106 protein-coding genes, 3 tRNA genes and 3 pseudogenes (1 of these 112 cut by a window edge) are annotated in these 112,774 nt (G+C 64.2%); 62 read left to right on the plus strand and 50 right to left on the minus strand.

Annotation, left to right across the window (positions count from 1 at the left end; translation table 11 throughout):
- The coding region (locus HT136_RS11170; protein WP_214199860.1) for a HEPN domain-containing protein at positions 1 to 552 on the plus strand (552 nt) is incomplete at its 5' end.
- 21 nt (positions 553 to 573) lie between these two features.
- Here the strand turns inward: HT136_RS11170 and HT136_RS11175 are convergent.
- The gene (locus HT136_RS11175; protein WP_214199861.1) at positions 574 to 936 is read right to left on the minus strand and encodes a hypothetical protein; all 363 of its coding nucleotides are present in this window, start codon (positions 934 to 936) and stop codon (positions 574 to 576) included.
- Positions 937 to 1,606: 670 nt separating this feature from the next.
- Between HT136_RS11175 and HT136_RS11180 the strand changes: the two genes are divergently transcribed.
- Both HT136_RS11180 and HT136_RS11185 read left to right on the plus strand, forming a co-directional pair.
- A complete protein-coding gene (locus HT136_RS11180; RefSeq protein ID WP_214199862.1) occupies positions 1,607 to 2,011 on the plus strand; it encodes a hypothetical protein in 405 nt (134 codons plus the stop codon).
- On the plus strand, positions 2,008 to 2,217 hold the full coding sequence (locus tag HT136_RS11185) for a helix-turn-helix domain-containing protein (RefSeq protein WP_214199863.1): 210 nt from the start codon (positions 2,008 to 2,010) through the stop codon (positions 2,215 to 2,217). Before HT136_RS11180 ends, HT136_RS11185 begins: the two co-directional genes overlap by 4 nt.
- Positions 2,218 to 2,598: 381 nt before the next feature.
- Here HT136_RS11185 and HT136_RS11190 read toward each other — a convergent pair whose 3' ends face one another.
- From HT136_RS11190 to HT136_RS11200, 3 genes are all read right to left on the minus strand, one after another.
- Positions 2,599 to 4,920 carry an AAA family ATPase gene (locus tag HT136_RS11190; RefSeq protein WP_214199864.1) on the minus strand — a complete coding sequence of 774 codons (2,322 nt, stop codon included), beginning with the start codon at positions 4,918 to 4,920 and terminating at the stop codon, positions 2,599 to 2,601.
- Between the two features lie 262 nt (positions 4,921 to 5,182).
- Complete coding sequence (locus tag HT136_RS11195) at positions 5,183 to 5,458, minus strand: hypothetical protein (protein WP_214199865.1); 276 nt, start codon at positions 5,456 to 5,458, stop codon at positions 5,183 to 5,185.
- 596 nt (positions 5,459 to 6,054) lie between these two features.
- The gene (locus tag HT136_RS11200; protein WP_214199866.1) at positions 6,055 to 6,948 is read right to left on the minus strand and encodes a LysR family transcriptional regulator; all 894 of its coding nucleotides are present in this window, start codon (positions 6,946 to 6,948) and stop codon (positions 6,055 to 6,057) included.
- 76 nt (positions 6,949 to 7,024) lie between these two features.
- Here HT136_RS11200 and HT136_RS11205 point away from each other — a divergent pair, with 76 nt between their 5' ends.
- From HT136_RS11205 to HT136_RS26280, 4 genes and pseudogenes are all read left to right on the plus strand, one after another.
- Complete coding sequence (locus tag HT136_RS11205) at positions 7,025 to 7,633, plus strand: pyridoxamine 5'-phosphate oxidase family protein (RefSeq protein WP_246543627.1); 609 nt, start codon at positions 7,025 to 7,027, stop codon at positions 7,631 to 7,633.
- Complete coding sequence (locus HT136_RS11210) at positions 7,630 to 8,040, plus strand: VOC family protein (protein WP_214199867.1); 411 nt, start codon at positions 7,630 to 7,632, stop codon at positions 8,038 to 8,040. Before HT136_RS11205 ends, HT136_RS11210 begins: the two co-directional genes overlap by 4 nt.
- Positions 8,041 to 8,138: 98 nt before the next feature.
- Positions 8,139 to 8,264: pseudogene (locus tag HT136_RS26715) on the plus strand (DUF1348 family protein); the annotation flags it as partial.
- Between the two features lie 9 nt (positions 8,265 to 8,273).
- A pseudogene (locus tag HT136_RS26280) lies at positions 8,274 to 8,568 on the plus strand (nitronate monooxygenase); the annotation flags it as partial.
- Between the two features lie 15 nt (positions 8,569 to 8,583).
- On the opposite strand, the gene HT136_RS11220 reads toward HT136_RS26280, so the two are convergent.
- Complete coding sequence (locus tag HT136_RS11220; protein WP_214199868.1) at positions 8,584 to 9,408, minus strand: AraC family transcriptional regulator; 825 nt, start codon at positions 9,406 to 9,408, stop codon at positions 8,584 to 8,586.
- Between the two features lie 33 nt (positions 9,409 to 9,441).
- On the opposite strand from HT136_RS11220, the gene HT136_RS11225 reads away from it, so the two are divergent.
- Positions 9,442 to 10,359 (plus strand): NADP-dependent oxidoreductase, encoded by a 918-nt coding sequence (locus HT136_RS11225; RefSeq protein WP_214199869.1) that lies wholly within the window; start codon positions 9,442 to 9,444, stop codon positions 10,357 to 10,359.
- A gap of 205 nt (positions 10,360 to 10,564) precedes the next feature.
- Here HT136_RS11225 and HT136_RS11230 read toward each other — a convergent pair whose 3' ends face one another.
- Complete coding sequence (locus HT136_RS11230) at positions 10,565 to 11,059, minus strand: MarR family winged helix-turn-helix transcriptional regulator (protein ID WP_214199870.1); 495 nt, start codon at positions 11,057 to 11,059, stop codon at positions 10,565 to 10,567.
- Between the two features lie 102 nt (positions 11,060 to 11,161).
- Here HT136_RS11230 and HT136_RS11235 point away from each other — a divergent pair, with 102 nt between their 5' ends.
- The 5 genes from HT136_RS11235 (at position 11,162) to HT136_RS11255 (ending at position 15,211) form a co-directional block, all read left to right on the plus strand.
- On the plus strand, positions 11,162 to 11,896 hold the full coding sequence (locus HT136_RS11235; protein WP_214199871.1) for an SDR family NAD(P)-dependent oxidoreductase: 735 nt from the start codon (positions 11,162 to 11,164) through the stop codon (positions 11,894 to 11,896).
- A gap of 14 nt (positions 11,897 to 11,910) precedes the next feature.
- Positions 11,911 to 12,771, plus strand: coding sequence for a 4Fe-4S domain-containing protein (locus tag HT136_RS11240; protein ID WP_197166208.1), 861 nt, complete (start codon positions 11,911 to 11,913; stop codon positions 12,769 to 12,771).
- A gap of 439 nt (positions 12,772 to 13,210) precedes the next feature.
- The gene (locus HT136_RS11245) at positions 13,211 to 13,690 is read left to right on the plus strand and encodes a carboxymuconolactone decarboxylase family protein (protein ID WP_214199872.1); all 480 of its coding nucleotides are present in this window, start codon (positions 13,211 to 13,213) and stop codon (positions 13,688 to 13,690) included.
- A gap of 16 nt (positions 13,691 to 13,706) precedes the next feature.
- The gene (locus HT136_RS11250) at positions 13,707 to 14,354 is read left to right on the plus strand and encodes an NAD(P)H-dependent oxidoreductase (RefSeq protein ID WP_214199873.1); all 648 of its coding nucleotides are present in this window, start codon (positions 13,707 to 13,709) and stop codon (positions 14,352 to 14,354) included.
- On the plus strand, positions 14,354 to 15,211 hold the full coding sequence (locus HT136_RS11255; RefSeq protein WP_214199874.1) for a sigma-70 family RNA polymerase sigma factor: 858 nt from the start codon (positions 14,354 to 14,356) through the stop codon (positions 15,209 to 15,211). Before HT136_RS11250 ends, HT136_RS11255 begins: the two co-directional genes overlap by 1 nt.
- 66 nt (positions 15,212 to 15,277) lie before the next feature.
- Here HT136_RS11255 and HT136_RS11260 read toward each other — a convergent pair whose 3' ends face one another.
- Positions 15,278 to 16,240: an oxidoreductase gene (locus tag HT136_RS11260; protein ID WP_214199875.1), complete on the minus strand. Its 963-nt coding sequence runs from the start codon at positions 16,238 to 16,240 to the stop codon at positions 15,278 to 15,280.
- 60 nt (positions 16,241 to 16,300) lie between these two features.
- Here HT136_RS11260 and HT136_RS11265 point away from each other — a divergent pair, with 60 nt between their 5' ends.
- The 5 genes and pseudogenes from HT136_RS11265 to HT136_RS11285 all read left to right on the plus strand — a co-directional run bounded on the left by HT136_RS11265 (position 16,301) and on the right by HT136_RS11285 (position 19,363).
- On the plus strand, positions 16,301 to 17,218 hold the full coding sequence (locus HT136_RS11265; RefSeq protein ID WP_214199876.1) for an AraC family transcriptional regulator: 918 nt from the start codon (positions 16,301 to 16,303) through the stop codon (positions 17,216 to 17,218).
- A 555-nt stretch (positions 17,219 to 17,773) separates the two neighbouring features.
- Positions 17,774 to 18,022, plus strand: a complete 249-nt coding sequence (locus HT136_RS26285; protein WP_343222169.1) for a TonB-dependent receptor — start codon at positions 17,774 to 17,776, stop codon at positions 18,020 to 18,022.
- Positions 18,023 to 18,132: 110 nt separating this feature from the next.
- A pseudogene (locus HT136_RS11275) lies at positions 18,133 to 18,396 on the plus strand (DksA/TraR family C4-type zinc finger protein).
- A 66-nt stretch (positions 18,397 to 18,462) separates the two neighbouring features.
- Positions 18,463 to 18,693: a hypothetical protein gene (locus tag HT136_RS11280; RefSeq protein WP_214199877.1), complete on the plus strand. Its 231-nt coding sequence runs from the start codon at positions 18,463 to 18,465 to the stop codon at positions 18,691 to 18,693.
- Positions 18,694 to 19,099: 406 nt separating this feature from the next.
- Positions 19,100 to 19,363: a DksA/TraR family C4-type zinc finger protein gene (locus HT136_RS11285; RefSeq protein ID WP_214200082.1), complete on the plus strand. Its 264-nt coding sequence runs from the start codon at positions 19,100 to 19,102 to the stop codon at positions 19,361 to 19,363.
- Positions 19,364 to 20,210: 847 nt separating this feature from the next.
- Here the strand turns inward: HT136_RS11285 and HT136_RS11290 are convergent.
- The 3 genes from HT136_RS11290 to HT136_RS11300 all read right to left on the minus strand — a co-directional run bounded on the left by HT136_RS11290 (position 20,211) and on the right by HT136_RS11300 (position 22,275).
- Positions 20,211 to 20,699 (minus strand): DUF805 domain-containing protein, encoded by a 489-nt coding sequence (locus HT136_RS11290; RefSeq protein WP_214199878.1) that lies wholly within the window; start codon positions 20,697 to 20,699, stop codon positions 20,211 to 20,213.
- Between the two features lie 129 nt (positions 20,700 to 20,828).
- The gene (locus HT136_RS11295) at positions 20,829 to 21,197 is read right to left on the minus strand and encodes a hypothetical protein (protein WP_214199879.1); all 369 of its coding nucleotides are present in this window, start codon (positions 21,195 to 21,197) and stop codon (positions 20,829 to 20,831) included.
- A gap of 856 nt (positions 21,198 to 22,053) precedes the next feature.
- Positions 22,054 to 22,275 (minus strand): hypothetical protein, encoded by a 222-nt coding sequence (locus HT136_RS11300; RefSeq protein WP_214199880.1) that lies wholly within the window; start codon positions 22,273 to 22,275, stop codon positions 22,054 to 22,056.
- Positions 22,276 to 22,704: 429 nt separating this feature from the next.
- Here HT136_RS11300 and HT136_RS11305 point away from each other — a divergent pair, with 429 nt between their 5' ends.
- A complete protein-coding gene (locus HT136_RS11305; RefSeq protein WP_214200083.1) occupies positions 22,705 to 26,016 on the plus strand; it encodes a hybrid sensor histidine kinase/response regulator in 3,312 nt (1,103 codons plus the stop codon).
- On the opposite strand, the gene HT136_RS11310 is transcribed toward HT136_RS11305, so the two are convergent.
- Positions 25,990 to 26,625 (minus strand): response regulator transcription factor, encoded by a 636-nt coding sequence (locus tag HT136_RS11310; protein ID WP_214199881.1) that lies wholly within the window; start codon positions 26,623 to 26,625, stop codon positions 25,990 to 25,992. The genes HT136_RS11305 and HT136_RS11310 overlap by 27 nt on opposite strands.
- Positions 26,626 to 26,648: 23 nt before the next feature.
- Positions 26,649 to 28,598 carry an acetate--CoA ligase gene (gene acs / locus HT136_RS11315; protein ID WP_214199882.1) on the minus strand — a complete coding sequence of 650 codons (1,950 nt, stop codon included), beginning with the start codon at positions 28,596 to 28,598 and terminating at the stop codon, positions 26,649 to 26,651.
- A gap of 210 nt (positions 28,599 to 28,808) precedes the next feature.
- Here acs and HT136_RS11320 point away from each other — a divergent pair, with 210 nt between their 5' ends.
- The 5 genes from HT136_RS11320 (at position 28,809) to HT136_RS11340 (ending at position 34,953) form a co-directional block, all read left to right on the plus strand.
- The gene (locus HT136_RS11320; protein WP_214199883.1) at positions 28,809 to 30,209 is read left to right on the plus strand and encodes a DcaP family trimeric outer membrane transporter; all 1,401 of its coding nucleotides are present in this window, start codon (positions 28,809 to 28,811) and stop codon (positions 30,207 to 30,209) included.
- Between the two features lie 47 nt (positions 30,210 to 30,256).
- The gene (locus tag HT136_RS11325; protein ID WP_214199884.1) at positions 30,257 to 31,924 is read left to right on the plus strand and encodes an MFS transporter; all 1,668 of its coding nucleotides are present in this window, start codon (positions 30,257 to 30,259) and stop codon (positions 31,922 to 31,924) included.
- A 139-nt stretch (positions 31,925 to 32,063) separates the two neighbouring features.
- Complete coding sequence (locus HT136_RS11330) at positions 32,064 to 32,579, plus strand: GNAT family N-acetyltransferase (protein ID WP_214199885.1); 516 nt, start codon at positions 32,064 to 32,066, stop codon at positions 32,577 to 32,579.
- Positions 32,580 to 32,646: 67 nt separating this feature from the next.
- Positions 32,647 to 34,530: an AMP-binding protein gene (locus HT136_RS11335; RefSeq protein ID WP_214199886.1), complete on the plus strand. Its 1,884-nt coding sequence runs from the start codon at positions 32,647 to 32,649 to the stop codon at positions 34,528 to 34,530.
- A 129-nt stretch (positions 34,531 to 34,659) separates the two neighbouring features.
- Complete coding sequence (locus HT136_RS11340) at positions 34,660 to 34,953, plus strand: PilZ domain-containing protein (protein WP_343222171.1); 294 nt, start codon at positions 34,660 to 34,662, stop codon at positions 34,951 to 34,953.
- 65 nt (positions 34,954 to 35,018) lie between these two features.
- Here HT136_RS11340 and lpdA read toward each other — a convergent pair whose 3' ends face one another.
- From lpdA to HT136_RS11360, 4 genes are read right to left on the minus strand one after another with little or no spacing between them, the layout of a single operon-like run.
- On the minus strand, positions 35,019 to 36,431 hold the full coding sequence (lpdA, locus tag HT136_RS11345; protein ID WP_214199887.1) for a dihydrolipoyl dehydrogenase: 1,413 nt from the start codon (positions 36,429 to 36,431) through the stop codon (positions 35,019 to 35,021).
- 4 nt (positions 36,432 to 36,435) lie between these two features.
- Entirely contained in the window at positions 36,436 to 36,816 is a 381-nt protein-coding gene (locus HT136_RS11350; protein WP_214200085.1) for an acyl-CoA thioesterase, read from the minus strand.
- A 10-nt stretch (positions 36,817 to 36,826) separates the two neighbouring features.
- Positions 36,827 to 37,243 (minus strand): acyl-CoA thioesterase, encoded by a 417-nt coding sequence (locus HT136_RS11355; protein ID WP_246543630.1) that lies wholly within the window; start codon positions 37,241 to 37,243, stop codon positions 36,827 to 36,829.
- 1 nt (position 37,244) lies between these two features.
- Positions 37,245 to 38,540, minus strand: coding sequence for a pyruvate dehydrogenase complex dihydrolipoamide acetyltransferase (locus HT136_RS11360; protein WP_214199888.1), 1,296 nt, complete (start codon positions 38,538 to 38,540; stop codon positions 37,245 to 37,247).
- 162 nt (positions 38,541 to 38,702) lie between these two features.
- On the opposite strand from HT136_RS11360, the gene HT136_RS11365 reads away from it, so the two are divergent.
- Positions 38,703 to 39,164 carry a universal stress protein gene (locus tag HT136_RS11365; protein ID WP_214199889.1) on the plus strand — a complete coding sequence of 154 codons (462 nt, stop codon included), beginning with the start codon at positions 38,703 to 38,705 and terminating at the stop codon, positions 39,162 to 39,164.
- A gap of 35 nt (positions 39,165 to 39,199) precedes the next feature.
- Here HT136_RS11365 and rnr read toward each other — a convergent pair whose 3' ends face one another.
- The 10 genes from rnr to radA form a co-directional block, all read right to left on the minus strand.
- A complete protein-coding gene (gene rnr / locus HT136_RS11370; protein ID WP_214199890.1) occupies positions 39,200 to 41,470 on the minus strand; it encodes a ribonuclease R in 2,271 nt (756 codons plus the stop codon).
- 61 nt (positions 41,471 to 41,531) lie between these two features.
- Entirely contained in the window at positions 41,532 to 42,875 is a 1,344-nt protein-coding gene (locus tag HT136_RS11375; RefSeq protein ID WP_214199891.1) for a M28 family peptidase, read from the minus strand.
- A 70-nt stretch (positions 42,876 to 42,945) separates the two neighbouring features.
- Entirely contained in the window at positions 42,946 to 43,548 is a 603-nt protein-coding gene (locus tag HT136_RS11380) for a DUF805 domain-containing protein (RefSeq protein WP_214199892.1), read from the minus strand.
- A gap of 24 nt (positions 43,549 to 43,572) precedes the next feature.
- On the minus strand, positions 43,573 to 45,111 hold the full coding sequence (proS, locus tag HT136_RS11385; RefSeq protein ID WP_214199893.1) for a proline--tRNA ligase: 1,539 nt from the start codon (positions 45,109 to 45,111) through the stop codon (positions 43,573 to 43,575).
- Between the two features lie 99 nt (positions 45,112 to 45,210).
- A complete protein-coding gene (phaR, locus tag HT136_RS11390) occupies positions 45,211 to 45,771 on the minus strand; it encodes a polyhydroxyalkanoate synthesis repressor PhaR (protein ID WP_214199894.1) in 561 nt (186 codons plus the stop codon).
- A gap of 96 nt (positions 45,772 to 45,867) precedes the next feature.
- Positions 45,868 to 46,914 carry an alanine racemase gene (locus tag HT136_RS11395; RefSeq protein WP_214199895.1) on the minus strand — a complete coding sequence of 349 codons (1,047 nt, stop codon included), beginning with the start codon at positions 46,912 to 46,914 and terminating at the stop codon, positions 45,868 to 45,870.
- A complete protein-coding gene (locus tag HT136_RS11400) occupies positions 46,904 to 48,535 on the minus strand; it encodes an MFS transporter (RefSeq protein WP_214199896.1) in 1,632 nt (543 codons plus the stop codon). The genes HT136_RS11395 and HT136_RS11400 overlap by 11 nt, the downstream gene beginning before the upstream one ends.
- Positions 48,536 to 48,586: 51 nt before the next feature.
- Positions 48,587 to 49,015, minus strand: a complete 429-nt coding sequence (locus tag HT136_RS11405; protein WP_214199897.1) for an iron-sulfur cluster assembly scaffold protein — start codon at positions 49,013 to 49,015, stop codon at positions 48,587 to 48,589.
- A complete protein-coding gene (locus tag HT136_RS11410; protein WP_214199898.1) occupies positions 49,015 to 49,542 on the minus strand; it encodes a CvpA family protein in 528 nt (175 codons plus the stop codon). The genes HT136_RS11405 and HT136_RS11410 overlap by 1 nt, the downstream gene beginning before the upstream one ends.
- A gap of 12 nt (positions 49,543 to 49,554) precedes the next feature.
- Entirely contained in the window at positions 49,555 to 50,928 is a 1,374-nt protein-coding gene (gene radA / locus HT136_RS11415; protein WP_214199899.1) for a DNA repair protein RadA, read from the minus strand.
- A gap of 70 nt (positions 50,929 to 50,998) precedes the next feature.
- On the opposite strand from radA, the gene HT136_RS11420 reads away from it, so the two are divergent.
- Positions 50,999 to 53,317 carry a patatin-like protein gene (locus HT136_RS11420; protein WP_214199900.1) on the plus strand — a complete coding sequence of 773 codons (2,319 nt, stop codon included), beginning with the start codon at positions 50,999 to 51,001 and terminating at the stop codon, positions 53,315 to 53,317.
- A gap of 10 nt (positions 53,318 to 53,327) precedes the next feature.
- Here HT136_RS11420 and dnaJ read toward each other — a convergent pair whose 3' ends face one another.
- Positions 53,328 to 54,476: a molecular chaperone DnaJ gene (dnaJ, locus tag HT136_RS11425; RefSeq protein ID WP_214199901.1), complete on the minus strand. Its 1,149-nt coding sequence runs from the start codon at positions 54,474 to 54,476 to the stop codon at positions 53,328 to 53,330.
- 81 nt (positions 54,477 to 54,557) lie between these two features.
- On the minus strand, positions 54,558 to 56,474 hold the full coding sequence (gene dnaK, locus HT136_RS11430) for a molecular chaperone DnaK (RefSeq protein ID WP_214199902.1): 1,917 nt from the start codon (positions 56,472 to 56,474) through the stop codon (positions 54,558 to 54,560).
- Positions 56,475 to 56,667: 193 nt separating this feature from the next.
- Between dnaK and HT136_RS11435 the strand changes: the two genes are divergently transcribed.
- Both HT136_RS11435 and HT136_RS11440 read left to right on the plus strand, forming a co-directional pair.
- Positions 56,668 to 57,240 (plus strand): copper chaperone PCu(A)C, encoded by a 573-nt coding sequence (locus HT136_RS11435; RefSeq protein ID WP_214199903.1) that lies wholly within the window; start codon positions 56,668 to 56,670, stop codon positions 57,238 to 57,240.
- Between the two features lie 10 nt (positions 57,241 to 57,250).
- Positions 57,251 to 57,751 carry a vgr related protein gene (locus HT136_RS11440; protein ID WP_214199904.1) on the plus strand — a complete coding sequence of 167 codons (501 nt, stop codon included), beginning with the start codon at positions 57,251 to 57,253 and terminating at the stop codon, positions 57,749 to 57,751.
- Positions 57,752 to 57,829: 78 nt separating this feature from the next.
- On the opposite strand, the gene HT136_RS11445 is transcribed toward HT136_RS11440, so the two are convergent.
- From HT136_RS11445 to hrcA, 3 genes are all read right to left on the minus strand, one after another.
- Positions 57,830 to 58,096 carry a glycine zipper domain-containing protein gene (locus HT136_RS11445; protein WP_214199905.1) on the minus strand — a complete coding sequence of 89 codons (267 nt, stop codon included), beginning with the start codon at positions 58,094 to 58,096 and terminating at the stop codon, positions 57,830 to 57,832.
- A 182-nt stretch (positions 58,097 to 58,278) separates the two neighbouring features.
- Positions 58,279 to 58,857, minus strand: coding sequence for a nucleotide exchange factor GrpE (gene grpE, locus HT136_RS11450; RefSeq protein ID WP_214199906.1), 579 nt, complete (start codon positions 58,855 to 58,857; stop codon positions 58,279 to 58,281).
- A gap of 17 nt (positions 58,858 to 58,874) precedes the next feature.
- A complete protein-coding gene (gene hrcA, locus HT136_RS11455) occupies positions 58,875 to 59,918 on the minus strand; it encodes a heat-inducible transcriptional repressor HrcA (RefSeq protein ID WP_214199907.1) in 1,044 nt (347 codons plus the stop codon).
- Positions 59,919 to 60,003: 85 nt separating this feature from the next.
- Here hrcA and rph point away from each other — a divergent pair, with 85 nt between their 5' ends.
- The 4 genes from rph to HT136_RS11475 are packed head-to-tail and all read left to right on the plus strand — an operon-like array spanning position 60,004 to position 63,449.
- Positions 60,004 to 60,720 carry a ribonuclease PH gene (gene rph, locus HT136_RS11460; protein ID WP_214199908.1) on the plus strand — a complete coding sequence of 239 codons (717 nt, stop codon included), beginning with the start codon at positions 60,004 to 60,006 and terminating at the stop codon, positions 60,718 to 60,720.
- A 27-nt stretch (positions 60,721 to 60,747) separates the two neighbouring features.
- On the plus strand, positions 60,748 to 61,377 hold the full coding sequence (gene rdgB, locus HT136_RS11465; RefSeq protein WP_214199909.1) for an RdgB/HAM1 family non-canonical purine NTP pyrophosphatase: 630 nt from the start codon (positions 60,748 to 60,750) through the stop codon (positions 61,375 to 61,377).
- A gap of 9 nt (positions 61,378 to 61,386) precedes the next feature.
- Complete coding sequence (gene hemW / locus HT136_RS11470; protein WP_214199910.1) at positions 61,387 to 62,538, plus strand: radical SAM family heme chaperone HemW; 1,152 nt, start codon at positions 61,387 to 61,389, stop codon at positions 62,536 to 62,538.
- Positions 62,535 to 63,449, plus strand: a complete 915-nt coding sequence (locus HT136_RS11475; protein WP_214199911.1) for a tyrosine recombinase XerC — start codon at positions 62,535 to 62,537, stop codon at positions 63,447 to 63,449. Before hemW ends, HT136_RS11475 begins: the two co-directional genes overlap by 4 nt.
- A gap of 3 nt (positions 63,450 to 63,452) precedes the next feature.
- On the opposite strand, the gene HT136_RS11480 is transcribed toward HT136_RS11475, so the two are convergent.
- Complete coding sequence (locus tag HT136_RS11480; RefSeq protein WP_214199912.1) at positions 63,453 to 64,064, minus strand: DedA family protein; 612 nt, start codon at positions 64,062 to 64,064, stop codon at positions 63,453 to 63,455.
- A 33-nt stretch (positions 64,065 to 64,097) separates the two neighbouring features.
- Entirely contained in the window at positions 64,098 to 65,084 is a 987-nt protein-coding gene (gshB, locus tag HT136_RS11485; RefSeq protein WP_214199913.1) for a glutathione synthase, read from the minus strand.
- A 109-nt stretch (positions 65,085 to 65,193) separates the two neighbouring features.
- On the opposite strand from gshB, the gene HT136_RS11490 reads away from it, so the two are divergent.
- Positions 65,194 to 65,418, plus strand: a complete 225-nt coding sequence (locus tag HT136_RS11490) for a hypothetical protein (RefSeq protein ID WP_214199914.1) — start codon at positions 65,194 to 65,196, stop codon at positions 65,416 to 65,418.
- Positions 65,419 to 65,446: 28 nt separating this feature from the next.
- Here the strand turns inward: HT136_RS11490 and HT136_RS11495 are convergent, their stop codons facing one another.
- Positions 65,447 to 65,824 carry a YraN family protein gene (locus tag HT136_RS11495; protein ID WP_214199915.1) on the minus strand — a complete coding sequence of 126 codons (378 nt, stop codon included), beginning with the start codon at positions 65,822 to 65,824 and terminating at the stop codon, positions 65,447 to 65,449.
- The gene (gene rsmI / locus HT136_RS11500; RefSeq protein WP_214199916.1) at positions 65,821 to 66,648 is read right to left on the minus strand and encodes a 16S rRNA (cytidine(1402)-2'-O)-methyltransferase; all 828 of its coding nucleotides are present in this window, start codon (positions 66,646 to 66,648) and stop codon (positions 65,821 to 65,823) included. Before rsmI ends, HT136_RS11495 begins: the two co-directional genes overlap by 4 nt.
- 39 nt (positions 66,649 to 66,687) lie before the next feature.
- Between rsmI and HT136_RS11505 the strand changes: the two genes are divergently transcribed.
- Entirely contained in the window at positions 66,688 to 67,857 is a 1,170-nt protein-coding gene (locus HT136_RS11505) for a penicillin-binding protein activator (RefSeq protein ID WP_214199917.1), read from the plus strand.
- 83 nt (positions 67,858 to 67,940) lie between these two features.
- Positions 67,941 to 69,950 carry a DNA topoisomerase IV subunit B gene (gene parE, locus HT136_RS11510; RefSeq protein WP_214199918.1) on the plus strand — a complete coding sequence of 670 codons (2,010 nt, stop codon included), beginning with the start codon at positions 67,941 to 67,943 and terminating at the stop codon, positions 69,948 to 69,950.
- Positions 69,951 to 70,054: 104 nt separating this feature from the next.
- On the opposite strand, the gene HT136_RS11515 is transcribed toward parE, so the two are convergent.
- Entirely contained in the window at positions 70,055 to 72,493 is a 2,439-nt protein-coding gene (locus HT136_RS11515; protein WP_214199919.1) for a TonB-dependent receptor, read from the minus strand.
- 331 nt (positions 72,494 to 72,824) lie between these two features.
- A complete protein-coding gene (locus tag HT136_RS11520) occupies positions 72,825 to 73,544 on the minus strand; it encodes an NYN domain-containing protein (protein ID WP_214200087.1) in 720 nt (239 codons plus the stop codon).
- A 175-nt stretch (positions 73,545 to 73,719) separates the two neighbouring features.
- On the opposite strand from HT136_RS11520, the gene HT136_RS11525 reads away from it, so the two are divergent.
- The 5 genes from HT136_RS11525 to ygiD all read left to right on the plus strand — a co-directional run bounded on the left by HT136_RS11525 (position 73,720) and on the right by ygiD (position 77,941).
- The gene (locus HT136_RS11525) at positions 73,720 to 74,571 is read left to right on the plus strand and encodes an AAA family ATPase (protein WP_214199920.1); all 852 of its coding nucleotides are present in this window, start codon (positions 73,720 to 73,722) and stop codon (positions 74,569 to 74,571) included.
- A complete protein-coding gene (locus HT136_RS11530; protein WP_214199921.1) occupies positions 74,568 to 74,993 on the plus strand; it encodes a GFA family protein in 426 nt (141 codons plus the stop codon). Before HT136_RS11525 ends, HT136_RS11530 begins: the two co-directional genes overlap by 4 nt.
- Positions 74,990 to 75,868 (plus strand): DUF817 domain-containing protein, encoded by an 879-nt coding sequence (locus tag HT136_RS11535; protein ID WP_214199922.1) that lies wholly within the window; start codon positions 74,990 to 74,992, stop codon positions 75,866 to 75,868. Before HT136_RS11530 ends, HT136_RS11535 begins: the two co-directional genes overlap by 4 nt.
- Entirely contained in the window at positions 75,859 to 77,037 is a 1,179-nt protein-coding gene (locus HT136_RS11540; RefSeq protein WP_214199923.1) for a vWA domain-containing protein, read from the plus strand. The genes HT136_RS11535 and HT136_RS11540 overlap by 10 nt, the downstream gene beginning before the upstream one ends.
- A 106-nt stretch (positions 77,038 to 77,143) precedes the next feature.
- On the plus strand, positions 77,144 to 77,941 hold the full coding sequence (ygiD, locus tag HT136_RS11545; RefSeq protein WP_214199924.1) for a 4,5-DOPA-extradiol-dioxygenase: 798 nt from the start codon (positions 77,144 to 77,146) through the stop codon (positions 77,939 to 77,941).
- A 3-nt stretch (positions 77,942 to 77,944) separates the two neighbouring features.
- Here the strand turns inward: ygiD and HT136_RS11550 are convergent, their stop codons facing one another.
- Complete coding sequence (locus HT136_RS11550) at positions 77,945 to 79,150, minus strand: exo-beta-N-acetylmuramidase NamZ family protein (RefSeq protein ID WP_214199925.1); 1,206 nt, start codon at positions 79,148 to 79,150, stop codon at positions 77,945 to 77,947.
- Complete coding sequence (locus tag HT136_RS11555) at positions 79,147 to 79,692, minus strand: DOMON-like domain-containing protein (protein ID WP_246543632.1); 546 nt, start codon at positions 79,690 to 79,692, stop codon at positions 79,147 to 79,149. Before HT136_RS11555 ends, HT136_RS11550 begins: the two co-directional genes overlap by 4 nt.
- A 115-nt stretch (positions 79,693 to 79,807) precedes the next feature.
- Between HT136_RS11555 and tyrS the strand changes: the two genes are divergently transcribed.
- The 5 genes from tyrS (at position 79,808) to HT136_RS11580 (ending at position 84,692) form a co-directional block, all read left to right on the plus strand.
- The gene (tyrS, locus tag HT136_RS11560; protein ID WP_214199926.1) at positions 79,808 to 81,040 is read left to right on the plus strand and encodes a tyrosine--tRNA ligase; all 1,233 of its coding nucleotides are present in this window, start codon (positions 79,808 to 79,810) and stop codon (positions 81,038 to 81,040) included.
- A 108-nt stretch (positions 81,041 to 81,148) separates the two neighbouring features.
- Positions 81,149 to 81,487, plus strand: a complete 339-nt coding sequence (locus tag HT136_RS11565; RefSeq protein ID WP_214199927.1) for a PilZ domain-containing protein — start codon at positions 81,149 to 81,151, stop codon at positions 81,485 to 81,487.
- A gap of 222 nt (positions 81,488 to 81,709) precedes the next feature.
- Entirely contained in the window at positions 81,710 to 83,005 is a 1,296-nt protein-coding gene (locus HT136_RS11570) for an MFS transporter (RefSeq protein ID WP_214200089.1), read from the plus strand.
- Between the two features lie 3 nt (positions 83,006 to 83,008).
- Entirely contained in the window at positions 83,009 to 83,926 is a 918-nt protein-coding gene (gene cysK, locus HT136_RS11575; protein WP_214199928.1) for a cysteine synthase A, read from the plus strand.
- 61 nt (positions 83,927 to 83,987) lie between these two features.
- Complete coding sequence (locus HT136_RS11580) at positions 83,988 to 84,692, plus strand: dienelactone hydrolase family protein (protein WP_214199929.1); 705 nt, start codon at positions 83,988 to 83,990, stop codon at positions 84,690 to 84,692.
- Positions 84,693 to 84,757: 65 nt separating this feature from the next.
- Here the strand turns inward: HT136_RS11580 and hisI are convergent, their stop codons facing one another.
- Both hisI and HT136_RS11590 read right to left on the minus strand, forming a co-directional pair.
- On the minus strand, positions 84,758 to 85,132 hold the full coding sequence (gene hisI / locus HT136_RS11585) for a phosphoribosyl-AMP cyclohydrolase (RefSeq protein ID WP_214199930.1): 375 nt from the start codon (positions 85,130 to 85,132) through the stop codon (positions 84,758 to 84,760).
- Between the two features lie 380 nt (positions 85,133 to 85,512).
- Positions 85,513 to 86,253, minus strand: a complete 741-nt coding sequence (locus HT136_RS11590; RefSeq protein ID WP_214199931.1) for a ComF family protein — start codon at positions 86,251 to 86,253, stop codon at positions 85,513 to 85,515.
- Positions 86,254 to 86,328: 75 nt separating this feature from the next.
- Here HT136_RS11590 and HT136_RS11595 point away from each other — a divergent pair, with 75 nt between their 5' ends.
- Complete coding sequence (locus tag HT136_RS11595; protein ID WP_214199932.1) at positions 86,329 to 87,099, plus strand: class I SAM-dependent methyltransferase; 771 nt, start codon at positions 86,329 to 86,331, stop codon at positions 87,097 to 87,099.
- Positions 87,100 to 87,217: 118 nt separating this feature from the next.
- Here the strand turns inward: HT136_RS11595 and ppdK are convergent, their stop codons facing one another.
- The 3 genes from ppdK to HT136_RS11610 are packed head-to-tail and all read right to left on the minus strand — an operon-like array spanning position 87,218 to position 92,928.
- Positions 87,218 to 89,881 (minus strand): pyruvate, phosphate dikinase, encoded by a 2,664-nt coding sequence (gene ppdK / locus HT136_RS11600; protein WP_214199933.1) that lies wholly within the window; start codon positions 89,879 to 89,881, stop codon positions 87,218 to 87,220.
- A gap of 52 nt (positions 89,882 to 89,933) precedes the next feature.
- Positions 89,934 to 92,021: a glycine--tRNA ligase subunit beta gene (gene glyS, locus HT136_RS11605; protein WP_214199934.1), complete on the minus strand. Its 2,088-nt coding sequence runs from the start codon at positions 92,019 to 92,021 to the stop codon at positions 89,934 to 89,936.
- Position 92,022: 1 nt separating this feature from the next.
- Positions 92,023 to 92,928 (minus strand): glycine--tRNA ligase subunit alpha, encoded by a 906-nt coding sequence (locus tag HT136_RS11610; protein ID WP_214199935.1) that lies wholly within the window; start codon positions 92,926 to 92,928, stop codon positions 92,023 to 92,025.
- A 198-nt stretch (positions 92,929 to 93,126) separates the two neighbouring features.
- Between HT136_RS11610 and HT136_RS11615 the strand changes: the two genes are divergently transcribed.
- The 5 genes from HT136_RS11615 (at position 93,127) to HT136_RS11635 (ending at position 97,017) form a co-directional block, all read left to right on the plus strand.
- Entirely contained in the window at positions 93,127 to 94,140 is a 1,014-nt protein-coding gene (locus HT136_RS11615) for a TraB/GumN family protein (protein ID WP_214199936.1), read from the plus strand.
- Between the two features lie 13 nt (positions 94,141 to 94,153).
- Entirely contained in the window at positions 94,154 to 95,020 is an 867-nt protein-coding gene (locus HT136_RS11620; protein ID WP_214199937.1) for a TraB/GumN family protein, read from the plus strand.
- Positions 95,021 to 95,164: 144 nt separating this feature from the next.
- Positions 95,165 to 95,779, plus strand: a complete 615-nt coding sequence (locus tag HT136_RS11625; protein ID WP_214199938.1) for a 50S ribosomal protein L25/general stress protein Ctc — start codon at positions 95,165 to 95,167, stop codon at positions 95,777 to 95,779.
- A 120-nt stretch (positions 95,780 to 95,899) separates the two neighbouring features.
- On the plus strand, positions 95,900 to 96,475 hold the full coding sequence (gene pth / locus HT136_RS11630) for an aminoacyl-tRNA hydrolase (protein ID WP_214199939.1): 576 nt from the start codon (positions 95,900 to 95,902) through the stop codon (positions 96,473 to 96,475).
- Positions 96,476 to 96,615: 140 nt separating this feature from the next.
- Positions 96,616 to 97,017 (plus strand): PEP-CTERM sorting domain-containing protein, encoded by a 402-nt coding sequence (locus HT136_RS11635; protein ID WP_214199940.1) that lies wholly within the window; start codon positions 96,616 to 96,618, stop codon positions 97,015 to 97,017.
- A 114-nt stretch (positions 97,018 to 97,131) separates the two neighbouring features.
- Here HT136_RS11635 and HT136_RS11640 read toward each other — a convergent pair whose 3' ends face one another.
- On the minus strand, positions 97,132 to 98,658 hold the full coding sequence (locus HT136_RS11640; protein ID WP_214199941.1) for a tetratricopeptide repeat protein: 1,527 nt from the start codon (positions 98,656 to 98,658) through the stop codon (positions 97,132 to 97,134).
- Between the two features lie 131 nt (positions 98,659 to 98,789).
- On the opposite strand from HT136_RS11640, the gene ychF reads away from it, so the two are divergent.
- From ychF to HT136_RS11655, 3 genes are all read left to right on the plus strand, one after another.
- A complete protein-coding gene (gene ychF / locus HT136_RS11645; protein WP_214200090.1) occupies positions 98,790 to 99,890 on the plus strand; it encodes a redox-regulated ATPase YchF in 1,101 nt (366 codons plus the stop codon).
- A gap of 127 nt (positions 99,891 to 100,017) precedes the next feature.
- Entirely contained in the window at positions 100,018 to 100,824 is an 807-nt protein-coding gene (locus tag HT136_RS11650) for a DUF1206 domain-containing protein (protein ID WP_214199942.1), read from the plus strand.
- A gap of 6 nt (positions 100,825 to 100,830) precedes the next feature.
- Positions 100,831 to 101,580: a MauE/DoxX family redox-associated membrane protein gene (locus HT136_RS11655; protein WP_214199943.1), complete on the plus strand. Its 750-nt coding sequence runs from the start codon at positions 100,831 to 100,833 to the stop codon at positions 101,578 to 101,580.
- 16 nt (positions 101,581 to 101,596) lie between these two features.
- Here the strand turns inward: HT136_RS11655 and HT136_RS11660 are convergent, their stop codons facing one another.
- Positions 101,597 to 102,103, minus strand: a complete 507-nt coding sequence (locus HT136_RS11660; RefSeq protein ID WP_246543634.1) for a hypothetical protein — start codon at positions 102,101 to 102,103, stop codon at positions 101,597 to 101,599.
- Complete coding sequence (gene mutL / locus HT136_RS11665) at positions 102,100 to 103,944, minus strand: DNA mismatch repair endonuclease MutL (protein WP_214199944.1); 1,845 nt, start codon at positions 103,942 to 103,944, stop codon at positions 102,100 to 102,102. Before mutL ends, HT136_RS11660 begins: the two co-directional genes overlap by 4 nt.
- A gap of 265 nt (positions 103,945 to 104,209) precedes the next feature.
- Between mutL and HT136_RS11670 the strand changes: the two genes are divergently transcribed.
- The 8 genes from HT136_RS11670 to HT136_RS11705 all read left to right on the plus strand — a co-directional run bounded on the left by HT136_RS11670 (position 104,210) and on the right by HT136_RS11705 (position 110,473).
- The gene (locus HT136_RS11670) at positions 104,210 to 105,256 is read left to right on the plus strand and encodes a rod shape-determining protein (protein ID WP_214199945.1); all 1,047 of its coding nucleotides are present in this window, start codon (positions 104,210 to 104,212) and stop codon (positions 105,254 to 105,256) included.
- Between the two features lie 106 nt (positions 105,257 to 105,362).
- Positions 105,363 to 106,244 (plus strand): rod shape-determining protein MreC, encoded by an 882-nt coding sequence (gene mreC, locus HT136_RS11675; protein ID WP_214199946.1) that lies wholly within the window; start codon positions 105,363 to 105,365, stop codon positions 106,242 to 106,244.
- Positions 106,244 to 106,798 carry a rod shape-determining protein MreD gene (gene mreD, locus HT136_RS11680; RefSeq protein WP_214199947.1) on the plus strand — a complete coding sequence of 185 codons (555 nt, stop codon included), beginning with the start codon at positions 106,244 to 106,246 and terminating at the stop codon, positions 106,796 to 106,798. Before mreC ends, mreD begins: the two co-directional genes overlap by 1 nt.
- On the plus strand, positions 106,795 to 108,930 hold the full coding sequence (gene mrdA / locus HT136_RS11685; protein WP_214199948.1) for a penicillin-binding protein 2: 2,136 nt from the start codon (positions 106,795 to 106,797) through the stop codon (positions 108,928 to 108,930). Before mreD ends, mrdA begins: the two co-directional genes overlap by 4 nt.
- The gene (gene rodA, locus HT136_RS11690; protein ID WP_214199949.1) at positions 108,927 to 110,051 is read left to right on the plus strand and encodes a rod shape-determining protein RodA; all 1,125 of its coding nucleotides are present in this window, start codon (positions 108,927 to 108,929) and stop codon (positions 110,049 to 110,051) included. The genes mrdA and rodA overlap by 4 nt, the downstream gene beginning before the upstream one ends.
- A 113-nt stretch (positions 110,052 to 110,164) precedes the next feature.
- Positions 110,165 to 110,240 (plus strand) — tRNA-Lys (locus HT136_RS11695).
- A gap of 41 nt (positions 110,241 to 110,281) precedes the next feature.
- A tRNA-Lys gene (locus HT136_RS11700) sits at positions 110,282 to 110,357 on the plus strand.
- Positions 110,358 to 110,397: 40 nt separating this feature from the next.
- Positions 110,398 to 110,473 (plus strand) — tRNA-Lys (locus HT136_RS11705).
- Between the two features lie 52 nt (positions 110,474 to 110,525).
- Here HT136_RS11705 and HT136_RS11710 read toward each other — a convergent pair.
- The 3 genes from HT136_RS11710 to HT136_RS11720 form a co-directional block, all read right to left on the minus strand.
- Entirely contained in the window at positions 110,526 to 110,867 is a 342-nt protein-coding gene (locus HT136_RS11710) for a PilZ domain-containing protein (protein ID WP_214199950.1), read from the minus strand.
- 71 nt (positions 110,868 to 110,938) lie between these two features.
- Positions 110,939 to 111,160, minus strand: a complete 222-nt coding sequence (locus HT136_RS11715) for a hypothetical protein (RefSeq protein ID WP_214199951.1) — start codon at positions 111,158 to 111,160, stop codon at positions 110,939 to 110,941.
- Positions 111,160 to 112,774 carry the end of a translocation/assembly module TamB domain-containing protein gene (locus HT136_RS11720; RefSeq protein ID WP_214199952.1) on the minus strand. 2,636 nt of this gene lie beyond the right edge of the window, so the window shows 1,615 of its 4,251 coding nt (coding positions 2,637-4,251); its start codon lies beyond the right edge, outside the window; its stop codon occupies positions 111,160 to 111,162. Before HT136_RS11720 ends, HT136_RS11715 begins: the two co-directional genes overlap by 1 nt.

A 112,774-nucleotide genomic window follows, 5' to 3' on the forward strand; every position in this document is an offset into this window, starting at 1 on the left:
CAGGGCCGCTACTTCTTCATGGACATCGCCCGCGACGGCATCGCGCTTTACGAGGCCGACGACAGCGAGCTGGCGACCCCAAAACCCAAGACCCCGCATGCCGCGCTGGATCTGGCCAAGGAGTACTTCGAAGAGTGGTATCCCGCTGCACTCAAGCGGTATGAAATCGCTAAGTTCGACATCTCGCAGAGCTTTTTCAAAGATGCTGCTTTCGATCTCCATCAGGCCACCGAGCGCCTCTATCACTGCGTCCTGCTAGTCTCGACCTTCTACACCCCGCACGTCCACAATCTGGCGTTCCTGCGCACCCAGGCCGAGCGTCTCGATCCCCGGCTGGTCTACGCCTGGCCGCGTGAGAACCGCTGGCAGCGCGGCATGTTCGAGAAGCTCAAGGAAGCCTACGTCAAGGCGCGCTACTCCAAGCACTACACCGTGAGCGAGGAAGAGCTGACCTGGCTCGGCGAACAGGTCGAGGAACTCGGCCGCGTCGTCCAGACCGTGTGCTCCGAACGCATCGCCCAGCTCGAAGAGACCGCCCGCGAAGCCAGCTGAGCGGCTGGTTTCCATTCCCTTTCAGACGCGCTCCTCGACAACGATGTCGAGGGTGAGCTGCAGCACATCCTCGTCCGCATCGGCCGCTTCCGGCTGCAGGGTTTCTTGGCCGCAAGCGAGCGTGATCCACTCGAAACCCCAGTCCAGATCGACCCGGTCACCGTCATCGTGACGCGTGATGCGAACCTGCGCTGCGCCTTCGACCGCGAGGGCAAAATGGCAGCTGGAGGCATCGTCCAGGAACGTCCCACGCAGCAAGGTTCCATCCGAAAACGCCAGCGAAAACCCCTCGGTAATCCCGCGCGAGGGCACATCGAGACGCGTCTCGATATCGCCCGTCAGCAGCAGGCACGATCGCCCTCCAACCTCGATGTGAACACCCATGCTGTCATACCTCCATGCGACTCAAGTTAGAACGCAAGAGTAGAACATATGGCGAACATATGAAAGAAGGAGGGTTTGGGAGGGGGAGGCAGTTGGAGGCAAGGCGCGGGAAAGCATGAGGGAAGGAAATGGTGGCGAGGGCAAGAGAAAAGGGTGTCTCGCGCCACCCGTAAGCATCTGTCTGCACATCGTTTTTTAGAGAGATAGTCGCTGTTTGGGCGAGACACTTGCGAGACATGGCGTGAAGCCGGTTCACATGGCCCATTCGGCTGGCTGCAATGCGGGCTTGTGCCGGATTTGCAGTAGCGCCCGTGCCTGGAGGCTGATCCGCTTTTGCACCGAGCCTTTGCGACGGGAGATCCCGTGGATCCGCGCTGGCAAAGCGCGGGCTATGGCGTCTCGAAAGTACGAGGCGGCGATGCGGCATTTTGTCCGCCAGTCGCGCCCTTAATCTGGACAGGGCAGTCATCGACTGGCGCGGCCTGAGGGGCAGCCAGGATTGCGTTCAAACAGGCAGGCAAGCACGCCTTGCACAAGTGCGCGTCACGGGTGCGTTTGGGGCCGGTAGTTGGCAAGCTTGCCTGGCTCAGGAATTGCGGTTCGACAAAGGTACCGATCGGCACCGGACAGGCACTGCCGAACCGGCGCGGCATCGTGCAATCTCGCGTGTATGCCGACCGCCAAAACCCGCCATCAGTTCTACTTGCCCGACGGCCTTTCCGAGAGCCTTGCGAAGGCGGCTGCCGAGCCCGGCAACTCGAAGACCCTTATCCTGACTAAGGCATTGGCCGCCTGGTTCGAACAGGACACCCAAACTCCGGTCATGGGCGTGTGCGATCGCCAAGACTGCCAAGCCATGCAGTTTGAGGCCAAGCTCGATCGGATCATCAATATCCTTTTAGACGCCCAGTTGTCCGCTGCGTCGGAAGGGCATTCTCATGGAGAGGTGCGAGCACACGTCGGTTCCAAAACGCCCCACCAATCGGTGCGCAAAACCGTGCATCGTGACGAGGCAAGTGCTCGGCAAATGACCAGCCCATCCGGGCTCGCGGACCAGCAGGAGTTTGATCTATGATTCAGAAAACCAGCACGCCGATCGAGCCGATCTCTGTTCGCATTCCGGAGGCCTGCCGACTGACCGGCATCGGCCGTTCAAAGCTCTACGAGCTGATTGCAGAGGGCCGCATCGAAGTCGTCAAGGTCGGCACCATGACGCTTGTGCCGTATGCCAGCTTGAAGGATCTGATCGACCAGGCTCGACGCTCTGAAAATGGGCATTGAGTTAGCATTCCTGAATGCCAGCTCCTGGGACTCAGCCGACAGTCGCCTTTGGAGCGCTGAAAGAGGAAGCCGGACGTTCGGATCGCATCTGCCTGATGGCCACATCCGCTGACAAAGCCGACCTTAGCGGCGCTTTGCTTGGCCGTTGAAACCGGCCGTTCATTCACGCGGCCAGGTATGGCGCCTCCTGGGCCGTAAGCGGACAGGCTGCTTTGCGGGACATGGCCACGCATGACTGACCTCAGTGGGTATACCGGAAACGGCGGAGTATGGCAGGCCACGCCCGATGATGAGCACTATTTGTACGCTATAGTCCTAATATAAGGCCCCTATCTGAGAATGAGGGGAACTGCACATAGCGCCCCGATGCGGAACAAATGATTAGGCGCCCTGCTGCTCATCCTCCTTTGTCTCATCGCCTTTGCCCCCAGCCTTGGGGGCAACTTCCTCATTTGGCGCTGCTGAGCCATCGAACGGGACTTCCGGCTCCGCCTCTGGTCCAGCGACTGTCGCGGCAGTCACGACCTGGCGCTCAATTTTAAGCGAATCCTTGAGCGCGGCGAGCGAGGTCGTCAGTGCGGGCAGGTTAGAGACGGCATCGACCGGATCGTCCTCGAGCCGGTGTTCGCGCCGGATCCGTTGTGTCGAGCGACGGATCGCCTCCGCCTCGACAGAGGAGTCCAAGAGGTTCTCGATCTTCTCGAGTAGATTGGCGACTTCTTCCTTCGTAGCTGTTCGCGCATGATCTCGCACGAACAGTTGCTGCTCCCGGTCAACCAGATGGCTGAGACGATCGCGCCCAGCCTCCGCCTCAGCTTTGCGACGAAGTCGGTTCAGCGCGACGAATAGCTTGCCCATCCGGGCGAGATAAAGGTCGACATCGGCGGTAAGTTCGGCGTCCGGATTTTCGCATAGGCTAACAACGGCCCGAGCGAACGGTAGCTTCTCGATCCTGATATCCTTGCCGGCAAGAACCGCCTCGATGTGGTCGAACATGCCTGTGCCGACCTCGCGCCCGCCCAATTCCTCGGCGGTCACTGTCGCTGCGCTCGCGGCGCGGTACATGGCGAGTTCCTGAACACACAGGCTGACTGCGGCTGCGGCGAGCCCCGGTGGCAGCAGGTCCTCGATCTCGACGACGTTGCCGACATCCTGAGACACCTTTCCGAGCTGGAGGACCAGTTCTGTCGTCAATAGGCCGCTTAGTGGCTTCCGCTTGAGGAGTTTGACTGCGTCGTCGCCAGCTTTGTCGGAATCGAGCAGTACGACGACTGGGGGCTTCTCGGCGTCGCGCCCTCGCACGAGATGCACCATGTAAGGAATATGGCTCGCCGACCCGCATGGCACGATGACCATGCCGTTGAGGTCGAGGGACTCATTTTCCGGGCGACCTGCCTTTCGGATCGAGCGGGAGGCACCAGCGAGAAGGACCTGCTCTGTGATCCCCTCTACCAGCAGGTTGGCGGAACCCACGAACGCCGTCTCGCCAACGAAGGCACCGAAGGCTGAGCGGAGAGGCTCGTAATGGTTCTGCGCGGCGTTATCGACGACTAGCGTGCCGTCTCTGCCCCATCCCTTTTCTAGCACGCGGATGCGCTCAGCGTGATTTTTGTCGATCAGGAACGGCGAGTGAGTGACGTAAACCACCTGGACCGCCGGACGGTCGGGCTGGTTCTCCGCAAGATCGCGCAGAATACGCATAAGGTCCTGCTGCGCCTCGGCCGACAGATAGGTGTCGGGCTCGTCCATCAACAGGATACGTTCCCTTGTCCCAGGCCGATGGGCCTGAGACTGGATGAGGTAGGAGAGAAAATACTTTAGCCCGCTGCTACGTTCGGCGAATGTGTATTCGGTTCCTGTGCGGTCACGGATCGTGAAGACCAAGTCGTGCTCGCGGGTGTCAACGCGAAGTGAGAAGTCGCGGTCCTGCACCCACCAGCGCCGGAAGTTCAAAGCCTGCTCGATCTGGGCATTGATGCGTTCGACTAAGGCGTTCGCATAACCATCAGCACCGTCCGCGATCGCGTCAGCAAGCTCGACGATTGCCTTCGGGTCGATCTGCGCCAAGTCAACCAGCAGGCTGCGGGCAAGATCCAGCGCTCGACCATCATCCGCTGTTGGGGCGGGCTCGGCGAGTTCGTCCATTAGAGGCCTGAGCAGACTAAAGATGCTTGGCGCGTTGCTCGCGACCGAGGATGCATCTTGACCAATCATACCCGAGAGCGACGACATGCTGTCGAGTAGCGATGCGCGCACGCGACGCACGCCGGCTGGGTTGCCCGAGACGATCCACCTGAAAGGCACGCTGTCGGGCAGGGCGACATCCGAGTGGATACGGTACGTGCTGGGCAACAATGCCGTGAAGCGGTCCGCTGTTGGCTTATCAAGCTGATGCGGCTCCCACCCATTTTCGGACGGAATCCAAACGGTCAACAAGTCCGGCCCCTCGCGGAACATCATGAATTCCGCCACGGCAGGCGCTGTTGAACCGATAGTGCTACGGATAGCATCCCACTCGTCCGGCATAACGCCAGACCAAGCGACCCCGAGGTGCGGCCAACTCGCTTGCTCTGCCGTGACGCCGAAAAACTCACAGTAGCGGCACAGATCTCGACGAGCGAAACCCTCGCCGCTAACGGCCCTCTCAATGGCGCTGAGGAGATGGCTCTTGCCCGACTCGTTCGCGCCAACGACTGTTGTCAAGCGATCGTCGATCCTCACCTCTATGTAGGGAAACCATTGCCCACGATATAACTCCCAGTCCCCTCGGGGAGAGCCGCCTGGCTTTGCCTTCCTGATGCGGTCAAAATTGAACGACTTGTAAAAGCGCGCGTATACGGTCGAAAGCCTCATCCGTCCCCCCACAGGTGTCGTTACCCATCAAACCTTTAGCAACCCGTTGACCACGGCGCCCAAAAAGCGCTCCGACTTCGTCGAATAGCGAATTTTCAGCTCGAGCCTGAGCTTAGTCCCAAGTCCGGCTATTTGACTTAAGCCACTCGGTGGCCGAGTCCTTCTTGTGGGCGGCCCAATGCTTCCGAAGTCGAAAGACATATAGCTGGTCGCCTTTATCCAATTCCTTACTGAGTTCGTCCCGCACAGTCGCAGGATCATCAGCCGTGTCGAGAAACCACACCGAATCTAAAGCGTGGCACCACGTCCTCTTCTTGATGGCCTTGATCAAACCATCATAATTCCGGCTGGGTTCGTCCAAGTCATACGTCACCAGCAAAACCGACATACTGCCCTCCTAGGTTGCTGCAGAACGTAAAAAAGAGGAATATCAGAGTCGAGCCCATTTCGTTTATTTGCAACCAGTCGCGGTTCGAACGTCGAAGAGGTGCGCCCGGGGTTGGCGTGAAGAGGCGGAATGGGCACCCTATTGCTGCTCGGCGTCCTATAGCGGCAGCGAAATCGTTACGGTGTGTGGGACGGCAACGGCGGCGCGCGGCGGTGCGTGGCGGGCCGAGGGGGACTTCGAACGGCCGCTTCACCTTGGAGATGCCGAGAGCTGACCGCGTCCGCTTTCAGGAACAGCCCAAACCTGCATGGGTGGGCGATTATGGGGCGCGAATCTGGCCTGCTGGTGCGCAGCCCGGAACGTCCGCTATCCCAATCTACGCTTCTGGAAGGAGACGTTCCGGTTCGTCCGACATTGCCGCCTTTGCCAAGGCCGGATCGTGGCATCGGAAGCTGCCGACCGTTCATCTCTAAAGAGTTCGCGCAGCCACAGCTGCCCTCCGCCACGTCGGACCTTGAGCGGGGGGGGTGAGAGCGTCACGATCGACGCCGTTCGATCACCTCTTTCGGGCGTCGGACGTCAGTAGCAATTTTCCCTCAATCCCAAACGTTCTGTCTTGCCTGCTCCTGCATAGCCCCGATGAAAGCGCGAACCGCGGGCATGACGGCTCGACCGGGATCGTAGAGCAGGCTTACCGGCATGGGCGGTGGTGCGTGATCTGCCAGCACTTCCACCAATGCGCCGCTAGCGATGTGGGCGGCTGACTGATAGCTCAGCACATTGGCGAGGCCTATGCCGGCCTCGGCCGCGGCGATTGTCGCATCTATGCTGTTGACGGTCAGGCGCGGGATTACCTCCACCATGTCGCCGCCGCGCGCGCCGAATGGCCAGGCGCCACTGACACGCACCCCGCTGCCCACGACGCAGCGATGTGTGTTCAGATCTGCGGGAACGGAGGGCACGCCATGTTTGGCGAGATAGGCTGCGCTCGCCACAATGGTCTGCCGGACGGATCCTATCTTCACGGCACGCAAGGTGCTTTCAGATAGTGCGCCGATCCGCACTGCCACGTCGATCCCTTCCTCCACGATGCGGACATTGCGATCGAGCAGCATCATGCGCGCACTCAGGCCTGCATGGCGCACCAGCATTGCATTGATGACTGGGAGTACATGGAGGCGCCCGAACACCACCGGCGCGGTCACATAGAGCTGCCCGCGCGGCATGGATCGCCCGCCCATGACAATCTGCTCGGCCTCACGCAGTTCGGTCAATATCCGTCGTGCCCGATCGAGAAACGCTGCGCCGTCGGCCGTTAGCGCCACGGCCCGTGTCGAGCGATGGAACAGCGTTACGCCCAGATGCCGCTCCAGCGCAGCGACTGCCCGCGTAATGGCTGGTGGCGACCTTCCCAGCGTTCGGGCGGCGGCCGCAAATCCGCGTTGCTCGGCTACGGCGACGAAGGCGGATAGGCTTTCAAAGCGGTCCATTATTCCTCAAATTGAAATAGTGATCGCCGATCATCGTGTATTATCGCAATCACTGCAATGCGTTATCTCTCGCGGCATGGCACAGACCTTCATCCATACCCTATTCGGTCCCGGGGCTCGCGCGCTTCAGGAGGCCGCCGGTTCCCGCGGCGCGTATGCTCGCATGGAGGAGGAAGCGGGGCCGCTCGATATACTGACCGACCGCGAAATCGACTTCATTGTGGCTCGCGATAGCTATCTACATGGCGAGCGTTTCCGAAGACGGTTGGCCCTATGTCCAGCATCGCGGTGGGCCGCCGGGCATTCTGAGGCATCTTCAGGGAAATCGCATCGGCTTCACCGACTTTCGTGGCAATCGCAATATCTTTCCACGGCCCATGTCGCAGCCGACGACCGTGTCGCGCTGTTCCTGATGGACTATCCGAACCGTCGACGCCTGAAGATTATCGGCCATGCCCACGCGAGCGAAGAGCCGGCCGTGATCACCGCGCTGATGCCGCCCGATTACGCGGCATTGCCCGAGCGCGCCTTCCTGATCGACGTCATCGGCTTCGATTGGAACTGCCCGCAGCACATCACCCCGCGCTTCACCGAGGAGGAAGTCCGACGTGCTTCCCTGCCCCTCATCGACGAAATCGCGGCGCTACGTAGCCGCATCGCCCAACTGGAAGGAAACTCATCATGATCGGTAAGCTCACTCGAGGTGTCCATCACGTCGGCCTCACCGTGCCCGATCTCGAGCAGGCGCGGGAATTTTTTTGCGGCACTCTGGGTTTCGCGGAGGTGGGCGGCGTCCCCGATTATCCGTCCATTTTCGTGTCGGATGGCGCAATCCTGCTGACCTTGTGGCGCGCGGCCGACCCACTGACCGCCCGAGCCTTTGACCGGCGAGCCAATATCGGCCTCCATCATCTTTCGCTGGCAGTTGCTGACGATGCGGCCCTGGACGCAGCGTGGCAGGCGGTGACCGCGCATCCCGAAGTCATGGTCGATGCCGCACCGAGCCCGATCCAAGCGGGTTCTTCGACACGCCACTTTCTCGTCTTCATTCCCGGTGGCATTCGACTCGAGTTCGCCACGCCTTTTGCTTGAAAGGAAACGTCGATGTCGCGACCGTCCTTGCCCCGCTTACTCGCGAAACTGCCTTGCAAAAGGTCCGCGCTGCCTAAGATGGTTGAAACGGTCGCGATCCCGCGCGCGTAGCCCTTGCCTATACCAATGACAGTCAGTGGCGGAACCGGTCCGAATTCTTGCAGGCCCGCGACGCCAATATAGCCTTCCCGACCGGCAAATGGCGTCGCAAGCGTACCGGATGATCATGGGGCCACCATACAAAGCTGACATCGCTCATATCCGGCCGTCCCGCGCGAGCGCTCACCAACCGGTTCACGGCCATGGCCGGCCGGCAGGGCGGACGGCTTCCGCCGGCCTATCCAATCGCCTACGATGCCGGGAAAGCCCTTCACGCTGCCGCAAAGGTAAGGTGAATACGGTTTCGGAGCGCAATAGGCCGGCCAAGGTGCGCCGCTCACCCGTGTTATGCCGGCCGCCAGGCTGGTGCGAACCTCGCGCGACCAAATGGAGCGCTGCCGAGCGATGCCCACTGCTTTCGATGAGTGATGCTTACCCGATGCGTCAAGAAGGCCCGCGGTCAAACTTAGGCGCTGAGAGAAATTCGCTAGGTGTTGATGACATTACCTGCCGGAATGCGTGGGAGAAGGCGGCGACACTCGCGAAGCCGGCTTCCAAAGCGACGCGCGAAATCGGCTTGCCGGCTCCAAGTTCGGGCAAAGCCCAGAGTATGCGCGCGCGCTGGCGCCATGCTTTCAATGTCATACCGGTTTCTTCCGGGAAGCGCCGGCTTGCTGTGCGGGTCGACGTCGCAGCGCGCGATGCCAGTATCTCAAGTGGCAATTCGTTGCGATGGTCCGCAAGGGCAATTTCGGCGACGCGCATTCCGATCTCGCTTTCCGGCATGGGGAGGTACGTTGGCGCCTGCTTGATAACGCTCAGTTCGTGAAGCGCCAATCGGCACATGATCTCGCCGCGTTCCGAAGCCAGGTCGCCTTGCGAGAGCGCATCCAAGAGGCCGCGCAGCAAGGGTGACATGCCCGAAACGAAGGAATGCGCCGGAAATCCATCCGGTCGCCACGCCTTTATCGCGCGAGGATCCCACAGCATGATCCAGACTTCGGCATCCGTCATGATGTCAAGCCGGTGCCGCACTCCCGAAGGAACCCAAGCCGCGAGTTGCGGGGGAAGCAGCCAAATCCCATTTGCAGTTCGCAGCTGCGCCATTCCCGAAGCTACGTAGGTAAGCTGCGCGTGATCGTGGTCATGCTCTGGCAAGGCTTCCGCGCGCCGTTTGCACACCTTGTGCAGGGTAATGTCGAACGGCGAGGATGGCGTGTTGTCGATGTATGTTGGCTGCATATCGATGAGATAAGCTGATACGATCATGTGCAAGTAATCTCAAGTGACAAAGGGTCAAACATGCTCGCTGCGCTGATCGAAGAATATGGCTCCAACGATGTCGTCAATTTGGCGGACATGAACCGCCCGGTGCCCGGCTCGAACGAAGTTCTGGTCAGGGTGAGAGCCGCGGGGATCAACCCTGTCGACTGGAAGATTCGCAATGGGGCCGGTGCACGTATGGGTATGACGCTTCCCATACGCCTAGGTAGCGAGTTTGTCGGCGTGATCGAGGAAATCGGAAGCGATGTTTCGGCCTTCGCGATCAGCGATGACGTCTTTGGAATGGTCAAGACGGGCGGATTCTCGGAGTATCTCGTCGTGGATGCGGCAAATATCGCGCTCAAACCCGCGGCTATCGATGCCGTGCAGGCCGCGACTCTTCCGCTGGCCGGAACGACGGCATGGCAGGCGATGTTCGACGAAGGCGGCCTGAAGGAAGGCCAGCGCTTGCTGATTACCGGCGCATCAGGCGGCGTGGGGTCGCTGGCTGTCCAGCTGGCCAAGGCATCTGGCGCTCATGTCACCGCGTTGGCATCCCCACGAAATCTGGACTTCGTACGCGGTCTGGGTGCAGACGTGGTCATCGACTATACTGCTGATCCGTTTGAAGATTTGGTCCGGGACATCGATGTGGTCTTCGACACGGTCGGATCGGACACCTTCGAGCGGGCGTTTCGAACACTACGCCAAGGCGGCGTCATGGTAACGGTGGTGGCTTTTCCCGCAGGCGACGAGGCCGAGCGATTTGGGGTAACGGTCAAGCGCTCCTTCACTGTTCCAAACAGCGAGTCCCTCGGCGAGATTGGGCAAATGGTCCAAAGTGGCAAGCTCACTCCCCATGTCGACCAGATCTTTCCGTTCAGTCAGGTCAAGGACGCCCTTGAGCTCTCCGAAATTGGGCGAGTTCGCGGGAAGATTGTCCTGTCGTTCGCTTAAGGTGCTGCTGGGGGCCTGTCCAGTTACGCCGACAGAGCCGTCATTCCCGGCCCCTGAACCGCCCGCCGAAACCTGCCGTACATTCACGAGGCTGATTACGGGTAAGAATTTAGCCGATTGCGGACTGGCGGCTTTTGGTCGAAAACTCGCGAAAGCAGACGTAGGCAAAGGTCGGACCTGATGTCGTCACTTGCCAGGCGCGCTGCTAAAACAGCGGATCGTTCCCCATGTCACCCGCGCTCTTGTTCATTTCGATCGCCGTCGTGCGCATCTCTTTTTCGAGGATCTGCATGAACGAAAGAGCGCTATCGAGTTCGGTTTCCGAGATGCCGTCGATGATGGCCTTCATCCGCGCGACGTGCCTGTCATAGACTGCGTCGACGAACGCAGCTGTGCCTTCCGTAAGCTGCAGGAGGCGCCTGCGCTTGTCATCGGAAGAACGGTTTCGCGAAACCAGCCTGCGCTCGATCAGTCTCCCCACCACGACACTCATTGACGCCTGCGTGATGCCGATCTCGCGCGCAAGGTCCGAGGCAGTGATCGGTCCCAGATGACGGATCAGCTGCAAGCATTCCAACTGCGTGACGTTGAGGTCGAGCAGCCGCGCCGCTGCCTGCTGAAACATAACCGTCCGCGCTCCGAATTGCTGGGCGATAAGCGAATATCGCTCGAAACGCGCGTGGGCGACATTCTTCGGCACAAAAGGGCCCCTAGGTAGTTAGGTAAACTAAGCATATCTTAGCGTGGCCCCTCGCACATGGCCACCTCGATACAGGACAACAGGATATTAGGATATTTTGCTATGACCTCTCAGACCAAGACCGCACTGGTCACAGGCGCTGCAACCGGCATTGGTGCAGCGCTTTCCAGAGCCCTCGCCGGGGCAGGCCACCGGGTATATGGTGCCGACCTGTCCTGGGAGGATGAGCCCGAGACGAACATCCAGGCCCTGCAATGTGATGTGGCCGATGTCGATAGCGTCCAGCGGTGTGTCAGTCGGATTGAAGAGGAAGCGGGCGGCGTCGATATTCTCGTCAACAATGCGGCGATTGCCGGTGCTCTGGATTTGCGACCGTTCGATGCGATTCCGCCTGAAGAATTCGCACGCGTTCTGCAGACTAACGTCCTAAGCCAGTTTCTGTGCAGTCGCGCGGTCATCGGTCACATGCGCCGTTCGGGCTGGGGGCGGATCATCAATCTCACTTCTGGCACGGCGTTCATCGGCGTGCCCAATATGCTTCATTACATCGCCAGCAAAGGCGCGATCGTTTCGTTGACCCGCTCTCTGGCGACCGAAGTCGGGCAGGATGGGGTGACCGTCAACGCACTCGCGCCCGGCCTGACGATCACCGAAGGGATCGAGAGCAACGCGGCGTTTTCGCAGGCGATGCGCGACGGCGTCGTCGCCTCTCGGTCAATCCGCAGGGAGGAGCGGCCAGACGATCTTGCCGGGGCATGCGTTTTTCTAGCGAGCGATGCGGCCGAATTCCTGACCGGCCAGATCATGGTGATCGATGGCGGCGCAACTTTCCACTGAGGAGTATCGACTTCATGCCGATGAACGACAGGCAGACCGAAGGCGGGACGACAGGCGACCGATGGACTGTGGAATCGCGATGCATCAATTGCATGGCATCGCGTTCCATCGCCCCTGAATTGCTGGTTGAAAAAAGTGGCCAATCGGTATTCGCCAGGCAGCCGGAAACCGACAAAGAGATCGAGGCCGCCTGGAAGGCCGCGCAATTGTGCCCGGTCGGCGCTGTAAGGCCGCCGGATGGTCTGCCTAAATACGGACCGTTGTTTCCCGAAGAGGTCGCTGGCTATTTTCGGATGGGCCACAACACGAAAGGTTCCTATGGGGCGCACTCTTACTTCGGCCGCGCGGGCGATATGAATTTCCTTGTGGACGGGCCGGGATGGTCGACCCGGCTGGCAAGCTGGATGGAGCAGCGCGGCGGGCTGGATCACATCCTTCTGACTCATCGCGACGATATCGGTGATACTAAACGTTATGCCGAATATTTCGGTGCTGATGTTTGGATTCACCAGGCGGACGCCGATGCCGCGCCCTTTGCCAATCGGATCATTCACGACGACGACCTTGCCTCGCCCCATCCCGAAATCAGGATCGTGCCGATCCCGGGTCATACGCGCGGAAGCGTGGCCTATCTGGTCGCCGGAGATACGTTGTTTACAGGCGATACACTGGCATGGGATCACAACGAGCGGCGGCTGCGTGGATACAGGCGCTATTGCTGGTTCGACTGGGACCAGCAGATTGCGTCGATCGCGGCTCTGCGGGGTTTGGGGTTTTCTCGAATTTTCGCTGGGCACGGCGGAAGCATTGAAATGTCAGCGCCAGAGATGGTTCGACATCTCGACGACCTGCTCAGGCGAGAGGGTGCCGAGTGAAGATCAGGCTAGATCCGGTCGAGGTGCCAGTTGGCAGCACATCTGCCGCCTACCATGCGCCTTGGTTTTTCAAGCCTCAATTGCCACCTTCCAAGGCCAGTAAATTTGTCCACACCGCATGGCCTAGGGAAGGGAACAGGTGTGATGCTAGGTGGCTTAAAATGGCCGTTTACAGACCCGGCAGCTTTTAGGAGCAAGAGCGCGGAAAACAGACGTTAGACGGGCCACCACGATCGTCAGCACTCGCCGACAGAGCCGCCATTGGCGCATCAGTCATTGGCTTCCGATAGCTGCCATCGGTTCATATTACCGAGCAACTGCCGTGAGCCACAGTTTGGAGCATCTCTGCGCGGCATCCGCGCCAGATTGATTTCCGTCCAATGTCACATCCCGGCGCGCTGCTTCGTCAAGGCTTGCATCAACACTCAAGGAGCAAGCCATGTCGCAGCGTCTGGACCATCTGAAGCAGCATCCCGAACTCACCGCGAAGCTGACCGATCTTACCCTGTCGGTAAAGAAGGGCGCATTGGAGAAGGCAATTCTCTCCCTTGTCGAGATCCGCGCCTCGCAGATTAATGGCTGCGCGTTTTGTGTGGACATGCATATCAAGGAGGCGACGCTCCAGGGGGAACGCCCGCTTCGATTGCATCATGTCGCGATCTGGCGGGAGTCGCCCCTGTTCGATGACCGGGAGCGCGCCGCGCTGGAGTGGACAGAGGCGGTGACGCGCCTGTCAGCCGATGGCGTGCCGGATGCCATCTATGACGACGCGCGCGAACATTTCTCGGAGCGAGAACTGATCGACCTTACCTACATGGTCATGGTCATCAACGCCTGGAACCGCGCTTCCATTGCTTTCCGCTCCGTACCGGGATCGGCGGACAAGGCCTTCGGCCTCGACCGCGCCGGCCTCGCCTGAGAACAGGAGCAGGCCGATGGCGTCCATTCTTTCCATCCTTGCCAGCCCCTATGGCGCCGCTTCGCGCGGCGCCACGCTGGCGGCGCAGGCTGCTGCCAACCTTCAGGCGGCGGATCCCTCGCTGGCGCTTGTGGAGCGCGACCTGTCAACACTTGCCCGGTCGGTCATCCCGTCCTCCTATGCCGATGCGGTGCTGGCGCGGCAACCGAGCGAGCATGCCGCCTTTGACCTTTCCGAAACGCTGATCCGCGAGGTAGAGGATGCGGCCTTTATCACCATCGCCACGCCCATGCACAATTACACCGTGCCCGCCAGCCTGAAGCTGTGGATCGACCTGGTGCTTCGCCATAGCCGCAGCTTCGCACCCGTGAACGGCGTGAAAACCGGGTTGTTGGGCGACCGGCCAGTTTTGGTGGTGGTGACTTCTGGCGGGGCGGTCACCGGGAAGGAAGCCGGGCAGCCGGACCATCTGACTGGCTATCTCACTGATGTGCTGTCCACTATCGGCATATCCGATGTGCGCTTCATCTATCTTGAAGGGCTGGTGAATCCGGTGCAGGCTGGCATCGCGATGGCAGCAGGAGCCAGGGCCATGCTTCAGGATCCGGTGTTCGCCGGCAGGCAAGGTGGCGAGTCAGCCATGGCGCATGCGGTAAACGGGTGATGGAACCGCAACCCTCAGATGCCGCCGTGGATGCCTTCGAACCGCTCCGCCCCCGCCTGATCCGGGTCGCCTATCGAATGCTCGGTTCGGTCGCGGACGCGGAGGATGTGGTGCAGGACGCCTTTATCCGCTGGCTGCGCACCGACCACGCGGCAATCCGCGAGCCGGAGGCCTTCCTGCGCACGACCGTTACGCGCCTGTGCCTCGATCACCTCAAATCCGCCCGACACCTCCGCGAGACCTACATCGGCCCCTGGCTGCCCGACCCGGTGCTGGACGAGGAAGAAGAAGAGGACGTGACCCTGCCGTTGATGCTGGCGCTGGAACGGCTGTCACCACTCGAGCGCGCGGCCTTTCTGCTGCACGATGTGTTTGGCGCGGCGTTCAACGAGGTTGCCGCAACCATTGATAGAGACGCCGCTGCCTGCCGCCAGCTTGCCGCGCGCGCCCGCGCCCATGTGCGGGAGGCGCGACCCCGCTTCGCGGTCGAGAAACAGCGCGGCCTCGCTATCGCACAAGCCTTCTTCGAGGCATCGCGCAGCGGCGACATGGCTGCGCTGGGCGCGATGCTGGCCAGCGATGTCGCCATGCATTCAGATGGCGGCGGCAAGCGCCCTGCTGTGGTCCGGCCGATCTTGGGCAGCCGTCTGGTGCTGCAGTTCCACAAGGCGCTGGCGGTGCTGCTCCGCAAGCATGGCTCGCAATTGGTCGGCACGCGGATCATTAGCGGCCTTCCCGGCTTCGTCACGCGGGAATCTGATGGCGAATTGCAGACCACTGCGCTGGAGATCGAGAATGAACGGATCATCGGCATCTATGTGATGCGCAATCCCGACAAGCTGAAGCATCTGCATTGAGGGTGGAAAGGCGGACCGCTCTCAGCCTGCCCGCCTTGCTCACTTCCCAAGCTAGCGCCCGGCGATCTAGCGGGTGCAGCCCGTCCATTGTGATGAGAGTGTCCAGAGGCGTTCGGCCGCCTCATCGTCGATGGCCCAGGGAGCGACGCCCTTGCGCCCCGTTTCCGCCCGGTTGATTCCGGCGACGTCACAATCCTCGCAATAGACGCCCCCCTTTTCTTCGAGAAGCGGGCTCGTTGCGCACCACAGGGCTGTCGCCGCCCCTTGCTCGGGCGTCTTCATGCCGCGTGCCGGGTCGATGATAGGCTTGCCGCACGCGTCGAGCGCGTCAAATCCTGCCATCTCCTCTTCCGAGAGATGCCTGGCCAGATCGGTGATGATCTGGCCGGGGTGTAGTGAAAGGGCGCGAACCCCGCTCCCCTTGCCCCGCCGGTCCAGCGCGCGGGCGAACAACACGTTCGCCGTCTTGGACTGCCCATAAGCCACCCATTTGTCGTATGGACGGCGTTCAAAATCGATATCGTCGAAATCAACGCCCGCGATCTGGTGCCCGCGCGAAGACACGGCAATGACGCGAGCGCCCTGATCGACCAGCGCAGGCCAGAGCAAGCAGGCAAGGCGGAAATGGCCGAGGTGGTTCGTTGCGAACTGCGCCTCATGCCCGGCCGCATCGCGTCGCAACGGTGCGGCCATGATGCCCGCGCTGTTGATCAGCAGATGAAGCGGCCGCTTGCTGGCCATGAAACCGCTGGCGAAATCGGCGACAGATGCGACGTCGATCAGGTCCATGGGCGCGATTTCTACCTTCTCGACATCGGTGAGCGCTGCTTGCGCCCGTTCGATATCGCGTGCTGGCACGATCACTGTTGCGCCAGCCCGGGAAAGCACTCTGGTTGTCACCAGGCCAAGGCCGGAATAGCCGCCCGTAACAATGGCAGTACGGCCGGAAAGATCGATGCCGGCGATCACGTCGTCGGCGGTGGATGCGGCGCCGAAAGGCGATCCGATGGGTTCTTGCAGTGTCGTCATAAGCGGATTTCTGGAGTAAAGCGGTCGGATGATCGATCCTCATTCATCCGGATTCCCGTCGTGATCGTCCAGGATGCGCCGGCAGATCCGCTCTCGGATGTACTAGGTATCGTGCAGGCGAGCGCGGCATGTAGCGTGCGCTTCGCCGCCGGCGGCGACTGGGCGCTGCGGTTCTCACCAACTCACGTCAAGTTCAACGTTGTTCGCTCCGGCAGCTGCTGGATCCTGGCAGAAGGCACGACGCGGCGATTGTCATCCGGCGATTGCTTCATGGTGGCAGGCACGCCCTTCGTGCTGGCGAGCGATCCGGGACTACCCGCGATCGATGCCGTTAGTGTGTTCGGAAACGACGCCAGTGAAGCACGAGTGGGACCGACCCCGGATACGGAGATACTGGGCGGCAGCGTGAATTTCGACAGCGCTCAGGCGGACTTGATCTTGCCGCTGCTGCCCGGCCTACTGCTGACAGAAGCCAATCAAGCGGGCGCCTCGCCGATGGGATGGCTGATCTCCCAACTCGATACCGAATGGCGCAGCAATCTGCCCGGCGCGCGAGCCGCATGCGATGACATGATCCGTCTGTTGTTCGTGCAGGCTCTCCGCAGCCATTTCAGTGGCGGCACAGACATTCCCAGCTGGCTCGGCGGACTGTCCGACCCTCCTGTGGCAAGGGCGCTCCAGGCGATCCATGCCGATCCGGCACGCCACTGGCGGCTTGAGGAACTCGCCATTCTAGCAGGTACTTCGCGATCAGCTTTTGCCGAGCGATTTGCGCGCCGCGTCGGGAGGCCGCCGGTCGGCTATGCGACCAACTGGCGCATGCGTGTGGCTGCAAGTCAGCTTGCCGCAGGCTTGAAGACCATCAGCGAGGTGGCATCACAGGCGGGTTACCTAAGCGACAGCGCATTTCACGCCGCCTTCCGCCGCGAAATGGGCACCTCTCCTGCTACATATCGGCGGAAATTTCGGGCGTCATAGAATGCCCTTCATTTGGCGCTTTCCGCCGCCAAAGCCGCCTCTCTCGACACCTCGCTTGATCGCCAAGATCGGGCGCTCACCGGAACTGATGTAAACGTCCTGCCTTGATCTATACCTGCTGGGTTAGCTGCCGGTCCGCACCTTGGCCTCGAATTTTGGCGGCTGAATGACGGCAAAGGGTCGGGCCCAGAAGGGGCTCTGGCGGGAGAAGCCGTCAGATGCCCAAGCTGGTCGTTCGAGGGCGAATTTGTCTTCCCAGGGACCGGCCCGTCCGCTTTCCCTTGCCGGTCAGATGGCAGCATCCGACTACGTGCCTGATCTCCTAAATACCGCTTGCGTTCGTGAGGGCGTCCAAAGAAGGGAAGCCGTATCGAGCCCCTCGCATCCCCTGGCAGACGCCGATGGCCAGATCCAGGTTCGTCCCGGAGATCGACTCCCCGGCATCGCGCGTTACGGCGCCACGCTCAGCACCGACTACGAAGGCCTGCTGGGCAGCCGGACCTTCTCGATAGGCGCGATGTCCTCGCGCGTTCGGGTCAGGGCCTGGTCGGCGACGTGGCCAACCTCACCCCGCGTGTCCCCTGCTATGTCCTGGTCCACCTCCGCGCGAGCCTGGAACTGGTCCCAGGCTTCTCGCTCTTTGCCAACGTGCGCAACCTGCTTGACCGCGACTACGCCACTTTCGGCACGTTAAGCGAAGTCGAGGAGGTCGACCTTGCCGAAGCCCCGGATGCCTTCAACCCGCGCGCCTATGGCCCCGGCGCGCCCCGCCGCTGGACCCTGGGCCTGCGGGCCCGCTTCTAACGATGCAAGCCCCTCTCCCCAACTCCTGAGTACGGTGCCTGAGGGCGACAGCATTGAATCGCCCGCATCGGGTCCCCACGTCGTAACCCACGACGCAAATGGAAATGTATATGGCCGGTGGATGGTCGCGCGATGGCGCGGTGCAGGATCAGATTGATGACACGGTAAGCGACGCGGTGCGCGGCGCACGCGCCCGGATGCCCGCTGGCGAGGGCCTAGAATACTGCGAAGAGTGCGGCGAGACCATTCCCCCCCGTCGGCGCGAAGCCCTGCCGGGCGTGTGAACGTGCGTCGCCTGCCAGGGGCAACGCGACAAGAGGATCGCCCATTCTCACATCAACCGGCGCGGCAGCAAGGACAGCCAGTTGCGCTGACGCCGCCGCCCAAGCGCCTGCGCGCGCCGTGTTGGAATAGCCGCCGCGAACAGCTATGCGGCGAGCATGACGGCATCTGATCTCGAACACCTGCTGATAACACGCCTCGTCCGGCAAAATGGCGGCACCACCCAGACCTGGCGCCGAGCCGTCGGGAAGATCATCGTGCGCGACAGAAAGATACACCCGCATTGCAACTGGGATGTCAGGACTGGCGGCACCGATGCCCAACGCGCCGCCATCGAAAGCCTGCTCGACGAAGTGCGGCTTGAATGCGCCTTCGTGGAAGCGGGCTAAGCGCCAGACGAGATTCCCCCCGAGCAAGAAGAAGGCCTCTTTGCGCCCTTGTCGGTCGTTCTGGGGCTGATTTGGCCTGCCAGGGACCGGCCGGTCCGCTTTCCCTTGCCGAGCAGATCGACCAGTAGCCTGGATGGGTGGGAAGCCGTATCGAGCCCCTCGCAGACGCCGACGGCCAGATTTAGGTTCGCCCCGGAGATCGCCTCCCCGGCATCGCGCGTTACGGCGCCACCTTCGGCACGTTCAGCGAAGTCGACGAGGTCGACCTTGCCGAAGCACCGGATGCCTCCAAGCTGACGACGCCCCCTCTCCCCAGTAGCTGAGCGCCGTGTTTGGCAGGGAGGCAGCATTGAATCGCCCGCATCGGGTCCCCACGTCGTATCCCACGATACGAATGGGAATGGATATGGCCGATGGATGGTCGCGCGATGGTGCGGTGCAGGATCAGATTGATGATACGGTAAACGACGCGGTGCGCGGCGCACGCGCCCGGATGCCCGCTGGCGAGGGGCTCGAATACTGCGAAGAGTGCGGCGAGACCATTCCTCCCCGTCGGCGCGAAGCTCTGCCAGGCGTGCGAACCTGCGTCGCCTGCCAGGGACAACGTGACAAGACGATCGCCTATTCTCGCATCAACCGGCGCGGCAGCAAGGACAGCCAATTGCGCTGACGCCGCCGCCCTCGGGACCGGCCTTTGGCACCCGAAGGCTGGGGCTAGACACCTTCGGGTGACGGACCGAGCGCGCGCCGTGTTGGAATAGTCGACACGAGCAGCTATGCGGCGGGCATGACGGCATCCGATCTCGAACACCTGCTGATAACCTGCTGATAACACGCCTCGTCCGGCAAAATGGCGGCACCACTCAGATCTGGCGCCGAGCCGTCGGCAAGGTCATCGTGCGCGACAGGAGGACGCACCCGCATTGCAATTGGGATGTCAGGCCTGGCGGCACCGATGCCCAACGCGCCGCCATCGAGAGCCTGCTCAACGAGGTGCGGCTTGATTGCGCCTTCGTCGGAGCGGGCTAAGCGCCGGACAAGATTCCCAACGAGCAAGAAGAAGGCCTCTTTGCGCCCATCCTCGCCGTTCGCCGGCTCCTATGGATTTCCCGGAAGCGGTCATTCGACTGGGAATAAGCGGTCCATCTGGCAACGCAAAAAGAGGACGGTCGGCCGCCGACCAATTGCAGACGTTGACGGCTCTTCCGAAAATCGACAGCTTAGCGGTATGAAGCCCCGCATTCTGATCGCTGTTCTTGTCACCCTCCTCGTTGGCATTTCAGCAGGTTGGGCTAGTCGCGGCCTTATCGCGAGCGACCGTTGTTTGGATCGTGGTGGCGTGTGGGATGCCGACCTAGACGCTTGTCACCTGCCATCCGGGAACGGCAGCTAGCCACCCAACCCAGCGATTTGATCGGATGAATGGCGCAGCGAGGCGCGCTAGTCCCGTCCGTCCGCTTTTTGCCCTCGCCAGATCCGCAGCCAGAATGGCGGTGACGGGTGGATAGCTGCCGTCGCTATATCTGCCGCGGATCAGGGCCAAACCTATTTTCGCCGGTGCTTCCCGGCCATAGCCCGAACACCATGCACAGAAGGGAAAAAACACTCACCGCAAGCCGCGCAGGGTTTAGGGGGTTGAAAAATCCTTCGGGTAACGTGCCAGTTGCGAATGCGACGCCCTGATATATCTGCATGACGATCGCGGGTAGAATGAGTAATCCAAACCAACCTGATCTGGCTTGATCGTGCAGTCGGCGAACAAATAGCGCAGGAAGCGGGATATAAAATGCAGTCTGGATAAGAACACCTGCAATGATCGACGCTTTGAAAGAGAGTGAAAAATGCAGGAGGAAATTTGCAAAGAACCCAACAATTCCACTGATTATTAGATAACCAAGCAAATCTGTTCGCCTGGCACGACCACTTAGGTCAAATGTGCCAACTACTGCGGTGACCACGATAGTCCTCGCCATTTCAACATTCTCTTTTGCGGGTTCATAGGGCAATTAGGGTTCTCCCGAAGATTGCAGCGCGGTTTTGAGGATGTCCGCAATCGGTCGTTTGCTGACGGGCGGCTTTTGGCGCCGGCCGGAATGCCGCTGAAGGCGAGTTCGGGGTGGATTGCTGACATTAGCCTAATCGCGGTGCCGGAATGAATTAGCGGCCCGCTCAGCGCCGAAGATTGCAAACACAATGGCTGCGAAGTCGATCACTACAAAAGGCGCAAATTGGATTGTCGGGCTCGGCAGCTCAATTTTCGTTCCAGCGATTAGGCCGACGTGTGCCAAAGTCATCACGAAAAGTAGCAGCCAATAATACCACTCTCCACGTAGATCCCATCTGACCCTCGCTGCCAATGCAATAGTCATAAACGCGAAGGCGGATAAAGCAGCTTTGTCGCCATCCTGAGTGATAAAAATCATGACGGCAAAAACACAGAGCCCAAGCGCGCCAAGGAAAAACACCCAACGTTTTGGGACAGTGTAGTCTGGTTCTGGTGTCATCGCAGCACTGATTTAGCGAAAGTGCGAATGTCTGCAATCGGTCGACGGCCGACCGACCGCTATTTCCATCTGAGACCGATCGCCAGCATCGGAAGAGGACCGGCAGCTATCGCCCACCGCTGAGCGGAAGCCCGACGTTCCGCAATCGGCCCCACTACGACATTAGGCCCCAGCCTGAATAAACAACCGCAGACGATCCACTTATCAAACGTCAAAGGCTGTTTAGACGAACCGGGCCACCTCGGTCTGAGACGCGACTTGAGTTCAATATTTCGCATCCTGAAGTGCTGTTCCGGGGCTTGCAACAGACGGGACTGGACACGCGTTTCACCTATCTGCATAGTCTCTAAAGCACCGGAATATAGTGATGTTCTGGGTGCGTGAGGCAAAAAAATGTGGGAAGTAGAATAACGGGCGTCAACAAGGTGAACCTTTTCAGAGCATTGTAAGTAAATCTGAAAATCCCACCCTGTCCGCCAAGCGGCCCAGAACTGGCTCCTTTTCGGCTCTGCCCTCGAACTCAGACAAGTTCGCTGTGCTCCCCAGCTTAACAGCCTTGAGCCAAAGGCTCAGAGCCGCGTTTGCCCACGGGACATGCACCAAGGCCCGCATGTACGCAGTCCATGGTCGACCAGGCCATGATCGAGCACCTCTGCGATGAGTGGAAGCAAATTCACAACGCAAGATGTATGCATTCGCCAATGCCTGGTCCGGAACCGAAGATGGCAGATTTATCGTGTGAATGCCTGGCGTCGCGACCAAGGAAGGCACATTGCGGTCTTTCCAACCGTCTGTCCTGAAAGGTGCCTTCCAGGCCCCTCTCCCGAATTTCTATTGAGTTATTTTGCCGAGGCTATCAGCAGCCGTTGGACTTGTTGCCGTAGTGCTTCATGGCTTGTGCAAGGCCCTTGCCAGCGTGCTCGTTGGCCTTCTCCAGTGCCTTTTGGAGGCCTTGCGGAACCGCCTTGGCGTTAATCATCGACTTGGGCAGATGGCTCGCATGCGTACCAGCGAATGCCGTGCCACTGAGCGCAACCCCGGCAGCAATAACGGTAAATCCAATGGTAATCTTATTCATGACCCGTAGTCTCCATAGTTGATCTATTTAACGGACTATTTTGCCGACAAGTCAGTCTCACGGCCGGCTTGCAAACGTTCTCAATAGAGCATCCGACGGTCAAGCATGTATACCAAATCTAAACCATCTCGATTAAGACCTCATTTTCCTAAAGGCTATGTTCATCATTGAACACGGCAATACTTGGCGGCGTACCCCGCCTTAAAAATATGGCACCTCGCCCCACTTCCTCTTCTTTTTCGGGAGAGAATAGCCGTGCGAAGGCCCAGAGCGACGATGACAGGCCAGAGGCAAGTCGGTAAGCAAATCGGCCGAGAGGAGTAGCGATGTGAACGATGTTGGGCGGGGACCGGGGCCCCAAGCGGCGCGGCATAGGGCAAATTCCAAACCGTGACAGTTCTGGGAGTGATATTCGTCGGCCTCGGCTTGATGCTGAGCCTCTTTCTGGTTGCGGCAGGGGTCGAGCACCTTGACGAGACCAGGCGGCTTCGACCGAGGCTGCGCCAAGTCGCGCATACGCTGGCGCTCGGTGTCTATTGCACCAGTTGGACCTTCTATGGCTCGACCGGTACGGCGGTGACGGCAGGCTGGGCCTTCCTGCCGATCTATCTTGGCCCCATCCTGCTGCTGGTCTTTGCCCAGCGCTTCCTGCGCCGGTTAAGCCGCGCCGTGGCGCAGGAGCGCGCCACGAGCGTGTCGGACTTCATTGCATCGCGATTTGGTCACGACCCCGTCGTGGCGCGTCTCGTCACGCTGATCGCACTCCTCGGGACCATTCCCTATCTCGCGCTCCAGTTGCGCTCGATCGGCAATGCCTTGACGACGGTGTCAGGTTCGCCGATCGCGCCCCCGGCGATGATCGTGGCGACGGTCCTCCTCACCTTGTTCGCGATCCTTTTCGGGGCACGCCGTTTCGAACTTGCCGGCCGGAGCGAGGGCCTTCTCTTCGCAATCGGGCTCGATTCGGCGATCAAGATCGCTGCGCTCGGAATCGTCGCGCTACTGGCCGTCGTGCTTCTGGCGGATGCCCAGGCAGCGAGCGTCGATCGCGGGCTGACGTCCCTGCGCGAAATTTTCTCCGCCAATCGCCTGACTTTCGATGTCCCGGTAATCCTGCTCGTATCGACTTTCGCGATCATCGCCCTGCCCCGCCAATTCTACATGGGTTTCGTCGAGGCCCGCGGCGAAGAGGACATGAACCGGGCCAGGTTCGGCCTCGTTCTCTACCTCGCCGCGATGGCGGTGATGATCGTCCCCATCGCGCTTGCCGGGCAGGCCCTTCTTCCGATCGGCACGCCGCCCGACCTCTACGTCCTTCGCCTTCCCGATTGGGCGGGATCGAACATCGCCCTGGCCGCCGCCTTGCTCGGCGGCATCGGCGCGGCCGCTTCCATGGCTATCGTCGATACGACCGCCCTTGCCACGATGGTCTCCAACGACCTGCTCGCGCGGGCCGTGATCGGCTCCCAGGCCGCGCTGGGCGCGGGGCAAATTGGTCGGCGCATGCTGGTCCTGCGCCGACTGTCGATTGCCGGCATCATGATGCTCGCCCTGGCCTTTGCGCTTCTCGTCGACCAGGATCGTTCGCTCGCCTCGATGGGCCTCGTCGCTTTCGCGGCGATGGCGCAATTCACCCCCCACCTGCTGCTGGCGGTTCAGGGCCGCGACCGGGATCCGTTTGCCGCGCGCGCCAGCCTGACGATCGGTCTCGTCGCCTGGGCCTATTGCCTTGCACTCCCGCCGATCCTGCCGCCGGGCTGGCTGGAGCTCCTCCATGACACCCTGCTCGATCCCGAAAGGTTGTTCGGCATCGGTCATGCAAGCCCCTTCGTCCATGGCGTGCTCTGGAGCCTGACGCTCAACATCGGCGTCCATGCCCTCGCCGCCGCGCGAAAAATGCCAGCCCCCGCCCTGCCGCGCCTGTTCGCGGCCTCGCGCCGGGTCTCCAATCGGGGCGAGCTCGAGCAGTTCGTGGCCAGCTTCATCGGCGAGGAGCGCGCGCTTGGCGTCTTCCCCGAGGCCGAGCACGGTCTGGCAGTCGACCGGTCGACCGCACACCGCGCCCAGGCGCTGATCGCCGAAGTCGTCGGAGCCTCGTCGGCGCGCACGCTGGTCGCCTCGGCACTGGCGAGCGGGCAGATGGACATCGCCGACGTCACCCGCCTGCTCGACGAAGGGGGGCAGTCACTGCGTTTCTCGCGCCAGTTGCTGGCCGCAACCTTCGAGAACATCGATGCCGGGATCAGCGTCGTCGATGCCGAACTGAACCTGATCGCCTGGAATTCGCGCTACGAGGATATCCTCAAGTACCCGACCGGAATGCTCCACGCGGGCATGCCGATCGAGACGCTGATCCGGCACAACGCCGAGCGGGGCGATTTTGGCACCGACGATGTCGAAGCCGCGATTTTACGGCGCCTCGATCACCTGCGAGCGCGTCAACAGCACAGCTTCGAGCGCCGGCGCGACGATGGCCGCGTGGTCAAGACGGTGGGGGGACCGATGCCCGGCGGTGGCTACGTCATGTCCTTCACCGACGTGACCGAGGAAGTACGCGTGCGCGACGAGCTCGAGCGCACGCTGGCCGAGATGGAGGGCCGGGTCGAGGACCGCACGCGCGAATTGCGCGAGGCCAACCGGCTGCTCGCGCGCGCAACGCAGGACAAGACGCGCTTTCTCGCGGCGGCCAGCCACGACCTGCTGCAACCGCTCCACGCCGCGCGCCTGTTCACCGCGGCACTCGGGCGCAAGACAAGTGCCGACGCCCAGCCGCTCGTCACCCGCGTCGACAACGCCATCGTCGCCGCCGAGGAACTGCTGCGCGCCCTTCTCGACATATCGCGCATCGATGCTGGCGGCGTCACGCCCGATCCCGAACCCGTGGCGCTTGCCCCGTTCCTGACCGACCTTGCCGAGAGCTTCCGACCAAGCGCCGAATCCAAGGGTCTGCGCCTCAAGATCGGATCCTTGCTTGGCCAGGTCGAGACCGATCCGGGCCTCTTGCGCTCGGTCATGCAGAACTTTCTCTCGAACGCGATCCGCTACACCCGCCATGGCGGTGTCGTGGTCGGGGTGCGCCGGCGCGGCGATTGGCTGCGGATCGACGTGGTCGACACCGGTGTGGGTTTCTCACCAGAGGAAAGCCAGGCGATCTTCGGTGAATTCACCCGCCTGGGCGCCGTCGAGGCCGAAGGGTTGGGGCTGGGCCTCGCGCTCGTCGAACGGATCGTGCGCCTGCTGGGAGGACGGCTCGAGGTTTTCTCGAACCAGGGGCGCGGAAGCCGTTTCAGCCTTCTTCTCCCTCGCGCCGGCGAGCTGCCTGCCGTCGCGATGCACGAAGATGGTCCAGCGACGCCCCATGCCGCCTGTCGGCGTCTCGCCGTCCTCGTCGTCGACAACGACCGACGGATCGTGGACGCGACGGTCGCGCTCGTCGAACAGCTCGGCCACCGGGCCCGGGGCGTTCGCAACGTCGCGCAGGCTCTGGCTTGCGCGGGCGAAGTTGACGTGGTCCTGGCCGACTATCGCCTCGATGCGGGCGAGACCGGCACCGGCCTGATCGTCGCGCTGCGAACTTTGCGCCCGGGGCTTCCCGCCGCGATCCTGACGGCAGAGCCCAATGGCGAGGTGCGCGAGCGCGCTGAAGCGCTGGGCGTGCCGATCTTTGCCAAGCCCGTTGCTCCCGATCTCATCGAAACGTTCCTCGCCACGGTCTCAGTGGCGCAAGTGCAGCCCGAGTGAGCGCGCGACGAGCGCGGCCTGGGTTCGGTTGGTAACGTCGAGCTTGCGCATGACGGCCGTCATATGGGCCTTAACCGTGGCCTCGCTGACCCCAAGGCTATGCGCGATCTGCTTGTTGAGCTGACCGTCAAGCACTGCAAGCAGGACCTTGAGCTGCATCGGGGTCAGCCCGGCCACACTTTCGCGGATCGGGTCGAGATCGCTTTGCACTTGGGCCGAACTGCGGGGCATCGAGGAGGTTCCGTCGAGGGCTTTGGCGATGGCGTTTTCAATCACCGACAAGTCCGCGTCCTTGCGCAGGAAACCGCGCGCGCCAAAGATCCGCGCCTCATCCGCCGCATTGTCGCCTTCGGCGCTCGACACGACCAGAATGGGCACCTCGGGGCGCTCCGCGTGCAACAGGGCAATGCCCGAAAAGCCGACGGCTCCGGGCATTTTGAGATCGAGAAGGATCAGGCACAGGTCCGTCGTCGTCGCGACGGCCGTGGAGGCGGCCACCAGCGTACCGGCCTCCACGATCGTCGCGTCGGGAGCGACTTGCCCCACCGCCAGGGCCAGCGCCTGGCGGAACAGCGGATGGTCATCGGCGATGAGGATGCTGCGACTCATCCCCGAGGCCTAGCACCGCCGCATCATGCCGTCGCGGGCTGCGGGCGGTTTTCGATCAGGTTGTCGACCACCGAAGGATCAGCGAGCGTCGAAGTATCCCCCAGGTTGGAGAAGTCGTTCTCGCCGATCTTGCGCAGGATGCGGCGCATGATCTTGCCCGAGCGGGTCTTGGGCAAGCCGGGGGCGAACTGGATCACGTCGGGTGTCGCGATCGGGCCGATTTCCTGGCGAACCCACTTGATCAGCTCGCGGCGCAAGTCCTCGTCGGGCTCGACCCCGCTGTTGGTGGTGACGAAGGCGTAGATGCCCTGCCCCTTGATCTCGTGCGGCATGCCCACGACCGCCGCTTCTGCGACCTTATGGTGCGCGACCAGCGCGGATTCGATTTCGGCGGTGCCCATGCGGTGGCCCGAGACATTGATCACGTCATCGATGCGGCCGGTGATCCAGTAGTAGCCATCCTCGTCGCGGCGGCAGCCGTCGCCGGTGAAGTAGAAGCCCTTGAAGGTGCTGAAATAGGTCTGGAAGAAGCGCTCATGATCCCCCCAGACGGTGCGCATCTGCCCCGGCCAGCTGTCGGCGATGACAAGGCAGCCTTCGCCCGCTCCGGTGATTTCCTTGCCGTCGTTGTCGAGCAGCATCGGCTTCACGCCGAACATCGGCTTGGAAGCGGAGCCGGGCTTCAGGGCCGTTGCTCCGGGCAGCGGCGTGATCATGACGCCGCCGGTTTCGGTCTGCCACCAGGTGTCGACGATCGGGCAGCGCCCCTCGCCCACCACGGTGTAGTACCAGGACCAAGCCTCCGGATTGATCGGTTCCCCGACGGATCCCAGCACGCGCAAGCTCTTGCGGCTTGTGGTCTTCACATAGTCGTCACCCTCGCGCATGAGCGCGCGCAGCGCGGTCGGGGCGCCGTAGAAGATCTCGACCTCGTACTTGTCGACGATCTGCCAGAAGCGGCTGGCGTCGGGGAAGCTGGGTACGCCCTCGAACATCACGGTCGTTGCCCCGTTCATGAGCGGACCGTAGACCACGTAGGAATGGCCGGTGACCCAGCCGATGTCGGCGGCACACCAGTAGATCTGGCCGGGGCGATAGTCGAAGACGTACTGGTGCGTCATCGAGGCCCAGACCGAATAGCCGCCGGTCGTATGGAGCACCCCCTTGGGCTTACCGGTCGAGCCGGACGTGTAGAGGATGAAGAGCGGGTCTTCCGCGTGCATCTCCTCGGGCGGGCAGTCCGGCGACTGGCTTGCGACGCTGCTCGCCCAATCGATGTCACGCCCCTCGACCATCGGCACTTCAGCCCCGGTCCTTGCCAAGACGATGACCGTCTCGACGCCCGGACAGCCGGAAAGCGCGGCGTCGACGTTGGCCTTGAGCGGTACGCGCTTGCCGCCGCGGAGGCCTTCGTCGGATGTGAGCACGATCGAGCTGTCACAATCGACGATGCGTCCAGCAAGGGCGTCGGGCGAAAAGCCCGCAAAGACGATCGAGTGGATCGCACCGATCCGCGCGCAGGCCAGCATCGCCACCGCCGCCTCGGGCACCATCGGCAGGTAGATCGTCACCCGCTCGCCCTTCTTGACGCCACGCGCCTTCAGGAGATTGGCGAAGCGGCACACATCCTCATGCAACTGGTGATAGGTGATGCGGCGTTCGGGGTCCTTTGGATCGTCGGGCTCCCAGATGATCGCAACCTGATCACCGCGTTCGGCGAGATGGCGGTCGAGCGCATTGGCGCACAGGTTGAGCGTGCCGTCGGTGAACCACGAGATCCCGAAATCCTCCTCGTGGTAGCTCGTCTGCTTGACCACGGAGAAGGGCTTGATCCAATCGATGCGTTGCGCCTCGTCGCGCCAGAAGCCCTCCGGATCCTCCAACGAACGCTGGTACTTCTCCATGTAGCTGGCTTCGTTGATCAGCGCATTCTCGCTCCAGTCCTGCGGGACGGGATAGACGGCCTCGACCATAGACATCTCCTCTCCGGTATGTTGCGCACCGGTTGATCCGGGGTTTGACCGAGCTCTAGCACAAGCCACGAGCCGCCACGACATTAGACAATGGTCGTAGGCCTGCGCCAAAGGTCGGGATAGCGTGCACCCGCCTTCTCTCCAAAGATAGGAACGCCGAGGAACGATCCCAAGAGAGAGGATGGGCCCCGGCATTGGAGGAGAGGATCAATGTCGAGAAACAGGCCGCTGGCCTGTGCCTTGCTGGCTGCGAGCAGTCTTGCCGCGCCGCAACTGGCACGGGCCGCCACAACCGAACGGGAGGCCGCCCTTGAGGCCAGGCTCGAACGTCTTGAAGCCGAAATGCAGCAGTTGCGCACCGACCTTGCCTCGGCGCGCGAGGCCCAGGCGAGCAGCGACAATCGCAGCGAACAGGCGCTTGCCAATGCCAGCGCACGCGACGCGACGACCGAAGCCAGGATCGCCGCCGTCGAGAAGGCCGACAAGGTCTCCGGCTTTCAGGTCGGAGCGACCCGGTTCACCCTCGGGGGCTTCGTCAAGGTGAACGCGATTTCCTCCCGCTGGAGCGAAGGCGACGTGGGCGTGGGGGCGCTCGGCAAGGAATTCTATCTGCCTCAGCAGATCCCCGTGGGAGATGCCCCGTCCAGCCACGACATGACCATCATGGCCCGGCAGACCCGTTTCTCGCTGGGGGCTGCAACGCCGGTGGGCGACAAGGAGATCAAGGGCTACCTCGAATTCGACTTCGCGATCGCCACCGCGCCTGCCGGCGCCCAGCGCGCGACCAACGCCTACACGCCGACGCTGCGCCGGGCCTTCATCCAGTATGGCCCCTGGCTGATCGGCCAGGAATGGTCGACGTTCCAGAACGTTGCCATACTTCCGGAATCGACGGATTTCGCCGGATCGATCGAAGGAACGGTGTTCAATCGACAACCTCTCGTGCGCTATACCCATGGCCTCGCGCCCGGGCTCGAACTGGCACTGGCTCTCGAAAACCCGCAGACCGAAGTTCTGCTCGGCACGAGCACCGGCTACGCCGACTACGACGAGGACAGGCTGCCCGATCTCGTCGGCCGCCTCAACTGGGCGCCTTCCTTCGGTTCCTTCGCGCTCGCCGCGATCGCCCGCGAAATGCGCACCGAGGAAAATGGCCATAGCGAGACGGCCCTGGGCTGGGGCCTGTCCGGTTCGGGCAAGATCCTGTTCGGGCACGGGGACCGCCACGATCTGCGCGTGATGGTAACTTATGGCGAGGGCATCGGACGGTATATCGGTCTCGGCTTTGTCGGCGATGTCGTTCAGACCGCGGCGGGTTACGATCTTGAACCCATCACCAATTTCGCAGCCACCGGCGCGCTGCGCCTTGCCTGGGGCGGAACCCTGCGCTCCACCTTCATGGGCGGCTACCAGAGCGCGGGCTATCCCGCAGGCTACCTCGTCAACGATCTTGCCAACAAGCGGTCGTGGAGCGCGGCGGGCAACCTGTTCTGGACTCCGGTGAGCCACTTCGACGTGGGCGTCGAATACCGCCACGCGGTGCGCGAGACCGTCTCGGGCGCCGACGGGGCGCTCGACCGCCTGGAGTTTGCCGCGAAGTACAGTTTCTAGATAAACAACCCCGTGGCCAAGGCCGCATCGAATTGGGAGAGAGAGCAATGGCGACAACATACGATGCCTTGCCAAAGCATCACAGGGCTACCGGCAACGAGAAGCTGGTGATCACCGCCTCGTCGCTGGGGACGGTGTTCGAATGGTATGATTTCTACCTCTACGGCCTTCTGGCCAGCTTCATCTCGCGCACCTTCTTCTCGGGCGTGAACGAAACCACCGGGTTCATCCTCGCGCTGGGTGCCTTCGCGGCGGGCTTCGCGGTACGCCCCTTCGGCGCGCTCGTCTTCGGCCGCGTGGGCGACCTGGTCGGACGCAAGTACACCTTCCTCGTGACAATGGGGCTGATGGGCGTATCGACCTTCGCGGTCGGCCTCCTGCCCGGATACGACACGCTGGGCATCGCCTCGCCGATCATCCTCGTCGCGCTGCGCGTGATCCAGGGCCTTGCGCTTGGCGGCGAATACGGCGGCGCGGCGACCTACGTTGCCGAACATGCTCCCCAGAACCGGCGCGGCCTCTACACCAGCTTCATCCAGATCACGGCGACCTTCGGTCTGTTCGCCGCGCTGCTGATCGTCCTTGGGGTTCGGACCGGGATGGGCGAGGACACCTTCGCCGGCTGGGGCTGGCGCGTACCGTTCCTGCTTTCGGCAATCCTGCTCGCAGTTTCGATGTGGATCCGCCTGCAGTTGAGCGAAAGCCCGGTCTACCAGAAGATGAAGGAAGAGGGCACGACCTCCAAGGCGCCGCTCACCGAGGCCTTCGGACAGTGGGGCAACCTCAAGTTCGTGCTGATCGCCCTGTTCGGCGCGGTCGCCGGCCAGGCGGTGGTCTGGTACACTGGCCAGTTCTACGCGATGTTCTACCTGGAGAAGATCCTCAAGGTGGACGGGGCAACGACCAACTACCTCATCGCCATCGCGCTGGCGCTCGGCACGCCGCTGTTTGTCTTCTTCGGCTGGCTGTCCGACCGGATCGGGCGCAAGTACATCATCCTGGGCGGCTGCCTGCTTGCCGCCGCCACCTACTTCCCTGCCTTCCACGCCTTGTCGGAAGCGGCCAACCCGGCGCTTGCGCGCGCAACACTGGCCGCCCCCGTGGTCGTCACGGCTCATGAAGGCGAGTGTTCGTTCCAGTTCGATCCCATCGGCAAGAACAAGTTCGACGCCACCAGCTGCGACATCGCCAAGGCCTACCTCGCCAAGAACGGCATCAACTACACCAATGCCGCAGCGCCAGCGGGCACCGTGGCGAGCGTGGCGGTGGGCGGTACCGCGCTCGTCGCCCCCGATCCGGCGCAGGTCACCGGACCCGCGCGCGCCGAAGCCATCGCCGCCTACCAAGGCGAAATCGGCAAGGCCCTCGCCGATGCGGGCTACCCTGCCGCTGCAAATCCGGACGAGATCGACACCGTCAAGGTTGTCGCCATCCTGTTCTACCTCGTGGTGCTGGTGACGATGGTCTACGGACCGATCGCGGCCATGCTGGTGGAACTGTTTCCGACCAAGATCCGCTACACCTCGATGTCGCTGCCCTATCACCTGGGCAATGGCTGGTTCGGCGGCTTCCTGCCCACCACCGCCTTTGCGATGGTCGCGGCCACGGGCGATATCTACTACGGTCTGTGGTACCCGGTGGTCGTCGCGATCCTGACCGTGGTGATCGGGGTGATCTTCCTGCCCGAAACGTTCCGTCGAAATATCGATGAATGATTGAACCGGACGTCAACAGGTGATCCACTGCGTTCGTCTGCGTACCCTGTTTTCAAGCAAGGCCTGATTTCAATCAAGGTACGCGGGCGTTCGCAAGTCTAGAGGAAATTCTGCACCCTCCCCCTACGGAGTATTCCAGATGTCCACAGTAACCGCCGTCACGCTTCCCACCCGCTCCGGCATCGAGCTCGACATCCGTCCGGCGACCGAGGACGACGCGACAATCCTCGCCGAATTCTTCGACCGCGTAAGCGACGAGGATCGCCGCTTCCGCTTCCTCGCCGCCGCCGAACATGTGAGCCCCGAACAGCTCGCGCCGATGGTCCAGGCCGACCACTTCCGCACCGAATCCTGGCTCGGCTTCGACACCGAAAGCGGCGAGCTGATCTCCTCGGGCCTGCTCGCCTGCGACGGTCCGCTCGATACCGGCGAGATCGCGATCTCGGTCGCCAGCGCCTACCGCGGCAAGGGCGTGGGCTGGGCCATGCTCGACTTCCTCGCCAAGCAGGCCCAGGCCCGCGGATGCCGCCGCGCCATCGCCATCGAGAGCCGCGACAACCACGCCGCGATCGAGCTCGAGCGCGAAAAGGGCTTCACGCCCGAACCTTTCGACGGCGACCCCACGATGGTCGTGCTGTCGAAAGCCTTTCGATAGCGACCACACCGGCGGCGTCCCACCCGTAAGAGAGCAATAGGGGACGCCGCCCGAGGAGGAGAGGATCATGAAGGACCTGTACGAGCAGTGCCGGGCGCGCAGTCTTGCCGACCCCGAAAGCTTCTGGCGCGAGGCAGCCCACGCGATCGACTGGATCTCGCCGCCCGAAACCATCCACGATCCCGAGCACGGCTGGTTCGCCGGGGGAACGCTGAACACCGCCTGGAACGCGGTCGACCGACACGTAGCCGAAGGTCGCGGCGCGGCTTGCGCCCTCATCTACGACAGCCCTGTCACCGACACCGTGCGCCGGTGGTCCTACGCCCAATTGCTGGACGAGGTCGGCCGGGTCGCGGCGATGCTCTCGGCGCGTGGAGTTACCAAAGGTGACCGGGTAGTCATCTATATGCCGATGATCCCGCAGGCGGTCTTTGCGATGCTTGCCTGCGCTCGCCTCGGCGCGATCCATTCGGTCGTCTTCGGTGGCTTTGCCCCGCACGAACTCGCCAAGCGCATCGACGATGCCACGCCGCGCGTGGTCCTTACTGCCTCGTGCGGAATCGAGGGCACGCGCACGATCGCCTACAAGCCCCTGGTCGACGCGGCTCTGTGCGCAGCCCATCATCAGGTGGAGAGCGTCATCGTATTCAACCGCGATGCCCTGCCCGCCAAGATCGACGCCCCGCGCGATCACGATTGGGAGGCCCTGCGGAGCGTGACCGCGCACCATCCGGTCCCACCCTGCGCACCAATGGCATCCGACGATCCGCTTTACATCCTCTATACTTCGGGCACGACGGGTACCCCCAAGGGCGTCGTTCGCGAGAACGGCGGGCACGCGGTCTCACTCGCCTGGACGATGAAGGCGATCTTCGGGATCGAGGCGGGCGATGTCTTCTGGGCTGCCTCGGACGTAGGGTGGGTCGTAGGCCATAGCTACATCGTCTATGCCCCGCTGCTCGCCGGAGCGACCACGGTCCTCTTCGAGGGCAAGCCGGTCGGCACGCCCGACGCCGGAACCTTCTGGCGCGTGATCGAGCGGCATCGGGTGAAGACCTTCTTCACGGCCCCGACGGCAATCCGCGCAATCCGCAAGGAGGATCCGGACGCGAGCTTCCTCGGCCAGATCGGCACTGGAGCCCTTCGCGCCATCTTCCTGGCTGGTGAACGCGCCGATCCCGAGACAATCGCCTGGGCGGAAGGGCACACTGGCCTCCCGGTCATCGACAACTGGTGGCAGACCGAGCTCGGCGCACCGGCGATCGCGACGTGCTTCGGGTTGGGCGATAGCCGGCGCAAGCGTGGCAGCGCCGGCTTTCCTGTACCCGGCAACCATTTTGCGATCCTGGGCGAAGACGGCCAGCCCGTCCCCACCGGCAAGAGCGGCGCCGTCGCGATGAAGCTCCCGCTGGCGCCGTGCGCCTTCCGCAGCCTATGGAACAACCCCGAGGGCTTTGCGAAAAATTTCCAGACCTTTCCCGGTTACTACGAGACCGGCGATGCGGGCCACTTCGATGCCGAGGGTTACCTCCACATCATGGGACGCACCGACGACATCATCAACGTGGCCGGCCACAGGCTCTCGACCGGGCAGATGGAACAGATCGTGGCTTCGGTTGACGGTGTGGCGGAATGCGCCGTGATCGGCGCGGACGACGGGCTCAAGGGCCAGGTCCCGGTGGCCTTCATCATCGCCCGCGCCGAAGCGCCCGAACTCGAAACGCTCGCATCGCGGGCAATCGCACGCGTCCGGGCCGAACTGGGTGCGGTCGCCGCGCTCAAGACGGCCTACCTCGTCCCGCAACTGCCCAAGACGCGCTCGGGCAAGATCCTGCGCAATGCCCTTCGCAAGATCATGAGCGGGGAGGACTTCGCGCCGCCACCCACGATCGACGATCCTTCGTCACTCGAAGCGATCCGCTCGGTCGTGCACCCGCGCGCCGCCGCGTGAAATGCACAGGTTATGCGCATCTTATCCACAAGTTATCCACACATGCGGGCCTAACCGAGGAGGTGCGCTAACCCGTTCGCAAACGTGATCGAGCCAAGGCCTAATGCCCAACAGCAAAGGCCTTGTTTCGTGTCGACATCCCCTCCGCGCGCACCGCGCTGCGAAATCATGTTGATCTGCGAAGTGCGGCAAGGCTCGCGCCCCTGGCGCCTGGTCCGTCTCGAAGACCTCTCTCCCGAGGGCTTTCGCATCGCCTGGCTTCCCGATGTGCAAGCGCACGTTCCGCTGCGCATTCGCATCCCCGGCCTTCAGATGCTTACCGCCGAAGTGCGCTGGACCAAGGGCGATGGCGTGGGCTGCGCCTTCACCGCACCGCTCCACGTTGCCGTGTTCGAGCACCTCGTTCGCCAGAGGAGCGACTGACACGAAAAAGGGCGGACCGCGATGGCCCGCCCTTCCCGTTGATTGCCCTGTCGCGCGATGCGCGATCAGATGTGGATTGCGCGTCCGAAGGCGGCGAGCACCGATTCGTGCATCGATTCCGAGATCGTCGGGTGCGGGAACACCGTTTGCATCAGTTCGGCCTCGGTCGTCTCGAGCGTCTTGCCCACGACGTAGCCCTGGATCATCTCGGTCACTTCCGCGCCCACCATGTGTGCGCCCAGCAGTTCGCCGGTCTTGGCGTCGAACACGGTCTTCACGAAGCCTTCCGGTTCGCCAAGCGCAATCGCCTTGCCGTTGCCGATGAAGGGGAACGTGCCCGCCTTGACGGTGTAGCCCGCTTCCTTGGCCTTGGCTTCGGTCATGCCGACCGAGGCCACCTGCGGGTGGCAGTAGGTGCAGCCCGGGATGTTGTTGCGATCGAGGCCGTGCGGGTGGACGTCCTTGTTGCCCAGTTCCTGTGCGATAGCTTCGGCCGCAGTCACGCCTTCATGGCTCGCCTTGTGGGCCAGCCAGGGTCCGGGCGTGCAGTCGCCGATGGCCCACAGGCCCGGAACACCGGTGCGGCCATAATCGTCGATCTGGATGAACCCGCGGTCGAGCTTGGCGCCGACCTTTTCCAGACCCACGTTCTCGGTATTGGGCACGATGCCCACGGCCGAGATCACATGGCTGTAGGTCTCTTCGGTGACCTTGCCGTCCTTCGCCTTGATCGCGACCTTGACGTCCTTGGCACCGGCCTTGACCGACTGCACCGCCGCTTCGGTCAGGATCTTCATGCCCTGCTTGGTCAGTGCCTTTTCCATGAAGGCCGAGACGTCCTTGTCCTCGACCGGCATGATCCGGTCGAGCATTTCGACGATCGTGACCTCGACGCCCATGTCGTTGTAGAAACTCGCGAACTCGACGCCGATCGCGCCCGAGCCCATGACCAGCAGCTTGGTCGGCATTTCGGTCGGGGTCATGGCGTGGCGATAGGTCCACACGCGCTTGCCGTCGACCGGCGCGAACGGCAGTTCGCGTGCACGGGCGCCGGTTGCGACGATGATGTGCTTGGCCGAGATCGTTTCCTTGCCGGCTTCGCCAGCCACTTCGATCTTGCCGCCGCCAAGAAGCGTCCCCGTGCCCATGTGCACGGTGATCTTGTTCTTCTTCATCAGGTGCGTGACGCCCTGGTTGAGCTGCTTGGCCACTCCGCGCGAACGCTTGACCACGGCGTCGAGATCGGCGCGGATGTTGTCCGCGGCGAGGCCGTAGTTCTTCGCGTGCTGCATCTGGTGGAACACCTCGGCCGAGCGCAGCAGCGCCTTGGTCGGGATGCAGCCCCAGTTGAGGCAGATGCCGCCGAGCAGTTCGCGCTCGACAATCGCGGTCTTGAGGCCCAGCTGCGCGGCGCGGATCGCCGAAACATAGCCACCGGGGCCGGAACCGAGGACGATGACGTCGTAGGAAGCTGCCACTGTCTTAATTCTCCTGTTCGATTACGCGGGGCCGCCCCGCATCGTCGATCGCGACGAAGGTAAAGACCGCCTGGGTCACCTTCACGCGCTCTTCTTCGTAGCGATGGCGACGCCAGGCCTCGACGGCGATCGTCATCGAGGTCCGGCCCACCTTTTGAATGTCTCCATAGACGGTCACTTCGTCACCGATGCTGACCGGCTTGTGGAACTGCATGGAATCCATGGCGACGGTCACCGCGCGGCCACGCGAATAGCGCGCCGCGACAAGGCCGGCGGCCATGTCCATCTGGCTGACCAGCCAGCCACCGAAGATGTCGCCATAGGCGTTGGTGTCGGCCGGCATCGCGGAAACACGGATCGTCGGCTCCCGCTTGTCTGCAATCATATCGGGCATTTCATGCCTCCTTCACGGCCTCCGAAAGCGCCTGCGCTATCGGGCGTGGCCGGTCATCCTCACCCAGCACGACGAACGTGAAGGTGCCGTTGGCGACCTCCACCATGTCCTCGCTGGCCCGCGCCCGGCCGAAACCGCGCGTACGCACCGTCATCGAGGTGCGCCCGACGCGGGCAACCTCGGCATAGACGTTGAGCTCGTCGCCCACTTGCATCACGCCCGGAAACGCGAAATCGGTCGCACCCACGACCACCGCCTTGAAACCCGTGCGGCGGGTCACGAGCGAGCTCGCACCCAGCGCCAGCTGGCACATCAGCCAACCGCCGAAGACCCCGCCGTAAGGGTTGAGATCGGTGGGCATCGCGGTGACGCGAATGACAAGGTCACCCGCACCGCGATCCCCGGCCTCGTGCGTCATCTCAGGCGATCAGCGCCAGCGGGTTCTCGACGAGATCCTTGAACGCGGCCATCAGGCGCGCGCCGTCGGCACCGTCGATCGCGCGGTGGTCGAAGCTGCCGGTCGCGCTCATCACGGTGGCGACGCCCAGCGAACCGTCGTCCATGACCCAGGGTTGCTTCTGACCCGCGCCAATGGCCATGATCATCGCCTGCGGGGGGTTGACCACCGCCGAGAACGACTTGATGCCCATCATGCCCATGTTCGAAATCGAAGCCGTACCGCCCTGGTATTCCTCGGGCTTGAGCTTGCCTTCCTTGGCGCGGCTGCCCAGGTCCTTGGTCATCGTGGCGATCTGCGAGAACGACTTGTTGTTCGCGTCGGGCACGATCGGGGTGATCAGGCCGCCCGGGATCGAGACCGCGACCGAGATGTCGGCCCGCTCGTACTTGATGAGCTCGCTGCCGGCGAAGGCGACGTTGCACTCGGGCACTTCCATCAGTGCCAGGCCCAGCGCCTTGATCAACATGTCGTTGACCGAGACCTTGATGCCGCGGCTCGCCAGCGTCTCGTTGACCTGCGCGCGCAGCGCCATGAGCTTGTCGAGCTTCACGTCCACCGAAAGGTAGATGTGCGGCGCTTCCTGCTTGGACTGCGTGAGGCGCTTGGCGATGGTCTTGCGCATGCCCGAAAGCGCTTCGATCGTGTGCGGAATGCGCTCATCGAGGATCGCCGAGGCGCTGGCCACCGGTGCGGGAGCCGCAGCCGGGGCGGCAGGAGCGGCCGACGCGGCGGCAGGCTTGGCTGCGCCGGGCTGCGCGGCTTCGATGTCGGCCTTGACGATGCGGCCATTCGGGCCCGAGCCCTGGACCGAGCCGAGATCGACGCCCTTGGCTTCGGCAAGACGGCGCGCCAGCGGCGAGGCGGCAATGCGGCCCTCGCTCGCCTTGGGCGCGGCCGGAGCCGGTGCCGAAGCGGCAGGCGCGGGGGCTGCGGCCGGAGCAGCAGCGGCCTCGGCCTTGGGCGCCGCCGGAGCGGCCGAAACGGAAGCACCCGCCAGGGCCGAGGCATCCTCGCCTTCTTCGGCGAGAAGCGCAATGACGGTGCCGACCTTCACGCCCTCGGTGCCCTCGGGCACGGCGATCTTGCCGATCACGCCTTCATCGACCGCTTCGAACTCCATCGTTGCCTTGTCGGTTTCGATCTCGGCCATGATGTCGCCGGAGCTGACGGTATCGCCTTCCTTCACCAGCCATTTGGCCAGCTTGCCCTCTTCCATGGTGGGGGAAAGGGCGGGCATCTTGATCTCGATGGGCATGGAAGCTGTTATGTCCCTTAATTCCGTGGGAGGTTGTTCGGGTTGCCCCTTCATTGAACAAGTTGAGCTTTGCGCACAAGCTCCCAACGTGTGCTTTTTTCGCATATGGGATGGGTTGCGCGCAGGCTCAATAGCCCCGATAAGGCGCGGGAGAGGACGGACATGCGCGTATATCTGGTCATTGTGGACGAAAGCGACGAGGCTCTCGTCGCCCTGCAATATGCAGCAAGGAGAGCTGCAAAAACCGAAGGTGCACTTCACCTTCTTGCAATCGTACCCCCACAGGAGTTCAACGCGTTTGCCGGCGTGCAGGCCACGATCGAGGAAGAGGCACGCGCCCGCGCCGAGACGCTCGTCACCGCGGCGGCGGGCAACCTGCTCTCGCAAGGCGCGAAGATGCCGCTGATCTCGGTCGAAGCCGGCGAGGACATCAAGGTGGTGCGCAAGTACCTCGAGGACCACCCCGAGGTCTCCGCGCTGGTGCTCGGTGCCGCGCGCGAGGGCGGTCCGGGCCCCCTCGTCTCGCACTTCACCGGCTCGGGCCTTGCCCGCATGGCCTGCCCGGTCTTCGTGATCCCGGGCAGCCTCGACGACGATGCAATCGAGCGTCTTGCCGACAACTAGGGCCGGTCACCTGATGCCGTTCGCCTGGCGGGCGACTAGCGCTTCTTGCCGCGCCCCTGGTGGCGGATATTGTTCGGGCGACCGCGCTTGCCAACAAGGTGCTGGCCCTTCTTCTTGAGCGCCATCGGCTTGCCGCGCGGCTCGATCCGGCCGCCGCCTTCCTCGAGCTCGAACTTGAGCGCACCGGTCAGCGCATTCGCCTCGGCAAGACGCAACGGCAGGATCTGGCCGATGGCGTAGCTCGTGCCGGTTCGCTCACCTTCGAGGACTTGCGCTTTCTCGTCATAGGCGAAACGTTCATCGCCCAGCGTCGAAACAGGCACGAGCCCATCGCCGCCGAGCGAGAAGATCGTTGCGAAGAAGCCGAACTTCTGAACGCCGGTGATGCGGCAGTCGAACACTTCACCCACGCGCGAGGCGAGCCAGGCCGCGACATAGCGGTCAATGGTTTCACGTTCGGCTTCCATCGCCCGGCGCTCGGCCTGGCTGATGGCGTCGCTGACGCGGCCCAGATCCTCGCGGTCGCGCTCGGAGAGGCCGCTGGTGGCGGGGATCTCACCTCCCGGTGCGGGCTGTTCGAGGTGGTAGGCATCTACGAGCGCACGGTGGACAAGCAAGTCGGCGTAGCGGCGGATCGGCGAGGTGAAGTGTGCGTACGAACCCAGCGCCAACCCGAAGTGCCCCGCATTGCGCGGGCCATAATAGGCCTGTGTCTGGCTGCGCAGCACCGCTTCCATGATCAGCGCCTTCTCGCTCTCGTCGGCGATGTCCTTGAGCAGGCGGTTGAACAGGCCGGGCGTGATGACCTGGCCCATCGCCAGCTTCTTGTCGAACGTGGCGAGGTAGTCCTTGAGCGCAACCAGCTTCTCGCGGCTCGGCGTCTCGTGGATGCGGTAGACGACGGGTGCGACCTTGGCTTCGAGTGCCTTGGCCGCCGCGACGTTGGCCGCGATCATGAAGTCCTCGACGACGCGGTGCGCATCGAGCCGCTCGCGCGTGGCGATCTCGGTGATGCGCCCCTTCTCGTCGAGCTTCACGCGGCGCTCGGGCAGTTCGAGCTCGAGCGGATCGCGCGCCTTGCGCGCCTCGGCCAGCGCCTTCCAGCAGGCCCAAAGCCCTTGCAGGTTCTCGCCCGCCCGCCCCTCGTCGATGCGCGCCTGCGCCTCTTCGTAAGCGATGACCTCGTCGATGCGCACGATGGCGCGGGTGAAGCGCCAGTCGACGACTTTGCCCTTCGCGTCGATCGAAAGGTGGCAGGCCATGGCCGCGCGGTCCTCGCCCGAGCGCAGCGAGCAGACATCGGCGCTCAGGATTTCGGGCAGCATGGGCACGACGCGGTCGGGGAAATAGACCGAGTTGCCGCGCTTGCGTGCCTCGCGGTCGATCGCTCCGCCCGGACGCACGTAGAACGAAACGTCGGCGATCGCGACAAGCGCATCGAAGCCGCCGGACGCGTTGGGCTTGGCCCAGATCGCATCGTCGTGGTCGCGCGCGTCGGACGGGTCGATCGCGACGATCGGCAGGTGGCGCAAGTCCTCGCGGGTGTCGGGGTTGAGCGGGACCTTCGCGACCGCCTCGGCCTCGGCCAAAGTTTCCTCCTGGAAAACATTGGGGATGCCGTGCTTGTGGATCGCGATCAGGCTGAACGCCTTGGGCGCGAGCGGTTCGCCCAACACCTCGGTCACCTTGACCGAGGCGCGGATCGACTTGCCAATAGGCTCCGCCAGCACGAGCTCGCCGGCCTCCGCGCCGCCCAGATCGCTGATCTTGGACGACTGGCGCACCCGCTTGTCGACGGGCTGGAGCCAGGCACCGCCGGCCTTGTCGATCTCGACCACGCCCAGCATCTGCTCGGAGCGCAGCGCGAGCTTCTTCATCGGATAGCCGCGCCACCCCGTTCCGGTTTCCTCGGTCCGGGAAAGTACGCGGTCACCTTTCTTTAGCGCGCCCATCGGGTTGCGCTTGCCCTTGGGCTCGACGAGCCGGATGCGCGGGGGCGGGGTTGCGTCCTCGGGCTGCCAGGTGTCGGGCACGGCCACTGCCTCGCCTTCGTCAATGTCGATCACGCGCAAGACGGTAACCTTGGGTAACCCGCCCATGCGGTGGAACGCGGTGCGGTTACCGTCGATCAGGCCTTCCTCGGCCATGTCCTTGAGCAGCGCCTTGAGCTGGATCTTCTCGTTGCCCTTCAAGGCAAAGGCGCGCGCAATCTCGCGCTTGCCGGCGGGGCCGTCAGCGTTCTGGATGAAGTCGAGGATCTGCTTGCGCGTCGGCAGACCCGGTTCGGGCCGATGTTTGGGAGCCATGCCCCTGCCATGGGACACCACGCGCGCGAATGCAATGGGGCGTGAGAGCCCCTCCGGCGCGTCAGTCCTGCGCGAGGGGGTGGAACCCGCCGCCCGGCACCGCCGCCGCGATCGGGCTCGAATGGCCAGCGGCGCTCTGCGCGCTGACACCGATGATCCAGTCGTCGCCGCGCAGGCCCTCGAGCTTGACGCTCGTCTCGCTGGTCTTCGCAACTAGCGGGGTCGCTTCCCATTCCGAGGCATCGGTGGCGCGCTTCCAGACCGTGTAGGCCACGGCCCCCGGCACGGGCCGCCAGGTGACGTCGGTCCAGGTCTTGACCGCCGCGTCGGCACTGGGCGCGGGCGGCATCGGTGCCAACGCCAGCGCCTGCAGCGCGGCAATATTGAGGTCGGTCACCTTGGCCAGATAGGGGAAATCCATGTACTTGATCGTATCGCCGTAGAAAGTGCCCTTCTCGGTGCGCAGATCCTGATGCTGGTGGTCGTAATTTTCCACGGCCACCGTGAAGCGCACTGCCGGATAGCCCAGTTCCAGGAAGGGAAGCTGGTCGCCGCCGCGCCCCATGCGGTCGGCCCGCCAGATCTGGCGTACGTCGAGCGCATCACCTTGTACCGGCGCAAGACCGGCGATGAAGCGCGAAAGATTGCGCCCGGGGCTGTCGTTCTCGCCGCCGAAGCGGCGCGCGGCCGCGCGGGTCTTGTCGTTGGCGTCGGCCCGTGGACCTTCGGAGAACAGACGTACGTGCGCATCGTCGCAGTAGCCGTCCGAGCCGCACGATCCGCCGACGATATCGTTGTTGAGAACGGCCTTCACCGTCCAGCCTTGCGCCTTGGCGTAGTCGGCCAGTACCTTGCCACCAAGCAGGCCCTGCTCTTCGCCCGAAAGGGCGGCGTAGACGATCGTCACCGGATAGCGATGCTGCGAGAGAACGCGCGCGGATTCGAGCACCAGCGCGACGCCCGAAGCATCGTCGTTGGCGCCGGGTGCATCGCTCTTCGCATCCATGACGTCGCTAACACGGCTGTCGATGTGCCCCTGCACGATGACGACCTCGTTGGGTCGCTCGGTGCCCTTCTGGATGGCCACCACGTCGACGATCCGGGTCGGGTCGGGCACGCGTGGGCCGGTCACCGTGTCTTCCGGCTGCACGACCTGGAGGCAGTTGCCGCAGTTCACGCCGATCCGGCCGAACTCCGCCGCCGCCCAGGCGCGCGCCGCACCAATGCCGCGAACCGGGTCACTCGCGGAAGAGAGCGTGTGGCGCGTGCCGAACGAGACGAGCTTTTCGACGTCGGCGCGCAGACGGTCCTGCGATGCCTTCGCCACCGTCTGCGCGCTCGCGAACGGAACCTGGAGCGAGGTGGAAAGAAGAGCGAGAGCGATCAGGTGTTTACGAGCTATCATGGCTCGCAGTGTTCCGTCACGAGCTGCGGAAAGCAAGCCCCGGTGTCACCCCCTCGACAGAATACCAAGATCAGTAGTCGTCAGGCTCGGGCCCGAAACGGTTATCGCCGTCCGCCGAACCCATGCAGCCGAAGACGACCACGATCAGCAACGGAACCAGGCTGATGAGCGCCAAAAGCGGAGCCTGCTGCGCCTGCATCTGCGCCTGGAATGTCTCGGGGTGATTGAAGTCCAGTGTCTGGAGAGCGGCGCTCATCTTCTGGATCGTGCCGACCGAGGCCGCGACGGCGACGAGTTTGAACGCCACGGCAATGGCCGCAATCCAGCCCGGCTTGCCCGAATCATGGAGGCGCCGGACAAAGGCGGCCACAAGCAGTGCGGCCATGATCAGCGACATCACGGCGTTAACCCAGAAGCTCAGCCGCATGGTCGAGATCATGCGGGTCTTCATCGAGGCCATGATGGCTGCCTCGTCGGGCCCAGCGTGCTTCGAGACGTTGCGGACCATGTCAACGGCCATGGCACCGCCCGCGAACACGCCTACCGCCAACGAGATGGCGAAATAGACCACCACGAGAAAGAGGACATAGAACCAGAAGGTGGTACGCGAATCGCGCCCCGAGAACGTGACGAGATTCCCCAGGCAGTGCCGGATCGGTTCCATCACGTTCATCGTTCCCCCTCCTCGTCCGCTTCGTCAGTACGCGCGCGCGACGTATATGCGCTCGACCGCCGGCGCACCGCTGAAGATGCAGGTGCCATCCACCGGTTCGGGATCGAGCGGCGTGTTGCGCATCGTCAACTTCAGGGCCTTGAGGCGCTGGACGACATCTTCCAGCTCCGCGCCCGTCGGACGCGACCATTGCACTTCGGCCCACCCCGGGTACTTGCGGCTCTCGGCGAAGAACGCAGCCAGTTCCTCGAAGCTCGAGACGCGGGTGATGTTGGCATCCCGCTTGGCCTTGGCCTCGTTGAAGAGCGCCGCCTGCAGGTCTTCCAGTTCACCTGCGGCGATACCGAGGAAGGCATCGCGCGACATCGCCTTGAAATTGACCTTGCCCGCCTCGTTCCACAACTGGTCACGGCGTACGACGGTGATCTGGCCGTTCTCGGCATCACGCCCGCCGATCTCGAGGATCAACGGCACGCCCTTCTTGACCCATCCCCAGCGCTTGAGCGCGGCCTTGCCGGGGCGCTTGTCGAGCAGGACGCGGACCTTCTCGCCCAGCGCCTGGCGTGCGCCGAGCGCCTTGCGCAGGTCTTCGCAATAGGCGAGCAGTTCGCCATCCTCGGGCTTGTCGCGCAGCATCGGCAGGATGACGATCTGGTGCGGCGCCACGGCGGGCGGCACGCGCAGGCCATCATCGTCGCCATGCGTCATGATGAGACCGCCGACCATGCGGGTCGACGTGCCCCACGAGGTGGTGTGGCACAGCTGCTGCGTGCCTTCGCGGTCCTGGTAGCTGATGCCCGCTGCCTTGGCGAAGCCTGTGCCGAGGTAGTGCGAGGTGCCGGCCTGAAGAGCCTTGCCGTCCTGCATCATCGCCTCGATCGAGTACGTCGCGGCCGCGCCGGGGAAACGCTCGTGCTCGGGCTTCTCGCCCGCGATCACCGGCATCGCGAGGACGTTCTCGGAGAACTCGCGGTACATCTCGAGCGCGCGCAGCGTCTCTTCCATCGCGCCCATGCGATCGGCATGCGCGGTGTGGCCTTCCTGCCAGAGGAACTCGCTGGTGCGCAGGAACATGCGCGTGCGCATTTCCCAGCGTACGACGTTCGCCCACTGGTTGGTCATCAGCGGAAGGTCACGCCACGACTGGATCCAGCGGCCCATCGCCTGGCCGATCACGGTCTCCGACGTCGGGCGCACGATCAGCGGCTCTTCGAGCTTGGCTTCGGGATCGGGCACCAGGCCGCCCTTGCCGTCGGAAACCAGACGATGGTGGGTAACGACCGCCATCTCCTTGGCGAAGCCCTCGACGTGCTCGGCTTCCTTGGAGAAGTAGGAGAGTGGGATGAACAGCGGGAAATAGCAGTTCGAGACGCCCGCGTCCTTGATGCGGTCGTCCATCAGGCGCTGCATGCGTTCCCAGATTCCATACCCCCACGGCTTGATCACCATGCAGCCACGAACACCGGATTCTTCAGCCATTTCGGCTTCGGCGATGACTTCCTGGTACCACTGCGCGAAGTCGTTCTCGCGCTTGGTCGTCAGGGCATGGCGAATTGCGGACACGGGCGTACTTTCTGTAACTGCATTCTGGGCGGTTCGGCCGCCCGCAAGGTGGAAAAACAAGGCGCCGGAATCACCGGCGCCAAGCCCTTGCGCAGATACTTATTTGCCGAGCGCGTCAAGCCTCTTCTGCATCTCCGCCATCTGATCGCGCAGGGCGGCGAGGTCCTTGTCCCCATCTTCCGACTTTGCGGCCGGACCTTCGTGCTTTTCGGCACCGGGCATGAACGCTGCCGAAGCGGCCCGGAACATCGCCATGTTCTGCTCGGCCAGCTTGGCGAGCGGGTTGTTCCCCAGGCTGTCCTCGAAGGCCTTGGCAAGCTTGCTCTGGTTGGCCCGGAAATTCTCCATTGAAGCTTCGAGGTAATGCGGGATCAGCGATTGCATCGAATTGCCGTACATGCCGATCAGTTCGCGCAGGAAATTGACCGGAAGCATCTGCTCGCCGTTCGATTCCTCCTCCATGATGATCTGGGTCAGGATGGTGTGGGTGATATCGTTGCCCGACTTCGCGTCGAGCACCTTGTAGTCGACCCCCTCGCGGGTCATCTTGGCAAGATGCTCCAGCGTGATGTAGCTGGATGAACGTGTGTTGTAGAGACGACGGTTCGCGTATTTTTTGATGATGACCGTGTTGTCGTCCTTGGATGCCTTGTCAGCCATAGCAGTCCTCAATCCTCTGTTGGCGACGAACGTACCCCCCGATATGTCGCGTTGCAACAGGATTTGCTGCGCAGCAATAGTTGCTGGAATGGCTAACTACCGCCGGAAACGACGTCCCAGCAGAGTTAAAAGTTCGTACTGGCTCAGACCCGTGGTCCGCGCGGCCTCCTCGAGAGCGTAGTCGACGCTCAGCCAGTCGCCTTCCAAAAGGTCCGGCGCGGCGCTGAGATCGACGATGGTAAGGTCCATGCTGACGCGCCCCAGCACCGGCAGCGCACACCCTCCGGGTGATCGCAGCACGCCTTTCCCCGACCAGCAGCGCAAGTAGCCGTCGGCGTAGCCGAGTGCGACGGTGCCCACGCGCATTGCGGTGCTGGCGGTGAAGGTGGCGTTGTACCCGACCGTCTCGCCCGCGGCGATGTCGCGCACCTGCAGCAACGCGGCCTGGGGGCGGACGACGGGACGGATGACCGGCGCCATTTCGGCGCGCGGCACACCCCCGTATAGGGCGATGCCCGGTCGGGTCACCTGCCCGTGGTAGGCCTCACCCAATGCAATCCCGGCGCTGTTGGCAAGGCTCGCGCGCTGGTGCGCAACGATCTGGCAGGCCTCGCGCCAACGCTGGCGCTGGCGTTCGTTCAACGGCGTGTCCTCCTCGGCCGCGACCAGATGCGAGATGAGCAGGTCGACGTCGAGCCCTTGCAGGACTTCGTTGCCCAGTTGCTCCATCGCAACGCCCAAGCGGTTCATGCCCGTGTCGACCATGAGGTCGCAGCGCCCGCCCCCCGACGCGATCCAGCGGCGGGCCTGCTCCAGCGAATTGATCACCGGCTTGACGCCACTGTGCCGCGCGTAAGCGACGTCGGATTCGAACAGCGGACCATGGAGCACCGAAACCATACCCGGCTCGAGTGCAGGCAGGACATCGGCGAGCTCGCCCCAATGCGCGACGAAGAAATCGCGACAGCCCGCGCGCAGCAGCAAGGGGGCAACGTGCGCCGCCCCGGTCCCGTAGCCGTTTGCCTTGATCGCCGCACCTGCCCGCGCCGCGCCCGAAAGCCGGTCAAGCGTGGTCCAGTTGGCGATCAGGGCATCGTCGTCGAAATCGAGGCGCAGCGGCGCCTGGAGGCAGTCAGGGTGCATCTTTTCCAAAATCACGCGGCGGTCCGCCTTGCAGACCCCAAAGGGAAATCAGCAACGCGAAGGCCACAACGCCCCAGGTATACCAGAGGCCCTGAAAGGGATTCCCGCTGCTCGCCACCATGTAGCTGGAAATGAGAGGCAGGAAACCTCCGAAATAGCCGGTGCCGATATGATAAGGGATCGACATCGAGCTGTAACGTATGCGGGGCGGAAACATCTCGGCCAGCAAAGCGGCCACGGGGCCATAGGTCGCTCCCGACAAGGCCATCAGCACGAGCAGCATCGCGGCGATCTTGAGGGCGGCCAAGGGCGCGGGGCGGACCCGCTCGAAGCTGTAACCGGCCGCGTGCAGCAAGCCGGCCAGACGCTCCTTGCGGGCCTTGGCGAAACTCCAGGGATGCGCGGAAAGATCCTCCACTTGCTCGCCGATGCGCAGCATGAGCGTATCGGAGGGGTAGAGCGTGTAAGTCACACCCAGTTCGGTCAGGTCGCCGAGGAGACTGGCACAAGGCGAGGCCTGCTCGGCCTTGAAGGGACTGTACGCACATCCGGGGCCCGCAACGAAGACCGGCACCTCGCGGTTGGTCTGCACGAGATGGGGATTGGCGCTCTCGCCCATGATCCAGAATGCGGGAAACAGCACGACCAGCGTCAGCGCATAGCCCCAGACGATCGGCTTCTTGCGCCCAATCCGGTCGGAAAGCGCTCCGAAGACCACGAAGAAGACCATGCCGATCGCGGCGCTGGCACCGATGATGACTTCGGCCGCGGTCGTCTCCATGCGCATCGCTCCCTTCAGGAAGCCGAGCGCCGAGAACATCGCGGTATACCAAATGACGGTCAGGCCCGCCGCGATGCCGAACAGCGCGATGAATATGCGCTTGCGGTTACCGGGGTACGTGAAGCTTTCCGTAAACGGATTGCCCGAGACCTCGCCCTCCGCGCGCATGGCCTGGAACACCGGGCTTTCCGATAGCTTGAGGCGCATCCAGAGGGATATTCCGAGCAGGACCAGCGAAAGCAAAAACGGCAGGCGCCAGGCCCAGGCGAGCCAGACTTCCTCGCTCAGCAAGGCCTTGCAACCCAGCACGACGATCAGGCTCAGCACGAAGCCGCCTACGACGCTGGCCTGGATGTAGCCGGTGAAATAGCCGCGCCGTTCAGGCGGGGAATGTTCCGAGACGTAGATCGCCGCGCCGCCGTACTCACCTCCGAGCGCCAGTCCCTGTAGAACGCGCAGTACCAGAACGATCACGGGCGCCACGAAGCCGATGCTCGACGCCTCCGGGATCAGCCCGACCCCGGCCGTTGCCACTCCCATCAGCGTGACGGTGACGAGGAAGGTGTACTTGCGCCCCAACCTGTCGCCCAGATACCCGAACAGGATTGCACCAAGCGGACGAAATCCGAATCCCACCGCGAAGCCGGCCCAGACAAGCAAGGTTTCCAGCGTCGCGTTTCCCGACGGAAAGAACGCCTGACCGATGATCCCCGCGAGCGTTCCGTAAATGAAGAAGTCATACCACTCGAACACCGTCCCCATCGACGATGCGGCAATGACGAGCCGTATGTCCGATGCGCTCGGTTCGCGAACGACGTCGCCCGTTTCCGCTCCTGTCATGAAGCACGTCTCTCCCCCTCGAACCTGTATCCAGGCCTCTCGGGAACGAGACTAGCGCTGCTGGTGCGTCGAGGAAAGAGCTTGTGACGCCGCGTTCCAGGCCAGCAGGACCGCCCCGTGCCTGGCCGGGTAATCGGGAACCGCCGCGAGAACCTCAAAGCCGGGCCATTCGGGCATCGCGCCGTCCTTGGCGAGCCAGAGACGAATGGCTTGCGCGCCCGCATCGATGTCGTCGGGCGTCTTGCCCGTCGCCCCCTTGGCAAAGATCGCGGCCGCCGCCTGTCCGATCGCACAGGCCTGTGCGGCGAGGCCAACGCGCATGACACGTCCCTGCGCGTCGCACGACAGGCCCAGACGCAACTGACTGCCACAAGTTGCCGATCGTGCCTGACCGAGCAGTGGGAGTGCCTCGTCGAGGGGATAACCGGCGAGGTCCACCGCAAGCCCCAGGACCTCCGGCGTATAAAGCACCGTCGCCATCAGTCCTCGTCCGGCGCAGTGGCTTCGGCGCGCATTGCGTTGCGGCGTTCGGCGATGATCTTCACCAGTGCCTCGCTGCTGGCGTTGATGAAGGGATAGGTGCGCGATTGGGTGATCCACGCGGGACGGCCCGAAGGCCCCCAGACCGTATCGTAGCCGAGCATCAGCACCGAGAAGCCCAGCACGATGACGATGACCCCCTTCATCGCGCCGAAGCCCAGCCCCAGTACGCGATCGATCGGACCCAAGACGGACTTGCGGCTGCGCGAGCCCGCCCACTTCGCCACGAGACGCACGAGAGCGTAAGGCACGATCAACAGCAGTGCAAAGGCCAGGACGCTGGCACTGCTTCCTTCGCCAAGAAAACCCTCAAGCTGGTAGGTCAGCGGAACATGCAGCAGGCGGATCGCGAAAATGGCGAATATCCAGGCGGATAGAGCCAATATTTCCTGTACGAAACCACGCAGGAACCCGGTGACCGCACCGATAGCGACGAACAGCAGCGCGACAATATCGAAACCTGTCATGGGTCGAGCTTCCTAGGCATCACCAAGGATACGGTCAACGAGATTGGGCAGCATGCCAAGACCCGTGAACGCAAGTCCCTTGCTCCCCTCTTCCGCGGGGGCCGAAGCTGGTCCGAAGGCCTTGGCGAACCCGAGCTTGGCCGATTCGCGCTGTCGGATCGATGAATGTGCGACCGGCCGGATTTCCCCGGCCAGCGAAACCTCGCCGAACCACACCGCATTGCTCGAAAGCGGCTTGTCGCCCAGCGCCGAAACCAGCGCGGCCGCGACCGCGAGGTCGGCCGCGGGATCGGACAGACGGTAACCGCCAGCCACGTTGAGATAGACTTCCGCGCTCGAAAAATTGAGCCCGCAACGCGCCTCGAGCACCGCCAGCAGCATGGCCATGCGCCCATTGTCCCAGCCCACGACGGCTCGCCGAGGCGTTGCTCCGCTCTGCAGCCGCACGATCAACGCCTGAATCTCGATCAGGACCGGCCGCGTGCCTTCCATGGCGGGGAACACCGCGCTCCCTGCCATCGGCTCGTCACGCCCCGAAAGGAACAGCATCGAGGGGTTGCCGACTTCGGCCAGCCCGGCGCCTTCCATCGAAAACACACCGATCTCGTCGACGGGACCAAAGCGGTTCTTGAGGCTGCGCAGGATACGGTACTGGTGGCTGCGCTCGCCCTCGAAGCTCATGACCACGTCGACCATATGCTCGAGCACGCGCGGCCCCGCGATATTGCCATCCTTGGTGACATGCCCGACGAGGATCAGCGTCACGCCGTTTTCCTTGGCGTAGCGGATGAGCTCGAAGGCACAGCCGCGCACCTGGCTAACGGTTCCGGGCGCCCCCTCGATCTGGTCGGAATGCATCGTCTGGATCGAGTCGATGACCAGAAGTGCGGGCGTTTCCATCGAACCCAGCGTGGTCAGGATGTCGCGCACCGAGGTCGCCGAGGCCATCTGGATCGGCGCCTTCGAGAGGCCGAGGCGCTCGGCCCTGAGGCGCACCTGCCCCGCCGCCTCCTCGCCGCTGACATAGACCGACAAGCCGCCCGAATTGGCGATGTGCGCGGAAACCTGGAGCAGAAGCGTCGACTTGCCGATGCCGGGATCACCACCCATGAGGATGGCCGAACCGGGCACCAGCCCTCCCCCCAGTGCGCGGTCGAATTCGGCAAGGCCGCTGGCCCGGCGCACCGGGAGCTCTCCGGGCGCATCTAGCGGCGTGAAGATTATCGGGCGCCCGCCGGAGGACAGATCGTGCTTGGACGAGAAGACGGTCTGGGGCGCTTCTTCGGTGAGCGTGTTCCATTCGCTGCAATCCGCGCACTGACCCTGCCAGCGCGTGGAAACGGCCCCGCAGGCCTGGCAGACATATCGACGTTTGGGCTTTGCCATGCGAGGGAGGTAACCGGAACGGAGCAAGAACGCAATTGCCTTTCAAGCGCTTCGGGTCCACCGTGGCGGCATGCGGCAAAAAGAACTGCGGATCGCACTGGTATGCTACGGAGGCGTCAGCCTCGCCGTCTACATGCATGGGGTCACCAAGGAGCTGTGGAAGGCCCTCAAGGCCAGCCAGTCGTTCTGGGCGGGAGAGCCACCGGAGGCGGGCAGTGTCGCGGTCTATCACCGCATGCTCGAGACCATCGCGCAACGGTGCGGCATTCGCCTGCGGGTCATGGCCGATGTCGTCGCGGGAGCGAGCGCGGGCGGGATCAACAGCGTCTTCCTGGCCCAGGCGATCCATTCCGGACAGTCGCTCGAACCGCTCACCAACCTCTGGCTGGAATGCGCCGATATCGACGCCCTGCTCGATCCCGAGGCACGTCCCTGGTCGGCGGCATCGAAATTCTGGGCGCGCCCGATCGTCTCGATCCTGCTCGGCCGGCAGGACAGTGCGATCCATGACAGCGTCGCCCCCGAAACCCGCAGCGAAGTGCACGAGAAGCTCTCGCGCCTGATCCGTTCGCGTTGGTTCGAACCGCCCTTCTCCGGCCAGGGCCTGTCGACAACGCTGGCCGCCGCCTTCGAGGCGATGGCCCGCGCCCCTGGCGGCGCCCCGCTGCTTCCTGCCCGCCATCCTCTCGACCTCTTCGTGACCGCGACCGATTTCAAAGGGCACCTTGAGGGTCTCAAGCTCCACTCCCCGCCACTCGTGCTGGAGAGCGAACACCGCCTGACGATCGACTTCCACGCCCGCACACCTGCGCAGGGCGGTTCCTCGCTCACCGCGGTGCCCGAACTCATTCTGGCGGCCCGGGCGACTTCGAGCTTTCCGGGCGCCTTCCCTCCACTGCAGCTCGCCGAGATCGACGACCTCGTCGCGAAGCGGGAAATGAACTGGCCAGGCCGCGACGATTTCCTTGCCCGGATCATGCCCGAACACACGCAGCGCGGCGATCTGGACGCGGTCGCGCTGATCGACGGCTCGGTGCTCGTTAATGCCCCCTTCCGCGACGCCATGAGCGTGCTGCGCAACCGGCCCGCCGCGCGCGAGGTCGATCGCCGGATCGTTTACATCGAGCCCACGCCCGATGCCTTCGGCGAAGCCGCACGGCGCCACCCCAAGGCGCCCGGTTTCTTCTCGGTCATTTTCGGGGCACTCTCCTCGATCCCGCGCGAACAACCGATCCGCGACAATCTCGAAGCGATCGAACTCGATTCGCGCGAGACCGCAACGCTGCGTGAGATCATCGAGGCCCTGCGCCCCGAGATCGAGGAAACCGTCGAGAAGCTGTTCGGGCATACCTTCTTCCTCGATCACCCGACGCCCTCGCGCCTCGCCAACTGGCGCGAGAAGGCGCACAAGGCCACGCGCGAACAGGCCGGTTTCGCCTATCACAGCTATGCGCAGATCAAGCTGACGGGGGTTCTCGAACGCATCGCGCGCCGCGCGCTCGAAGCCGCGCCCGAGCTCGATCAGGGCTCGACCAAACCGCTGGTCGATCGGCTTGTACGCCAACTGGCCGACGATGGCCTCGACCGCAGCCAGGGTCTGCGCAACGGCAGCTCGCCCAGGCTCATCGAATTCTTCCGCCGCTACGACATCGCCTACCGCACGCGGCGCCTTCGCTTCCTTGCGCGCCGCGTGACGCAGGAGCGCGAACAGGACCAGGGTGTAAACGAGAGCGACCGCGACAAGGCGCGCGATGCCATCTACGCCGCGCTCAGTCTCTATCAGGAGGCGAACTGGGGCGTGGCGCAGCGGGGCGCCTTCCAGGCCAGCGCAGCGCGTATCCTCGAGCATCCCTCCAAGGCGCTCAACGTGCTCGATAGCATCTGGCGATTGCAGGAAACCGACGAAAAGGTCGACGAGATCCTGACCGCAGCGCTATCCGAAATGCCCCGCAACTTGCGTCGGCGCATCCTGCTCGCGTACCTTGGTTTCCCCTTCTACGACGCGGCGACGCTTCCGATGCTGCGCGGCGAAGGGCTCAACGAATTCGATCCGATCCAGGTCGATCGCATCTCGCCCGAGGATTGCACCGCGATCCGGCCCGAAGGCGGCGTGTCGCCTCTGCGCGGCACCGAATTCTTCACCTTCGGGGCTTTCTTCAGCCGTGCCTACCGTGAGAACGACTATCTATGGGGGCGCCTCCACGGCGCCGAGCGGATGATCGATTTGATCGCCTCGACCGTGCCGTTAGACCACGCGCTCAGCCACGAAGAGCTGCGCAGCTTGCGCCGTGAGGCGTTTCTCGCGGTGCTCGACGAAGAAAGGGACCGGCTATGCGCCGATCCCTCCCTTGTCGATCAGGTTCGAAACGAGATCCTGTCGCGCGACTGAGGCCCGCGGGTCACTCGGTCAGGTCGCTCCAGGCATCCTTGATCCGATCGAAGAAGCCCTTCGATTGGGGGCATTCCTCGCCGGTCTCGGTTTCCTGCAACTCGCGCAGGATCTCGCGCTGGCGTGCGGTGAGCTTGGTAGGCGTCTCGACCGCGATCTCGATGACGAGATCGCCGCGGCCGCGCCCCTGCAGCACCGGCATGCCCGCGCCGCGCTTGCGAAGCTGCTTGCCCGACTGGATGCCGGCGGGAATGTCGACCGTGATCGGTGCCCCGTCGATACCCGGAATCTCGATCGATCCGCCAAGCGCCGCCGTCGTGAAGGTGATCGGAACGCGGGTGATCAGCGTCGTCCCCTCACGCTCGAACACCTTGTGGCGCTTGACGTGAAGGAAGATATAGAGATCGCCCGGAGGCGCCCCGAATGGCCCCGCCTCGCCCTTGCCGGACAAACGGATGCGCGTGCCGTTGTCGACGCCCGGGGGAATCTCCACCTCGATCGTCTGCGGCTTGTCGACGCGGCCTTCACCGCCGCACGAACGGCACGGCTTTTCGATCACCTCGCCGCGACCGTGGCAGGTCGGACAGGTGCGCTCGACAATGAAGAAGCCTTGCTGGGCGCGCACCTTGCCGTGGCCCGCGCACATCGAGCACGTCCGCTTGCCGGTGCCGGGCTCGGCGCCCGAACCCTCGCACGGTTCGCAGACCTGCGAGACCTCGATGGTGATCTCGGTCTTCTTGCCGTTGAAGGCATCCTCGAGCGCGATTTCCATGTCGAAGGGCAAGTCGGCGCCGCGGCGGGCCTGCTGGCGGCCACCGCCGCCACCGCCGAAGGCGCTGCCGAAGATGGATTCGAAGATGTCGCCGATATCGCCGAATTCGGCGCCCATGCCATGGCCGCCGTGCCCACCGCCACCGCCCATGCCCTGCTGGAACGCGGCGTGACCGAAGCGGTCGTAGGCGGCGCGCTTTTGCGGGTCCTTCAGGCAGTCATAGGCTTCGCTGCACTGCTTGAAGCGGGATTCGGCCTCAGCATCGCCCGGGTTCTTGTCCGGGTGGAAGCGCATGGCCATCCGGCGATAGGCCGACTTGATCGTCTTGTCGTCGGCATCGCGCGAAACTTCGAGGAGTTCGTAATAGTCGATTTCGGTTGCTGACACTGTGGTCTCACCTCCTTCGATGCCGCAAGGCGCCCCCGGCGCGTTGAGCACCGACGACGCCCTGCAGTTTCATCAGGACTGTCAGCCCTTGTTGTTTTCGTCGACTTCCGAGAATTCGGCATCAACCACGTCGTCGTCGGCCTGGGGAGCCGAAGCGCCCGCGTCGGCGCCGCCGGCAGCCTGTTCCTTCTCGTAGATCGCCTGGCCCATCTTCATCGCCACTTCGGTGAGGGCCTGGGTCTTGGCGGTGATCTCCGCGACATCGGTGCCTTCAAGCGCGGTCCTGGCAGCGGCGATCGCGGCCTCGACTTCACCCTTCAGGCCAGCGTCGATCTTGTCGCCGTTCTCGACGAGCTGCTGCTCGGTCGCGTGGACAAGGCTTTCGCCGTTGTTCTTGGCTTCGGCCGCCTCACGACGCTTCTTGTCTTCCTCGGCGAACTTCTCGGCATCCTTGACCATCTGGTCGATGTCGGAGTCCGAAAGACCGCCCGAAGCCTGGATGCGGATCTGCTGTTCCTTGCCCGTGCCCTTGTCCTTGGCGGACACGTTCACGATGCCGTTGGCGTCGATGTCGAAGGTCACCTCGATCTGCGGGACGCCGCGACGTGCCGGCGGGATGCCGACGAGGTCGAACTGGCCGAGCAGCTTGTTGTCCTGCGCCATCTCGCGCTCGCCCTGGAACACGCGGATCGTCACCGCCTGCTGGTTGTCTTCGGCGGTCGAGTAGACCTGGCTCTTCTTGGTCGGGATCGTCGTGTTGCGGTCGATCATCTTGGTCATGATGCCGCCCAGCGTCTCGATGCCCAGCGAAAGCGGGGTCACGTCGAGCAGCAGCACGTCCTTGACGTCGCCCTGGAGAACGCCGGCCTGGATCGCCGCGCCCATGGCCACGACTTCGTCCGGGTTCACGCCGGTGTGCGGCTCCTTGCCGAAGAATTCCTTCACGACTTCGCGCACCTTGGGCATGCGGGTCATGCCGCCCACGAGCACCACGTCATCGATATCCGCAGCCGAAACGCCGGCGTCGGCCAAGGCCTTCTTGCACGGGTCGAGCGTGCGCTTGATAAGATCCGCAACCATCTTCTCGAGGTCCGAGCGGGTGATCGTCTCGACGAGGTGAAGCGGCGTGGTGGCGCCACCTTCCATGCGCGCGGTGATGAAGGGCAGGTTGACTTCGGTCGAGGCGGTCGAGGACAGCTCGATCTTGGCCTTCTCGGCCGCTTCCTTCAGGCGCTGCAGGGCCAGCTTGTCGGTGCGGAGATCCATGTTCTCCTTGGCCTTGAACTTGTCGGCCAGCCACTCCACGAGCTTGGTGTCGAAATCTTCACCGCCCAGGAACGTGTCGCCGTTGGTCGACTTCACCTCGAACACGCCGTCACCGATCTCGAGGATCGAGACGTCGAAGGTGCCGCCGCCAAGGTCGTAGACCGCGATGGTCTTGCCGTCGTTCTTGTCGAGGCCATAGGCGAGCGCGGCCGCGGTCGGCTCGTTGATGATGCGCAGAACTTCGAGACCCGCGATCTGCCCGGCGTCCTTGGTCGCCTGGCGCTGCGCGTCGTTGAAGTACGCAGGCACCGTGATGACCGCCTGCGTGACCGTTTCACCCAGGTACGATTCGGCGGTTTCCTTCATCTTCTGAAGAGTGAAGGCCGAGATCTGCGAGGGCGAATAGTCTTCGCCGCCAGCGTTGACCCAGGCATCGCCGTTCTTGCCCTTGACGATGGTGTACGGGACGAGCTCGGTGTCCTTCTTGGTCACCGGATCGTCGAAGCGGCGGCCGATGAGGCGCTTCACCGCAAAAATCGTGTTGTCGCCGTTCGTGACCGCCTGGCGCTTGGCCGGCTGTCCGATCAGGCGTTCGCCGTCCTTGGTGAAGGCGACGATGGACGGCGTCGTGCGCGCGCCCTCGGAATTCTCGATGACCTTGGGCTTGCCGCCGTCCATGACGGCAACGCAGCTGTTGGTGGTGCCAAGGTCGATACCAATTACTTTACCCATTATCCCCATTCCTCACGTCAATGGTTGACACCGCGCGGATCGCCTCCCTTGTTTGAGGCAAGGCGGCTTGTGCGGCTCGGTGACGTTCAATCGTCGAAGCGGGATATAGGTGCGGTTTTTCTTGGAACAAGACCATCGTGCTGGCATTAGCGTCACCCTCGAATTCACCGACGCCAGCAAGGATGCTTCCGCCATGCAGACCCGCAAGATCGCCGCCTTTTCAGCCCTCTCGCTGGCCGTGCTGAGCCTGGCTGCCTGTCAGAAATCGCCCGAGCCCACCCCGTCCGAAAGCGCGACCGGTGCGAGCGAGGCGTTGGGCCCCGACGCCAAGCCGGGCACCAGCGCGAAGGCCGGACGCCTCGTCCTGCCCGTCGTCGCGGGGCGTCCCGCCGCGGTCTATTTCAGCTTCACCAACAGCGGCGACAAGCCCGTCGCGCTCGCCTCGATCCACATCGACGGCGCCGACAGCGCGGAGATGCACAAGACCGAAGGCGGCAAGATGAGCGCGGTCGAACGTCTCGCGGTCGCCCCTGGTGAAACCGTGACATTCACACCCGGCGGGTATCACGTCATGGCCTTCGATCTCGACACTGCGAAACTGGCGAGTGGCGGAACGACCGAAATGACGATCACCTTCGAGGATGGCGACAAGATCTCGATGCCGCTCGCGATCGAGAAGATGGGCGCCGGAATGGACACCGATGCGGGCATGGCGATGGACCACGCGTCCATGGACCACGGCGCGATGGACACGATGCAGCACTGATCCCGCGAGCATGGAGCACACGTGCCCGCCGGGTGAGGAACGCGGATTGACCGCTGCGGAAATTGCTCTGGCGCGCCGCGTCTTCGGCGACGCGATCGCCTATACTCCGGTACGCATCCGGCGCCGGCGCTGGTTTCCCTGGCAACCGCTGCGCACGGTCATGGCGCCGTGCGGCCACATCCATTTCCATCCCCGCGCGCAATTCTACTGCGACGACTTCGCCGCAAGCGGGATGGACCTGCAAGGCCTGTTCATCCACGAGATGACGCACGTCTGGCAGGCGCAGCGCAAGGGCTGGCACTTCCTGCCCACACACCGCCATCCCTGGTGCCGCTATGAATACACCTTGGAGCCGGGCAAGCCCTTCGAGCGCTACGGTCTCGAGCAGCAGGCCGAGATCGTGCGCCACGCCTTCATGCTGCTGAGCGGCGTATCCGTTGAAGGGTTGGCGCCGCTGTCTGTCTACCTCGAACTGCTGCCCTTCACGCCGCAACTGCGATCTGCGACCTGACGCCGGACACGAAAACGGGGGCTGGTGCACCGCTGCATCAGCCCCCGTTTTCGTGTTCATGAACGAGCCGAAGCGCGCTCAGCAGTGGTCGTCCCAGTAGCGATTGCCATGGCGATCGTACTTGTAGCAGCCATCCTTCTTCTTGACCTGCGACCCGGCCGCCGCGCCCGCAGCCGCCCCGATCGCCGCGCCAGTGCCGACATCGCCGCCAGCGACCGCACCGACACCGGCGCCGAGCGCACCGCCTGCCAGCGCGCCTTCGCCGGCATAGTTACTGGCACAGCCGGCCATCGCGAAGCAGCCAGCAGCCATGACGGGCAAGATCAGTTTACAGTAGTTGCGCATCCCATTTACTCCGGTAATCGTTTGTTACCAGAACCAACGGAGCCACCGGAAAAGAGTTCCGGAATTTCTTGGAAAGTTGGCCGCAAGGTGGCCCAAACGCAAAGCGGAGCCGCGACCTCTCGATCACGGCTCCGCTTGGAATGCGACCATCGCCAAAGGCGAAGCGCACGATCCGAAAAAGCTCAGTCCGGCTTCTTCGCGACGGCCACCATGGCCGGACGCAGCAGGCGGTCCTTGATCATGTAGCCCGCCTGCAATTCCTGCACGACGGTGCCCGGCTCGACGTCGGCCGAGGGCACTTCGATCATCGCCTGGTGCTGGTTGGGATCGAGCGGCAGGCCCATCGCGGCCACGCGGGTGATGCCGTGATTGGTGAAGACCTTGTCGATCTCGCGGCTCGTCGCCTCGATGCCGACCACGATGTTCTTCAGCTTTTCGTCCTCGCGCTGGTCGGCGGGAATGGCCGAAAGCGCACGGGCCAGGTTGTCGGCAACCGAAAGGATCTCGCGCGCGAAGCTGGTCGCCGAGTAGTTGCGCGCATCGGCGATGTCCTTCTCGAGGCGGCGACGCACGTTCTGCGTCTCGGCGCGCGCATAGAGCGCGTCCTGCTTGGCCACGGCGAGTTCCTCGCGCAGCTTGGCGAGTTCGTCCTGCGCGTCGTTGGCGTCCGGTTCGCCGTTATCGAGCATTTCCTCGGGCACCCCTTCCAGTTCGCGTGCCACATCCTGATCCACTGGCGGCTGCGTCTTGTCGTCAGTCATGTCTTCTTTGGTTCCAGCTATCCGATAAGCTTGCCCAGACTTCGGGCGGTGAAGTCCACCATGGGGACGACCCGCGCGTAATTCAACCGCGTCGGACCGATAACCCCCACCACGCCGATCACCCTGCCCTCGCGGTCGCGATAGGGCGAAGCGATGACAGAGGAGCCCGAAAGCGCGAAAAGCCGGTTCTCCGACCCGATGAAGATGCGCGTCGAGCGCGCCTCGCGCGCGCTTTCGAGCAATTCGGCGACCGACTGCTTGTTTTCGAGGTCGTCGAGCAGAGACCGCACGCGCTCGAGGTCGGACAGAGCGCTCTCGTCGAGGAGGTTCGCCTGGCCCCGCACGATCAGCACCGGGCGCGCCAACGCGTCCTCGCTCCACACAGCGAGACCGCGTTCGACGAGTTCACGGCTCGCCGCATCGAGCGCTGCCTTGCCCGAGGCGATCTCGGCCTGCATCAGCCGCGTCGCCTCGCCGAACGTGCGCCCCTTGAGGTGCGCGCTGATGAAGTTCGAAGCCGCTTCCAGGCTCCCCGGAGCCAGCGTCTCGGGAAGTTCGACGACCCGGTTCTCGACCGCGCCGTCATCGTCGACCACGACCGCCAGGGCGCGTCCCGGCCCCAGGGGGACCAGTTGCAGGTGCGAAAGGCGCGGTTCGCGCCGGGGGACCATGACCAGCCCCGCACTCGAGGTGAGATTGGAAAGGAGAGAGCTCGTCGCCTCCAAAGCGGCCTCGATAGGGCCGGGCGCGGAAAGGCCCCGTTCGATCGCCTGGCGCTCCTCGATGCTCGGCTCGGCCACCTGCATGATGCCATCGACGAACAGGCGCAGGCCCGCCTCGGTCGGCAGGCGCCCCGCGCTGGTGTGCGGCGCGGCAAGCAGGCCCAGCGATTCGAGATCCGCCAGCACCGAGCGGATCGAGGCGGAGGAAAGCCCGACCCCGCCCGGCCCCGCCAGCGCCTTCGAACCAACAGGCGCGCCCGTCTCGAGATAGCCCTCCACGACAAGGCGGAAAATGTCGCGCGCGCGACTGGTCAGTTCGGTGATCGGTGGGCTTGGCATGATGCGTGACAATTTAGGCTCTGCTCTTGCAGCCTCAAGCCTAAAGCGCGTAGGGGCGGCTCCAAGAACAGCGAAAGGCAAATTCATGCGACCTTCCGGCCGTGCATCCGACGAAATGCGCACCATCGACATCCAGACCGGCTTCACCAAGCACGCCGAAGGCTCCGCGCTGATCTCGTTCGGCGACACGCGCGTGCTGGTCACCGCGTCGGTCGAGGAAAAGGTCCCCCCGTTCCTGCGCGGCAAGGGCGAAGGCTGGGTCACGGGTGAATATTCGATGCTGCCCCGCGCCACGCACACGCGCGGCAGCCGCGAGGCGGCCAAGGGCAAGCAGTCGGGCCGCACGCAGGAAATCCAGCGCCTGATCGGCCGCAGCTTGCGCGCCGTGGTCGACATGAAGAAGCTGGGCGAGCGTCAGATCGTGCTCGACTGCGACGTGCTCCAGGCCGACGGCGGGACCCGTACCGCCTCGATCTCGGGCGCCTGGGTGGCGCTGCGCCTCGCCGTCGACAAACTGATGGCCGAAGGCAAGATCAAGGAAGACCCGATCATGGGCCGCGTCGCCGCAATCTCCTGCGGCATCTGCGAGGGCACCCCGGTGCTCGACCTCGACTATATCGAGGACAGCTCGGCCGACGCCGACGCCAACTTCGTCCTGATCGAAGGCGGCAAGATCGCCGAAGTCCAGGCCACGGCCGAGGGCGCGACGTACGACGAGGAAGGCCTGCTGCGACTGCTGCGCCTCGCCCGTATCGGCTGCGACCGCATCTTCGCCGCGCAGGCCGAAGCGGTCGGCAAGTAACTTTTCGAAACTGACAGGAGGGCGCACATGACCCGCAAGCTCGACGGCACCAAGCTCGTCATCGCCACGCACAACGCCGGCAAGCTGAAGGAAATCGGCGCCCTCCTCGCACCTTTCGGGATCGAGTGCGTCTCGGCCGGAGAGCTGGGTCTGCCCGAACCCGCCGAGACGGGTACGACCTTCGCCGAGAACGCCCTCCTCAAGGCCCACGCCGCCGCCAAGGCCGCGAACCTGCCCGCGCTTTCGGACGACAGCGGCCTTTCGGTCACCGCGCTTGAGGGGCGCCCGGGCGTCTACACCGCCGACTGGGCCGAACGGCAATGGTTCGAGGGGCCTTCGGGGCGCGACTGGTACATGGCGATGGGCAAGGTCGAGGGCCTGCTGGCCGAAAAGGGTCCCGAAGTCGACCGTTCGTGCTGGTTTTCCTGCACACTCGCGATCGCCTGGCCCGATGGCGACGAGGTGGTCTACGAAGGCCGCGTGAACGGTACTTTCTCCTGGCCGCCTCGCGGCACGATGGGCTTCGGCTACGATCCGGTCTTCGTACCCGAGGGCAGGGACGTGACCTTCGCCCAGCTCGACCCGGCCGAGAAGCAGGCGATGAGCCACCGCGCCGATGCCTTCGCCAAGCTGGTCGCGGAGCAGTTCGACCGCTAAGCTCACCCGATGGCTCGCGCTCTCTACATCCACTGGCCGTTCTGCCTGGCCAAGTGCCCCTATTGCGACTTCAACAGCCATGTTCGCGAGCGCGTGGACAACGGCGCGATGGAAGCCGCGATGCTGGCCGACATGCGCCACGAGCACGCCATTGCGGGCGGTGAACCGCTGCACTCGATCTTCTTCGGCGGCGGCACGCCTTCGCTGATGCCGCCCGCGCTTGTCGAGCGGCTGCTGCGTGAGGCCGAAGCGCTATGGGGCTTCGCTCCCGGCATCGAGATCACGCTCGAAGGCAATCCCTCCTCGGTCGAGGCGGCCAACTACGCCAGTCTCGCGGCCTCGGGAATCAACCGCGTCTCGCTCGGCCTCCAAGCGCTCGACAACGAAACCTTGCGCTTTCTCGGCCGCCTTCACGACGTCTCCGAGGGCCTTGCCGCACTCGACGTCGCGCAGCGGCATTTCGAGCGCGTCAGCTTCGATCTCATCTACGCCCGCCCCGGCCAGAGCCTCGCGGACTGGGACGCGGAACTGGCGCGCGCGCTTGGTTTCGGAACGGGCCACCTCTCGCTCTACCAGCTCACCATCGAGCCCGGCACCCGCTTCGAGACGATGGTGCGCAAGGGCGATTTCACACCGCTCGACGAAGACGCCTGCGCAGACATGTTCGCGCTCACCCGCGAACGCACGGCGGCGGCAGGCCTTCCCGCCTACGAGATCAGCAACCACGCGCGGCCCGGCGAGGAAAGCCGCCACAACCTCACTTACTGGCGCTACGAGGACTATTGCGGCATCGGCCCGGGCGCGCATGGCCGCCGCGCGGGTCAGGCCACGGTACGCCACCGCAAGCCCGAGAACTGGCTCGCCGCCTTCGAGACCGAGGCGCACGGCATCGTCGAGAGCCGCGATCTCGAACGCCCCGAACAGGCCTCCGAGGCCATGCTGATGGGCCTCAGGCTGCGCGAGGGCATCGAACTCGAAAGCCTCGCCCGGCGTTTCGGCTTGCCCACATCGGCGCTGTGCCACGCGGACAAGGCCGCGTTCTACGAGAGCCAGGGCCTCGTCTGGCGCGAGGGTGTTCGCATGGGCGTTACCGAGGCGGGCATGCCGCTCCTCGACGGGCTTCTGGGCGAACTCGTGCCTGCAGACCTCGTCACGCAATGACCCGCGCCGATGTCCTCGAGGCCTGGGGGCATCACCTGAGGCACGCGCTTCGCCGCAGCCCCCACACCGTCCGCGCCTATCTCGCGACCGCTGCCCGCCTGCTTGATTTCCTGGGTGTAGACATCACCACGCACGTCTCGTGGGCTCAGCTTGCACGCTGCGACACACAAGCCTTGCGCCAGCACCTGGCCGAGCGGCGGGGAGACGGTATCGGCAATTCCTCCTCCGCCCGTGAACTCTCCGCACTCAAGGCCTTCCTTGTCTTTGCGCGCAAGCAGACAGGTGACGACAGCGCCGCGCCGCCGCGTCTGCGCGGCCCGCGCGTCAAGAAGGGCATTCCCCGCCCGGTCACGCCCGACGAAGCGGTCGGGCTCGCCTCGATGGTCGACGACCTTGCCCGCGAAGACTGGATCGGCGCGCGCGACCGGGCCGTGCTGGTGCTGCTTTACGGCGCAGGCCTGCGCATTTCGGAAGCGCTCTCGCTGACTGGGGCCGCCCTCCCGCTGACCGACCGACTTGTCATCACCGGCAAGGGCGGGAAGCAGAGGGTCGTTGCCGTCCTGCCAATCGTGCGCGAGGCTATCGACGATTACGTCGCGCGTTGCCCCTGGCCGATGGCGAAGGAATCCGCGCTGTTTCGCGGCGCCAAGGGCGGCCCGCTGGCGCAAGGCATCGTACAGAAGGCGATGGCGCGAGCGCGCGGCGTGCTCGGGCTGCCCGAGACGGCGACCCCGCACGCGCTTCGCCACAGTTTCGCGACGCACCTGCTCGGTGCGGGGGCGGACTTGCGCTCGCTCCAGGAGCTGCTCGGCCATGCCTCGCTCGGCTCGACACAGATCTACACCCAGGTCGATGCCGCCACCCTGCTCGACGTCTATCGCCATGCGCATCCGCGCGAAGCGGGGGACTGACCTCTAGTCTTCCGCCGTGTCGGCGCGGTTCCAGGTCGCTACACGCCAGACATACCAGATGCCGGCCGCGACGATCATGGCGACGGTCGCCCAGCTAAGCCACTGTTCCGCGTCCTTGAAAGTCTTGCCAAGCCAGGCGCCGCCCGCAACGAGGGCGAGATTCCACACCCCTGCCCCGACGAACGTGAACACCAGGAAGCGCACATGGCCCATATGCGCTAGTCCCGCCGGGATCGAGATGAGCGTACGGAACATCGGCATGAAACGAAACACCAGGACGACCCAGTGTCCGTGGTGGCGCAAGAAGCGGCTCGAACGCTCGATGTCGTGCCACTCCAGCGTCAGCCAGCGCCCCCAACGCTCGACCACCGGCTCCAGACGTTCATAGCCCATGCGATGGGCTATGAGGAACAACACGTAGTTGCCTAAGGTTGCCCCCGCCGTGCCCCAGACCAGCACGGGCAGGAACGCCATGTCGTTGCGCGCAACCGCCAATCCCCCCAGCCCCATGATGAGTTCGGAAGGGATCGGGGGGACGATGTTCTCGAGCGCCATCAGCACGAAGATGCCGAAGTAGCCGCCCTGACGGATGACCTCGTAGATCAATTCGGTCATGTCACACCCCTCGTCCAGGGCTGTGAAAAAGCGTCACATCGCCGCGTGGCGCGCCTCGATCGCGTCCCAGATCATGGCCCCGGTATCGGTGCCGTTGAACCGGTCGATTGCGACAATGCCCGTGGGCGAGGTAACGTTGATCTCGGTGAGCCATTTTCCGCCAATTACATCGATACCCACGAAAACGAGCCCACGCGCACGCAGTTCCGGCCCGAGCGCCGCACAGATCTCCTCTTCAGCCGAAGTGAGCGTGCAAGCCTCCGCCGAACCGCCCACCGCAAGGTTGGAACGGAACTCGCCTGCGCCCGGTTTGCGGTTGATCGCGCCGGCCACCACGCCGTCGACCAGCACGATGCGCTTGTCGCCCTCGGAAACGTCGGGAAGGAAAGGCTGAACCATGAACGGCTCGACCCAGGCGTTCTGGAACATCTCCACCAGCGCGCCGAGGTTGCTGCCGTCCTCGGGCACGCGGAAGATCGCCTTGCCGCCGTTGCCGTGGAGCGGCTTCACGACGAGGTCACCGGGGAGACCGCGTTCGACCATCTGCGCCTGGAAGCGTTTCACGTCCTCGATACGGCGCGCGATGAAGGTGGGCGGCATGAAGCGCGCATAGTCGAGCACGAAGACCTTCTCCGGCGCGTTGCGCACCGAGGCGGGGTCGTTCACCACTAGCGTCTGCCCCTTGAGCCGCTCGAGCAGGTGCGTGGCGGTGATGTAGCCCAGGTCGAACGGCGGGTCCTGACGCATGAGGACGACGTCGATGTCCTTGACGAGGTCGATCAAGCGGTATTCGCCGCGCGTGAAGTGCGCCCCTTCGGTACGGCGCACCGTGATCGGCGCCCCCCAACAGGTCAGGCGGCCACCAGCCCCTTCGCTCGTATCGAACGCAAGGGTCCTCACGTCATAATGGAAGATCTCGTGGCCACGCGCCTGCGCGCTCAGCATCAGCGCGAACGAGGAGTCCCCGGCAATGTTGACGGTTTCGATCGGGTCCATCTGTACGGCTATGCGCAATGTCATGTTATCGTGTCCTGAGGATTTCCACCGGGAGCTCGCTTAAAGCGAATCATGGGCCAACGCGAATAAGCTTCGCGGGAAAGCACAGCACCATCTGGGAGTTTCGAAGTCCATGAACAAGACCACAATTGCACTTCTCGCTTGCGTCCTTGCCGCCAGCGCGACGGCGCCGCTCGCGCTGGCCGCCGAACCCGATCATGGCTCGGAACACCCTGCCAAGGATGCCAAGCACGAAGAAGGAAAGCACGAGGACGGCAAACATGAAGATGCCAGCCACGAAAAGGGCGGCGAGCATCACGATGGCGAGCATCACGAGGAAGCCAAGCCACACGGCTGAAACGAACCCCCGCCGACCCGTGTGGCCCTCATAGCCCTGGCATCCAGGCATTGGGTATCACACGTGGCCAGCAGCCCGGTGATAGCAGAAGGACATCGATCCGGACGCTGTCACCGGGCTTTGCATATCGACTCGAGACGAGTTCGGCTGCCGCTGCCACGCGGCGCAAGCGGTAAGCATCGATGGCCCGGTCAAGATCGGCCCGATTACGCCGCCATTTCACTTCGACGAAGCACAAGGTCCGGCCCCTGCGCACGACGATGTCGATTTCTCCGCGGTGGGTCTGCACGCGCCGGGCAAGGACCCGCCAGCCCTTGAGGCGCAAGTACCAGGCAGCCCAGGTCTCCGCGCGCCGCCCCTCGCGTTCGGCGCGATCGCGCGCAGCCCGATCACGCCACGGGCTCACCGCAGTTCGAGCGCGCGCGCGTAAAGCGTCTTGCGGTCGAGCCCGGTCGCCCGCGCGACTTTCGCGGCCGCTTGCGAGGCCTTCGAGACTTCAAGCTCGCTGCGCAGCAATGCATCGACATCGAGCGCGTCCACCGGCTTGTCCGCGGGCGGTGCGATGAGCAGCACGATCTCCCCCTTGGGAGGATGCTGCGCGTAATAAGCCGCCAGCTCTTCGGGTGAGCCAGTGCGGCATTCCTCGAACTTCTTGGTCAATTCGCGCGCCACTGAAACCTCGCGTCCGGGCATCAGCGCCCCGATCGCGGCCAGGCTCGCATCGAGACGCGGCGCGGTCTCGTAGAAGATCAGCGTCGTGCGCACCGGCGCGAGTTCGAGCAGGACGTCCTCGCGCGCCTTGGCCTTGTTGGGCAGGAACCCCGCGAAGAGGAAGCGGTCGTTGGGAAGCCCCGACAAGGTCATGCCCACCACTGCAGCATTGGGACCCGGGAGGCTGGTGACCGCGATACCGCGCGCGCGCGCCTCGCGCACCAGACGATAGCCGGGGTCGGAAATGAGCGGGGTTCCGGCATCGCTGACCAGCGCCACGGGATGCTCCTGCATCAAGGCCAGCAAGCGCTCGCGGTCGCCCTCGCCCGCGTGATCGTCGTAGCGGATGAGGCGGGTCTTGAAGCCGAGATGGTGCATCAGCTTGCCGGTGACACGCGTGTCCTCGCAGGCAACAGCTTCGACTTGCTGCAAAACCTCAACGGCTCGCCGCGTTATATCGCCCAGGTTGCCAATCGGGGTGGCGACTATATAGAGGCCGGGGTCTAGAGAATGTTCCATAACGAAACTCATGCCCAAGCACTACGGGAGCGGCAAGCAATGTTCGACACTGGCCTGAAAAGTTTCACGAACCGGCGCAGCCTGCTCGCAGCAGCGGCAATGACGCTGGTCGCGGGCTGCGCCGTGGTACCCAAGACGTCCGCACCCGATCTTCCGCCCGAGCCCAAGCCGAGCGAAAGCACCCTGCCCACCGACACCGCGCATCACCGCATTGCCCTGCTCGTCCCGACGACGGGCAGCAACGGAGAGGTCGGCCAGTCGATCGCCAACGCCGCGACGATGGCGCTGCTCGACACCAACGCCTCGAACCTTCGCATCACCACTTACGACACCGCAACCGATCCCGCCGGAGCCGCACGCCGCGCTCTCGCGGACGGCAACCGCCTGATCCTGGGGCCATTGCTCTCGGACAACATCCCCATCGTCAACGCCGCCGCGCACAAGGCTGGCGTACCGCTCATCTCGTTCTCGAACGATGAGAAGATGGCGTCGGGTTCGGTCTTCGTAATGGGCAACCTGCCCGGCCAGTCGATCGCGCGCACGGTCAAGTACGCGCGGTCCAAGGGCATCACGACCTTCGGCGCGCTCGTCCCGCGCGGCGACTATGGCGAGCGTACGAGTTCGGCGCTGATGAACACGGTGCGTGAGGGCGGCGGTGCGGTGATCGCGATGGAAGCCTATGACCGCAGCCCCGCCTCGATCCGCGCTGCCGCGCAGCGCATCAAGGCCAAGGGCGGTTACGGTGCGCTGCTCATTGCCGACAGCGGCTCGCTTTCGGCCCAGGCCGCGACCGAATACCGCGCTGGCGACGAGGGTAGCTCGGTTCGCCTGCTCGGCACCGAACTGTGGGGCGGCGAAAAGAAGCTCGCAACCACTCCTGCGCTTCGCGGTGCCTGGTTCTCGACCGTATCCGACCAGCGCTTCGCCCAGTTCTCGACGAGCTACCGCAGCCGCTTCGGTGCGCAGCCCTACCGCATCGCGACACTCGGCTACGATGCGGTGCTGCTCACCTTGCGCGTCGCGCGTGACTGGAAGCAGGGAACCAAGTTTCCGACCGCGAACCTGGTGTCGCCCGATGGTTTCCTCGGCCTCGACGGGCCCTTCCGCTTCACCCGCGGCGGCGTGGTCGAGCGCGCGCTCGAAGTGCGTGAAGTCGCAGCAGGCACTGTGCGCGTCGTGAACCCGGCCCCGACCCGTTTCGGCCCCTGATTTTCCAGGAAGGCTCCAAAACAGCGGAAAAAAGGGGGCACTCCGCTTGCTCGCGCGGATATGCGCCCCCTATAGATCAGGGCATGTCGGATAATCTTTTCGAGAACATGCCCGCATCGGGCGGCGAAACCTACGACGGCTCGGCGATCGAGGTTCTGGAAGGCCTCGAGCCGGTTCGCCGGCGTCCGGGCATGTACATCGGCGGCACTGACGAGCGCGCGCTCCATCACCTTGCCGCCGAAGTTCTCGACAACGCGATGGACGAAGCCGTCGCGGGCCATGCCAACCGTATCGAGGTCACGCTCGAGGAAGAGCCCGGCACCGCGGGACGCATCACCATCTCCGACAACGGGCGCGGCATCCCGGTCGACGAACATCCCAAGTACCCCGGCAAGTCCGCGCTCGAGGTAATCCTCTCGACGCTGCACTCGGGTGGCAAGTTCTCCGGCAAGGCCTATGCGACCTCGGGTGGCCTGCACGGGGTGGGTATTTCGGTCGTCAACGCGCTCTCGAGCAAGACGCGTGTCGAAGTGGCCCGCAACAAGGAACTCTACGCGCAGGAATTCTCGCGCGGGATGACGTTGGGGCCGATCCAGAAGGTCGGAGCGGCGCCCAACCGGCGCGGCACCGCCGTCACCTTCACGCCCGACACAGAGATTTTCGGCGAACTCAGGTTCAAGCCTGCACGCCTGTTCAAGCTCGTGCGCTCGAAGGCATACCTCTTCGCAGGGGTCGAGATCCGCTGGAAGTGTGCGCCCGCGCTCGCCGGAGAGGACGTGCCCACCGAGGCGACCTTCCAGTTCCCGGGCGGCCTTGCCGATCACCTTGCCGAACAGGTCAAGGGGCGCGAATGCGTCACCTCCGAGTTCTTCTCGGGCTCTCAGGATTTTCCGGACAACGACGAGGGCCTCCAGCAGGGCCGTGTCGAATGGGCGATCGCCTGGCCGCTCTATTCGGACGGCTCCTATTCCTGGTACTGCAACACCATCCCCACGCCCGATGGGGGCACGCACGAACAGGGCCTGCGCGCCGCGCTCACCAAGGGCATCCGTGCCTTCGCCGAATTGATCGGCGAAAAGAAGAAGGCCAAGGACATCACGCCCGACGACGTGGTGACGGGCAGCGAGATCATGCTCTCGGTCTTCATCCGCGACCCCCAGTTCCAGAGCCAGACCAAGGACCGCCTCACCAGCACCGAGGCCACGCGCCTGGTCGAAAACGCGGTGCGCGACCATTTCGACCATTTCCTGTCGCACAATCTCGAACGCGGCAAGGCGCTGCTCGGCACCGTACTCGAGCGCGTCGAAGAGCGCCTGCGTCGCAAGGCCGAGCGCGAGGTCAAGCGCAAAACCGCCACCAACGCCAAGAAAGTGCGCCTTCCCGGCAAGCTGACCGACTGTTCGGGCGAAGGCCACGGAGAGACCGAACTCTTCATCGTCGAGGGCGACTCGGCCGGCGGCTCGGCCAAGCAGGCGCGCGACCGCAAGACCCAGGCGATCCTGCCGATCCGCGGCAAGATCCTCAACGTCGCCTCGGCCAGCGCGGACAAGATCCGCGCGAACCAGGAAATCGCCGACCTGATGCTCGCGCTCGGCTGTGGCGTGCGCAAGGACTGCAACGCCGACAACTTGCGCTACGATCGCATCATCATCATGACCGATGCCGACGTTGACGGTGCGCACATCGCCACCTTGCTGATGACGTTCTTCTTCCAGGAGATGCCCGATATCGTGCGCAAGGGCCATCTCTACCTCGCGCAGCCCCCGCTCTATCGCCTGGTGTCGGGATCGACCTCGGCCTACGCGCGCGACGATGCGCACCGCGCCGAACTGGAAAAGACCCAGTTCAAGGGCAAGAAAGTCGAGATCGGCCGTTTCAAGGGCCTCGGCGAGATGAACCCGCAGCAGCTGCGCGAGACGACGATGGCACCCGCCAGCCGCTCGCTCGTGCGCATCACGCTGCCCAGCGAGTACGAAGACCGCGCCGTGGTCAAGGACCTCGTCGACCGCCTGATGGGCCGTAATCCCGAACACCGCTTCCAGTTCATCCAGAACCGTGCGGGCGACGTCGATCGCGACCTGATCGACGCCTGACGAGCGTACCTTGCGACGACGCCTGCGATCGATCCCGCGTCCAAACGAAAGGCCCGCAAGGCGATAACCTTGCGGGCCTTCTTTTATCTGACGATGCGCAGGGCTTAGAAGCCCATCGAGACCTTCAGACCTGCCGTGCGCCCCTCGGGCAGGCCGACGACGACCGCCGACTGCACCGAATAGTAGGCGTAGCCCGGCGTCAGCATGTAGTTGTCGTAAATCGAGGTGTACTGACGGTTGTCGAACAGGTTCTTCACCCAACCCTCGATGCGCGTCTGACCGAACTTCACGCCGGCACGCACATTGACCACGCTGCGGTCGGGCGTGCGCACGGTATTCGCGACGTCCGACCACACGCCCGACTTGAACGAGTAGTCGGCACGGGCGAACCAGCTCGTGTCCGAGCCCTTGAACGTATCCTCGAGCGAGATGCCTGCGACCGCCGAGTACTTCGACGTGTTCGGCATCTGCTTGCCCGAGAAGTCCGAGATACCCGTCAACGCCGTGGTCAGCGGATAGGTATAGTCTTGCACGTCGGTGTCGTTGATCGAACCTCCGGCGTTGAGCGAGACGATGTGGTTGACGCGCCAGTTGGCCTCGAACTCGATGCCCCACAGGTTTACGCTACCGGTATTGGCCACGCCCGACAAAATCTGGGCGTTGCCGCTCGAATCGACTGCGGTTACTGCGATCGTGTTGAGCTGATCGCGCCATTGCGCGTAGTAGACGTCCGAGCTGAACGTGACCGCGTTGTTGAACAGTGCGCCCTTCAGACCCAATTCGTAGTTCGTGACCGTTTCAGGCTTCACTTCGACCTGGAGGCCGGCCTCTGTGGCGCTTTCGACGATGGAATCGCTATAGGTCAGGAAGCTCGAGTTGAATTGGCCCGGGTTGACCGCCTTCGACCATGAGGCATAGACCATCAGGTCGGAGCCGGGGATGTCGTACTGCACGATCGCACGCGGCAGGAAGTTGACGTAAGTCTTCTGGAGCAACAGCGAACCGTCATCGTACGTCCCGGCCGCGATGCCAGTCGCATCATTGGTGACGGTGGTCCCGCCTTCGCCCGAATAAGCGCTGAGAGTATCCCACTGAACGCGGCCTTCCGCACTGATGCTGATTCCGTTGTCGAACTTGTAGGTCACTCCGCCGAAGATGCCCCAGGTTTCCGCCTCGCTCTTGCCGCGACGCTTGATCGTGGCCGTCGAGAGGTCGGTCCCGCCGCCGCCGCCCGAGGTGACCGTGGCGTCGAGATAGCTGGCGCCAAGCGTGGCATGGAGCGCGCTGGTATCGTAGGCGAAGCGCACTTCCTGCGACACGTCCTCGTTCCGGCTTTCAGCCACGTAGATATAGTTGAAGTAGCCCGGGCCATACGTCGTCGTAATCGATGAGGTGTCGGCGTTGTCGCTGTCGAGAAGCGTCGCGTAGTTCTCGAAGTTGTAGCCCGTCAGGCTCGAAACGCTGAACCCGTTGCCCAGATCATAATCAACGTTCAGGTGCGCGTGGTAGTAATCGCGCACAAGCCCGTAGTGATCGAGATCGTCGTTGAACAGGCTGCCCTGGCTCGACAGCCAGTCCTTCTCGTAATTCGTCATGCTGGTGTTGGTGGCAATGCCATTGGCCAGCTTAGGAGCGACACCGCAGAACCACGGATTTCCGTTCGACGTGGTGCAGTTCGACTGGTCGCTGAAGATCGAACTGCCATCCGTTCCCGAATAGTCGTGAGTGGCCAGGATACCGGTCGCGGACGGGCCGTCATCGTCCTTCGAATAGAGACCGAAGGCCTTGATCTTCAGGTTCGAACTGGGCGTAAACACCATGTAGGCGGTGTAGCTCTCGCTGGACTGATCCCCCATCGTGCTACCGTTGTAGCCGTTGGTATAGCTGCCGTCCTTCGCCCACTTGTCGCCGGTGACGCGGAAAGAAAGGACGTCCTGGACGACAGGGACGTTCAATTCGCCGTAGAGCTCATAATTGTTGCGGGTGCCCAGCGTAGCCTCGACCTTGCCGCCGAGCTCGTCGCCGGGATCGCGGTTCACCACGTTGATCGCCCCTGCAAAGGTCTGCCGGCCAAAGTAGACCGGCTGCGGCCCCTTGAGCACTTCGACACGTTCCGGGTTGTTGATCGAAGACAGCGCCGAAGTCGACGAAACCGGAACCCCATCGATGAACATCGACGCGGTCGACACGGTCGGCGAGGACGACGTGAAGCCACGGATGATAACCTGGGCATACGAACGGTCGGCGCGGCCCGAATAATTGTTGTTGATGTTGAGACCCGGCGTTTGCTGGGCGAGGTCGATGACCGTGGTCACGCCCTTGGCGGCCAGTTGGTCTCCCGTGAACCCGGTGATCGCGATCGGCGCGTCGAGCACCGATTCCTCGCGCTTGCGCGCTGTCGTGACCAGAATCGTGTTATCGATCGGGTGGGCTGCGGTGTCACTGGTTTCCTGCGCGACGGCAGGTACGGCGAGCGTCGCGGTTCCCGCGAACAGGGCGCACGACAGCGCCCGCACACCCGCGCGGCGTTGAATGATCCTCATTTCTCTTCAAATCCCCAAGCTTGGCGCGGCCTCCTGATACAGCCGCGCGTCAACAACTCCCGGACACTATCGCACCGACTTTTCACGCCGCGTCGCGAACCCGACCCTGCAAGCGGCCGAGCGCACGTCCCGTTTCAGACGCATCCGATTCAACGTGTCATTTTGATATGACAATATGGGTTATTGGTGGGTGATCCGATTTGCACATCACCTGACTAATAAGCTTATCGCCAGTCGGACAATGCGCTGAGAAGCAAGGTTCGAATGCCAGGGGTCAAGTTGGTCCATTGATGAAATAGCCCTGCATCACCAGTGCAACGTTCGGATATTTTTAGCGCAATCTCTTGATATAAAGCGCTCCTTCACGGTTCTCGGTCGCGAAGTTCGGCAAGCTCTGAACGAGTTCTGAAAGTCGCGAGAAGCCATAGCTTCGCGCATCGAAGCTCGAACGATTGGCAACGCGCTGGCCCACTTCGGAAAGGCTTGCGAACCCGTCGTCATCGCGCCGACTGGCGCGCCAGGCGTCGCCTAGGAGTGAGATCAGCGTTTCATCGACTTGTGGAATTCGCCCGTTTGCCTTTTCGTTCGTACCGGAAGGTTCGGCAGCAACAGCGCCAAGATCGATGAAACGGGTGCATGCCTCCCGGAATGCCTCCGGCGTGCGATCGGTGCCAAAGCCGTAGACCGGGGTTCCATTTTGCCGAATCCGGATGGCGAGCGGCATGAAATCGCTGTCGCTGGTCATCAGCCCGAAACCATCGACATGACCGTCATAAAGCAGGTCCATCGCATCGATCGTCATCTTCATGTCGGTCGCGTTCTTGCCCTTGGTCAGGTCGAACTGCTGCTGCGGTTCGAGCGCGTAACGATGAACGAGGCTCGACCACCCCTTGAGTGCGGGCTTGCTCCAGTTGCCATAGGCCCGCCGGATATTGACCGTGCCCAGATCACCCAGGATCGTCAGCGCACTCTCGAGGCTGGAAGGCGACGCGTTATCGGCATCGATCAAAAGAGCGATGTTGCGCGTGCGGCTGGTCGGGCGCTGAGCCATGGGTCTTGTCCTCTTCAATCGGCCCGCTCCCGGGCCTCGTCCGTTCGACCAAAGCAATACACCGCAGGCCACGAGGTTGCATGCGAAGCTTCGGCTCCGCCCTGCCCCCTTGCAATGCCCTCGCCCGCCTACCAAACTAAGGCGACAATCCGCGCCCGGATGACAAGGATCCACGATGCAACGCTTTGAAGGCACGAGCCAATATGTTGCGACCGACGACCTGAAGGTCGCAGTCAACGCCGCCGTCCTGCTGCGCCGCCCCTTATTGGTGAAAGGCGAACCGGGCACCGGCAAGACGGTTCTCGCCGAACAGATCGCCGAGGCGCTGGACGCGCCGCTCATCACCTGGAACGTCAAGTCGACGACCAAGGCCCACCAGGGGCTCTACGAATACGACGCGGTCGGTCGCCTGCGCGATGGGCAACTGGGCGAAGCGCGCGTCCACGACATCTCGAACTACATCCGCAAGGGCAAGCTGTGGGAAGCCTTCACCAGCGAGCGCCTGCCCGTGCTGCTGATCGACGAGATCGACAAGGCCGACATCGAGTTTCCCAACGACCTGCTCGCCGAACTCGATCGCATGGCCTTCGACGTCTACGAAACCGGAGAGCACATCGCCGCGCGCGAACGCCCGATCGTGGTGATCACCTCGAACAATGAGAAGGACCTGCCCGACGCATTCCTGCGCCGCTGCTTCTTCCACTACATCGCCTTTCCCGACCGCGCGACGATGGAGGCGATCATCGACGTCCATTTCCCGCAAATCCAGAAAACCCTGGTGCGCAAAGCCATGGAAATCTTCTACGAATTGCGCGAGGTACCCGGCCTCAAGAAGAAGCCCTCGACCAGCGAACTGCTTGACTGGCTCAAGCTCCTGATGAACGAGGACATGCCGCTCGACGTCCTGCAAAGCCGCGACGCGGGCAAGGCAATTCCACCTCTCCACGGAGCCTTGCTCAAGAACGAACAGGACGTCATGCTCTTCGAACGCCTGGCGTTCATGGCCCGGCGCGGAAACGGACAATGACGACACCTTATACCGGACGCTGCGCCTGTGGCGCGATCACCCTCGAAATCGCCGGAGAGCCTGTTGGTACGCGCCAGTGCTGGTGCCGCCAATGCCAGCAACTCGCGGCGGGCGGCCCTACCAACAATGCGATGTTCAAGGCGCAGGACGTCACGCTTCAGGGCGAAACCGCCTCGGCAAGCTGGACGGCCGCCAGCGGCAATACGCTGACGTTCCATTTCTGTCCCAAGTGCGGGACGCAAATCTATGGACAAAGCTCGGCCCGCCAGCACCTCATGACGATGCGCATGGGGGCACTCGATGCCGATCACGGCCTGCGACCCTCCATGGCGATCTGGACTGAAGATGCGCCCGATTGGGCGGTCATCGATTCCGAGCTCGAAGTCTGGCCCCAGCAACCTCCGGCTCCGCCCCCGGCGTGAGCACCGCGCTCGAACACACCCGGTTCGCCCGCGTGCGAACGCGGCTGGAGGCCTTCGAGCCGCGGCCTGGCTGGCGCGCGTGGACCTACGAATTCCTGCTTTTCGGCTTCAAGCAAGGCTGGGCCTGCCTGTTCGGCGGCCTGCTGCTCGTGCTCCTTTTCGCCACCCACCTCTTCTATCCCGACACGGCCCCGCTCACCCGCTACGATTTTCTGACGATAGCGGCGCTTGGCATCCAGCTGGCCATGCTGGCCTTGCGGTTGGAGACGCTCGACGAGGCCAAGGTCATCCTTGCCTTCCACGTCGTGGGCACGGTCATGGAGCTGTTCAAGACAGCGCATGGGTCCTGGCTCTATCCTGAGCCCAGCTTGCTGCGGATCGGCGCAGTCCCCTTGTTCTCGGGCTTCATGTACGCCGCCGTCGGCAGCTACATCGCACGGGTCTGGCGCATTTTCGACTTTCGCTTCACCGCCTATCCGCCGCGCGAGTGGAGCGTCTTCCTGGCCATCGCGATCTACGTCAATTTCTTCGCACACCATTGGCTTCCCGACGCGCGGCTGGGCCTCTTCGCCTGCCTCGGCTTGCTCTTCGCCCGTACCCGCATCTGGTTTCGCGTCTGGCGTGAGGATCGCTGGATGCCACTGCTCCTGGGCTGGTTCCTGGTCGCGCTTTTCATCTGGTTCGCCGAGAACCTCGCAACCTTTTCGCGCGCGTGGATCTACCCGGCGCAGGCCCATGGCTGGACCCTCGTGCATCCTGCGAAGCTGGGGGCCTGGTATCTTCTCATGTATATCTCGTTCGTGCTGGTTGCCGTCGTCCATCACCCCCGAACGCGCCAGCTGCCCGGCGCCGGAACGCCCGCGCCATGTTCCTGAACTTTGTCGACGAACTGCGCCATGCGGGGATCCAGGCCTCACTCAAGGAGCACCTTCTCCTGCTCGAAGCGCTCGACAAGGGCGTGATCGCGCAGACACCGGAAGCCTTCTACTATCTTGCCCGCGCGACGTTCGTGAAGGACGAGGGCCTGCTCGACCGCTTCGACCAGGTCTTCCAGAAGGTCTTCAAGGGGGTCTTCACCGAGTTCGGACAGCAGCCGGTCGAAGTTCCCGAGGAATGGCTCAAGCAACTCGCCGAACGCTATTTCACCCCCGAGGAAATGGAGCGGATCGCCTCGCTCGGCGATTGGGACACGATCATGGACACCCTGCGCCAGCGCCTTGAGGAGCAGAAGGAGCGGCACCAGGGCGGCAGCAAGTGGATCGGCACGGGCGGCACCTCCCCCTTCGGCCACTCGGGCTACAATCCGGAAGGGGTGCGCATTGGTGGCGAAAGCAAGCACAAGCGCGCGATCAAGGTCTGGGAAAAGCGCGAATTCGCGAACCTCGACAATACGCGCGAACTTGGCACCCGGACCATGAAAGTGGCGCTGCGGCGGTTGCGACGCTTTGCCCGCGAGGGCGCCAGTGAGGAACTCGACCTCGATGCGACCATCCGCGGTACCGCCAAACAGGGCTGGCTTGACATCCGCATGCGCCCCGAACGGCACAACGCGGTGAAGGTGTTGCTCTTCCTCGACGTCGGCGGATCCATGGACCCCTTCGTCACGATGGTGGAGGACCTTTTCAGCGCAGCCACCGGCGAATTCAAGAACCTCGAGTTCTTCTACTTCCACAACTGCCTCTACGAAGGCGTCTGGAAGGACAACGCCCGGCGCTGGTCGCAGCGCATCGCGACCTGGGACATCCTTCATAAGTACGGGCATGACTACAAGGTGATCTTCGTGGGGGACGCGGCGATGAGCCCCTACGAGATCAGCTATCCGGGCGGATCGGTAGAACACATGAACGAAGAGCCCGGCTCAAGCTGGATGCGCCGCGTGGTCCAGACTTATCCCGCAACGGTCTGGCTGAACCCCGTGCCCGAACCGCAATGGGGTTACACGCAGTCGACCAGGATGATGCGCGAACTGGTCCAGGACGCCATGTTCCCGCTGACCCTTGCCGGTCTCGACGGCGCGATGCGGCACCTGACCCGCCGCACATGATCGCGCTTCGAACACGTGGCGCGTGAATAAGTGCATGGGTGGTATGCATTCGTGACGAATTGCATGCCGCGCCGCCAACGACCATCTTCTAGGCATGCACCAGACCATGCCCTCCCTCTTCGTCGGCCACGGCTCGCCCATGACCATGATCACCGACAACCCCGAGCGCCGTTTCCTGGAGGCGCTGGGTCGAGCGTTGCCCCGCCCCAAGGCGATCCTCACGGTCACCGCGCATTGGGAGACGCGAGGGGCAACGCACTTCAGCGCAGAGGAATTTCCCCGCACGATCCATGACTTCCGGGGATTTCCTCAGGAACTTTACGAAATGCTCTATCCGGCCGCGACCTCGCCCGAACTGCAGCAAGCCATCGCCGCGCGCGCTGGCGACATTCCCGTTCGCGGCGATGCGAGCTGGGGCTTCGACCACGGCGTCTGGGGCGTGCTGCGTCCACTCTTTCCCGAGGCCGACATTCCCGTAGTCGCCATGAGCATCAACCACGCCCTCACGCCCGAGCAGCACCTGACCCTGGCCCAAAGGCTAGCCCCCCTGCGCCGTGAAGGGGTGCTGATCGTTGCGAGCGGCAACATCGTGCACAACTTGCGGCTCTGGCGCGGTTCGCAAGGAACCAAGCCGGAATGGGCCGTCGAATTCCAGCAGCGGATCAACCAGGCCGTGATCGCCAACGACCTTGCCGCGCTCACGCAATTCTCACGCGAGGACCAGGCGGCCGCCAACGCGATCAATTCGGCGGAACACTACCTGCCGCTGCTCTACGCTGTCGGCGCGCGACTGCCCGAAGACCAGGTCGGCCTGTTCAACGACACCATCGACTCGGCGCTGTCGATGACCTCGTACCTGCTGGGCGACACCCGCGTCCTCGACGAGGTCGCCCTGCCCGCGTGATCCTCAGGCGGGGTAAAGCAGCAGATCGGCGACTTCGGCGCGCCACGCGGCTTCGTCGGCACGGGCCAGCGCGTCGAGATCGCCCGGCAAGGCGCTGCGATCATCCACCCATTCGCGCAGTGCCGGACCGCCGTTGATCACGTCGATGGCGAGGCGATCGAACTCGTACTCGTAGGGAAAATCGCGCCAGAGCGGATAGTCGGGATAGAGATTGCGGATCGCCTTGAAGGCCAGCGCCTGAAGACGCCAGGGCTTGAACGCACCGTGATCGTAGAAGCCGCCTTCGGCATGGATCATGAGCGCACTGCACAGTGTGCCCTGGTGCTTGTGGAAGGTCGGCTCGAACCAGCATTCGCGTAGCGCGCAGCCCGCCATCCACTCCGGTGCAATCCGCTCCATTTCGGCCAGGATCGCCTTGGCGTCGAGATCGGGCGCACCGAACAGCACTTCGAGCGGGCGCGTGGTGCCACGCCCTTCCGATACCGTCGCCCCCTCGATCATGACCGTGCCGGCATAGGCGCGCGCCATGTTGAGGTTCGCCGCGTTCGGGCTGGGATTGATCCAGATGCGGTCCTGCGGCCAGCCAAAGCCGGGCCCCGCCAGCGGCTCCCAACCCTCCATCGCGATCACCTGGTAATCAACGTCGAGCTGGAAATGGCGGACGAACCAGTGGCCCATTTCGCCCAGTGTCAAACCATGACGCATCGGCATCGGACCCGCGCCGACGAAGCTTTCCTGCCCCGGCAGGAGCGTGGTCCCCTCGACCGGACGCCCCGCGGGATTGGGACGGTCGAGCACCCAGACCGACTTGCCCCCTTCGGCGGCGGCCTCGAGCAGGTAGAGCAAGGTCGTCACGAAAGTGTAGATGCGGCAGCCCAGATCCTGAAGATCGAACAGGAAGACGTCGGCGGTGTCCATCATCGCCGCGCTGGGGCGGCGCACTTCACCGTAGAGGCTGAAGACCGGAATGCCGTGGACCGGGTCGCGCTCATCCGCGGTTTCGACCATGTTATCCTGCTTGTCGCCCTTGAGCCCGTGCTGCGGGCCGAAGGCCGACGTCACGTTCACGCCCGCCGCGATCAACGCGTCGAGCGAATGGACAAGGTCCTTCGTAACCGAGGCGGGATGGGCTACGAGAGCGACGCGCTGGCCTTCGAGGGGCTTGCGCAGTTCAGGGTCTGCGAGGAGACGATCGATACCGAAGTTCATGCTCCTTCCGGTGCCGCAAGCGCGAGCGTGAAGCAAGCCGGATCGTGGAAGTCGGGCTGCGAAGCGCCATGGACGAGCGCCCAGTAGCTGCGCTGCCCGCCGGTCTCCTCGAGGACGGCGGTGATCCCGCAACGCCAGGGAAAGGCCGGCAGGGCTGCGCGCGGCAAGGCGGCATCGAAGATCGCGAGCGTCTCGCCCTTGCGCATCGTGCAGACCGGTTCGTGGGGCATCGGCCGCGGCTCCATGCCGGTCCGGATCGCGCTGAAATCATAAGCCGCCCAACGCTCCGAAGGCGACAGGTTGAATTCGCTGTAGCCGTCCTCAACAGGGCTGGCGAGAAAGAACTCGAAGCAGGTCGTCTGCCACAGGTTGTCCGCCCGGCCCTTGCCCGCGAAGGCCGGAACGACGAGTTCACCCGCGCCCTCGATGCGCCAGCGCAGCCGCAGCCATTCGCCGTCGGGCGTAACGCGCCCGCGCACTGCGGTTATGGTTCTGGCGGGTGTCTGCGGGTGACAGACAAGCGTAAAGGTCTCGGACGACATGCGAATTCGATCTCCTCGGTCGCGGCCATCGTTTTTAGCGAGCGCTGCGACAGGCGTCGAGACCGCGCCCACACTCTTGCCACCCGCCTCGCCGGTGGCTAAGCGCTCGTCCATCATGACCCAGTACAAATCGGACCTGCTTCGCCTGCTCGATGAGCGCGGTTACATCCACCAGATGACCGACGCACACGAGCTTGACGCCCTTGCCACCAAGCAGGTCGTACCGGGTTACGTGGGCTTCGATGCCACGGCCTCCTCGCTCCATGTCGGCAACCTCGTCTCGATCATGCTGCTGCGCCGTCTCCAGCAGGCTGGCCACAAGCCGGTCGTGCTTATGGGCGGTGGCACCACGCGGATCGGCGACCCCACCGGCAAGGACGAAGTGCGCAAGATGCTGTCGGACGAGGCCATCGAAGGCAACATCGCCTCGATCCGCACCGCCTTCGAGCGGTTCCTGACCTTCGGCGACGGACCGACCGATGCGGTCATGGTCAACAACCACGACTGGCTGGGCAAGATCGGCTACATCGAGATGCTCCAGAAGGTCGGCACGCACTTCACCGTGAACCGCATGCTGAGCTTCGATTCGGTCAAGCTGCGCCTCGAGCGCGAGCAGCCGATGACCTTCCTCGAATTCAATTACATGATCCTGCAAGGCTACGATTTCCGCCACCTCAGCGACACCATGGGCGTGCGGCTGCAGATGGGCGGATCGGACCAGTGGGGCAACATCGTCAACGGCGTCGAACTGGCCCGTCGCATGGATGGCAAGGAGGTCTTCGGCCTCACCACCCCGCTCATCACCAAGGCCGACGGCACCAAGATGGGCAAGTCGGTTTCGGGTGCGGTCTGGCTCAACGAGGCCATGCTGCCCTCGTACGACTACTGGCAGTTCTGGCGCAATTGCGACGACCGTGACGTAGGCAAGTTCCTGCGCCTGTTCACCGACCTGCCGCTCGACGAGATCGCCCGCCTCGAGGCGCTCGAGGGCAGCGCGATCAACGACGCCAAGGTGATCCTCGCCAACGAGGCGACCCGTCTGTGCCGTGGCGAAGAGGCCGCGAAGACCGCCGAGGCGACCGCCGCGCAGACTTTCGCCGCCGGTGGCCTGGGCGAGGACCTGCCCACGCTCGAAGTCGGTTCGGAGGGCGTCCGCCTTGGCGCGGCCTGCACCGCGCTCGGCTTCACCGCCTCGAACGGCGAGGCCAAGCGCAAGATCGGCGAAGGTGCGGTGCGTCTCGACGAGGTGCTGATGGATGATCCCGGCTTCCTCATCACGGTGGCACACGGCACATCGGCCAAACTGAGCGTCGGCAAGAAAAAGCACGGTGTTATCAAGGGTATTTAACCCGGACTAACGGCAAATTCCTGCCATATTGCACAGTCGTCTTAACGCATTGTTTGCCATTTTGAGCCAAAGCTGGTCGGAGTCATCCACAAGCAGAGGCAAAAGCCCATGAGTGCAGGAGCACAGCTCACTGTAACCGACAAGCGGCGCGCGGCGCGCCACCCCGTCGACTACAAGGTGATTGCCGAGCATCGTCAGCTCGGTGATGTGCATCTTCACATCGTCAATATCTCGGCCCAGGGCTTCATGGCCCAGGGCGAGCTGGGCCTTGAACGCGGCGAACGTCTGGTGATGCGCCTGCCGGTGATCGGCCGCATCGAGGCGCACCTGATCTGGGCCCACGAAGGGCGTGCCGGTTTCCAGTTCGAGCGCATCATCCGCATCGACGACTTCCTCAAGCTGGTCGACAACCTCCAGCCCAACCCGCGCCTTCGCCCCCGCCGCTAAGAACACGATCGGGGTCCTGCGCGCCCGTCACGCCGGATACGAGGTCCGGCCACGCGCAAAGCCGAGCCACCAGATCGGGTCGCACCGCACTGGACTTTGAATACCACGGACGCGTCGCGGGCGAACTGCGCACTTGGGCATGTGCGTCGCGACTCGCTCCGACAAAGATCGTCTACTGGCCATAAAACGCTGCATGGCTTGGCAATTCGCCGCCTCGCTGCCATGCAGCGTTTCGTGAATACCTCGACTCCCACTGGCAGCCCGACGTCACCGCTCCAGATTGCGGATTACCGCAAGTTCTGGCTGGCACGTTGCTGCGCTGTCCTCGCCTCGACCGCCATGGTCGTGATCATCGGATACCAGCTCTACGACGTCGCGCGCAGCCATTACGGCATGTCGATCGCGCAGGCTTCGTTCCAACTCGGCCTGCTGGGATTCGCGCAGTTCATGCCGGTCTTCCTGCTGACCCCGGTCGCGGGCGTACTCGCTGACCGGATCGATCGCCGCAAGGTGGCGGCCGCTGCCTCGTTCCTTGATTGCCTCGTCGCGGTGGGCCTTGCGATCACGACCGCGATGCAGCTCCACAGCCTGCCCGTGCTCTACGCTTTCGCGGTGCTGCACGGCGTGGTGCGCGTATTCATCAGTCCCGCGATGGGCGCGATTGCGCCCAACATCGTGCCGCCCCGGCTCATTCCCAAGGCCATCGCGCTCAACTCGATCGCGATGCAGGTGGGCACGATCGTCGGCCCGGCCGCTGCGGGCTACCTCTTCGCCTGGCATGCTCCGCTTCCCTACACCACCTCGGCGGTGTTCCAGGTCATCGCCGCGATCAGCGTGATGGCGATCCGCAACCTTCCCGAGGTCCATCCCGACGCGCGCAAAGCCCACCCCGTCCGCCAGATTGTCGAGGGTTTTCAGTTCATCTGGTACGAACGCTTCCTGCTCGGCTGCATTACGCTCGATCTCTTCGCGGTCCTGCTCGGCGGCGCCACGGCCCTGATGCCCGTCTTTGCGCGCGACATCCTGCATGTCGGTCCCGCTGGCCTCGGAGAAATGCGTGCGGCCACGGCGGCGGGCGCGGCCGTGATGGCGCTTTTCCTGTCCTTCCGTCCGATCGCCAAGGAAGTCGGCGTCAAGATGCTGCTGGCAGTCGGCGCCTATGGCGCCGCGACGCTCGCCTTCGGGCTTTCGCGCAGCCTCGCCCTCTCTCTCGTCTTCCTCGCGCTGCTCGGCGCGGCCGACATGGTCTCGATGTTCGTGCGCGGCTCCCTGGTGCAACTGCGTACGCCCGACGACAAGCGCGGCCGCGTCTCGGCGATTTCGGGCCTCGCGATTTCGGCGTCCAACGAATTGGGCGAAATGCAGTCGGGCATAGCCGCCGCCTTCCTCGGTGCGACGGGAGCCGTTGTTTTTGGCGGCGCGGGAGCCATATTGATCACGGCGCTGTGGGCCTTTCTCTTTCCCGAAATCCGCCGTGCCCGCACTTTTGACACATCACCTGCAAGAGAGGATTCCTGAGCCATGAAGGCAGCAAGCGTTCTCGCCACGATCGGCAACACGCCCCACATCCGCCTTTCGCGCCTCTTCCCCGACCACGAGGTCTGGGTGAAATCGGAAAGGACCAATCCGGGCGGCTCGATCAAGGACCGCATCGCTCTTGCCATGATCGAGGCCGCGGAGGCCGATGGCAGTCTCCAGCCCGGTGGCACCATCATCGAACCGACCTCGGGCAACACCGGCATCGGCCTGGCCATGGTGGCCGCCGTCAAGGGCTACAAGCTCGTGCTCGTCATGCCCGAATCGATGTCGATCGAGCGCCGTCGCCTGATGCTCGCCTATGGCGCAACGTTCGACCTCACCCCGCGCGAGAAGGGCATGAAGGGGGCGATCGAGCGCGCCACCGAACTGGTTGCCTCCACGCCCGGTGCCTGGATGCCCCAGCAGTTCGACAATGCCGCCAATCCCGCCATCCACGCGCGTACCACCGCACAGGAAATCCTGGCTGATTTCGCCGAGACCCCGATCGACGTGCTGATCTCGGGCGTGGGAACCGGCGGCCACCTCACCGGCTGCGCCGAAACGCTCAAGGCATCCTGGCCGCAGATGAAGGCCTACGCCGTCGAGCCCGAACTTTCCCCGGTGATCTCCGGTGGCCAGCCCGGCCCGCACCCGATCCAGGGAATCGGCGCGGGCTTCATCCCCAGCAACCTGCACACCCAGGCCATCGACGGGGCCATCCAGGTCGACGGCGGCGAGGCCAAGGCGATGGCCCGCGAATGCGCCGTCAAGGAAGGCATGCTGGTAGGCATCAGTTCGGGCGCGACCCTCGCCGCCATCGCCAAGAAGCTTCAGGACCTGCCCGCTGGCAGCCGCATCCTGGGCTTCAACTACGACACCGGCGAGCGCTATCTCTCGGTCCCCGATTTCCTCCCCGAATGAGCAGGCGCCCCGCGTGGGCCCTGCCTCCCTTTCTCCCCCCAAAAGCCAGATGGAACTACGCATGAGCACATTGGAAGCGGTCCCCTACAGCCACGGCGGCAAGGATCTCACGGGCTGGCTCGCCCGCCCGGCCGGCGCCCCGCGTGCAGCGGTGGTCGTCTATCCCACGATCGCCAACATGATCCCGCTGATGGAAACGCGCGCCAAGGCCCTCGCCGACGCGGGCTACCTCGCCATGGTCGCCGACTTCTACGGAGAACCGGTCGAGAGCTTCGAAGCCTCGTTCCCGATGGGCACGGCGCTGCGTGAGGACTGGTCGTTCTACCGCGGCAACATCGGCGCGGCGATCGATGCGCTGGGTGCGCTTGCTCCCGAACTCCCAATGCTGGCGATGGGCCACTGCATGGGCGGTCAGGCCGCGCTAGAGGCGGCGCGCATGGGGGCGAACGTCAAGGCGGTCGTGAGCTTCCACGGGACGCTCGATACCAAGGCGCCCGCCAAGGCCGGCGAAATTTCGGCCCGCGTTCTCGTTTGCCACGGTGATGGTGACCCACTCGTCCCGCACGAGCAGGTCCTGGGCTTCTGGGACGAAATGAACGCGGCCGGGGCGGACTGGCATTTCCACGCCTACGGCCAGGTGCGCCACGGTTTCACCGATCCCGACAGCGACCACAAGACCCAGGAATTCCTGGCCTACAGCCGTAGCGCCGACCGCCAGAGCTGGGCCGCGATGCTCTCCTTCTTCGATGAGACGCTCGGCGCCTGATCGGCGCAGACTGCTCTTCAAAAAGCCCCGGGCCGCCTAGGCTCCGGGGCTTTTTCATGCCGGTCTCAGGCGATGCGTACGAGCTCGTCCCCCTCGAGACGACGGTAGAAGCAGCTGGGGGCACCGGTGTGACACGCAGGACCTTCGGGTGTGACGACGAGCGTGAGCGCATCCTGATCGCAATCGACCTGGATTTCCTGCACGCGCAGAAAATGGCCCGAAGTCTCGCCCTTCAACCAGAGCTTGCCGCGCGAACGCGAATGGAAATGGGCCAGCCCGGTCTCGCGCGTTTTGGCCAGAGCGACTTCGTCCATATAGGCCACCATCAGGATGTCCTTGCTGGCCGCGTCCACCGCAATCGCGATCAGCAGCCCCTGCTTGTCGAAGCGCGGCAGGAAGGCATTTCCCAGTTCACGATCCGCCTTGCTTACCTCATCCATTGTCAAAAAATTCCTCCGGCACACTCTGCGTATTTCGATTGTTGCAGGATAACCACAGCTGCAACCCAAAATCATGCTGATCCGCTGAAAGCCCTTTGCAATTCCGCCTTCGTGACGGAAAAAGGACAGGCAGCTGGGGGGCTGCTTCTGACCCATAGGTCGCTGATTGACAAGCGCCACGGTTCAGGGAGAATTTGCGACAAGATCCCGTCAACCGGATCATCGCCTTGAGGGACGGACCAGGTAATTTCGGGGAGATTACCTCGCTTCGCAGGGTCCGAACAGTTTCGTCACGAGGACGCCCGGAATGTTTTCATTCCGGGCGTTTTCGATTTGGGCATCCTCTCTCCGCGACCTCTATTGCCCGAGCATCATGACAATCATGTGGCACCGAGCGCTTCATCCAGAACACGCGCAAAGCACGAAATCACAACGGATTTTGCCCCTGCCCGTTTGAGCACGGAAACGCAGGCGCCCGATGTCGCACCGCTCGTCATCACGTCGTCCACCAGCAGCACCCTGGCTCCGCGCAAGGCCTCGGCATGGCGCGGCGCGAGAGAAATCACGCCCTTCATCACGCGCTGGCGCGCCGCCTTTCCGAGACCGCCGAGCGACGGCGTCGGGCGCGTGCGCACCAATCCATCGACAAGCAGACGCGCTCCCGTCCTTCGCGCAATGGCGCGGGCGAGCTCGGCCGACTGGTTGTAACCTCGACGCCACAGCCGCCAACGGTGCAGCGGCACCGGGACGATCAACCAGTCCTGATCGACGGTGGCCAGCTTGCCCAGCATCAGCTCGGCCAGGAGCGGCGCCAACGCGATGCGATTGCCGTGCTTTAGCGTCAGGACCAGCTGGCGCGAAGCCTCGTTGTAGAGCGTGGCCGCCGCGATACCGTCGTGGCGCGGAGGCTGGGCCAGGCATGGCGCGCAGATCGCCCCATGCGCCACGGCATCGGGGAACGGACGCGAGCATGCCGCACATGCCGGTTCGCCGGGAATGACCAGCGTCGACCAGCAAGGACCACACAAGCCGGTCTGGCCGCCGATCCGCGCCCCACAGAGCGGACAGCGCGGCGGAAAAACCACGTCGACGACGGGTGCAAACACGTCCTTGAGGCCCATCCCATGCAGGCTACCCACCGCGACGGGGCGAGCAAGCGGTTGCAACCATTTAACCAAGCAGGCAGGGAGCATCGCATGGCCAGCATGTCTCCCCCTCGCACCCCGCCCCGCATCTTCGCAAAGAACCGCCGACAGGCCCTGCGCCAGCGGCTGCGCGCGCTCCAAGCCCGGCCCGACGCCGCGCGCTACCTCATCGAGGACATGATCGAGGACGTTCACGAACGTCTCGCCTTCCTGCGCTTCGATCCCCGACGCGTGCTGGTAGTCGGCGACTACACGGGCGAACTGGCCCGTTCGCTGCGCGCCAAGGGCTGCGAGGTAATCGAGGCCGACCCAGCCGACGGGTTCGAAGAGGAACAGCCCTACCCCTTCGGCGAATTCGACCTCATCGCCAGTCTCGGCACGCTCGACACCGTGAACGACTTGCCCGGCGCGCTCATCCACATCCGCCAGGCGCTGGCAAAAGGCGGGATGATGATTACCAGCTTCCTCTCACTCGGCAGTCTCGCGCGCCTTCGCGAAGCCATGCTCGAGGCCGATGGCGAGCGCCCTGCCCCACGGCTTCACCCCATGGTGGACGTGCGCGCCGGTGGCGAGCTGCTCCAGCGCACGGGCTTTGCCGATCCGGTGATCGACCAGCGCGGGCTCAAGGTCGCCTTTCGCAGCCTCTGCCGGCTCGTCGGTGATCTGCGCGCGCAAGGAGCCTCGAACGTGCTGGCCGACCCGGGCCCGAACTTCGATCGCGCCGCCCTCGAACGCGCTTCGGCCGCCTTCACCGCGAAAGGTGAAGACGGCCGAACCGTTGAGACCTTCGAGATCCTGACCCTCTCGGGTTGGAGGAAGTAGCAGAAGGAATTTCGAGGGGCATAGCCCCTCGAGCTCCCAAAACCGTCAACGGCATGCACCCAGTTCGACGGTCCCGGGGTCAAGGGGTGGCAAACCCCTTGAATTCCCCTTTCTTACTTCAGCCCAGCGCCGCCTGCGCAGCCGCCAGACGCGCAATCGGCACGCGATAGGGCGAGGCACTGACGTAATCGAGCCCGACCTTCTCGCAGAACGCGATCGAAGCCGGATCGCCGCCATGCTCACCGCAGATGCCGAGCTTGAGGTCGGCGCGGGTCTTGCGGCCTCGCTCGGCGCCCAGCTCTACAAGCTGGCCGACACCCTCGACATCGAGGCTGACGAACGGATCGCGCGGGTAGATGCCCTTTTCGACGTAAGGGCTGAGGAAGCGCCCGGCGTCGTCACGGCTGACACCCAGCGTCGTCTGCGTCAGGTCGTTGGTACCGAACGAGAAGAAGCGAGCTTCTTCCGCGATGTCACCGGCCATGAGCGCGGCGCGCGGCAGCTCGATCATGGTGCCGACCATGTATTCGAGCGTGCAGCCCTTCTCGGCGAAGACCTTGGCCGCGGTCTCGTCGACCAGCTTCTTGAGGATCGCGAGTTCCTTGCGGGTGGCGACCAGCGGGATCATCACTTCGGGAACCGGAGCCTCGCCCGAAGCCGAAGCCACGTCGCAAGCCGCCTCGAAGATCGCGCGGGCCTGCATCTCGTAGATCTCGGGGAACGTAATGCCCAGGCGGCAGCCACGGTGGCCGAGCATCGGGTTCAGCTCATGCAGTTCGTCCGCACGGCGCTTGAGCGTGTCGACGCCAATGCCGATCGTGTCGGACAGTTCGACGAATTCGGCATCGCCCTGGGGCAAGAACTCGTGAAGCGGCGGGTCGAGCAGGCGGATGGTGACCGGAAGGCCCGCCATCACGTCGAAGATCGCGTGGAAATCCGCGCGCTGCTCGGGAAGCAGCTTATCGAGGGCGACGCGACGACCGGCCTCGTCTTCGGCGAGGATCATCTGGCGCACCGCCGAGATGCGGGTGGCATCGAAGAACATGTGCTCGGTACGGCACAGGCCCACGCCTTCGGCGCCGAACTGGCGGGCCATCTTGCAGTCCGCGGGCGTTTCGGCGTTGGCGCGCACCTTCATGCGGCGGTGCTTGTCGGCCCACTCCATGAGCGTGCCGAAGTCACCGGCCAGCTCGGGTTCGATGGTCGGCACTTCGCCCGCCATGATCTCGCCGGTCGCGCCGTCGAGCGTGATGACGTCGCCTTCCTTGAGTTCACGCGTGCCGATGCGCAGCGTGCGCGCCTTCATGTCGATCGAGACGCCCGAGGCGCCCGAGACGCAAGGGCGGCCCATGCCGCGCGCAACCACGGCGGCGTGGCTGGTCATGCCGCCGCGCGCGGTGAGAATGCCTTTGGCCGCGTGCATGCCGTGGATGTCTTCGGGCGAGGTCTCGACGCGCACGAGGATGACCGCTTCGCCCAGTTCGCTACGCTTTTCGGCGGTATCGGCATCGAGCACGATCTGCCCCGAAGCCGCACCCGGCGAGGCGGGCAGGCCCTTGGCGAGAATGTCGCGCGGGGCCTCGGGATCGAGCGTGGGGTGGAGCAGCTGGTCGAGTGCCATCGGATCGACGCGCTTGATCGCGGTCGCCTCGTCGATGAGGCCTTCGCCCACCATCTCGACCGCCATCTTCAGAGCGGCCTTGGCGGTGCGCTTGCCCGAACGGGTCTGCAGCATCCACAGCTTGCCCTGCTGGACGGTGAACTCGATGTCCTGCATGTCGGCGTAGTGCTTCTCGAGCAGCTCGAAGACTGCGGCGAGCTCGCCATAAGCCTTGGGCATCGCCTCTTCCATCGACGGCGCTGTGGCGCCCGAGGCTTCGCGTGCGGCCTTGGTCAGGTACTGCGGGGTGCGGATGCCAGCAACGACGTCCTCGCCCTGCGCGTTGACGAGGTATTCGCCGTAATAGGCCTTCTCACCGGTCGCGGGATCGCGGGTGAAGGCGACGCCGGTAGCCGACGTCTCGCCCATGTTGCCAAAGACCATCGCCTGCACGTTGACGGCGGTGCCCCAGTCGCCCGGGATGTCGTTCAGGCGGCGGTAGACCTTGGCGCGGTCCGAATCCCAGCTGTCGAACACGGCGCGGATCGCACCCCAGAGCTGTTCGTGGACGTCCTGCGGGAAAGGCTTGCCCTGCTCTTCCTCGACGATCGCCTTGTACTGCTTGACGATCGCGCGCCAGTCGTCGGCCGAAAGCTCGACGTCGTTCATGAAGCCGTTGTCTTCCTTGACGATCTCGAGCGCTTCCTCGAAGCGTCCGTGATCGAGGCCGAGGACGACGTCGGAATACATCTGGATGAAGCGGCGGTAGGAATCCCAGGCAAAGCGGTCGTCGCCGGCCACCGAAGCAAGACCCTCCACGGTCTCGTCATTCAGGCCCAGGTTCAGCACCGTGTCCATCATGCCCGGCATCGAGACGCGCGCGCCCGAGCGGACCGAGACGAGCAGCGGATCGGCCGCCGAGCCGAACGACTTGCCCACGGTCTTCTCGATATGGGTAAGTGCTTGCGCCACATCGGCGCGCAACGCGTCCGAAAAATCACCACCTTCAGCAAGATACTTCACGCATTCTTCAGTCGTGATCGTAAATCCCGGGGGAACCGGAAGACCAATTCCGGCCATTTCCGCAAGATTGGCACCCTTGCCGCCCGTGATTATCTTGTTCTTGGCGCGCGGATCATCATGTTTTACGCCACCACCGAAGGTGTAGACCTGCCTCGTCATTGTATTGGCTTTCCTAATTACGTCCGACCCTCCTCCAGGCCGGACAGAAATACTAGCCTTCGATCCTGGAGAAGTCAGCTACTTTGTGCACTGCAACACGAAAACGGTCGAGGAGGCCCAACCGTTCCGTGCGCTTCGCCGGATCGTTATCGTTCACGGTTACGTCGTTGAAAAACGCGTCGATTGGAACCCGCAGCGAGGCGAGCGCTGCCATCGCTGCGGCAAAGTCCTCCGCCTCCACGGAGGCCTCCGCCTTCGGCGCTGCAACAGAGAGAGCCTCGATCAGTGCCTGTTCGGCGGGTTCGGGCGTATAGGCCAGTTGCCCGCGCGCCGCATAAATCTCGGTCATGTCGGGATCGTCGACGTTTTCGAGCGGGTCCTCGTCCCCCGTGCGCGCGATCCGCTCATCGGCCGCAAACCCTTCCTTCTTGAGGATGTTGTTGGCGCGCTTGTAGCCCGCCAGCAGGTTTGCGCCATCGTCCGTTTGGACAAAGGCCTGGAGCGCATGGACGCGCGTGAGCAGGCGCACCAGATCGTCCTCACCGCCGAGGGCGAAGACGGCGTCGATCAGGTCGTGGCGGACACCGGCTTCCTTCTGCTGGACCTTCAAGCGGTCGGCGAAGAAGTCGAGGAGATCGCCTTCAGCCACGCCAAAGCGCAGATTGTTGTCGGTGATCAGGCGGATGACGCCAAGCGCCGCTCGGCGTAGCGCGAAGGGGTCCTTCGAACCTGTCGGCTTTTCGTCGATGGCAAAGAAGCTGCGCAGGGTATCGAGCTTGTCCGCCAGAGCCACGGCCACCGAGACCGGCGCGGTCGGTACGTCGTCGCCCGCGCCCACTGGCTTGTAGTGGTCGCGGATGGCATCGGCGACGGCATCGGGCCGCCCTTCGGCGCGGGCGTAGTAGCCGCCCATCAGGCCCTGGAGTTCGGGGAACTCGCCGACCATTTCGGTGACGAGATCGGCCTTGCACAGCTCGGCCGCCTGGCGCGCCAGTGCGGGGTCGCAATCGGGCACCACGCCTTCGGCGGCCAGCCATTCGGCGAGCTTGGCGACGCGCTCGACCTTGTCGGCGACGGTGCCCAGCTTTTCGTGGAAAGTGATCCGGCCCAGCTTCCTGGCGTGTTCCGAAAGCGGGGTCTTGCGGTCCTGCTCCCAGAAAAAGCGCGCGTCGGACAGGCGCGCGGCGAGCACCTTGCGGTTGCCCGCAACGATGCCCTCTCCCCCGTCGGTCGCGGCGATGTTCGCGGTGCACACGAAGGCGTCGGCCAATTTGCCGTCCTTTTCGCACACGAAGTACTTCTGGTTGACGCGCGCGGTGAGCTGGATCGTCTCGGGCGGGACTTCGAGGAAATCTTCATCGAAGCGGCCGAGCAGCGGCACCGGCCATTCGGTAAGCCCGGCGTTCTCGATGACGAGGCCCTCGTCCTCGACCAGCGTCAGCCCGGCCGCCGAAGCCGCCTCGGCGGCCCTGGTGCGGATGAGGTCCTGGCGCTCGGCATGGTCGACCAGCACGAAGGCCGCGCGCAGGGTCTCGACGTATGTCGCCGCGCCCGAGAGCGTGATTTCGCCCGGCGCGTGGAAGCGGTGGCCCTTGGTTACCGTCCCCGAGACGACACCGCCCACTTCGCAGGCGATCGGCTCATCGCCCAGGATCGCAACGATGCCCGAGAGCGGGCGCACCCAGCGCAGGCTCTCCGAGCTGAGCGAGGCGGCACCCCAGCGCTGCGACTTGGGCCAGGGGAAGGCGCGGATGATCGCCGGGATCGCCTCGGCGAGCACGTCGCGGACCGCGCGGCCAGGCTTTTCGACGACCGCGAAATAGGTGTCCTTGCCCTTGAGGTCGCGCACTTCGAGCTGGTCCTTGGCAAGACCGGTCTTGCGCAGGAAGCCCTCGAGCGCCTGTTCGGGCGCGCTCGTGGCGGGGCCCTTGGTCTCCTCGCGCACCGCCTGTGTTTCCAGCGGCAGGTCGCGCGCGATCAGCGCGAGGCGGCGCGGGGTGGAATAGACGGTGATCGCACCCGGCGTGACACCGGCCGCGTCCAGTTCCTTGCGGAACAGCTTTTCAAGGTCGGCGCGCGCGCCCGCCTGCATGCGGGCGGGAATTTCCTCGGAGCGCAGTTCAAGCAGAAAATCGGTCATCTTACGCACTCCACCCCGGGAATTGCTTTTCCCAGCGCTCTGCATTCACTTCGATGTACGAGGCGCAGGCCCCCTTCGCGAGATCGCGCACGCGCGCCATGTAGCTGGCGCGCTCCTGCACCGAGATCACGCCGCGCGCCTGGAGCAGGTTGAACAAGTGGCTGGCCTCGATCGCCTGGTCGTAGGCGGCAAGCGGGATCTTCGCCTCGATGCACCGCCGGTTCTCTTCCTCGGCCGCCTTGAACCCGGCGAACAGCGCATCGGTGTCGGCGATCTCGAAGTTGTACTTCGACTGCTGCTGCTCGTTGGCGAGGAACACGTCGCCGTAGGTCACGCCCTCGTTGTTGAACTTGAGGTCATAGACCCAGTCGACACCCTGGATGTACATGGCAAGGCGTTCCAGGCCATACGTAAGCTCGCCCGCGACGGGCTTGCAGTCGTAGCCGCCGACCTGCTGGAAATAGGTAAACTGGGTGACTTCCATGCCGTCGCACCAGACTTCCCAGCCCAGCCCCCAGGCGCCCAGCGTCGGGCTCTCCCAGTCGTCCTCGACGAAGCGGATGTCGTGCGCCAGCGGATCGATGCCGATCTCGGCGAGGCTTGCGAGGTAAAGCTCCTGCAAGTTTTCCGGGTTTGGCTTCAGGACCACCTGGTACTGGTAGTAGTGCTGGAGACGGTTCGGGTTCTCGCCATAGCGCCCGTCGGTGGGACGGCGCGAGGGCTGCACGTAGGCCACCTTCCAGGGTTCGGGCCCCAGCGCGCGCAGCGTCGTGGCCGGATGGAACGTGCCCGCGCCCACGCGCATGTCGTAAGGCTGGAGGATCAGGCAGCCCTGGCGGCTCCAGTAATCGTGGAGCGTGAGGATCATGTCCTGGAAGCTGAGCGGCTCTTTCGCAGGCGTCGGCATGGGCAATCCGTCTTGTTCTTTTCGTGTCGAATGTGACGCCGCTGCCTTTGGCGGATGAGGCCGATCAAATCAACAGCGCAAGGGCATTAAGACGTCACCCGACACGCTTGGGGAAGGTCCGCTTGACACCGCCTGCACGGCAGGACACGAAAGCCGTCACAATCGAGCCCTCCCTCCCCGCCACGACAGGAACCCGAGATGCCCCCCGCTCGCGCGACCGAGCCTGCCCCCGGACTGCGCCGCCGCGCCGCGCCGCTCTGGAAGATTCGCCCCCGGCACCAAGGCATCGCGCGCACATGGCTGCGCATTGCGGCGGCCTGCCTCGCCGGAGCCGCCACACTGCCGGCCGCGCCCGCATGGGCCTCGCCGGCGCAGCCTGAAACGGCCGGCAAGGTCCCTGCCCGCACTCCAGTGGTCCACCCCGCGCTCTGGAAGGTATCGGACGAGGACACGACGATCTGGCTCTTCGGAACGATCCACGTCCTGCCCGAACCGGTCAACTGGGACACCGGCGCCGTCGCCAAGGCGCTTGCCGCTTCGGACACGCTCGTCACCGAAGTGCCGATGGACGACAACCGCGCCGCGCAGGTCACCATGGCGCGCCTCAGCCAGCGCGACGACGGCAAGAACCTGCGCGACACGCTGCCGCCCAAGGTCCGCACAGCCTACGAAGAGGCGATGACCTCGCTCGGCCTCCCCGTCGGCGCCTTCGATGCGAACGACGGGTGGTTCGCCGCGCTGATGCTCTCGCTGATCCCACTCCAGGCGAGCGGCTTCGATCTTGCCAACGGGATCGACAAGCAGATCACCGAGGCTGCCATCGCGCAGGGCAAGGCCCGCGAAGCGCTCGAAACACCCGAATACCAGCTCGGCCAGTTCGAGACGCTCTCGCCCAAGACCCAGGCCGCCTACCTCGCCGAAGTCATCGAGGCGCTGCCGACGATGAAGTCCGACATCGGCGACATGGTCGAGGCCTGGAAGAACGGCAAGGCCGAGAAGCTCGCCGAGATCCTCAACGAACAGGAGAGCGATCCGGCCATCCGCGAGGCCCTGCTGACCACCCGCAACGCGAACTGGACGAAGTGGATCGAGCAGCGCCTTGCCACGCCCGGCACCGTATTCATGGCGGTGGGCGCGGGTCACCTTGCCGGCAAGGACAGCGTGCAGGCACTGCTCGCGCGCGACGGCGTAAAGGCCGTTCGGGTGCAATAAGGAGCAAGGGACCGTGCGCGCGCTTCTCCGGCTGCTCCTCGTCCTCGCCCTGTCGGCGAGCCTCGCGGCCTGCGCAAAGGCGCCGGTGCCGTCGCACCCCGCGCTCTGGTCGGTGCGCGACGCACGCGGCCACACCGGCTGGCTCTTCGGCACCATCCACAGCGCGCCTGCGCCCTTCGCCTGGCGCACACCCGCTGTCGGCAAGGCGCTCGACGAGGCGCGCACGATCATGGTGGAAGTCGGCAACTTGCGCGATGACAGCGCCGTTGCCGCCACCTTTGCCAGGCTCGCAAAGGGCCATGGCGAGCCGCCACTCAGCCAGAGGATCGATCCCGCCGACCGCGCCGCGCTGGACAAACTGCTCACGCGCACCGGCTATGCCGACACCCAGTTCGCGGATGTCGAGACCTGGGCCGCCGCCCTCACGCTCGCGCGCAACGCCGATGCCGATGCCGACGCCGCCAATGGCGTGGACCGCGCGATCCTGGGTGCCGCCGGCTCGCGACCTGTGGTCGAGCTCGAGGGCGCCGCGCGCCAGCTCGGCATCTTCGACGCCCTGCCCGAACGCGAGCAGCGCGACCTCCTCGCCGCCGTCGTGCGCGAGGCCAGCGCACCGCCCAGCACCAGCCTCACCGAAAGCTGGCGCAAGGGCGACACCCGTGCGCTCGAAGCCGAAACCCGGCGCGGCCTGCTCGCCGACCCCGAACTTCGCGAAGCGCTGTTCACACGGCGCAACGTCGCCTGGAGCCGCACGATCGCACAAGCCATCCACGCAGGGCATCGCCCGTTCGTGGCGGTCGGCGCCGCCCACATGGTCGGCCCGGACGGTCTCGTTGCACGCCTCGCGGCGATGGGACTTACCGTCGAGCGGCTGCAATAGACGCATTCAGCCTTGCTTTTTGGCGCCGCTGCGCATAAGGGGCCGCCTTCCGTCATGGTCATCCCTGGAGGCGTGACGGAGCGCATGGGTCCGATGACCGGCCTCGTGTCGTAACATTTTTCCAGTTTTCGAAAGGCAAGTACTATGAGCGATACGCTTACCCTGCCGGCCGAGACGCGTGATCGGGCAGGCAAGGGAGCCTCCCGCGCCCTGCGTCGCGAAGGTCGTGTCCCCGCCGTGGTTTATGGCAACAACGAAGAGCCCCTCTCGATTCACGTCGAGGCCAAGGAGCTTTCGCGCCAGCTCGGCACCGGCCACTTCTTCAACTCGATCGTCGAGATCGAGGTTGGCGGCAAGAAGCTGCGCACGCTCCCCAAGGACGTTGCCTTCCACCCCGTCAGCGACCGTCCGCTTCACGTCGACTTCCTGCGCCTCTCGAAGAACGCCACCGTGCACGTCAACGTGCCCGTCGTGTTCATCAATGAAGAGCTGTCGCCGGGCCTGAAGCGCGGTGGCGTCCTCAACATCGTGCGCCACGAGCTTGAGCTGGTTTGCGCCGCGGACAAGATCCCCGACGACATCCAGATCGACGTGACCGGCTTCGACGTGGGCGAATCGATCCACGCCAGCCACGTGACCCTTCCCGCTGGCGCCGCGCAGGCGATCACCGACCGCGACTTCACCATCGCGACGATCGCTGCTCCTTCGGCTCTGAAGAGCGAAGAAGGCGACACGAGCAAGTCCGAAACCGCCGAATAAGCGTTTCGCGCAAGGTTCAGGCCCTTTCCGCCCCGGATGTCCGGCGCGCGGAAAGGGCCTTTTCTTTTGCCTGCGCACGGTTACCAAGCGCGCCGGCACGATCACAGCGAAAGGACCGCAATGGCAACGCAACTCTGGGTGGGCCTCGGCAATCCCGGACCGCAATACGCGATGCACCGGCACAACGTGGGCTTCATGGCACTCGACACGCTCGCCGACGTCCATCGCTTCGGGCCGGTACAGAAGAAGTTCCAGGGCTGGCTGCAGGAAGGCCGGATCGGCCCCGACAAGATCCTCCTGCTCAAACCCGCCACGTTCATGAACGAAAGCGGACGCTCGGTGGGCGAGGCAATGCGCTTCTACAAGCTCGAGTGCGACGCGCTCACCGTCTTTCACGACGAACTCGACCTCGCGCCGTTCAAGGTCAAGGTCAAGCAGGGCGGCGGCCATGCCGGCCACAACGGCTTGCGCTCGATCGGGCAACACCTCGGGCCCGACTACCGCCGCGTACGCCTCGGCATCGGCCACCCCGGACACAAGGACCGCGTCACCGGCTACGTTCTTGGCAACTTCGCAAAGACCGAAATCGACCCGCTTGCCGACATGCTCGGCGCGATTGCCGCCGAAGCCCAATGGCTTGCCGAGGGCAACGATGCCCGCTTCATGAGCGAAATCGCGCTGCGCCAACAGACCTGAAGGCGCATCAGGTGTCGAGTTAGTTTACATTAAGCCATTATGGATTCTTCTGTTAACCACCATAATGTACACTAATCCGTACTTGGCACGAGGTTTGCTGAGTTAGCCAGCAACCTTAAAGGGAATTCGGGGTAGACATCATGATCCGCAAGACCGTTAGCACGCTCGCTCTTTCCGCCGCCATGTCGATGGCCGTTGCCTCGCCGGCGCACGCCACCTTCCTGTGGTGGGGCAGCTCGTCCTCGTCGTCGGGCGGCACGCACACCCACTACTGCGACTGCGGCCACTCGGCCGGCAGCGCCGAATGCGGCGGCACCACCACGACTTCGGGCGGCACCACGACGACGTCCGGCGGGACCACCACCACTTCGGGCGGCACGACGACAACGACCTCGGGCGGCACCACCACTACCACTTCGGGCGGCACGTCGGGTGGCTCCTCGGGCGGCACCGACGTTCCCGAGCCGGGCATGCTGGGCATGATGGGTCTTGGTCTCATCGGCCTCGCCTACGCGCGCCGCCGCAAGTCGCGCCTCGCCTGAACGCCTCCTCCGCCCTGCCCGCGCGCCCATCGCGCAGGCAGTTGGCGGGCATCGCGCGGCAGGGCCGGCTCCCGCTTTCGACATTGCCGCGATGATCGTGAAGCCGCCGAGGGTTCAGCCTTCGGCGGCTTTCACTTTGACGAGGGCCCGGGCGATCACCGCGTTGCGCGGGTCCGCCGCCGCTGCCGCCTCGAGCAGCCGCCGCGCCTTGCCGAGATCCGCGCCGACCTGCAGTCGGACGAACCCCGCCACGTAGAGGCAATCGGGATTGTGCGGATCGAGCGCGAGCGCCTTGTCGGCATAGGCTTGTGCTTGCGTCGTATCGCCCAGATGCGCGCTGGCGACAGCCAGGCGCTTGAGAACCTCGACGTCCTCGCCCTGGGCAAGCAGCGGCTGATAGATTGCGATGGCCTTGCCCCAGTCCTGCTGCGCCATCGCCGCCTGCCCCGCCGCGATCCGGGCCTGTGCCGCCTTGAGCCGCTCCGGCTTGAGCCTTGCCGCAAGTTCGGCGGCGTCGGGTCGCCCGAGCGCTTCGGCCGCCTGGCGCGCTGCGTCGATGGCCTCGGGCCTTGCCAGCGGGCTCATCGCCAGCGGTTTCAACGTTGCCCAGGCCCCGGCGTTGTCCCCCGTCTCGATCTGGGCGATTCCGAGCATGAGACGCGCATAGGGATTGGCCGGAAGCGCCAGTGTCGCCCGCTTGAAGATCAGGCGCGCCTGCTCGGCATGGCCGAGGTGCAACAGCGCCTCGCCATAACTCATGCTGAGCGCAGAACCGGGATCGAGCTGCGATTCCCGCCCCTGCAATTCATCCCGAATGGCTTTCCAATCGCCCTTTTCGGACAACAACTGGATCTTGAGCGCCTGCAGGTCGGGCGTATCGCCCGCTTCCTTGCGCGCTGCGTCGACGACCGCCATCGCCTTGTCGACATTGCCCTTGATGTCGTACTGGTTGGCCAGCGCCACGCGCGGCGCTGGATAGTCGGGATAAGTCTCGATGACCTTGGAGTAGGCGGCGATCGCCTCGTCGACCCGCCCCTTCGCCGCGGCAAGGTCACCGCCCAGCACCATCGTTTCGTAGGCCTTGGCATCCATCGCGACCATCCGGCGATAGATACTTTCGGCTTCCGACAACTCGTTGCCTTCCAGACGAAAACGCGCATAGGCCTCGGCCAGGCGAATTCCCCCACCGGCCGCCAGACCTTTCTCGAATGCCGTGATCGCCGCATTGCGACGATCGAGAGCGAGGTTGGCTTCGGCCCGGATCCGCCAGGCGTCCGCGCTCGTCGCGTCGCCCAACTTCACAAGGGCGTCCTCGGGATGGCCGCGCAAGAGCGCGATCTCGGCCTTGAGCGCGACCAGCCCTTCGCTCGATCCTCCCGCCTCCTCAAGACGGCGAATGGCCCCTTCGGCCCCGTCCGGATCGCCAAGGCGCATGTAAGTGCGCGCCAGCAGGGTCAGCATCTCGGTGTTGCCTGGCTCCTTCTGGAGCGCCGAGGCCACCTCGATGCGGGCCTTGTCGTAGTCTTCGTGGGCGTAACTCTCGCGCGCCTTGGTAAGGAGCGTGTGCGAATTGTCCCCGCATCCCGCGGTCAGCGCGAGCGCGAGGAGCGGAAGGGCAAAGCGTGCGATCGATCTGTTCATGGTGACAAGTCCCTAACGACAAGGGCTGAACTTTCCGTTATGCGCGGCAAACACGCACAAGTGCGGCAGCGAACTGGCCAAGAGCGCCCGGCGGCGCTATGGGCAGCCAAATTTCTTTACCGGAGTAGATGATGGGTTTCCGTTGCGGAATCGTGGGCCTGCCCAATGTCGGCAAGTCAACCTTGTTCAATGCGCTCACCGAGACGCAGGCCGCGCAGGCCGCCAACTATCCCTTCTGCACGATCGAGCCGAACGTCGGCCAGGTCGGCGTGCCCGATCCGCGCCTCGACAAGCTGGCCGAGATCGCCGGTTCGGCCAAGATCATCCCGACCCAGCTCTCCTTCGTCGACATCGCGGGCCTGGTGCGTGGCGCCTCGAAGGGTGAAGGCCTGGGCAACCAGTTCCTCGGCAACATCCGCGAGGTCGACGCCGTCGTCCACGTGCTGCGTTGCTTCGAGAACGACGACATCCAGCACGTCGACAACAAGGTCGACCCCATCGCCGACGCCGAGACGGTCGAGACCGAACTGCTCCTGTCCGACCTCGAGAGCCTGGAGAAGCGCGTTCCTGCCGCGCAAAAGAAGGCCGCGCAAGGCGACAAGGAATCGAAGATCGTGGCCTCGGTCCTCGGCCAGGCACTCGAACTCCTGCGTGACGGCAAGCCCGCGCGCCTCACCGAGCCCAAGGACGAAGACGAGGCGCGCGTCTTCGCGCAGGCCCAGCTGCTGACCGCCAAGCCCGTGCTTTACGTCTGCAACGTCGAGGAAGAGGCCGCCGCCGAAGGCAACGAATTCTCCGCGCGCGTGTTCGAGAAGGCCAAGGCCGAAGGCGCGACCGCCGTGATCGTCTCCGCCGCGATCGAATCCGAGCTGGTCGGCATGGACCTTGAGGAGCGGATGGTCTTCCTCGAGGAAATGGGCCTGCACGAGACCGGCCTCGCGCGCATCATCCGCGCCGGTTACGACTTGCTCGGCCTGCTCACCTTCTTCACGGTCGGCCCCAAGGAAGCGCGCGCCTGGACCGTGCACAAGGGCGCCAAGGCTCCCGAAGCCGCGGGTGAAATCCACTCCGACATGCAGCGCGGCTTCATTCGCGCCGAAACGATCGCCTTCGACGACTATGTGTCGCTCGGCGGCGAAACAGCGGCAAAGGACGCTGGCAAGTTGCGCCAGGAAGGCAAGGAATACCTCGTGCACGACGGCGACGTCATGCACTTCAAGTTCAACGTCTGATCGACTTTTCTGGCCCGCCATCCGCCCCGAACCGGGCGGATGGCGGGCCGAACCGGCTGCGGCACACGGCACAAACCCGAAATTGGCGCGTTCTCCCTTGCGAAACGAGGCAAGGAGCACGCGCGCCATGATCGACAAATCGGAAAAGATGGTCTGGCTGGCGCGCCTGGGTTTCGTGGCGCGCGGGGTTGTCTATGCCCTGCTCGGCTACCTGGCCCTGTCGAGCCCGGCGACGGACGCGGTGCGCTCGGGACAAGCTGGCATCCTCGGGTATATCCAGGACATCCCCGGTGGTAGCGCCCTGCTTTTCGCGGCTGCGGCCGGATTGCTCGGTTATGCGCTGTTCCGGCTGTGTTCGGCCTTTCTCGACATCGAGAACCACGGCACAGGTGCAAAGGGCATCGCCGCGCGCGCCGGGCACTTCTTCAGCGCGCTCGTCCATCTCGCACTTGCCTGGTCGGCGCTGCAATTCGCCATCGGCAGCAAGCAGAGCGCGGGCGACAACACCCACGACATGGTCGCGGGTGTTGTCGCCTTCCAGCTCGGCCCCGTGGTCCTGGCGCTAGCCGGAATTGCCCTCATAACCGCAGCCCTGTTTCAGGCGCGCGAGGCCGTGACGCTGGACTTCATGAAGCGGGTATCTTCGCGCGCGCCTTCCTGGAGTTGCTGGCTCGGACGCGCCGGTTATGCGGCGCGCGCCATCGTCTACGCCCTGATCGGCTGGTCTCTGCTGCGCACGGCCTGGTCCGGCGACAGCCGCGAGGCGCGTTCGCTGGGCGATGCCATCATGGACTTGCGCGAACTCGAACCGGCCCACGTCGCCGTCGCGATCGGCCTTTGCCTGTTCGGCCTCTTCAGCCTCATCATCGCGCGCTACCGCATCATTCCCGATCCCGGCCGCAAGCTCGACGCGGCCCGCAACGCCATCTGCTGAGAAATCATGACCCGTCCCAACAAGAACGCCGTCCTCTACCGCATGGTGATGGAGAAGCACATCTGCCCCTTCGGCCTCAAGGCCAGGCACCTGCTCGAACGCAAGGGCTATGTCGTCGAGGACCACTGGCTCGAGACCCGCGAGCAGACCGACGCCTTCAAGCGCGAGCACGAGGTCAAGACGACGCCGCAAGTCTTCATCGGCGGGCAGCGCATCGGCGGCTACACCGACTTGCGTCGCTTCCTGCACCTTGACGTGCACGATCCCGAGGCGCGCACCTACACGCCGGTCTTCGCCGTTTTCCTGACGGCCGCCGCCATCGCCATCGCGGCCAGCTGGGCGGTCATCGGCACGGCCTGGACGCTCACCACCGCCGAATGGTTCGTCTCCATCGCGATGATGCTGCTCGCCATGCTCAAGCTGCAGGATGTCGAGAAATTTTCCAGCATGTTCCTGGGCTACGACCTGCTGGCGCAGCGCTACGTGCCTTACGCCTATGCCTACCCCTTCCTCGAATGGGGCGCGGGCGCGCTAATGACCGCGCATGCGCTGCTGGTAATCGCGATCCCGGTGTCGCTGTTCATCGGCACGATCGGAGCGACCTCGGTGTTCCATGCGGTCTACGTCCAGAAGCGCGAGCTCAAGTGCGCGTGCGTGGGCGGCTCGGCCAACGTGCCGCTTGGCTTCGTCTCGCTGACCGAGAACCTCTTCATGGTCGGCATGGGACTGTGGATGCTGGCCCACGCAGTCACCTGATGGCGAGAGAGCCCGCTCAGCTATCGGGCGAGCTGCAGTCCATTTTGCCATCGGACATGAACGCCACGCGCTCCTGCGCATCGTGCAGGATCAGGCGCGCGGGCCAGTGAATGGCATCGCCGCCCATGCCCTCGTCGGGAAGCCGCACGATATCGAGCCAGTTTTCCAGCCCGATGTAGGTCGAGCGCGCCTTGCCCGGAAGTTCGGCGCTGGCGGTCTTGGCTGCGTAGCGATCGAGATCGCGATCGACGATCATGAACCCTTCGTCCGGCCCCGCCACGAAGATAGGCATCTTGTCGCCCTTCACGGTGAAAGTGCAGCCGCGGTGCGAGAGGCCGTAGCGCTCCATGTCGATATCGGTGATCGGCTTGGGCAGGATCGGCTTGAACGGCGCCTTGCTCATGCGCTCGACCATGGCGACGTCCTTCGCGGCGTCGGCCTTCTTCTCGACCGGGTCCGGCTTGGACCCGCAGCCTGCCAGAACCGCGACCAGCGCCAGCGCAACCCATTTTCCCTGCATCATTTTCGCCCGAAAAGTTTCTCGATATCTGCGTGAGCAAGCTTAACCCACGTAGGGCGTCCATGGTTGCACTGGCCCGAACGTGGGGTGCGCTCCATTTCGCGCAGGAGCGCATTCATTTCGGCAACCGAGAGCGAGCGGCCCGCGCGGACCGAACCATGGCAGGCCATCGTCGCCAGCACGAGATCGAGACGTTCGCCGAGCAAGAGCGCATCACCATTCTTGGCGAGATCATCCGCCACGTCGCGGACCAGCGCCTCAACGTTCGACTTGCCGAGCACCGATGGCACCGCACGCACCAGCATCGCCGAGGGCCCGAAGCGCTCGAGCACGAGGCCGAAACGCGCAAGATCCGCGATCTTGTCCTCCAACGCATCGCAGGCAACTTCCTCGAGTTCGACGACCTCGGGCAGAAGCAGCGCCTGGCTGCGCGTCATCGCGTTCTCCGCGCCCGCCGCCTTGAGCCGTTCGAGAACGAGGCGCTCGTGCGCGGCGTGCTGGTCGACGATCACCAGGCCATCCTCGGCTTCGGCAACAATGTAAGTGTCCGAGACCTGCCCGCGCGCCACACCCAGCGGGTAGCGCAGCGCTTCCTGCTCGGCGCTGTCGGGCGCTTCGTTCAAGGCTTCGGCTCGGCCCGAAGGCTGCGCCATGACCTCAGCCTCGTAAGCTCGCCAGGCTTCCGCGCTTTCGGAGACCCGGCTTGAACTGTTCGGGAACGAGGTCCGCTCAGGCGCGTATTCGCGCGCGAAAAGCGAGCCGAGCGAAGGCGCCGGCTCGGTCGGACGAGGCACGGCCAACGGTTCGACCTGCCAGTTGCCCATCGCGTTCGCCGAAGGCGCCTGCGCGCTCTTCTGCCCGGCCCCTTCGAGGGCGTGACGCAGCGCACCAACCAGAAAGCCGCGCACGAAGGCCGGATCGCGAAACCGCACTTCGGTCTTGGCCGGATGGACGTTGACGTCGACATCCTCGGGCGGAATCGAAAGGAACAGCGCAAGCACGGCGTGGCGATCGCGCGCGAGCATGTCGGCATAGGCACCGCGCACCGCGCCCGTCAGCAGCCGGTCCTTCACCGGACGCCCGTTGACGAAAAGGTACTGGTGATCGGCGACGCCCCGATTGTAGGTCGGCAGGCCCGCGACGCCGGTCAGGTGTGCCTCCCCGCGCTCGGAATCGATCAAGACGCCGTCCTCGGCCAGCTCGCGCGCGACGAGGCGCGCAACCCGCGAGGCCAGTTCCTCGTCGCTCTGCACCGCGATGACCCGTCGCCCGTCGTGCTCGAGCACGAAGCCGATATCCGGGCGCGCCATGGCAAGGCGACGTACGACGTCCTGACATGCGGCCCATTCCGAACGCGCCGAGCGCAGGAACTTGCGGCGCGCGGGCACCTTTCCGAAGAGATCCTCCACCCGGATACGGGTTCCCGGAGGCAGGGCAGCCGGGCCATCGTTGGTAACGACACCATGATCGGTCACGCGCTTCCAGCCTTCCTCGGCGCCCTGCGGACGGCTTTCGATGGTAAGCCGCGCGACCGAACCGATCGAAGGCAGCGCCTCGCCGCGAAAGCCAAGCGTATTGACCAGCTCGATATGTTCGTCGGGAAGCTTGGAGGTCGCGTGGCGCTCGAGCGCGAGGGCCATTTCGTCGGGACGCATGCCGCAGCCGTCATCGGTCACCTCGATCATGTCGAGCCCGCCTGAAGCAAGCCGGACGGTCACGTTGCGCGAGCCGGCATCGATCGCGTTCTCGACCAGCTCCTTGAGCGCCGAAGCCGGCCTCTCGACCACCTCGCCGGCGGCGATGCGGTTGACGAGATGTTCGGGCAGGCGGCGAATCGTGGGCATGAATATCCAGACAAGTCAGCAGGTTCGTCGCGCATTTTGCGACAGCGGCGACACACGTTTGCGGTACCTGTGCGCCCTTCCCGGGAATTTAACGACGAAGCGGCGTGATTTCGAGACGGATACCGTGCGAAACCCACCGGAAATCGTCACAAAATTTTGGCGTTTCCCGAATCGATGGTTTAAGGGAGCGTCTCTCTTGCGCAACAGACTATCGCCGCACCGCACGATTCCGCGGCAAGGCGATCGGAAATCATACGGATAATAGATGGCTGGCCCCTTCTCGCGATTCTTCAAACTCGGCTCCCAGGACATGGCGATCGACCTCGGTACCGCCAACACCCTCGTCTACGTGCAGGACCGTGGCATCGTGCTGAACGAGCCCTCGGTCGTGGCCATCGAGACCATGAACGGTGTCAAGAAGGTCAAGGCCGTCGGTGACGATGCCAAGCTGATGATGGGCAAGACGCCCGACAACATCGAGGCCATCCGCCCGCTGCGCGACGGTGTCATCGCCGACATCGAAATCGCCGAGGAAATGATCAAGCACTTCATCCGCAAGGTGCATGGCAAGTCCAACCTCTTCCGCTACCCCAAGATCGTGATCTGCGTGCCTTCGGGCTCGACCTCGGTCGAGCGCCGCGCGATCCGCGACGCGGCCAGCAACGCCGGCGCGCGCGAGGTCTTCCTGATCCTCGAGCCGATGGCCGCCGCGATCGGCGCCGATATGCCCGTGACCGAACCGGTCGGCTCGATGGTCGTCGATATCGGCGGCGGCACGACCGAAGTCGCGGTGCTTTCGCTGCGCGGCCTCGCCTACACCACTTCGGTGCGCGTGGGCGGCGACAAGATGGACGAGGCGATCGTCTCCTACGTCCGCCGCCACCATAATCTCCTGATCGGGGATGCCACCGCCGAGCGCATCAAGAAGGACTACGGCATCGCCACCATGCCCGAGGATGGCGCGGGCGAAACCATCTTCATCAAGGGCCGCGACCTTGTGAACGGCGTGCCCAAGGAAATCTCGATCACGCAGGCCAACGTCGCCGAGGCGCTGGCCGAACCGATCGGCGCCATCATCGAAGGCGTGCGCATCGCGCTCGAGAACACGGCTCCCGAACTCGCCGCCGACATCGTCGACCAGGGCATCGTCCTGACCGGCGGCGGCGCGCTCATCCGCGGCCTCGACGACTACTTGCGCGAGGAAACCGGCCTGCCCGTGAGCGTGGCCGAAGATCCGCTGTCCTGCGTGGCGCTCGGCACCGGCCGGGCGATGGAGGATTCGGTCTACCAGGGCGTTCTGATGTCCGCCTGAACCACCGCCCGGGTGGCGGGCCAAGCGCGTCGGCCACCCGTTGATTGAAATGAGGTCCGGCTCCCCTGACAGCGGGGGACGCCGGCGCAGTTGGAGTGCAGGGCGCATGGCGCCGCCGGCAAACAAGCGCTCCGGTTACTCCCGCAGGGCGCAACTTTCATCGTTCCTCAGCCATACGGCTGGCATCGTGGGCGTGGTCATCGGGCTTGTCCTGATCGTCATTTCCAGCGTCGACCCGAGCAGCTTCGCAAGCCTGCGCTCGATTGCCGCCGATGCCACGGAACCCGCCGCCGAAGTGACGTCCGAAGGGCGCAATTTCGGCCATTCCGTGGTGAACGGCGTCACCGGCTTCTTCAAGATGGGAAGCCGTCACGCCCAGCTCGAGAAAGAGCTGGCGATCGCCAAGTCACGTCTGGTTGAAGCGGATGCCACCGCCGCGGAGAACAAGCGGCTCAAGGGCCTTCTGGGACTGCTGCGCAGCCGCGACGACATTGTTGCCGCCGCCAGCATGACCTCCTCCACTCCCTCGAGCACCCGTCGTTTCGCGACGATCGGCGCGGGTGCGGGCAAGGGAATCCAGAAGGGCATGCCGGTGCGCTCGGCGACCGGCCTCATCGGGCGCGTGCTCGAGGTGGGTCAGAACAGTTCGCGCGTGCTCTTGATTACCGACACCGAAAGCCTCGTTCCGGTTCGCCGCGCCAAGGACGGCGTTGCCGGGTTCGCGCAGGGCCAGGGCGACGGAACCTTGCGCGTGCGCCTGGTGAACCTGGGCATCAATCCCTTGCGCAAGGGCGACGTCATCGTCAGTTCGGGCGCCGGCGGCCTCTACCGTCCCGGCACCCCCATGGCGGTGTTGACCCAGATCCTGCGCGACGGAGCGATCGCTCGCGTCATCAGCAATCCCACCGATGCCGATTTCGTCATCGTCGAGAACGTCTGGGCCCCGCCGCCCCCGCCGCCTCCCCCGGCCAAGGCGGAGAAGCCGTAGTGCTCGAAGGCCCCACGACACGCCGCGACGACGGGCCGCGCCCCCGGATCAACCGGGCCCCCTCCCCGATCATTGCCCGGGTCGTGCCCTGGCTTTCGATCGTGCTGGGCTCGATGATCCCGGGCTGGTTCGTGATCGCCTCGGCGCCGATGCTGCCCCCCTTCGGCTTCCTGCTCTATCTCGCCTGGCGCCAGCTGCGTCCCGGCCTGCTGCCGCTGTGGGCCGGCCTGCCGCTGGGCCTTGTCGACGACCTCTTTTCCGGCCAGCCCTTCGGCGCGGCCGTGCTGCTCTGGTCGCTGGCGGCAATCGCGATCGACCTGCTCGAAGAGCGCTTTCCCTGGCGCAATTTCGCCATGGAATGGCTGGTGGCCACCAGCCTCATCATCCTTTATGTTCTTGCCAGCTACCTGCTCACCAATTTGAGCGCCATCAACGCCCCCATCCATGTCGTCGTGCCGCAACTCGTGATCACCATCTTCGCCTACCCCCTCATCGGTCATCTGGTAGCCCGGCTCGATCGACTTCGCCTGACCGCCGTCAGGGTCCTGCGATGAAGTTCCGCTTCCGCCGCGCCAAGCCCCCCCGTCACATCTCTTCCGGTATCCTGCGCAACAGTTTCGAGCGGCGCACGGTCGTGCTGGGGTCGTTGCAGGGAGGGGTAGCCTGCCTGCTCGCCGCGCGCCTTGGTTATCTCGCGATCTTCGAGAACGAGAAGTACAAGCTCGAGGCCGAGAGCAACCGCGTCAATCTCTCGCTGATCCCGCCGCGCCGCGGCTGGATTCTCGACCGCAACGGCACGCCGCTGGCCTCCAACCGCGCCGACTTCCGCGTCGATGTCATTCCCGAGCGCATGCAGGACAAGGATGCCACGATCGAGATGTTGAGCAAGCTGCTCAACATGACCCCGATCGCGCGCCAGGACCTGCAGGACAAGCTCGAGGACGCGCGCGGCTTTGCCCCTGTCGAAGTGGCGAGCCGCCTCGATCTCGACAGCTTCTCGGCCGTCAGCGTGCGCCTGCCCGAACTGCCCGGCGTGGTCACCCAGCGCGGTTATTCGCGCTTCTACCCCGACGGCGTCAACGTCGGGCACCTGGTCGGCTATGTCGGCTCGGCCTCGGCGGAAGAGTATGAAAAGGACCGCGACCCTCTCCTTCTCACCCCCGGCTACAAGGTCGGCAAGGACGGTCTGGAGAAGGTGTTCGAGCATGAACTGCGCGGCAAGCCGGGCGCGCGCCGCACCGAGGTCACCGCGATGGGCCGCGTCGTGCGCGATCTGGAGACGCGCGACGACACCCCCGGCGAGACCGTGAAGCTGACGATCGACGCTGGCCTGCAAGACTTCGCCGCGCGCAGGCTGGGGACCGAATCGGGCTCGATCGTGGTGATCGACTGCCAGAACGGCGACATCCTCGCGATGGCCTCGATGCCCAGTTTCGACCCCAACAGCTTTTCCGACGGCATCGGCCGTCTCGAATGGAAGATGCTGGCCGACGACGACCACGTGCCCTTGCGCAACAAGGTCCTGCGCGGGCTCTATCCGCCAGGATCGACGGTAAAGCCGATGGTGAGCCTGGCCTTTCGCGAGGCCGGCCTCGACCCCGACGAATCGGTCTATTGCGGCGGTGGCCTGCGCGTGGGCAACCGCGTGTTCCACTGCTGGAAGCGCGGTGGCCACGGGCAGGTCAACATGGCCAAGGGCATCTACCAGAGCTGCGACGTCTACTTCTACGCGATGGTGCAGCGCATGGGCATGGACGTGATCTCTGCCATGGCGCGCAAGCTCGGCCTGGGCCAGGAATTCGATCTTCCGGTCGTGGGTCAGTCCTACGGCACGGTGCCCGATCCGGCCTGGAAGCTGCGCAAGTACGGCAAGCAATGGCAGACCTTCGATTCGGTCAACGCGACGATCGGTCAGGGCTACTTCCTGGTCAATCCGCTGCAGATGGCGGTGATGTCCTCGCGCATTGCCAGCGGAAAGAAGCTGATGCCCCGCCTGCTCTACACCGGCAAGCCGCAAGAGGCCGAATCGCTCGGCATCCCGCAAGACCACCTCGACTACGTCCACCAGGCGATGCGCGACGTGGTCAACGGTCCCGGCACGGCGCACGTTGCCGCGCCGCTCGTTCCCGGCATCGAGATCGCGGGCAAGACCGGTACCGCACAAGTCGTCAGCCTGAGTGTCTCGAACGGCAAGAGCGGTCCGTTCAAATACCGTGACCATGGCCATTTCATGTCCTTCGCACCCTGGGACAAGCCCCGTTACGCCTGCGCGATCTCGATCGAGCACGGCGGCGGGTCCGGCGCGGCGACACCGATCGCGCGCGACATCTGGACCTATCTCTTCGACCGGGAAAAGGGCCTGTCCCAGCTTGAGGCTCTCGAGAGCCAGTGGGGCGGGACTTCGCAGGAGCGCGCCAACGCGCGCTATGCCTCCTACGTACGGGAATACGGCGTAAGCGCGCCCAAGGTCTCCACCGAGCAGGAAGCCGAAGCCGTGCGTGCGGCCGAGAACACACAGAACCAGCCCCAACCGATCATGAGCGAAGCGCAGACCCCGCGCCCTGAGCCCGCCCCCACCAATTCGGGTGCACCGGACAGCGCGGCAACGCGGCCCGCCGCATCGAATGGCCCGGCCCCGTCGTCCGGCGCGGCTCCCAATCCGAATACGGGAGGAGGCACGCAATGAACCTCATGAACCTTCCGGCCGCCTTCGCGCGTCAGCCCTGGATCGTGCTCATCCCGCTCTTCGGACTGGTCTCGCTGGGCGCAGCCGTCCTCTATTCGGCTGCGGGCGGCAGCCTGCACCCTTACGCGCTCAGCCATGTGCTGCGTTTCCTGCTGTTCCTGGTCATGGCCTTCGCCATTTCCTCCTTCAGCCGCAATTTCTTCCGGATGATGGCTTATCCGGCTTACGCTGCCGCGCTGCTTCTACTGGTCCTGGTGGAACTGGTCGGCGCGGTGGGCGTGGGCGTGGGGGCCGGCAGCCAGCGCTGGCTGGATCTGGGCTTCATGACCCTCCAGCCTTCCGAGTTGATGAAACCGGGCATCGTGCTGGTGCTTGCCAAGTTCTACGAGACCCTGCCCGCACCACTTACCGCGAGCTGGCGCGGGCTGATCCCCGCCGGCATCCTGATCGGCGCCCCGGCGCTGCTGGTGCTCATCCAGCCCGACCTCGGCACCGCGCTGGCGATCTGCTTTGGCGGGGTGGTGATCATGTTCCTGGCGGGCCTGCCGCTCAGCTGGTTCATCGGCGCGGTCGTTCCACTCATCCCGATCATTCCGGCCGCGTTCTTCTTCGTGCTGCATGATTACCAGCGCAAGCGCATCCTGACGCTGTTCGATCCCGAGGCCGACCCCCAGGGCGATGGCTACCACATCATCCAGTCCAAGATCGCGATCGGTTCGGGCGGTTTCTTCGGCAAGGGCTTCGGCAACGGTTCGCAAAGCCACCTGCAATACCTGCCCGAATCCCACACCGACTTCGTCTTCGCCACCATGGCCGAGGAATGGGGCATGATCGGCGGTCTCTTCGTGATCATGGTCTTCGCCATCATCCTGGGCTGGGGCCTGCGCGTCGCGAGCAAGTCGCAGGACCGCTTCTCGAGCCTGCTCGCCGCGGGCATGACAACGACGATCTTCTTCTACGTCGCGATCAACCTGATGATGGTCACAGGCATGGCGCCCGTCGTCGGCATCCCCCTTCCCTGGATGAGCCATGGCGGCACATCGATGATGACCAACATGATCTGCCTGGGAGTTTTGCTGGCCGTAAACCGCTGGAACCGCGGCCCTTCGTCGTTGTCGTGAAATTCTTCCAATTTTCCTCTTCCCATCCTCGGGAGAGGCGTTATAGGAGCCACTCCGCCGCCGAATCGGAGACGCCGCAAGGCGATCGAGGGTCCAGCGGGAAGGAATAAAGTGGACGCATAGCTCAGTTGGTAGAGCAGCTGACTCTTAATCAGCGGGTCCTTGGTTCGAGCCCAAGTGCGTCCACCACTTCCTTACCAACCATCCTTTTCGGGATGGCCCCCACGTGGGGACGCATAGCTCAGTTGGTAGAGCAGCTGACTCTTAATCAGCGGGTCCTTGGTTCGAGCCCAAGTGCGTCCACCACCACCTTACCAACCATCCCCACGGGATGGCCCTGTCATGGGGACGCATAGCTCAGTTGGTAGAGCAGCTGACTCTTAATCAGCGGGTCCTTGGTTCGAGCCCAAGTGCGTCCACCATACCTTTTCAGACAGATCTCCGACGACATGGCCGCACGGCATGGGTGGTCCCTCAGGTCCCGGCGGGCCGTGCCTGCCCCTGAACGACGCGAAGGCTGTATGCCGCCTCGAGAACGCGGATCACGCCCGGTGGCAGAGCCCTGCGAAACTCGACGCCAACCGCGCCATCCCCGACCCACGAGACGTGCCCCTCGACAGGCTTGAGGTGGGCTATCCGCAGGCTCAGCACCTCGCCCACGGCGAACGGTTCGCGCGAGTCCAGGATCGAACAGCCGCCGGCACTGATATTGCCAAGCTCGACGTCGAAGATTCGCCAGGGCGACTTTCGGCAACGCGCGTGCATCAGCACGTCATGGCGCAAGGCCAGGCGATCGTTGGCGTCAGAAGTGTTCATGAGGTCTCTTGGCTTGCTCGTCGATGTCGGCGCCAAGGTTTAGGCCCACGGTGGTAAACGACGCGTTTCGTTTACCTCGCACCTTTTTCCGCGACGCTCCCCTCAGCCGACGGCGTACCACTCGCTCCCGCGATCCGCGCATCGATCTCCCGCGCGCGGTCCTGTATGCTTTGCGAGGCGGCATCGTAGCGCTCGTCGAAGCTCGGCTCCTGGTGGCACGCCCCGACAAGCAGCACGAGAGCCGACACGGCTCCCGAGACGGCCCAGCGGCGTACCCGTATCAATCCGGCCATCAATAGTCCTTCTTGATCCGCACGTTGACGCTGTTGACGCCCGAACCGCCCGCCTGACTGAGCACCGAGAGCCATTTGGTCACGCTGACTTCAAGCTGCGTCGCCGTGAAGCCGCGCGCGTCGGTGATCAGCTCGACGTAGATGTCGTCCGTCAGGTACTGCCCGGCTGCCAGCGCGGTCCCGCGCCCGGTGCTCTCGTCGGCCCCCAGGATCCGGAGGCGGTCGATCCCGGTCGCCGATCGCAGGGTGCCCAGCGGATTGAGACCGCCGCCCGTCCCGCGCAGCGAGTTGAGCGAGGACGCCAGCTGCACCGCCTGGATTGCGGACAAATTGGCCACCGAACTCCCGAACAGGATGCGCGAGACGATTTCGTCATCGGGCAGGCTGGGCGAGGAGGAGAAGTCGATCTGCGGATTGTAGGCCTGGCCCGAGACAACGACACTCACGTCGACGTCGTCGATCGTCTCGGTCGCGGTAATCGCCACGGTCGGATCGATCGTGCGGCCGCCGTTGAACGTGATCAACCCGTCACTGAGGTCGAACGAACGCCCCGCAAAGCCCAGCGTCCCGCGCACGAGGTTGACCGTCCCGGCCATCGTCGGCGCGCTGCTGGTGCCACTCACGGTGAAGTCGGCAGACCATTCGGACTCCAGTCCCATGCCCGAGACGTAGAGCTTCTCGGGCGCGACGAGGTGGAGGTCGAGACGGATGTTGCCGAAGGCACCGGTCAGGGTCTCGGCTTCCTCGTCACCGGTTACGCGAACCGGGCCTCGACGCGGCTTGAAGCGCACCCCGCTGAGCTTGGGCACTTCGGCGGCACCCTCGCGCACGATCTGGTAGCGGGTCTCGGGCAGGCGGATTTCGCCGGAGAGAAGCGGAGGTTGCTTGGCCTCCTTGCTGAAGCGCAGATCGCCTGTCGCGCTCGCCGAAAGCGCGCTGCTTTTGGCAAGGCTCGCCTTGTCGAGCTTGGCCTTGATGTCCATGGGATAGCCGTCCGCCGCCGAGAGGCTGACATATCCACTGGCGCTGATCGTACCGTCACCGGCCTTGCCCGTCAGCGAGGTCAGTTCGAAACGGCTGCCATTGAACTTGCCCGCAAGGGCCATGCCCGAAAGGCGCGTGCCATAAGCCTGGTTCTCGTAAACGAGATCCCGGCCCTTCACGATACCATTGAGGCACGGATCCATGACCTTGCAAGAGAAGTCGGCCGCAAGGCCCACCGATCCGCTGAGCGACTGACCCGGCTGTCCGGCGAACGAGAACAGCGTGCCCGCGGGACCGTTGTAACGGATGCCTCCGCTCAAAGGTGCTTCCATCAGGCGCGACATCCAGGTGCCCTCACCCGGCGGCAACGGCCGCAGGCTCGCGACCATGCGGCCGATGACGCTACCGCGGTTGCGCACGACCGCGCGGGCCTCCCCGCCATCGGGGAGAAGCTTGCCGACGAGATTGACGTCAACCGGCTCGCTTACCGTGCTCGAGCTTGTCCGGGTGAAATTGACAAGCGAAAGGCGTGCATCGGCCCGTGGGAAACCGGATCCGCTGGCCTGCTCGAAATCGACGCTGCCATTGACGGTACCGCCGAGGCCAAGGCCGGGCATGAAGGCATTGGCC

Source organism: Novosphingobium profundi, assembly GCF_018491765.1.
Lineage (GTDB): Bacteria > Pseudomonadota > Alphaproteobacteria > Sphingomonadales > Sphingomonadaceae > Novosphingobium > Novosphingobium profundi.

Coding starts and splice junctions, on each gene's coding strand:
- HT136_RS11175 (WP_214199861.1), bottom strand. CDS start 936: ATGGGTGTTCACATCGAGGTTGGAGGGCGATCGTGCCTGCTGCTGACG.
- HT136_RS11180 (WP_214199862.1), top strand. CDS start 1,607: ATGCCGACCGCCAAAACCCGCCATCAGTTCTACTTGCCCGACGGCCTT.
- HT136_RS11185 (WP_214199863.1), top strand. CDS start 2,008: ATGATTCAGAAAACCAGCACGCCGATCGAGCCGATCTCTGTTCGCATT.
- HT136_RS11195 (WP_214199865.1), bottom strand. CDS start 5,458: ATGTCGGTTTTGCTGGTGACGTATGACTTGGACGAACCCAGCCGGAAT.
- HT136_RS11200 (WP_214199866.1), bottom strand. CDS start 6,948: ATGGACCGCTTTGAAAGCCTATCCGCCTTCGTCGCCGTAGCCGAGCAA.
- HT136_RS11205 (WP_246543627.1), top strand. CDS start 7,025: ATGGCACAGACCTTCATCCATACCCTATTCGGTCCCGGGGCTCGCGCG.
- HT136_RS11210 (WP_214199867.1), top strand. CDS start 7,630: ATGATCGGTAAGCTCACTCGAGGTGTCCATCACGTCGGCCTCACCGTG.
- HT136_RS11220 (WP_214199868.1), bottom strand. CDS start 9,408: ATGATCGTATCAGCTTATCTCATCGATATGCAGCCAACATACATCGAC.
- HT136_RS11225 (WP_214199869.1), top strand. CDS start 9,442: ATGCTCGCTGCGCTGATCGAAGAATATGGCTCCAACGATGTCGTCAAT.
- HT136_RS11235 (WP_214199871.1), top strand. CDS start 11,162: ATGACCTCTCAGACCAAGACCGCACTGGTCACAGGCGCTGCAACCGGC.
- HT136_RS11240 (WP_197166208.1), top strand. CDS start 11,911: ATGCCGATGAACGACAGGCAGACCGAAGGCGGGACGACAGGCGACCGA.
- HT136_RS11245 (WP_214199872.1), top strand. CDS start 13,211: ATGTCGCAGCGTCTGGACCATCTGAAGCAGCATCCCGAACTCACCGCG.
- HT136_RS11250 (WP_214199873.1), top strand. CDS start 13,707: ATGGCGTCCATTCTTTCCATCCTTGCCAGCCCCTATGGCGCCGCTTCG.
- HT136_RS11255 (WP_214199874.1), top strand. CDS start 14,354: ATGGAACCGCAACCCTCAGATGCCGCCGTGGATGCCTTCGAACCGCTC.
- HT136_RS11260 (WP_214199875.1), bottom strand. CDS start 16,240: ATGACGACACTGCAAGAACCCATCGGATCGCCTTTCGGCGCCGCATCC.
- HT136_RS11280 (WP_214199877.1), top strand. CDS start 18,463: ATGACGGCATCTGATCTCGAACACCTGCTGATAACACGCCTCGTCCGG.
- HT136_RS11285 (WP_214200082.1), top strand. CDS start 19,100: ATGGCCGATGGATGGTCGCGCGATGGTGCGGTGCAGGATCAGATTGAT.
- HT136_RS11295 (WP_214199879.1), bottom strand. CDS start 21,197: ATGACACCAGAACCAGACTACACTGTCCCAAAACGTTGGGTGTTTTTC.
- HT136_RS11300 (WP_214199880.1), bottom strand. CDS start 22,275: ATGAATAAGATTACCATTGGATTTACCGTTATTGCTGCCGGGGTTGCG.
- HT136_RS11305 (WP_214200083.1), top strand. CDS start 22,705: ATGCTGAGCCTCTTTCTGGTTGCGGCAGGGGTCGAGCACCTTGACGAG.
- HT136_RS11310 (WP_214199881.1), bottom strand. CDS start 26,625: ATGAGTCGCAGCATCCTCATCGCCGATGACCATCCGCTGTTCCGCCAG.
- acs (WP_214199882.1), bottom strand. CDS start 28,598: ATGGTCGAGGCCGTCTATCCCGTCCCGCAGGACTGGAGCGAGAATGCG.
- HT136_RS11320 (WP_214199883.1), top strand. CDS start 28,809: ATGTCGAGAAACAGGCCGCTGGCCTGTGCCTTGCTGGCTGCGAGCAGT.
- HT136_RS11325 (WP_214199884.1), top strand. CDS start 30,257: ATGGCGACAACATACGATGCCTTGCCAAAGCATCACAGGGCTACCGGC.
- HT136_RS11330 (WP_214199885.1), top strand. CDS start 32,064: ATGTCCACAGTAACCGCCGTCACGCTTCCCACCCGCTCCGGCATCGAG.
- HT136_RS11335 (WP_214199886.1), top strand. CDS start 32,647: ATGAAGGACCTGTACGAGCAGTGCCGGGCGCGCAGTCTTGCCGACCCC.
- HT136_RS11350 (WP_214200085.1), bottom strand. CDS start 36,816: ATGATTGCAGACAAGCGGGAGCCGACGATCCGTGTTTCCGCGATGCCG.
- HT136_RS11355 (WP_246543630.1), bottom strand. CDS start 37,243: ATGACGCACGAGGCCGGGGATCGCGGTGCGGGTGACCTTGTCATTCGC.
- HT136_RS11360 (WP_214199888.1), bottom strand. CDS start 38,540: ATGCCCATCGAGATCAAGATGCCCGCCCTTTCCCCCACCATGGAAGAG.
- HT136_RS11365 (WP_214199889.1), top strand. CDS start 38,703: ATGCGCGTATATCTGGTCATTGTGGACGAAAGCGACGAGGCTCTCGTC.
- rnr (WP_214199890.1), bottom strand. CDS start 41,470: ATGGCTCCCAAACATCGGCCCGAACCGGGTCTGCCGACGCGCAAGCAG.
- HT136_RS11375 (WP_214199891.1), bottom strand. CDS start 42,875: ATGATAGCTCGTAAACACCTGATCGCTCTCGCTCTTCTTTCCACCTCG.
- HT136_RS11380 (WP_214199892.1), bottom strand. CDS start 43,548: ATGAACGTGATGGAACCGATCCGGCACTGCCTGGGGAATCTCGTCACG.
- phaR (WP_214199894.1), bottom strand. CDS start 45,771: ATGGCTGACAAGGCATCCAAGGACGACAACACGGTCATCATCAAAAAA.
- HT136_RS11395 (WP_214199895.1), bottom strand. CDS start 46,914: ATGCACCCTGACTGCCTCCAGGCGCCGCTGCGCCTCGATTTCGACGAC.
- HT136_RS11400 (WP_214199896.1), bottom strand. CDS start 48,535: ATGACAGGAGCGGAAACGGGCGACGTCGTTCGCGAACCGAGCGCATCG.
- HT136_RS11405 (WP_214199897.1), bottom strand. CDS start 49,015: ATGGCGACGGTGCTTTATACGCCGGAGGTCCTGGGGCTTGCGGTGGAC.
- HT136_RS11410 (WP_214199898.1), bottom strand. CDS start 49,542: ATGACAGGTTTCGATATTGTCGCGCTGCTGTTCGTCGCTATCGGTGCG.
- radA (WP_214199899.1), bottom strand. CDS start 50,928: ATGGCAAAGCCCAAACGTCGATATGTCTGCCAGGCCTGCGGGGCCGTT.
- HT136_RS11420 (WP_214199900.1), top strand. CDS start 50,999: ATGCGGCAAAAAGAACTGCGGATCGCACTGGTATGCTACGGAGGCGTC.
- dnaK (WP_214199902.1), bottom strand. CDS start 56,474: ATGGGTAAAGTAATTGGTATCGACCTTGGCACCACCAACAGCTGCGTT.
- HT136_RS11435 (WP_214199903.1), top strand. CDS start 56,668: ATGCAGACCCGCAAGATCGCCGCCTTTTCAGCCCTCTCGCTGGCCGTG.
- HT136_RS11440 (WP_214199904.1), top strand. CDS start 57,251: ATGGAGCACACGTGCCCGCCGGGTGAGGAACGCGGATTGACCGCTGCG.
- HT136_RS11445 (WP_214199905.1), bottom strand. CDS start 58,096: ATGCGCAACTACTGTAAACTGATCTTGCCCGTCATGGCTGCTGGCTGC.
- grpE (WP_214199906.1), bottom strand. CDS start 58,857: ATGACTGACGACAAGACGCAGCCGCCAGTGGATCAGGATGTGGCACGC.
- hrcA (WP_214199907.1), bottom strand. CDS start 59,918: ATGCCAAGCCCACCGATCACCGAACTGACCAGTCGCGCGCGCGACATT.
- rph (WP_214199908.1), top strand. CDS start 60,004: ATGCGACCTTCCGGCCGTGCATCCGACGAAATGCGCACCATCGACATC.
- rdgB (WP_214199909.1), top strand. CDS start 60,748: ATGACCCGCAAGCTCGACGGCACCAAGCTCGTCATCGCCACGCACAAC.
- hemW (WP_214199910.1), top strand. CDS start 61,387: ATGGCTCGCGCTCTCTACATCCACTGGCCGTTCTGCCTGGCCAAGTGC.
- HT136_RS11475 (WP_214199911.1), top strand. CDS start 62,535: ATGACCCGCGCCGATGTCCTCGAGGCCTGGGGGCATCACCTGAGGCAC.
- HT136_RS11480 (WP_214199912.1), bottom strand. CDS start 64,064: ATGACCGAATTGATCTACGAGGTCATCCGTCAGGGCGGCTACTTCGGC.
- gshB (WP_214199913.1), bottom strand. CDS start 65,084: ATGACATTGCGCATAGCCGTACAGATGGACCCGATCGAAACCGTCAAC.
- HT136_RS11490 (WP_214199914.1), top strand. CDS start 65,194: ATGAACAAGACCACAATTGCACTTCTCGCTTGCGTCCTTGCCGCCAGC.
- rsmI (WP_214199916.1), bottom strand. CDS start 66,648: ATGGAACATTCTCTAGACCCCGGCCTCTATATAGTCGCCACCCCGATT.
- HT136_RS11505 (WP_214199917.1), top strand. CDS start 66,688: ATGTTCGACACTGGCCTGAAAAGTTTCACGAACCGGCGCAGCCTGCTC.
- parE (WP_214199918.1), top strand. CDS start 67,941: ATGTCGGATAATCTTTTCGAGAACATGCCCGCATCGGGCGGCGAAACC.
- HT136_RS11515 (WP_214199919.1), bottom strand. CDS start 72,493: ATGAGGATCATTCAACGCCGCGCGGGTGTGCGGGCGCTGTCGTGCGCC.
- HT136_RS11520 (WP_214200087.1), bottom strand. CDS start 73,544: ATGGCTCAGCGCCCGACCAGCCGCACGCGCAACATCGCTCTTTTGATC.
- HT136_RS11525 (WP_214199920.1), top strand. CDS start 73,720: ATGCAACGCTTTGAAGGCACGAGCCAATATGTTGCGACCGACGACCTG.
- HT136_RS11530 (WP_214199921.1), top strand. CDS start 74,568: ATGACGACACCTTATACCGGACGCTGCGCCTGTGGCGCGATCACCCTC.
- HT136_RS11540 (WP_214199923.1), top strand. CDS start 75,859: ATGTTCCTGAACTTTGTCGACGAACTGCGCCATGCGGGGATCCAGGCC.
- ygiD (WP_214199924.1), top strand. CDS start 77,144: ATGCCCTCCCTCTTCGTCGGCCACGGCTCGCCCATGACCATGATCACC.
- HT136_RS11550 (WP_214199925.1), bottom strand. CDS start 79,150: ATGAACTTCGGTATCGATCGTCTCCTCGCAGACCCTGAACTGCGCAAG.
- HT136_RS11555 (WP_246543632.1), bottom strand. CDS start 79,692: ATGTCGTCCGAGACCTTTACGCTTGTCTGTCACCCGCAGACACCCGCC.
- tyrS (WP_214199926.1), top strand. CDS start 79,808: ATGACCCAGTACAAATCGGACCTGCTTCGCCTGCTCGATGAGCGCGGT.
- HT136_RS11565 (WP_214199927.1), top strand. CDS start 81,149: ATGAGTGCAGGAGCACAGCTCACTGTAACCGACAAGCGGCGCGCGGCG.
- HT136_RS11570 (WP_214200089.1), top strand. CDS start 81,710: ATGCAGCGTTTCGTGAATACCTCGACTCCCACTGGCAGCCCGACGTCA.
- cysK (WP_214199928.1), top strand. CDS start 83,009: ATGAAGGCAGCAAGCGTTCTCGCCACGATCGGCAACACGCCCCACATC.
- HT136_RS11580 (WP_214199929.1), top strand. CDS start 83,988: ATGAGCACATTGGAAGCGGTCCCCTACAGCCACGGCGGCAAGGATCTC.
- hisI (WP_214199930.1), bottom strand. CDS start 85,132: ATGGATGAGGTAAGCAAGGCGGATCGTGAACTGGGAAATGCCTTCCTG.
- HT136_RS11590 (WP_214199931.1), bottom strand. CDS start 86,253: ATGGGCCTCAAGGACGTGTTTGCACCCGTCGTCGACGTGGTTTTTCCG.
- HT136_RS11595 (WP_214199932.1), top strand. CDS start 86,329: ATGGCCAGCATGTCTCCCCCTCGCACCCCGCCCCGCATCTTCGCAAAG.
- ppdK (WP_214199933.1), bottom strand. CDS start 89,881: ATGACGAGGCAGGTCTACACCTTCGGTGGTGGCGTAAAACATGATGAT.
- glyS (WP_214199934.1), bottom strand. CDS start 92,021: ATGACCGATTTTCTGCTTGAACTGCGCTCCGAGGAAATTCCCGCCCGC.
- HT136_RS11610 (WP_214199935.1), bottom strand. CDS start 92,928: ATGCCGACGCCTGCGAAAGAGCCGCTCAGCTTCCAGGACATGATCCTC.
- HT136_RS11615 (WP_214199936.1), top strand. CDS start 93,127: ATGCCCCCCGCTCGCGCGACCGAGCCTGCCCCCGGACTGCGCCGCCGC.
- HT136_RS11625 (WP_214199938.1), top strand. CDS start 95,165: ATGAGCGATACGCTTACCCTGCCGGCCGAGACGCGTGATCGGGCAGGC.
- pth (WP_214199939.1), top strand. CDS start 95,900: ATGGCAACGCAACTCTGGGTGGGCCTCGGCAATCCCGGACCGCAATAC.
- HT136_RS11635 (WP_214199940.1), top strand. CDS start 96,616: ATGATCCGCAAGACCGTTAGCACGCTCGCTCTTTCCGCCGCCATGTCG.
- HT136_RS11640 (WP_214199941.1), bottom strand. CDS start 98,658: ATGAACAGATCGATCGCACGCTTTGCCCTTCCGCTCCTCGCGCTCGCG.
- ychF (WP_214200090.1), top strand. CDS start 98,790: ATGGGTTTCCGTTGCGGAATCGTGGGCCTGCCCAATGTCGGCAAGTCA.
- HT136_RS11650 (WP_214199942.1), top strand. CDS start 100,018: ATGATCGACAAATCGGAAAAGATGGTCTGGCTGGCGCGCCTGGGTTTC.
- HT136_RS11655 (WP_214199943.1), top strand. CDS start 100,831: ATGACCCGTCCCAACAAGAACGCCGTCCTCTACCGCATGGTGATGGAG.
- HT136_RS11660 (WP_246543634.1), bottom strand. CDS start 102,103: ATGATGCAGGGAAAATGGGTTGCGCTGGCGCTGGTCGCGGTTCTGGCA.
- mutL (WP_214199944.1), bottom strand. CDS start 103,944: ATGCCCACGATTCGCCGCCTGCCCGAACATCTCGTCAACCGCATCGCC.
- HT136_RS11670 (WP_214199945.1), top strand. CDS start 104,210: ATGGCTGGCCCCTTCTCGCGATTCTTCAAACTCGGCTCCCAGGACATG.
- mreC (WP_214199946.1), top strand. CDS start 105,363: ATGGCGCCGCCGGCAAACAAGCGCTCCGGTTACTCCCGCAGGGCGCAA.
- mrdA (WP_214199948.1), top strand. CDS start 106,795: ATGAAGTTCCGCTTCCGCCGCGCCAAGCCCCCCCGTCACATCTCTTCC.
- rodA (WP_214199949.1), top strand. CDS start 108,927: ATGAACCTCATGAACCTTCCGGCCGCCTTCGCGCGTCAGCCCTGGATC.
- HT136_RS11710 (WP_214199950.1), bottom strand. CDS start 110,867: ATGAACACTTCTGACGCCAACGATCGCCTGGCCTTGCGCCATGACGTG.
- HT136_RS11715 (WP_214199951.1), bottom strand. CDS start 111,160: ATGGCCGGATTGATACGGGTACGCCGCTGGGCCGTCTCGGGAGCCGTG.